We start from the raw sequence: 114,264 nt of genomic DNA on the forward strand, positions 1-114,264 counted from the left end.
CGAGCCCGTCCGGTGATTGAGGACTAGCGGTCATGAAGGTGTCCGGCGCCGGAATTCGAGCCCGTCCGGTGATTGAGGACTAGCGGTCATGAAGGTGTCCGGCGCCGGAATTCGAGCCCGTCCGGTGATTGAGGACTAGCGGTCACGAAGGAGTCCGGCGCCGAGATTCAAGCCCGTCCGGCGATTGAGGACAACGCGGCAACCGGGCGAGCCCCCGCACCCACCCCCGCCCAGGCCGCCGCCTACACGTACTGCCTGATCTCCCGCCGCGCCAACGACCGCTGATGCACTTCGTCCGGCCCGTCCGCCAGCCGCAACGTCCGTGCCGCCGCCCACAGTTCGGCCAGCGGGAAGTCCTGGCTGACGCCACCCGCGCCGTGCAACTGCACCGCCTGGTCCAGGATGTCGACCACGGCGCGCGGGGTGGCGATCTTGATTGCCTGGATCTCCGTGTGCGCGCCCCGGTTGCCCACCGTGTCCATCAGCCACGCCGTCTTCAGCACCAGCAGCCGCAGCTGCTCCACCGTGACCCGCGCGTCCGCGATCCAGTTCTGTACGACGCCCTGCTGGGCGAGCGGCTTGCCGAAGGCCGTACGGGACACCGCCCGCCTGCACATCAGCTCGATGGCCCGCTCGGCCATGCCGATCAGCCGCATGCAGTGGTGGATGCGGCCCGGTCCCAACCGGGCCTGGGCGATGGCGAATCCGCCGCCCTCCTCGCCGATCAGGTTCGCGGCCGGCACCCGTACGTCCGTGAAGACGACCTCGGCGTGACCGCCGTGGTAGTGGTCCTCGTAGCCGTACACCTGCATGGCGCGCCGCACTTCGAGACCGGGGGTGTCGCGCGGGACCAGGATCATCGACTGCTGGCGGCGGATGTCGGCGCCCTCGGGGTCGGTCTTGCCCATCACGATGAAGATCCGGCAGTCCGGGTTCATCGCCCCGGAGATGTACCACTTGCGGCCGTTGATGACGTAGTCCTCGCCGTCCCGCACGATGCGGGTCTCGATGTTCGTCGCGTCCGACGAGGCCACTTCCGGCTCCGTCATCGCGAACGCCGAGCGGATCTCCCCGGCGAGCAGCGGCTCCAGCCACTGCTTCTTCTGCTCGTCCGTGGCGAACTGGAAGAGCACCTCCATGTTTCCGGTGTCCGGGGCCGCGCAGTTGAGTGCGGTCGGCGCCAACTGCGGGGAACGGCCGGTGATTTCGGCGAGCGGCGCGTACTGGAGATTGGTCAGCCCGGCACCGTACCCGGCGTCGGGGAGGAAGAGGTTCCACAGCCCCTGCCGTCGCGCCTCGGCCTTGAGGTCCTCGACGATCTGCGGGGTGTCCCACGGGGAGGCGAGCAGTGCGCGCTGTTCGTCCGCGGTCTTCTCGGCCGGATGGACGTGCTCGTCCATGAAGGTGAGCAGCTTGGTGCGCAGCTCCTCGGTACGGGCGTCGAATGCGAAGTCCATGGGGGTGATCAGCCTTCCTGGAGGGTGGTGAGGCCGTGCTCGATGAAGACGGGGACGAGATCGCCGATGCGGTCGAAGCCGGCGCCGACGGTCCGGCCCAGCGTGTAGCGGTAGTGGATGCCCTCCAGGATCACGGCGAGCTTGAACCAGGCGAACGCCGTGTACCAGGAGATGGCGGAGGTGTCGCGGCCGGAGCGTGCGGCATAGCGCTCGATCAGTTCGGCGGGGGCCGGGTGGCCGGCCGCGCTGCTGGTGGTGGAGACCGGGGAGTCCGCCAGGCCGAGGTCCGAGCTGTACATCACGAGCAGGCCGAGGTCGGTCAGCGGGTCGCCGAGTGTCGACATCTCCCAGTCGAGGACGGCCCTGATCCGGTCGTCGGAGCCGATCAGGACGTTGTCCAGGCGGTAGTCGCCGTGTACGACGGTGGGCGAGGGGGAGGCGGGCAGCTCACGGCCGAGCGCGGCGTGCAGTTCGTCGATGCCGGGCAGCTCGCGGTTGCGGGAGGCGTCCAGCTGCTTGCCCCAGCGGCGCAGCTGCCGGTCGAGGAAGCCCTCGGGGCGCCCGAAGTCGCCCAGCCCGACGGACTCGGGGTCCACGGCGTGCAGTTCGACGAGCGCGTCGACGAGACCGAGGACGGCCGCCCGGGTGCGCTCGGTGCCCAGCGGGGCGAGCTGTTCGGCCGTGCGGTACGGGGTGCCCTCGACGTACTCCATGACGTAGAAGGGCGACCCGATCACCGAGTCGTCCTCGCAGAGCAGCACGGGTTCGGGTACCGGAACGGCCGTCGGGTGCAGGGCGCTGATCACCCGGTGCTCGCGCTTCATGTCGTGCGCGGTGGCCAGCACATGACCCAGCGGGGGCCTGCGGACGACCCAGCGCCCCGTGCCGTCCGTGACGATGTACGTCAGGTTGGACCGGCCGCCCTCGATGAGCCGGGCTTCGAGCGGTCCGTTCACCAGACCCGGTCGCTCGCGGTCGAGATGGCCGCGCAGCCGGTCGAGGTCGAGACCTGGCGGGTGGACTGGGCTCATCGTGCGCACCTCCGGGGTGAGAGACGGTCGGTGTTCATGATGCCGACCAGTCGGTATGTCGTCCAGTGGACTCCCGGAATCCGACGCGGGCACTCCGCGCCGACTTGGTCGGGGAGTCTGGCGCTCAGTCGTATCCCTGAATATGGTTCACGTATGAAACCAGAGTTGCTGATCGAGAAAGTCCGGCTGACGCCGATCCTGATAGCCGACCCGCCCCTGCTCAACACCCAGGGCGTCCACCAGCCGTACACCCCGCGGCTCATCGTGGAAGTCGTCACCGGCGGAGGAGTGACCGGTATCGGCGAGACGTACGGGGACGGCAAGTACCTGGAACTCGCCCGGCCGCTCGCCACCGCCCTCCTCGGACGCCCGGTCAGCGATCTGAACGGCCTGTTCGCCCTGGCCGACGAGGTGTGCGGTGATTCACGCGCGGCCGACGAGCGGGTCGACGCGGGCGGGCTGCGCGGCGTCCAGAGCGCCGACAAGCTCCGGCTCTCCGTCGTCTCCGGCTTCGAGGTCGCCTGCCTGGACGCGCTCGGCAAGTCCCTGGGCCTGCCCGTGCACACCCTGCTCGGCGGAAAGGTCCGCGACAGCGTCGAGTACAGCGCGTACCTCTTCTACCGCTGGGCCGCCCACCCCGAGGGCGGCGAACAGGACGACTGGGGTGCCGCCGTGGACCCGGCCGGGGTCGTCGCCCAGGCCCGGCGCTTCGCCCGCGAGCACGGCTTCTCCTCCTTCAAGCTCAAGGGCGGCGTCTTCGAACCCGACCAGGAGATCGCCGCGATCCGCGCCCTGGCCGAGGAGTTCCCCGGGCAGCCGCTGCGCCTCGACCCCAACGGCGCCTGGTCGGTGGAGACCTCGCTGTACGTCGCCGAGCAGCTCGAGGGCGTACTCGAATACCTGGAGGATCCGGCGAGCGGCACGGACCTGATGGCCGAGGTGGCCGCCGCCACCGGCGTACCGCTCGCCACCAACATGTGCGTGACGACCCTTGCCGAGGTCCCGGAGGCCTTCGCCCGCGGCGCCGTCCAGGTGGTCCTCTCCGACCACCATTACTGGGGCGGACTGCACCGCACCCGCGAACTGGCCGGGATCTGCCGCACCTTCGGCGTCGGGCTCTCCATGCACTCCAACACCCACCTCGGCATCAGCCTCGCCGCGATGACCCACGTCGCGGCCACCGTCCCCAACCTCGATTACGCCTGCGACAGCCACTACCCCTGGCAGACCGAGGACGTCATCACCACCCGCCATGTCTTCCGGGGCGGCCGGCTCACCGTCTCCGACGCACCCGGGCTCGGCGTCGAGCTCGACCGCGAACGCCTGGCCGCACTGCACCGGCGCTGGCTCGACGACGACGGCACCATGCGCGAGCGCGACGACGCGGCCGCGATGCGCAAGGCCGAACCGGGCTGGCGGACACCCTCGGTCCCGCGCTGGTGACGGCCCCCTTCCCCGAGGCCGCCACGGCCTGAGTTGCGCACGCCCCGGCCCGTACCGAAGGTCGGTACATGAAGGCGATCAGCTACAGCAGGTACGGCGGGGCGGACGTCCTGGAGTACGGGGAACGGCCCGACCCCAAGGTCGGCCCCGACACCGTCCTGGTGAAGGTGCGGGCCGCGGCAGTCAACCCGGTCGACTGGAAGGCCCGTGAGGGCTACCTCGACGCCGCTCTGGAGGCCGTGTTCCCGGTGATCCCCGGCTGGGACGTGTCGGGAGTCGTCGTGCAGCCCGGTGTCGCCGTCGACGAGTTCACGGTCGGCGACGAGGTCATCGGCTATGTGCGGGAGGACTTCCTCTGCCGCGGTACGTTCGCCGAATACGTCGCCGCACCCGTGCGCACCCTCGCCCGCAAGCCGCTGAGCCTGAGCTTCGAGGAGGCTGCCGGCCTGCCGCTGGCCGGCCTCACCGCGTACCAGGTGCTCCACCGCACCCTGCGGATCCAGGACGGCGAGACGGTCCTCGTCCACGCGGCGGCCGGCGGCGTGGGCTCGCTCGCCGTCCAGCTCGCCCGCCACGCGGGCGCCCGCGTCATCGGCACCGCGAGCGAACGCAACCACGACTACGTCCGGCAGCTCGGCGGGGAACCGGTGGCCTACGGCGACGGCCTCGCCGACCGGCTCCGGGCGCTGGCCCCGGACGGCATCGACGCCGCGTTCGACACCGTCGGCGGCCAGGCGCTCCGCGTCTCCGCCGACGTGCTGAAGCCCGGGGGCCGACTGGCCTCCATCGCGGACGGCGAGGTGTTCTCGTACGGCGGCCGCTACGCCTACGTACGCCCGGACGCCAAGGACCTCGCCCGCCTGGCCGAACTGGCCGAACAGGGCATCGTCACGGTCCATCTGGACCAGGTCTTCCCGCTGGAACGGGCGGCGGACGCCTACCGGCTGAACGAGCAGGGACGGACCCGCGGAAAGATCGTCGTCACCGTCCCCTGGGACACTCCGGAGGTCTGAGGGGCCTGGCGCCCCGACGTCAGAACAGCATGGCCGTGGCGAACACCGCGAGCGCGACCGTGCACGCCGCCGCCGTCAGCGCGCTGCGCGCCGAGAGCGGCTGCGGACGCGCGGTCGCCATCCCGAGCACCCGCCGGTGCGCCACGAGCAGGAAACCCAGCCAGGCCAGCGCGCTCAGCGCCACGGCGACGACCGCGGCCGGGCTCGCCCCGCCGTGCAGCGCCTGCTTGACCGCCAGCAGGGCCACCACCGTGCAGGACAGCGTCGTGCGCCGCCACGCCAGCCTGGTCCGCTCGGGCTGCAGCCCGGGGTCGCGCCCGTCCGCCGTCACCGGCCCTCCCAGCCGAAGAGGACCACCACCACCATCGCCACGGCGACGACGGCGACGGCAATGCCGAGCAGCGTCGGGAACCGGGAGACCGGCAGATCCTCCCCGCGCCGCATCGCCCGCTCGCACCGCACCCAGTGGTTGATCGCCCGCAGCGCACACAGCACACCGGCCGCGAGCAGCGCGAGCGCCAGTCCCGCGCGGATGCCCCACACCAGCTCGGGGAGGAACTGGTCGACCGCGAAACCACCGCCGATCAACGCGAGAGCCGTCCGGATCCAGGCGAGGAAGGTGCGCTCGTTGGCGAGCGAGAACCGGTAGTCGGGGGTGTCGCCCTCTTCGCGGATTCGCTGCGGCGCGAACCACAGCCGCAGGCTCTGTACGAATTCGATCACGCGTGAACCTTACGACCGGCAATCGAGCCCCGGCTCAGGAGACCGCCCCGCCCGCCCGGAAGGCGCGCAGCCGGTGGTACGCCTCCAGGCCGTCCGGCACCCACTCCCAGTCGCCGAGCCGCTGCTCCAGCTCCGCATCGGTGAGGAAGGTGTGCCAGGCGACCTCCTCCGCCTGCGGGTGCACCGGCAGTTCGCACCGCACCTGGTAGACGTGGGTCCACCAGGAGTGCTCCGCGCTCTCGTAGAGGAACGTGAAGAGCGGCTCGGGACGGGGAAGCCCCGTGACCCCCAGCTCCTCCTCGGCCTCCCGCAGCGCCGCCTCGTCGTACGACTCGCCGGCCCCGACCACCCCGCCGACGAACATGTCGTAATGAGACGGGAAGACCAGCTTCGTGGGGGTCCTGCGGTGCACGAAGAGCCGGCCCCCGGCATCCCGGGCCGCGACGAAGACGCAGCGATGGCGCAGGCCCCGCGCGGTCGCCTCACCGCGCGGGGCCTGCCCCACGACCACGTCGTTCTCGTCGACGATGTCCAGGATCTCGTCAGAAGGAGTCATGCCCTCATCCAACACCGGACCACTGACAGTGATCACTGCCCCATGACGTACTTGACGGTCGGGCCCGTGGTCCAGCCGCCGTCCACGGCCAGTTCGGCGCCGGTGACGTACGAGGCGGCGTCCGACAGCAGGAAGACGACCGCCTCGGCGATCTCCGGGGCCTCGCCGACCCGGCCCATGGGGGTGTTGGGGTAGTTCCCGTCGCCCTGCTGAATGCCGACGGACGCGGTCATCGGCGTGTAGACCATGCCGGGGTGTACGGAGTTCACCCGTATCTTCGCGGTGCCGAGCTCCACCGCACCGACCTTCGTCAGACCGCGCACGCCCCACTTGGACGCGCCGTAGCCGGAGGTCAGGGCGAGGCCCATCAGTCCGGCGGCCGAGGAGATGTTGACGATCGAACCGCCGCCGTTCTCCTTCATCGCCGGGATCACGGTCCGCATGCCGATGAAGACGCCCGTCAGGTTGATGTCGACGACCTTGCGGAAGTGCTCGACCGTCTCGGTCTCCAGCGGCCGGCCGGTCGATATCCCGGCATTGTTGACCAGGCCGTCGATCCGCCCGAACTCGGCGACGGCGAACTCGGCGACGCGCCGCCAGTCCTCCTCGGAGGTCACGTCGTGGTGCAGGAAGCGGGCCTGCGCCCCCAGTTCCGCGGCGGTGGCGGCGCCCTCCTCGTCGAGCACATCGGTGATCAGCACGTTGGCGCCGCCTTCCACGGCGAGGCGGGCGGCCTCGGCGCCCAGCCCCCGGGCGCCGCCGGTGATGATGACGGTCTTGTCGCCGAGCCTGCTCTTGTCGGTCAAGGCATGTCCTTACGTGTGGTGGTGGTGTGTGTGGTGGTGGTGCGGGTAATTCACGCGCCGTCCGGCACCGGTGCGTGCAGGAACGCGGTGGTGGTCCCGACGAGGTCGGCGAGGAAGAACGCCTCGCCGGTCAGCGGCCGGGTGCCGTCGAGTCCCTGGCGGGCGCGGTCGGCCAGCGCCGCGCCGATCAGGGTGAGCGCCAGGTCCAGGCGCTCCAGACGGACGGCCCCGGGCAGCTCGCCCAGGCAGTCCCCGATGCCGCCGATCAGCCGCCCGTAGGCGGTGCCGTCCAGGGCGGGGTGCGGCCGGCCGGTCCGCAGTCCGGTCTCATGGCTGAGCTGGGCCGAGATCCGCAGACAGCGGCGGCCGCGGTCGTCGGCGAGCAGGCTCGCCTCGGCCGTCACCAGTGCGGTGAGCAGTTCGCGTACGCCGCAGTCCGCACCCAGCCCGTCGAGCAGTGGCGCGATCACCCGTTCGGTACGGGCCTGGCGGCCGGCCATCACGGCGTCGAGCAGCCCGGCCCGCGAACCGAAGTGGTACTGGACCGCGGAGGGGTTGCTCTGCCCGGCCAGCCGGACGATGTCCCGCAGCTGGGCGCCGTCCGTACCCTGCGCGGCGAAGACCTCCTCGGCCGCGCGGATCAGCTTGTCCCTGGTCTCTTGTCCCGACGCTCTCGCCATGCGGCCACTCTAATGCTGGCCATTATTAATAACCAGCGCGGACGGCTCCCTGTGACCAGGAAGACGTACCGGGAAGACGCACCGGGGGTGTGCGGCGGGGAGCGCAGGGAAGACGTGCCCGCAGGGCTCGTGCCGCCGCTCAGCTCGGCATCAGGCTCTTCTCCCGGCGCCCGCCCACGGGCCCCTCCGGCATCGCCGGATGCAGTCCCAGCAGCACGATCCCGGTGACGATCGCCGCGAGACCGGCCGCCTGCCAGGCCAGCGCGCCGGTGTCGGTGCGCAGCTGGTCACCGAGGAAACCGACCCCGCAGGCGATCCCGGCCAGCGGCTGCGCCGCGGTCAGTGGGGGCAGCGAGACCCGCAGCGGGCCCGTCTCGAACGCGCTCTGCACCAGGAGCAGGCCCGTCACCCCCAGCGCCACCACCGCGTACGGCTGCCAGTTCGTCACGAGCGCCGTCCAGCCCTCGTCCGACAGCCGCTGGCCGGTGACCCGGGTGAGGGCGTCCTGGAGTCCGTACAGCAGCCCGGCCGCCACCGCGAGCAGCGCCGGGGCGACCCCGGACTGATGGCGCTTGGCGAAGGTGGTGAGCAGCAGCGCCACGCCCACGACCACGCCGATCACCAGCCAGTGCCGCAGTGGATCGGTCACCGCCTCACCGCCCCGCGGCTGGCCCCCCAGAAGAAACGCGGCGACTCCGCCGGCCAGCATCCAGAGCCCGGCCCAGCCCTGCCGGCCGAGCCGCTGCCCGGTGCGATGACGCGACAGGGTCATCGCGAAGAGCAGATTGGTCGCGAGCAGTGGTTCGACGATGGACAGCTCGCCCTTGCCCAGGGCCAGGGCGCCCAGCACCATGCCGCAGACCATCAGCCCGATCCCGGCCAGCCAGCTCCGTACCCGCATCAGGTCCAGCAGCAGGCGGAAGGAGAGATAGTCGCTCCTCGGCGCGTGGGAAGCGGCGTCCTGCTGAAGGACGAAGCCGAACCCCAGACAGCAGGCGGCACTCACGGCGAGTACGAGAACCAGCACCGACACGCTTCTACCTCAAGTCAGGCCAGAAGTGGGTGATTCGTATCGACGATAGCGCCTGCGTCCCATGGGTGCGGCCGGGGTGCCGCCGACCGGGCGGTTGACGCCGCAGCGGCCGGTGCAGAGGATCTGACGCACGAGTAACCTCCGGCGTCCGTGCCGGACCCTCGCCGTGGCCGTGACCGATCGCGCCGCCTCCGACCCCCGACAAGGATGGAACCCATGGCGTACGACGCTGATGTGATCGTTATCGGGGCAGGGCTCGCGGGGCTGGTGGCCACCGCCGAGCTGGTCGACGCGGGCCGCTCGGTGATCCTGCTCGACCAGGAACCCGAACAGTCCGTCGGTGGCCAGGCGCACTGGTCCTTCGGCGGTCTCTTCCTCGTCGACTCGCCCGAGCAGCGCCGGATGCGGATCAAGGACAGCCATGAGCTGGCCCTCCAGGACTGGCTCGGCACGGCGGGCTTCGACCGCGAGGAGGACCACTGGCCACGGAAGTGGGCCGAGGCGTACGTCGACTTCGCGGCCGGTGAGAAGCGCTCCTGGCTGCACGCCCAGGGGCTGCGGCTCTTCCCCGTCGTCGGCTGGGCGGAGCGCGGCGGCTACGACGCGAACGGCCACGGCAACTCCGTACCCCGCTTCCACATCACCTGGGGCACCGGCCCCGGTGTCGTCGCCCCCTTCGAGCGCCGGGTCCGCGCGGGCGTCGCCAAGGGCCTCGTCCGACTGAAGTTCCGCCACCGGGTCACCGGCCTCGGCCGCACCGCGGGAACCGTCGACACGGTGACTGGCGAGATACTGGAGCCGAGCGCGGCCGCCCGCGGCACCGCGAGCAGCCGGGTGACGGCCGGCACCTTCGAGCTGAGGGCCCAGGCGGTGATCGTCACCTCCGGTGGCATCGGCGGCAACCACGACCTCGTACGCAAGCAGTGGCCCCGGCGGCTCGGCACCCCGCCCGCGAAAATGCTCTCCGGTGTGCCCGCCCATGTCGACGGACTCATGCTCGGCATCACCGAGGAGGCGGGCGCCCACCACATCAACCGCGACCGGATGTGGCACTACACCGAGGGCATCGAGAACTGGAACCCGATCTGGGCCAGGCACGGCATCCGCATCCTGCCGGGACCGTCCTCGCTCTGGCTGGACGCCCGCGGCAAGCGGCTGCCGGTCCCGCTCTTCCCCGGCTTCGACACCCTCGGCACCCTCGAACACATCATGAGGTCCGGATACGACTACACCTGGTTCGTCCTCGACCGGAAGATCATCGGCAAGGAATTCGCGCTCTCCGGCTCCGAGCAGAACCCCGATCTGACCGGAAAGTCGATCCGTGACGTGATCGGCCGGGCCCGCGCGGACGTACCGGCCCCGGTCAAGGCATTCATGGACCACGGGGTGGACTTCGTGGTCGAGAAGGACCTCGGCGCACTGGTCCGCGGGATGAACGCACTCACCGACGAGCCGCTGATCGACGAGGCCGAACTGCGCCGCGAGATCACCGCCCGCGACCGCGAGATCGCCAACCCCTTCACCAAGGACCTCCAGATCACCGCGATCCGCGGCGCCCGCACGTATCTGGGGGACAAGCTGATCCGTACGGCGTCACCGCACCGCATCCTCGATCCCAAGGCCGGTCCGCTGATCGCCGTACGGCTCAACATCCTGACCCGCAAGTCGCTCGGCGGGCTGGAGACGGACCTGTCCTCCCGGGTGCTCACCGAGGACGGCACACCGCTGTCCGGTGTCTACGCGGCGGGGGAGGCGGCCGGTTTCGGCGGCGGCGGGGTGCACGGCTACCGCTCGCTGGAAGGAACCTTCCTCGGCGGCTGCATCTTCTCCGGCCGGGCAGCGGGCCGGGCGGCGGCGAAGGCCGTCGGCTAGCGGGTGTCCGGCGGGCTCCCGGGCCGGTACGTGCGGCGGCCTCCCGGACCGGGCCCGTCCGGGGTGGCCGGACCGGCGCGGATAGAGTCGGCGGGGTGAAGATCCCACGTCTCCTCGACGGCCGGCTGAAGCTGCGCCACCTGGTCCTCGTCGACGCGCTCTCCCGGCAGGGAAGCGTCGTGGGTGCCGCCGCGGAGCTGCATGTCACCCAGCCGGCCGCCACCCGCAGCCTGCACGAGCTGGAGGACATCCTCGGCGTCCCGCTGTACGAGCGCGGGCCCCGGGGCGTCACCGCCACCGTCTTCGGCGAGGCCTTCACCGAGCACGCGCGAGCCGTGCTGGCCCAGCTGGCGCAGGCGGGCCGCCATGTGGTGGAGCTGGCCGACGCCGACCGCGGGACGGTCATCGTCGGCACCCACCTGGCCGGGTCCAATGTGCTCCTCCCGCGGGCCATCGCCGAGATCAAGAAGGAGCGCCCCTACCTGACGGTGATCGTCCGGGAGGCGTCGCCGGAAGCGCTGCTCCTGGAACTGGAGGCCGGCCGCATCGACTTCGTCGTCGGCAGGCTCACCGTCCCCTCCGACGAGCGGACCGTGCGCCGCAAGCTCTACGACGAGTCGGTCGAGCTCGTGGTCCGGGCCTCGCATGCACTCGCCCGGCAGTCCCCGGTGGAGCTCGCAGACCTGGCGGACTACCCCTGGATCCTGCCGGGGGCGGAGACCGCGCTGCGGCGGGAGATCGAGGAGTTCTTCGCCCGGCACGGGATGCCGCTGCCGATGAACCGGGTCGAGACGACCTCGTTCCTGACCGTCCGTCAACTCCTGCTGGAGACCGATGTCGTCGCGGCACTGCCCAGCCTGATCACCCGGGACGACACCCGGATCGCAAGGCTGGCGGTGCCGCTGGACCCGATCGGCCACAGCGTCGGGCTGACCCTGTCGGCCGCCCGCGCGCTGGGCCCGTCGGCACAGGCGCTGATCCGGAGCCTGGAGGACATCGCCGCGGGAATGGCCCCGAACACCACGGACCCGCTCTAGGATCCGGTCAGCCCCAGGAAGCGTTCCGCGTTGCCGTGAGTGATCAACTTCCGGCTGCGGTCGTCGAGGAAGGCACTCTTGTGGACCACCTCACCCACCGGCCGTTCCCCCAGCGGATACGGGTAGTCGCTGCCCACCATCACCCGGTCCGCGCCGAGGGTGTCGACCAGGAGCCGCAGGGCACGGTCGTCGAAGACGACCGAGTCGACGTAGAAACGGCCCAGATAGTGCGAGGGCGGGTGCTCAGAGGTGCCGATGACATCGTTCCTGCCGTGCCAGGCGTTCTCCATCCGGCCGAGCCAGAAGGCGAACGACCCGCCGCCGTGCGCGAAACAGATCTTCAGCCGGTCGTCGATCCGGTCGAAGACGCCGCCCAGGATCAGGGCGAGGATCGACAGATGGGTCTCGGCGGGCATGGCCGTGAGCCACTGCGCCATCCACCGGTCCAGTCGCGGTGAACTCGCCATGTCCCAGGGGTGCACGAACACCGGCACATCGAGCGAGGCGCAGTGCTGGAGAAAGGTCACGACGCCTTCGCTGTCCAGGTCGCGGTCACCGACATGGTTGCCGATCTCCACCCCCCGGTGCCCGTTGGCGATGCTCCGCTCCAACTCGCGGCAGGCCGCGTCGGGATCCTGCAGCGGCACCTGGCAGAACGGGATCAGCCGGTCCGGTGCCGGGGCGACGATCTCCAGCGCGAGGTCGTTGAAGATCCGCGAGACCTTCGCCGCCTCGGCGCCGCTGCGACCGTAGGTGAAGAACGCCGGGGTGGGGGAGACCACTTGGCGGTGCACACCGTCCGCGTCCATGTCCCGCAGCCGGGTTTCGGCGTCCCAGGCATCGGCCTGGATCCGCCGGAACTCCTTGGAACCCATCATGATCACGGCGTCGGACTCGGACTCGATCCGCAGCCAGGGAGCATCCGGTCCGGCCTCGGCCGTCAGATCCGGCCAGCCGCGCGGGACGTAATGCGTATGGATGTCGATCGTACGGTTCACGCTCGGCCCTTCCCGGGATGCAGCGCACCGCAGTCCGGACACGTACGTGCCTTCTCGTCCCCGTAGAACTCGGTGAAGACGGGCGGCAGATCCGCCACGATGTCCCGCACCTGGAGCTCGACCTCGTGGATCTTCGTGGCGCAGTCGGGGCAGTACCACTGGAACTTCTCCAGGGTGCCCTCCTCCCGGACCCGCTCGATGACCAGCCCGATCGAACCGGCGTCGGGCCGCTGCGGGGAGTGCGGCACATTGCCGGGCAGCAGCCAGGCCTCGCCCTGGCGGATGTGTACGGTCCGCGGCCCCTCCTCGGTCATGAGGTCGACGTGCATATCGCCCTTGACCTGGTAGAACCACTCCTCGTACGGGTCGAGGTGGAAGTCGGTCCGCTGGTTGGGACCGCCGACGACCTGGACGATGAAGTCCTGGCCCAGGGACATGGTGCGGTTGTTCACCGGCGGCTTGAGCAGGTGCTCGTGCTCGGTGATCCAGCCCTGGAAATCGATGACCGGGGGGATGGCGGTCATGAGGACACCTCCGTGCTGTGCGCTGTGTGTGACGGGCGGGGCCGCGACAGATGGGCGACGGCCTGGATCTCGATCAGCAGATGCGGATGCGGCAGCTGATGCACCGCGACGGTCGTCCGGGTCGGTCCCTGCTCGTCGAAGAACTCGCCGTAGACCTCGTTGTATCCGCCGAAGTCGTTCATGGACACCAGATAGGTGGTGATCTGCGCGATGTCGGAGAGCTCGGCACCCACCTCGGCGAGGATGTCCCGGATGTTCTCGATCACCGCCCGGGTCTGTGCCCGGATGTCCAGCACCGTGGTGCCGGACTCATCGGCCTCGACGCCCACGAACGTGTTGTCGGGCCTGCGCGAACTGGTGCCGGAGACGAACACCAGGTCCCCGACGACCTTCACATGCGGGAACCGCCCGCGCGGAGTGGCCTTGCCCTCGATCACCCGTGAACCGCTCATCAGTACCCCTTCACCGTGACGGATCCCAGGCCCGCCACCTCGCACTCCGTGAACCCGGGCACCAGCGGCACGGCCGCCGTGGCCGCCCCCGCGAGCACCACCTGGCCGGCCTTCAGCGGAATCCGGCGGCGCCGGCACATGTCCAGCAGTGCGTGGAGCGCGTGCACCGGGTCGCCGAGGATCGCGGCGGTCGAACCCACCGCTTCCGTCGCCGCGGTACGCAGCCGCACCGCACGGTTGGCGACGCTCTCCACGGGCCGCCACGGGCCGATCGCGTAACCGGCCGCGGAGGTGTTGTCCGCGACGACATCGGTGTACGTGAACCGGAAGTCCCGGTAACGCGAGTCGATGATCTCGATGGCCGGGGCCACCGCGTCCACACAGGACTCGATGCCCGTCAGCGGATCGTCCAGGTCCACGTCCCGGCACAGTCGGTAGGCGACCTCGGGCTCCGCCTTCGGATGGATGAAGCGCGACAGGTCGACCCCGTCGCCGTCCGCGATCCGCATCGAGTCGGTGAGCCGGCCCACGATCACGTCACAGACGCCCATCTGGGCCATCTTGGCCTTGCTGGTGAACCCCAGCTTCACACCCACGATCCGCTCGCCGCGCGCCACCCGCAGCGCCAGCAGCGCCGCCTGCACGGCATACGCGTCGTCGATGTCCAGCTCATGGCTGTCGGCGAGGCTCGGGGTGTCCTCGCGGGACGTCTGTGCCGTGTCCAGCCGCTGCGCCAGTACGCCGGTCAGTTCTGCCGAAATCACTTGTCGCTCCCTTCCGTCAGGGCCTCGCGCCGTGCGGCCAGGTCCAGTGCGATGTCCACGATCAGGTCCTCCTGGCCGCCCACCATCTGCCGCCGACCGACCTCCAGCAGGATCTTCCGGGTGTCGACGCCATAGCGCTGCGCCGCGCGTTCGGCGTGCAGCAGGAAGCTGGAGTAGACACCGGCGTAACCGAGGGTCAGGGTTTCCCGGTCCACCTGCACGGGCCGGTTGCGCAGCGGCCGGACGATGTCGTCGGCGGCGTCCTGGAGCGCGAACAGGTCGCAGCCGTGCTCCCAGCCCAGCAGGTCGGCGACGGCGACGAACGGCTCGGCCGGGCAGTTCCCGGCTCCGGCGCCCTGCCCCGCCAGCGCCACATCGACGCGGTACGCGCCGTGCTCCACGGCGGTCACGCTGTTGGCGACCGACAGTGAGAGGTTCTCGTGGGCGTGGATGCCGATCTCGGTGGACTCGTCCAGCACCTCGCGGTACGCGTCGACCCGGGCCGCGACATCACGCATCGTCAGACGCCCGCCGGAGTCGGTGACATAGACGCAGTGCGCCCCGTACGACTCCATCAGCTCGGCCTGCCGGGCAAGTCCTTCCGGGGAGTTGAGATGGCTCATCATCAGGAACCCCGAGACGTCCATCCCGTTCTCCCGCGCCCAGGAGATGTGCTGCGCGCCGACGTCGGCCTCGGTGCAGTGCGTCGCCACGCGCACGCTGCGCACCCCGAGCGCGTGGGCACGGCGCAGATGGTCGATGGTTCCGATGCCGGGCAGCAGCAGCGTGGTCAGCTTCGCGTGTTCGAGGACATCGGCCGCGGCCTCGATCCACTCCTCGTCGCTGTGCGCGCCGAACCCGTAGTTCGCGCTCGAACCGCCGAGCCCGTCTCCGTGCGCGACCTCGATCGCCGCGACCCCGGAGCGGTCGAGCGCGGAGACGATCCGGCGCACCTGGTCGACGGTGTACATGTGCCCCATCGCGTGCATGCCGTCCCGCAGGGTCACGTCCTGGACGTACAGCTTCATGCGGTCACCCATCCTCGGAGTGCGGCGATCTTCTCCGCGGTGCGGACCGCGGCGGAGGTCATGATGTCGAGATTGCCCGCGTAGTCGGGCAGGTAGTGGCCCGCGCCGAGCACCTCCAGGAACACCGAGATCCTGACCCCGGTGACCCGCCGCCCGAGCGCCGGTACGACGGTGTCCTCGACCGGGTCGAACTGCACGTCCTGCTTGAGCCGGTAGCCGGGCACGTACTCCCGTACGGACTGTGCCATCTGCTGGACGGAGGCCACGATCCGGTCCCGGTCGGCGCCGGACAGTTCGCCCTCGACGAGGCAGAAGACCGTGTCACGCATCGCGAGCGGGGGCTCCGCGGGGTTGAGCACGATGATGGCCTTGCCGACCTCGGCGCCGCCGACCAGCCGGATCGCCCTGCTCGTGGTCTCGGTGAACTCGTCGATATTGGCCCGGGTTCCGGGACCGGCCGACTTCGACGCGATGGAGGCGATGATCTCCCCGTACGCGACCGGAGCGATCCGGGAGATCGCGGCCACGACCGGAATGGTCGCCTGGCCGCCGCAGGTCACCATGTTGACGTCGGCCGCGGCCAGATGCTCGTCCAGATTGACCGACGGCACCACGAACGGCCCGAGAGCCGCGGGGGTGAGATCGATCATCAGCTTGCCGTGCTCCGCGGCGAGCTGCGCGTTGCGCACATGGGCTCTGGCCGAGGTCGCGTCGAAGATCACCTTCACCTCGGCGAACCCGGGCAGTGCGACCAGCCCTTCGATGCCGCGGTGCGTGGTGGGGACCCCCAGCCGGGCGGCGCGGGCCAGCCCGTCGGAGTCCGGGTCGATGCCCGCCATCGCGCCCATGCGCAGCGACTTCGAGAGCCGCAGCACCTTGATCATGAGGTCGGTTCCGATGTTGCCGGACCCGATGACGGCCACCGGAACGGCGCCGCCCGCGGTGACGGATCCGGTTTCGGTTTCGGTTGCTGTTTCGCTTGCGCGGGAAATCACTTGGTCTCCTCCTCGATGACTGCCTCGACCTCGCCGAGGCCGTCGAGCGCCAGCCGGTACCGGCCGGGACCGCCGATCGGCACCATCGGGCCGAGCGCCCCGGACATGACCACGTCCCCGGCCCGCAACGGCTGCTCCCGTGCGGCCAGTTCACGCGCCAGCCAGGCCACGGCGACGACCGGTGAGCCGAGACAGGCATGGCCGGCGCCGAAGGAGACCGGCTCGCCGTCCCGCTGGAGCACCATGCCGACCCGGGCGAGATCGAGCCCGCTCAGCGGATACGGCGTGGTGCCGAGCACGACCGCGCCGCTGGAGGCGTTGTCGGCGACGGTGTCGGTGATGGCCAGGTCCCAGCCGGTGATCCGTGAATCGACGATCTCGATGGCGGGCAGCACGAATTCGGTGGCCCGCAGCACATCGGCGACGCCCGCGCCGGGCCGGTCGATGTCCCGGCCGAGGACGAAGGCGATCTCGCCCTCCGCGCGCGGCTGAAGGAACCGGCTCAGCGGCAGCGACTCGCCGTGCGCGGACATCATGTCGTCGAAGAGCACCCCGAAGTCCGGCCGGAACACGCCGAACTGCTGCTGCACGGCAGGGGCGGTGAGGCCGATCTTGGCACCCACCACCCGGGCTCCGGCCGCGCTCCGGGCGGCGGCGAGACGCCGTTGGACCTCATAGGCGGCATCGATGTCGTCGCGGCCCAGGAACTCCCGGACGGGAGCGCACGGAGTGCCGGTGACGGCAGCGGCCGTCAGGCGTGCCATGGCCGCGTCGATCCGCGCGGAGAGATCGGGGTTGTCGTGATCGGTCACAGCTGTACGCACACATTCGTCGGTTCGGTGTAGAAGTGCAGGGAGGACGCGCCGCCCTCACGGCCGATGCCGGAGAGCCCGACACCGCCGAACGGGGAGCGCAGATCGCGCAGGAACCAGGTGTTGACCCAGGCCATCCCGACGTTCATCGACTGGGCCACCCGGTGGCCGCGACGCAGGTCATTGGTCCACACCGAGGCCGCGAGGCCGTACTCGGTGTCGTTGGCCAGAGCGATCGCCTCCGCCTCCGTGTCGAAGGGGATCAGGGCGGCCACCGGGCCGAAGATCTCCTCGCGAACGGGCCGGTCCGCGTTGGTCAGCCCGGTCCACAGCGTCGGCTCGATCCATGAGCCGCCCGCGAGTCCGGGGCCGAGCTGCGGTACGCCACCGCCGGTGAGCACCTCGGCCCCGGCCTGCTCGGCCAGTTCGAAGTAGCTCAGCACCTTGTTCCGGTGGGTCCGGGAGATCAGCGGTCCGGTGGTGGTCCGTTCGTCCGTCGGGTCGCCCAGCCGCAGTCCCCGGGCTCGCTCGGTAAGCCCTTCGGCGATGTCGGCGAAGACCGAACGCTGTACGTAGACCCGCTCGGTGCACAGGCAGACCTGACCGGTGTTGGTGAAGACCGACTTCGTCAGCCCGGTCAGCGCCTCGTCCAGGTCGACGTCGTCGAAGACGACGGCGGCGTTCTTCCCGCCGAGCTCGAACGACACCGGGCGGACCCGGGGCGCGACGGTCTTCATGACGTGCGAGCCGGTCGCGGACGAACCGGTGAAGGTCACCCCGTCGATCCCCGGGTGGGAGGTCACGTACTCACCGGCGGAGTCGCTGCCGAAGCCGTGGACGACGTTGTACACCCCTGCGGGGAGTCCCACCTCGGCGAGCACCTCGGCCAGCAGTGTGGCGGTGGCGGGGGTCTCCTCGCTGGGCTTCACGACCAGGGCGTTGCCGCAGGCCAGAGCCGGGGCGACCTTCCAGGTCAGCAGCAGGAGCGGCAGATTCCACGGGACGACGACCGCGACGACGCCGAGCGGCTTGCGCACCGCGTAGTTGAGCGCCTGCCGGCCGCCCGCCAGGTCGGTGAGGAAGGACTCCTGCCCGGCGGCGGCCACCACGTCCGCGAAGGCGCGGAAGTTCGACAGCGCACGCGCGACATCGAGCTCCCGGGCCTGGGTCACCGGCTTCCCGGTGTCCGCGATCTCCGCGGCGACGAACTCCTCGAAGCGCTCCTCGATCCGGGCTGCGGCACGCCGCAGCAGTGCCGCGCGCTCCCGTACCGGTGTCGTCGCCCATCCGTCGTGCAGGGCCCGCCGGGCCGCTGCCACGGCGCGGTCCACCAGCTCCCTGTCCGCCTCGTGCACCCGGGCGAACACCTGGCCGGTGGCGGGGTCGGTCTTGTCGAAGCTGCGGTTCTCGTCGGGCTCCACGAACTGCCCGGCCACGAAGTTGCGGATCCACCGCCCAGTCTCTGCCGTCATGCGTCCCACTCTGATCGGCACAGCCATGCCGGACAAATGCGATTCCTGCGCGGAGACATAACTGAACTGGCATACCTGGATGCCCGGGCATAGGATCGGCGCCCCTTCGGTATACCCGAATAGGTATGGCAGGTTCCCGATTCGGTATTTGTGTGTCATGTCTCAGGGCATCAGGATCCACGGTTAACGACGGGTGAAGCCCGGCCGTCGTAGCGGCTGTCCGGAGCGAACCGCCCACAGCCCGCCATCCAAGTGATAGGTCACCCCGTGAACACTTCACCTCACGAAGAACGCTCGGGCGGCGCCCGAGCCACTGCCGGAAGAACCGCCCTCGCCACGCTCGCAGGCACCACGCTGGAGTGGTACGACTTCTTTCTCTACGGCACGGCCGCGGCGCTCATCTTCAACCAGCAGTTCTTCCCCTCGCTCAGCCCCGCCGCGGGCACCCTCGCCGCGTTCAGCACCTTCGCCGTCGGATTCATCGCACGCCCGCTCGGCGGCCTGGTCTTCGGCCACTACGGAGACCGCATCGGCCGCAAGGCGGCGCTGGTGGTCTCCCTCGTCCTGATGGGGATCGGCTCCACCCTCATCGGCGCCATCCCCAGTTACGACTCCATCGGATTCTGGGCCCCGGTCCTCCTGGTCACCCTGCGCGTCGTCCAGGGCATCGGACTCGGCGGCGAGGGCGCCGGAGCCACCCTGATGTCGATGGAGCACGCACCGCCGGGCAAGAAGAACCTCTACGCAGGCTTCCCGCAGATGGGCACACCCGGCGGCCTGGTCCTGGCCAACGTCATCTTCCTGACCACCAACTCCGTCCTGGGCGACCACGCGTTCACCTCGTGGGGCTGGCGCATCCCGTTCCTGCTCAGCTTCGTACTGGTCGCCGTGGGGCTGGTGATCCGGCTGAGGGTGACCGAGTCGCCGTCCTTCGACCGCGTACGCGCCCAGGACGAAGTGGTCAGGTTCCCGCTGGGCGAATCCCTCAAGGTCGGCTTTCCCAGGCTCGCGCTGACCCTGCTCGCCGTCGTGGCGAACTCGGCCGTCGCCTACGTGTTCATGGTCTTCACCCTGTCCTACGGCTCCCAGCACCTCGACTACGGCAAACAGTTCCTCATCGTGAGCGTCACCGTCGCGGCGGCCCTGTGGTTCGTGACCATCCCGGTGTGGACACGGTTCGCCGACCGGCACGGCAGGCGCACCATGTTCATCGCCGGATCCGCCGCCGTCCTCGTGTGGTGTGTCGCCTTCTTCCCGCTGCTCAACACCGGCAAATCCGCCCTCGCCGTGGTGGCGCTGCTCGGCATGGGCCTCATCATCCCGGTCACCCACTGTGTGCAGGGCAGCATCATCGTCGACACCTTCCCCGTCAACGTCCGCTACTCGGGCTCCTCGGTGATCCTGCAGGGCGGTGCCATCCTCGGCGGCGGTCTCGCTCCCATGATCTCCACGGCGCTGCTCAATTCGGGCGGGTCGTCGACCGGGGTGACGTGGTACCTCGTCGGGATCTGTGCCGTCAGCCTGGCCGGCGCCGTCGCCCTGTTCCGCCTGGTGCCCGAAGGGGCGCCCGAACCGGTACCGGCGGCCCCGGTGGTATCGCTCTCGGGAGGCGGCGCGTGACCGGCTTTGCCGTGGTCCGGTCCGGCCCGGTCCGCTACGCCGTGGCCGAACGCTTCGCGCGGCCCCGCCCGGTGCACGGTCACGACGCCCGCCCGTCGAGCGGTGAGATCTGTCCGCAACTGCCGTCCAGGCTCGAAGCGGTGATGGGACCGCCGCTCGACCGGCACCCGCAGGGCGAGGACTGTCTGAACCTGACGGTCACCACACCCGCCCGCGACACCGCGGCGCGGCCGGTGATGGTCTGGTTCCACGGCGGCGGATTCAGCAGCGGCGCGGGCCTCATGGACTGGTACGACGGCGGCGCACTCGCCTACGAGGGCGATGTCGTCGTCGTGTCCGTCAACTACCGTCTGGGCGCGCTCGGATACCTCTGCCTCGACGGGCTCGCCGAGGGCAACCTCGGCCTGTACGACCAGCTCGAAGCGCTTCGCTGGGTGAACACGCACATCGCCGGGTACGGCGGCGATCCCGCCGATGTGACCGTCTTCGGGCAGTCCGCCGGCGCGCTTTCCATCCGGCTGCTGATGGGGCTGCCCGAAGCCCGGGGGCTGTTCCACCGCGCGATCCTGCAGAGCGCACCGCTGGCGATCACGGCCCGGTCCCGGGCCGACGCGGCCGCAGTCGGCCGGATCTTCACCGAACGGCTGGCGGTCCATGCCCCCGGAGCCGACCCGCGTACCGTCGCCCCCGCGGCCCTGCTCGCGGCCCAACGGGACACCGCTCTCGCCCACCGGGAACGCTCCGGCTCCCCCCTGGAACCGCCGTTCGGACCGGTCGAGACGGCCGATGCCGCCCTCGACACGCAGGTACGCGGCATGGACATCATGTACGGCTGGAATGCGGACGACATGTCCGCCTTCCTCGGGGAGAAGGGCGGGGCGGGGGAGAGCAGCGAACCGATCGGCCCGACCCGGCAGATGTACACCGAACCGCTCGCCGCCCTGGGCCAACGGCTCGTGCGGGCCGGTGCCCGGGTCCACGCCTACCGACTGGCCTGGCGCCCGGCAGGATCGGAGTTCGGCGCCACGCACTGTGTGGAACTGCCGCTGCTCCTGGGCTTCCGGGCCGCCTGGCGGCACTCCTCGATGCTGGGGGACACCCCGTGGGACGAGGTGGACGCTCTGGGCAGAGCGATGCGCGCCACCTGGACCGGCTTCGCCCGCACCGGTCGTCCCGGCACCGTCGCCCCGCCCCTGACCTGCCGCGAGATCCTCGCGTCGCAGCCGTAGGACACCGGCTGCCCGGCGCCGCCTACCGTTCCGCCGCGCCCACGACGGGATCCAGCAGCTCGACGACCCGGAACCGTTCGGCGACGACCATGGTGTCGTCGTCGACCGTGAACTCCGGGTCGCCGAGCGCCTCCCGCATCTCCTTGCTGTGCCAGAACTTCTCGTGCCCCGCACGCCACTCGGCCACCGATCTGTCCCCCTCGCCCTCGTCGATCGCATGCTGGAGATCGACGTCGCCGAGGCGCAGCACCCGTACCTCCGTCACCTCCAGCACCGCGATCTCCCGGCCGCCCGAGTTGATCAGCGCGGACCGCTCGCCCACCGGAGCCAGCTCCTCCTTCTCCGCCTCGTACTCCGCGAGCAGCCCGGTCGTCGACACCTTCACACCGGCGAGCACCGCCGCCACCAGGCGATCGCGCAGCGGACCGGGGAAGGCGAGCAGAAAGGGCTTGAGAGGTTCACGGTTCGCCATGGCGCCAAGTCTGGCATGGGCCGCCGGACGCCGCGCCGGTTCGGGCACCCGACCGGAGGCGGGCAGAAGGCTGGTCGGAGGCCGTCAACCAGCCGGATCACGAACGGAGTTGGCAGTGGGGCCGGGCAGGGTGTCCGCCGCACATGGCAAGGGCGCCCGCCGACCCGGAGGCATGCCGTGGCATGCGCACCGGGTCGGTCGGGCGCCATCGGGCACGGCCCCGGCTCGCGCCGCGGGGGGAGGGCCGTGCGGAGGGGGCCGCTCGCTAGAGGACCAGCGAGAGCAGCAGGATGAAGGCCAGCGAGACCACGGAGATGATGGTCTCCATCACCGACCAGGTCTTGAGCGTCTGACCGACGTTCATGCCGAAGTACTCCTTCACCAGCCAGAACCCGGCGTCATTGACGTGGCTGAAGAAGAGCGAACCCGCGCCGACGGCGAGGACCAGCAGCGCGGCGTGGGACGCCGACATGTCGGCGGCCAGCGGGGCGACCAGACCGGCCGCCGAAATGGTGGCCACGGTCGCCGAGCCGGTCGCGAGCCGGATCGCGACGGCGATCAGCCAGCCCAGCAGCAGCGCCGGGATCGACCAGTCCTTGGAGAAGTCCAGGATCATCTGGCCCACACCGGCGTCGATGAGGGTCTGCTTGAAACCGCCACCCGCACCCACGATCAGCAGCACACCCGCGATCGGGGCGAGGGACTTCTCGACGGTGGTGGAGAGCCGGCCCTTGGTGAAACCGGCCGCCCGGCCCAGCGTGAACATGCCGACTATGACGGCCGCGAGGAGCGCGATCAGCGGCGAGCCGATCACATCGGTGATCCGTTGGACGTGGTTCTCCGGGTTGTCCACGACGATGTCGACCAGGGCCTTGACGAGCATCAGCACGACGGGCAGCAGGATCGTCGCCAGGGTGGCGCCGAAGCTGGGACGCCGATCCAGCTCCTCCGACGGGCGCTGCGGAACCATCTTCTCCGGAGCCTTGATGTCCACCCAGCGCGCGGCGTAGCGGGAGAAGACCGGTCCGGCGATGATCACGGTCGGGATCGCGACCAGAACACCCAGCGCGAGCGTGACGCCGAGATTGGCGCCGAGGGCGTCGATCGCCACCAGCGGGCCGGGGTGCGGGGGAATCAGCCCGTGCATCACGGAGAGACCGGCCAGCGCCGGGATGCCGATCCGCATCAGGGAGTAGTTGCCGCGCTTGGCGACGAGCAGCACCACCGGGATCAGCAGCACGATCCCGACCTCGAAGAACAGCGGCAGACCGATGATCGAGGCGATCAGGACCATCGCCCACGGCATGGCCCGCCCGCTCGCCTTCGCCAGGATCGTGTCGACGATCTGGTCCGCGCCGCCGGAGTCGGCGAGCAGCTTGCCCAGAATGGCGCCGAGCGCGATGAGGACACCGACACCCGCGACGGTCGAGCCGAGGCCGGCGGTGAAGCTGGCGATCGTCTTCGCCGGTGCGGCACCGGCGAACGAGCCGAGCGCCAGCGAGCCGATGGTCAGCGCGAGGAACGCATGCATCTTGAACTTGGTGATGAGCAGAACGATGACGGCGATGCCCGCCAGTACGGCGATGCCCAACTGCGCGTTGCCTGCCGAAGTGATCGGTTCGACGGCGTCCGCTGCCAGCGTCTCGACGCTGAGACTGGTCACGGTGGTGATCCTTAGTTTTCGAGCCGGCGCAACGCGGCGACGGCTCGCTGGGTGATTTCTTCGGGGGTGCCGGACACATCGACCGAGACGCCGGCCTCGTCCTCCTGCAACGGCTGCAGGGTGGCGAACTGCGAGTCGAGCAGTGCGGTGGGCATGAAGTGGCCCTTGCGTTCCGCCATGCGCTTCTCGATCAGGGTCCGGTCGCCGGTCAGATGGAGGAAGACCGCGCCGGGGGCCTCGGCGCGCAGCCGGTCCCGGTAGACCCGCTTGAGCGCCGAGCTGCTCACCACCCCGCCGAGCCCCGCCCGGCCGTGTGCCCACCGGCCGATCGCATCGAGCCAGGGCCACCGGTCGGAGTCGTCCAGCGGGATACCGGCCGACATCTTGGCGATGTTCGCCGCGGGATGGAAGTCATCGCCCTCGGCGTACGGAACGCCGAGTTCGGCGGCGAGCAGGGGGCCGACCGTGGTCTTGCCGGTCCCTGCGACGCCCATCACCACGACGACGTGGGGGGTGCTCATTGGTGGTGCCTCGCTGTCTACTTCGACGTCTTCCTCGACATCGGTCCGTCGCGCTACTGAAACCTATACGTACGACTTATTCAAGATGTTGTGACGTAAACGTCGTACTTTTTGTTCCTGAAGTGAGCCCCGTAGGCTGTGCCCATGACCACACAGGGCCCTGGGCTGCATACACATGTGCTGGACACCCTGGGTCTGGAGATCGCCGCGGGGGAGCACCGGCCCGGACAGGTACTGCGTACCGACGAGCTGGCTCAGCGCTTCGACGTCTCGCGCACGGTCGTACGCGAAGTGATCCGCGTCCTCGAATCCATGCACCTGGTCGAGTCCCGCCGCCGCGTCGGCGTGACCGTACAGCCGACCGAGGCGTGGAACGTCTACGATCCGCAGGTCATCCGATGGCGGCTGGCCGGCGCCGACCGCCCGCGCCAGCTGCGCTCCCTGACCGTGCTGCGCTCGGCGATCGAACCGGTCGCGGCAGGCCTCGCCGCCCGCAACGCCACCCCGGAGCAGTGCTCGGCCCTCACCGAGTGCGCGCTCGGCATGGTCGCCACCTCGCGCGGCCAGCAGCTGGAGGGCTATCTGGAGCACGACATCGCGTTCCACCGGATCGTGCTCAACGCCTCCGGCAACGAGATGTTCGCGCGGCTCGGCGATGTCGTCGCCGAGGTCCTGGCGGGCCGCACCCATCACCAGGTCATGTTCGAGGACCCGGACCCGGCCGCGGTCACCCTCCACGTCCGGCTCGCCGAAGCGGTGCGCGAAGGCGACGCGGCGGCGGCGGAACGGCTGACGAAGGAGATCGCGGTGGGCGCCCTGCACGAACTGGACGTGCTCGCGCCCTGAGGCCACGTTGCGACCCGTGCGTGTTGAAAGCCGGAAGGCCCGGGTCGGCACCCCCGTCCTGACGCTCGCCGGCATCAGACCCGGCCGACGGACGCATCGGACGCGACGACCGCGGCGAGCCCACCGGCCTCTGCCGGTGGGCCATGGAACCCCTGCCCCGCAGGTATCGGTTCCGTGGTCCCTCTGTATCAAAGGACACCCTGGGAGCCGGTGCAGTTCAGCAGTTCGCCCCATCCGACCGAATCCGGTGCATTCCACCGGGTGGACGGCAGCCGTTTCCCGCCAACGCGGCGGGCCGCCGTGACACCCTCGTGGGGCGTACGGTTGTTCGTGTTCGATCTTCACCACATGACGGAAACAGGGAGACCAGGGTATGTCGCAGCAGGTGCAAGGGGTCATCGCACCGGGGAAGAACGAGCCGGTACGGGTCGAGACGATCGTCATCCCGGACCCGGGCCCCGGCGAGGCCGTGGTGAAGATCCAGGCGTGCGGCGTCTGTCACACCGATCTGCACTACAAGCAGGGCGGCATCAACGACGAGTTCCCGTTCCTGCTCGGCCATGAGGCCTCGGGCGTGGTGGAGTCCGTCGGCGAGGGCGTCACAGACGTCGCGCCCGGCGACTTCGTCATCCTCAACTGGCGTGCCGTGTGCGGACAGTGCCGTGCGTGTCTGCGCGGACGCCCCTGGTACTGCTTCAACACCCACAACGCGAAGCAGAAGATGACACTGCTCGACGGCACGGAGCTGTCGCCGGCGCTCGGCATCGGCGCGTTCGCCGAGAAGACCCTGGTCGCCGCGGGCCAGTGCACCAAGGTCGACCCCGAGGTCTCACCGGCCGTCGCGGGGCTCCTCGGCTGCGGCGTGATGGCGGGCATCGGCGCCGCCATCAACACCGGACAGGTCGGCCGCGGCGACTCGGTCGCCGTGATCGGCTGCGGCGGCGTCGGCGACGCGGCGATCGCGGGCGCCCGGCTGGCCGGCGCGGCGAAGATCATCGCCGTGGACATCGACGACCGCAAGCTGGAGACGGCGAAGACGATGGGCGCCACGCACACCGTCAACTCCCGCTCCGCCGACCCGGTCGAGGCGATCCGCTCCCTGACCGACGGCAACGGCGCGGACGTCGTCATCGAGGCGGTCGGCCGCCCGGAGACGTACCAGCAGGCCTTCTACGCCCGCGACCTCGCGGGCACCGTCGTCCTGGTCGGCGTCCCCACCCCGGAGATGCGGCTGGAGCTGCCGCTCATCGACGTCTTCGGCCGCGGCGGCTCGCTCAAGTCCTCCTGGTACGGCGACTGCCTGCCCTCGCGCGACTTCCCGATGCTCATCGACCTGCACCAGCAGGGCCGGATCGACCTCGGCGCGTTCGTCACCGAGACCATCGGACTCGGTGACATCGAGCAGGCCTTCGCCCGGATGCATGAAGGCGACGTGCTGCGCTCGGTGGTGGTCCTCTGATGGCCGTCCGCATCGACCACCTCGTCACCTCCGGCACCTTCGCCCTCGACGGCGGGGAGTGGGACGTCGACAACAATGTCTGGATCGTCGGCGACGACACCGAGGCGATCGTCATCGACGCCGCCCATGACGCCGCCGCCATCGAGGCCGCGCTGAACGGCCGTACGCTGCGCGCCATCGTCTGCACGCACGCGCACAACGACCACATCGACGCGGCCCCGGCCCTCGCCGCCACCACCGGTGCGCCGATCCTGCTCCACCCCGACGACCTGCCGCTGTGGAAGCAGACCCACCCGGACCGCGCCCCGGACGGCGAACTGGCCGACGGCCAGGAGCTGGAGATCGCCGGGACGACGCTCCAGGTCCTGCACACCCCCGGGCATGCCCCCGGCGCCGTCTGTCTGTACGCCCCCGAGCTGTCCACCGTCTTCACGGGCGACACGCTCTTCCAGGGCGGACCCGGCGCCACCGGACGGTCCTTCTCCCACTTCCCGACGATCGTCGCGTCGATCAGGGACCGGCTGCTCGCCCTGGCGCCGGAGACCACCGTCCGCACCGGACACGGTGACTCCACGACCATCGGCGCGGAGGCCCCGCACCTGGACGAATGGATCGCCCGCGGTCACTGACGACCGCGGCCGCTCACCGGTCCGGCCACGCGGCGAGCCGCAGCCCGCTCTCGAAGCGGCGCGGCCCGCCCGTGACCGGATCGGTGAACTCCAGTACCCGGGCGAGGAGTTGGAGCGGGTACGACCAGTCGTCGGCCGCACCCTCCGGCCGGACCACCGGGTAGACCGGGTCGTGGACGAGCGGCAGCCCCAGGCTGTTCATGTGGACCCGCAGCTGATGGGTGCGCCCGGTGGCGGGCAGCAGCCGGTACCGGCCGAGCCCCGCCCGGTGTTCCAGGAGCTCGATCCGGCTCTCACTGTTCGGCTCGCCCGGCTCCTCGCGGGCGGCGATGACCCCGCGCTCCTTCACGATGCGACTGCGTACGGTCCGCGGAAAGGCCGGGCCGGGATCGTACGGTGCCACCGCCTCGTACTCCTTGCGCACCAGACGGTCCCGGAACAGCGTCTGGTACGCGCCCCGCTCCTCGGGCCGCACGACGAACAGGACGAGGCCCGCGGTCAGCCGGTCCAGCCGGTGCGCGGGCTGCAGTCCGGGCAGGTCCAGCTCGCGGCGCAGCCGGGCCACGGCCGTCTCGGTGACGTGCCGGCCGCGCGGTGTCGTCGCGAGAAAGTGCGGCTTGTCGGCGACGACGAGGTGCTCGTCGCGGTGGACGACACCGACCGGGAACGGCACCGGTTCCTCCGGCGCGAAATCCCGGTGGAACCAGATGTACCGGCCCGCCGCGTACGGCTCGTCGGCGGAGACCGGGCCCGCTACGGAGACGAACCGGCCCTCGGCGAACATGGCGTCCACCCGCGCCGCCCCGATCGCCCCGGCGAACCGCGCCAGCAGATGATCGCGGACCGTCGCCCACCGCCCGTCCGGATCCTCCGGGAGCCGCAGCCGCACCGGATCGATCCCGTCCCGCTGCGGCAGCGGCGCCGACGGGGGCTTCGCGCGCCCCCTCATCGGGGCGCGCCGGCCGGTACGACGGTGAACATGGTGCGGGCTCCTCGTATCGTCTCCCGGGGTGTCCGCACAGTATCGCCCGCACCGCCCGCCGGGGCCCCGGGTCCGTACGACCAACGCGTCCTCGCCCACCTCGACCGCGCCGATCCGGTGCCGCATCCGGTGCAGCCCCACGGATTTCCCGCGGAGCAGGTCAGGGGTGCCGCGTCCGGTAGGGGGTCGTCGGTGTCCAGCCATACGTCGTGAACCCCGCCCGGACCACCATTTCGGACCTGGCGCCGCAGGTCGGCTCCGCGCCGAATCCGGCAACAAGGTCCTACAGGCCGCGCGGACGGCGTCACGGCAAGTTGGCGACGACCGCAGCGTAGGAGAGACCCGCCCCGTAGCCGAGGAGCAGTGCCGATTGCCCCGGCTGGGACTGCCCCGAGGCGCGGAGGGCGTCCATGGCGAGCGGAATGGACGCGCCCGACGTGTTGCCCGCGGTGACGATGTCCTTGGCCACGGTGACGCTCTCGGGGAGGCCGATGCGTTTCGCCATCGCGTCGATGATGCGGACGTTCGCCTGATGGGGAAGGAACACGTCGAGGTCCGACGGCGTGATCCCCGCCGCGTCCAGTGCCTTCTGGGCGGCCTTGGACATTTCGTAGACGGCCCACCGGAAGACTCGCTGCCCTTCCTGACGCATCCAAGGAAACTCGTGGTCCGGGGTGTCCTTGAGTACGTTCCACGCGGCGGTCTGCTCGATCGCGTCCGCCTGGGAGCCGTCCGCTCCCCAGACCGCGGGGCCGATGCCCGGAACCGAGGACGGCCCGATCACCACCGCACCCGCACCGTCCCCGAAGATGAAGGCGGTTGACCGGTCCTTGAGGTTCAGCAGGTCGGTCATGCGCTCCACGCCGACGACCAGGACATGACCGCCGCGGGCGCGGACGGCGTCCGAGGCGAGAACGACACCGTGCACGAATCCCGCGCACCCGGCCGACAGATCGAAGGCTGCCGCACGTGTGGCGCCGATACGGTGCGCGATCTGCGTGGCGACCGCGGGCGTCTGCTTGAGATGGGTGAAGGTGGCGGCGATGACGCAGGAAACGTCCTTCGGGGTGATTCCCGCCGCCGCGACCGCCTTGGCCGAGGCATCCTCGGCCATCACCGCGAGAGTCTCACCGGGGCCGGCCCAGCGCCGCGTCACGATCCCCGTCCTCGCGCGAATCCATTCGTCCGACGAATCGATGAACCGGCACGCCTCGTCATTGTCGACGATCCGGTGGGGCCGATAGGCGCCTACGCCCATGATGCGCGCGAACCGTGCCCCCTGCGACGTGATGAGCTGTACTGGCTTCATGTCTGCTGCCCCCTGAGTCTTATCGGCCGGCTCGTCGTGCCGTGCTGAGTGGACCGAGCGATTTCCGAGCGATCTCCGAGTAACTGCCGGGCGAGCTCGGGATGATTGAGGAACGAGAGATCACGGTCGCCCTGAGGGCGTCCGTGTGGCCCAGCGGATCACAGGGCCACACCGGCACTACTCGCCTGGTTCTGTCAGTAGTTCTCTCCGAAGGCCGCCCGCTGTGTCTTCTCCAGCCAGCCGCGGAACAGTCTCGCTACCGGCGCCGCGGGCACCCCCGTCCGCTCGTCCGGTCCTGCCACGGACGACAACCAGGCCGGCATGAAGCGCAGCGTCCATCCGGGAGCGGTCTTGCGCATATGGACGGTGAAGCCTTTCCAGAGCTTGGCGTTGAGAGCCGGCGCGAGTCGTTCCAGCAGCTCCCGCTCCTCGTCCCCGGCGTGCGTGGCGAGGTGGTCGCGTACCTCCGCCGTGCGGGCGGCCAGCTCGGCGGCGGCTCCGGCGTCCGTGCCGAGGCGTTTGCTCACCTCGTGCCAGGTATGGAGCACCTTCGACAGTTCCTCGTGCTCGTTGGTCATCAGGGTCAACGCCTCGTTGTTCGCGCCGAGGTCACGCAGCCGGGGCCACAGGAATTCGTCCTCGCCCTCGTGGTGGTGCTCGATCAGCTGGAAGAGCTTGTCCACGTACTCCTTGAGCGCGCCGGCGCGCGCGTCGTCGGGCGCCGTGGACAACTGCTCGGCGGTGAGGGCGATACGGCCCAGGTCGCGCACCATGGCGCGATGGGCCAGGAGCATGGTCTGATGCCCGCCGGGCAGGGAGTCGAATGGCCTGTTCATGAGGGCTCCTTGAAGATCGGGATTCAGTGGTCGGCGGTGCGGGAATCACCAGGACTCGTCAGGCATGCTCATCAGGACGGTGTCCGTGCGTTCTGCGATGGAGCGTTGTGCGGTCAGCAACGGAAGCACCTCCTGAGCGAAAAACCTTGCTGTAGCGATCTTGCCCGCATAGAAGGCCTGCTGAGCGTCGATCGCGCCATTTCCGTTCCGCCGATGAGCCGCCGGCTTCTGCTCGGCAACCCTGGCCTGCTTCAGCAGGAGCCAGCCGAGCAGGACGTCGCCCGCCGCCATGAGTAGCCTCGTCGTGTTGCGCCCCACCTCGTACAGCGCCCGCGGATTCCCGGGAGACACCAGCACGTGGGCGATCATCGTCTTTGCCATCAGCCGTAGTTGCGTCACGGCATCGGCCAATAGTGCGTGTTCCTCGGTGAGTTGTCCGCCGGTATAGCCGAGTGCGGCCTTCTCGACCTCGGCGAGAAGCGCGGAGAAGGTGCTTCCCTCGCTCCGGACAATCTTCCGGAAGAAGAGGTCAAGGCCCTGGATGGCCGTGGTGCCCTCGTACAGCGTGTCGATTTTTGTGTCTCGAATGTATCGCTCCAACGGCAGGTCTTTCGTATAGCCCGCGCCACCGAAGACCTGCAGCGCATGGTTGAGCTGGTCGCAGGCGCGTTCGGAGCTGTACCCCTTGACGATCGGCAGCAGCAGGTCGTTGAGCGCCTTGGCCTCCTCGTCCCGGACGCCCGCGGCCTCGGCCTGAGCGATCCGGTCCTGCACGGTGGCGGCGAACAGGACCAGTGCGCGCAGCCCTTCCGCGTATCCCTTCTGCAGCAGCAGGGAACGCCGCACGTCGGGGTGGCGGTTGATGGCGACCTTGGGCGCGGACTTGTCTCCGAAGGCCGTGAGGTCCGCGCCCTGGATCCGCACCTGCGCGTAGGCGGCGGCGTTGAGGTGTCCGGTGGACAGGGCGGCCGCGGACTTGGTCCCGACGATCATCCGGGCCTCTTCGATGATGTGGAACATCTGCCGAATGCCGTCATGGTCCTCGCCGAGCAGCAGGCCGACGGCGGGCTGCTCGGCACCGAAGGTGAGCTCGCACGTGGCGGAGGCCTTCAGGCCCATCTTTTCCTCAAGAGCGGTGGCGAATACGCCGTTACGGGACCCGAGCCGACCGGTGGTGAAGTCGGCCACCTGGAACTTTGGCACCAGAAAGAGCGAGAGACCCTTGGTGCCGGGCCCGTGTCCCTCAGGACGCGCCAGAACGAAGTGGACGATGTTCTCGGCGAGATCGTGCTCCCCGGACGTGATGAACCGCTTGACACCCTCGATGTGCCAGGTGCCGTCCTCCTGCCGTACGGCCCTGGTCCGGCACGCTCCTACGTCGCTGCCCGCCTCCGCCTCGGTGAGCACCATGGTGGCGCCCCACTGCCGCTCCACCATGACGCGGGCCAGCTGCCGCTGCCGATCTGTGCCGAGGCGCTGCAGGACCTTCGCGAAGCCCGCGAGGCCTTGGTAGAGGTAGAGCGAGGGATTGGCGCCGAGGGCCAGTTCGGCGACAGCCCAGTGCAGCGAGGGCGGGGTACCGGCACCCCCGAGGGACGGGGGCAGACCGAGCAGATGCCAGCCCGACTCCATCCAGGTGCAGTACGCCTGCTTGAAGGAGTCGGGGAGCGTGACCGACCGGTTCACCGGGTCGTACACCGGCGGGGTGCGGTCCGAATCGTCGCAGGAGTCCGCCAGTACGTGCACGGCAAGGCGCTCCACCTCGGCCAGAATGCCGCGCGCGGTGTCCTCGTCCGTCTGCGCGAAGGCATTCCGGCCGTACGTCTGCTCGCAGCCCAGAACTTCGAAGAGGTTGAACTCCAGATCCCGCAGATTCGACCTGTAGTGGCCCATGACCGGTGCTCCTTCTCCCTTGTTCCCTCTTGCCGTGCCGCCAGGCAGTTCAGTGGTGCTGGAGCAGTGCCGTGAGCGCGGTGGCGAGGCGCTCCACCTCGGCCTCGGTCCCGACCGAGATGCGCAGGTGTCCGGGCAGCCCCAGGGCGTCGAGATTGCGTACGAAGATGTGATGCTCCGACGCGAGCCGGGCCGTGAAGCGGACGCTGTCTCCCGGCACCTTTGCCATGACGAAGTTCGTGACGGACGGCGCGTATTCGATGCCGAGGGCGTCGAGGGACTTGCACAGCAGCTCCCTGGCCCGGGCGTTCTCAGCGCGTACCCGCTCGATGTACGCGGGCTGTTCGAGGGCGCGCAGCACGGCCCGCTGCGCCTGCCGGTTGACGTTGAACGGAAGGGCGCCGGCGGTGGCGCCGACCTTGGCGATGAGATCCGCCGGGCCGATGGCGACCCCCATGCGCACCGAGGCGAGCCCCCATGCCTTGGAGAAGGTGCGCATCACCAGGACGCGGCGGCCCGCACGCACGGCGTCCAGTGCGATCTCGTGGGCGCGGCCCGCGAAGTCCATGTACGCCTCGTCGAAGACCAGGACGGTGCCAGCGCGTTCCGCGGCATCGATCAGCTTCGTGACCTCCGCGCCATCGAGCACCGCTCCGGTGGGGTTGAGCGGGTTGCAGACGAAGGCCAGCGTGGCGCCGCGCCCGATCGCGTCGGTGACCTCGTCGGCGGGGATCGCCGCCCCGCTCAGCGGGACGGTGGCCACGGTGGCTCCCACGGACGCGGCGGACATCACATAGCCGGGGAAGGTGGTGCTGGTGGTGACGACGGAGGTGCCGGGCTCACGCAGGAACGTCATCGAGGTGACCAGCACCAGTTCGTCGGTTCCGTTGCCGACCGCGATCATCTCGGGCGGCACACCGAAATGCGTGGCCAAGCCCTCGCGAAGGTCCCGGCACTCGCTGTCCGGGTAGCGGTTGAGATACCGCGCGCTCTCTTCGCGTACCGCTTCGACGGTGCCGGGCGGTGGGCCGTACGGGTTCTCGTTGAGATGCAGCCGGAGATATTCCTCCCGCCCGGAGATCTCCGTATCGGCGAAGAAGTCCGATGGCAGGACCTGGCCTTGGGACATGGTCGTACCTCTCTGTGGCGGGCGTCAGCCGAGCGGGACGCGGGCGATGGTATTCAGCTGGGTGGTGTCCTGGGCCAGCAGCGTCCGGCAGCGGAACCTCTGGATCTTTCCGCTGGGCGTACGGGGCAGATGGCCGCGCTCCACGAAGACGCACTCGGCGAGCGTGATGCCCGACTTCTCCCGGGCCACGGCGGCGGCCTGGTCGGCGATCAGCGGGAAGTCGGAGCTCCTGCGCTTGGGTTCCATGAACAGGACGAGCCGGGGAGCACCGGAGTCCGCCACATCGACCAGCGCCGAGCAGCCCTTGCGGACCGGCCCGAGCGCCTCGATCGCCGACTCGATCTCACCGGTGTGGACGTTGCGGCCCCCCACCGAGATCAGATCGTCCGCCCGGCCCACGAAGTAGACCTCCCCGTCGTGGACGAACCCCAGGTCGCCGGTGTGCAGTACGCCGTCGTGGAACTTCTCGGCGGTGCGCTCCGGGTCGCCGTGGTAGCCGGAGGCCAAGCTCGGCGAGGAGACCAGCAGTTGGGAGACGCGGCCCGGCTGGGCCGTCCGCACGGTCACCCCGGGCAGCGGGGGGCCGTTGGAGACCAGCCGCGTGGCATGCGGGGCGTGGTGGGGAACCTCGACGATCCGGTTGTCGAGCAGGGCCACGCGGTCGAAGCTGCGGGTCACCGGGACCGCGCCGAGCGGGGTGCTGGAGACCGCGAGGGTCGCCTCGGCCATGCCGTACGCGGGCATGAAGGCGGTCGCGGACAGCCCGGAGGAGGCGAAGGCCGCGACGGTGGCGTCGAGCGTCTCCGCGTCGACCCGTTCGGCACCGATCACGCAGACGTTCAGCTTGAGGGGCTTGGGCAGAGCGGTCCGGCCCTGGGCCCGGGTGACGAGGTGCAGAGCAGTGTTGGTGCCTGCGGTCATCGTCGCGCCGAACTCGGACATGTCCCGGAACCAAGTGCGCGGCGCCATGCCGAACCGCTCGGGCGACGACAGGACGAAGTCGTAGTCGAAGGCCCAGGCGTGCAGCATCGTGCCGAAGATGCCCATGTCGTGGGAGAGCGGCAGCCAGGAGGCGATGGTCTCGTCGCCCGGGTGCCCGCCCGTCGTCATCTCGCGCAGCATGTGCAGATGGGTGCCGATGGCCCGGGTGCTGAGCCGGCATCCCTTGGGCAGGCTGGTGCTGCCGGACGAGTACTGGATGAAAGCGGTGTCGTCGGGGCCGGGCGGCGAGGGCTCGATGCGCCGGTCGCTGTACAGCTTCGACCAGTTGAGGACCGGGAGCTGGGCTGCGAGCTTGACGGGGACCATCGGTTCGAGGCGCTCCTCCACCAGGAGCATCGCAGGGTCGAGCCGCTCGGTGAGGAGGCTCAGCTGCTTGCCGTACTCCTGCGGCGTCTGCCCGCGGGCGGGCAGCGGGAAGGAGGCGACGGCGCCGCCCGCGAGCCAGACCGCGAGTAGTCCGCGCAGGGTGTCGGCGGAGTTGGTCAGGACGGTCGCCACGCGCGTGCCGGGGCGCACCCCGGCCGAGCGGAGCGTCGCCGCCATGCCGTGCGCGTCCGCGACGACCTCGCGCCAGGGGACGTGCCCGAACGCGTCCTCGTCCCAGTGGTGCAGGACGCCCTGCGACTCCTTCCTCAGCAAGAGGTCCCAGAGTCCCGTTCCGGTGGCTGTCATCGCTACTCCACGTCCACGAGAGAGATGGCGTCGTCGCCGCGCGAGCGGTCCGCCATGGGTGCGATCTTCTGCTGGCTGACCAGGAGTTCGTGCTGACTGAGCAGGCCGCCGCTGACGCGGCTGACGCCTGCCTCGCGCATCGTCATCCGCTCGGGGTCGATGCGGATGACCTTCCAGGCGAGGCGGGTCTTCTCCAGGCTCCAGATGAAGATCGCGGACAGGTCGACCTCGTACCACTTCATGCCGTGCCGGGCGGACCGCGGGAAGGCGTGGTGGTTGTTGTGCCACGCCTCACCGAAGGACGGCAGCGCCAGCCAGGCGACGTTGCGCGAGTGGTCGGTGGTGGTGAAGCGGCGCCGGCCGAAGTAGTGGCCGATCGAATTCACCGCGTACGTCATGTGGTTGATCAGGAAGATCCGGACGAGACCGCCCCACAGGATGCCGGTCAGCAGGGCCTGGACCGAGCCGCCCGTGATGGCGAAGGCCATCAGGCCCGGCAGCACGACACCGGCGGCGACGACGAGCACGAAGTTCTCGCTGAGCCGGCGCAGCGACTTCTCGCGGACCAGGTCGGGGCAGTAGCGGATCGGGTCGGAGCTGAGGTCCTCGTCGAAGAGCCAGCCCAGGTGGGCGTGCCAGATGCCGGCGAGCGCGCCCTTGAAGCCCGGCTCGAAGCCGAGGTGCGGGCTGTGCGGGTCGCCTTCCTTGTCGGCGACGCGGTGGTGCTTGCGGTGGTGCGCCGCCCAGATGATCGGCGGGCCCTGGCCCGCGATGACGCCCGCCGTGGCCAGGGCCACGCGGATCGGTTTGTACGTCTCGAAGGAGCGATGGGTCAGCATCCGGTGGTAGCCGGTGGATATGCCTATCCCCGAGATCACGTACATGATCAGGGTGACCAGTACGTCGGTCCAGCCGAAGATGTGGTTCCACGCCAGGACCATGGCGCCCACGAGAGCGACCAGCGGCACCAGCGACGCCGCGAGCATGTACCAGCGGTGTTCCTTGCCATCCATGTACGTGTGCCTCTTTCTCTTGAGCTCTCTTGTCACACGCCTGAGGTTGTTTCGGGGTCGAACTCGGTACGCAGCGTGGGCAGCGCCAGCGAGAGCACCGCGGCACATCCGCTGAGCACGGTGCCGAGGAGGAAGGCGGAGTGGAAGCTCTCCAGGAGCGAGTCGGGCAGGGCGGTGCCCGCCGCCAGTTCGTCGTCGAGGCGGCTGCTCGCCAGCGTGGCCAGGACCGCGAGGCCGGCGGCGCCGCCGATCTGCTGACCGGTGTTCAAGACACCCGAGGCCGCGCCGGACTCGGACTTCGCCACGCCGCTGACGGCCGCCACCACCAGCGGCACCATCGCCAGGCCGTAACCTGCCGCGCACAGCAGCAGGGTGGGCAGGATGTCGGAGACGTACGACGCCTTGACCGGCGAGCCGAGCAGCAGGCCCATGCCGAGGGTGGCCGAGCCGAGCCCGACCAGACACAGCACGCGGCTGCCCAGCTTGGGCAGCAGCTGGATCGCGATCCCGGAGAAGGCGGCCATGGTGACGCCGAACGGCGCCCAGGACAGACCGGCCCGCAGCGGGGACCACCCCTGGAGGTTCTGCATGTACTGGGTCAGGAAGAAGAAGATCCCGTACAGGCCGGAGGCGGCGAGCAGCATCATCGCGTTGGCCGTGGTGAGCTGCCGGTTGGCGAAGATGCCCAGGCTGATCAGCGGTTCCTCGGCGCGCTGCTCCCTGATGACGAAGGCCACCAGGAGAACGACGGACCCCGCGAGACCGGCCAGCGTGGTGAAGGAACCCCAGGGCCGGTGGCTGGTGCTGATGACCGTGTAGACGAGCAGCAGCAGTGCCGCGGTGATCAGCACGGCCCCGGTGCTGTCCAACGAGGGCCGCTTACCCGCGCGCTCCTCGCGGTCGGCCAGCGAGGGGCGCAGCGCGAGCACGAACAGCAGGGCACCGACCGGGATGTTGATGAAGAACACCCAGCGCCAGCTGATGAAATCGGTGATCACACCGCCGAGCAGCACTCCGGAGACCCCGGAGATCCCGGTGAGTCCGCCCCAGATGCCCAGGGCTTTACGCCGTTCCTTCGGCTCCTTGAAGACGGTGATCAGGATGGACAGGGCGGCCGGACTGAGCAGGGCCGCCCCGAGCCCCTGGGCGCCGCGCGCCACGATCAGAAGCTGGGACGAGTCGGCCAGACCGCAGACGAGGGAGGCCGCCGTGAAGATCCCGAGTCCGGTGAGGAAGGTCCGTCGCCTGCCGAAGAGGTCCGCGCACCGCCCGCCGAGCACCAGGAAGCCGCCGAACAGCAGCATGTAGGCGTCGACGACCCAGGCCAGCGAGGCCCGGTCGAAGTGGAGCGCGGTCCGGATGGTCGGCAGCGCCATCGAGACCACCGTGTCGTCGACGATGACCATGAACTGCGCGCCGCACGTCACCGCGAGGGCCAGTGCCGCCACCTTGGACGCCGTGCCGCTCGCTTCTGGCGCGGTGGATTGGCTTGTTCCCCTGTCCATGCCTGCCTTCTCCTGTTCGCTGTGCTGTGCCGTGGAAGTGGTGTGTGTGGGGCTCAGGTGGCCGTCGCCTGCGCTACGACCCGGTTCAGCCGGTCCATGCGGGTGGCGAGACTCATCCGTCCCTCGAGCCGGAAGGCCGGCAGCCGCCTGCCGTCGATGTCGCTGAAGCCGTATTCGTCGGCCAGATCACCGGTGGACAGGACCTGCCCGGAGCGCTCAAGTACTCCGGGGTCACTGGCGAGGTGGGCGATCGCCCGCCCCACGTACTCGGGGGTGTGCACGACCGCGGCCGGGCCCTCGCCCAGGGCTTCCCAGGCCGCCTCGACCCGCTCGGTGCGTACGAAGCCCGGGTGGAGGGAGACCGCGGCGACCTTGCGCTTGCGCAGGTCGGCGGCGAACGCCTTGCTGAGCCGGTCGTTGGCGGACTTGAAGACGTCGTACGCGGCCTGGCCGAGGTAGGTGTCGCCGTCGGTGAAACCGATCCCGACGATGAGGCCCTTCTTCTGCGGGATCATCAAAGGCGTGAGCAGCCGCGTGATGTCGTACTGGGCGCGCAGCGAGCCCTCGCACAGTTCGTAGCGCCACATGGGCTGTTCCCAGAACGGGGCGTCGAACCGCACGTCGGCGGAACGCTCGTAGCCCGCCCAGGCGTTGTTGACCAACAGGTCGAGCCTGCCGTGGCCGGTCCGGATCCGGTCGGCCAGGGCCTGGTTGTCGCTCTGGGACCGGTGGTCGCAGCGCACCGCGATACCGGTGCCGCCGCGGGCCGTGACCTCTTCGGCCGTCTCGTCGACCGTGCCGGGCAGGCCCTCGGTACGGTCACCGGCGCGGGTGCTGCGCCCGGTGACGTAGACCGTGGCGCCCGCGCTGCCCAGGGCGAGCGCGATGCCGCGGCCCACGCCCCGGCTGGCTCCGGTGACCACCGCGACGGTTCCGTCCAGCCGCGGGGGCTTCCACTCCTCGTTCACGCTGCGTCCTTTCCGGCTCTTTGGCCGAGGTTGTCGGAGGCGTACTCAAGCGTCCGCAGGTAGGCGTCGGAGTCCTGGACGTACGGGATGCCGTAGCGCTCGCGCAGCTCGGGCATGGACGTGGGCAGGACACCGCCACTGCACCGGGTCACTTCGCTGACGTCGCGCAGGACGGACAGGTAGGAGCGCGCCAGCGGCGGCAGCCTGCGCAGTTCCTCGGGGTCGAGGCCGTCCGGGTCGATGACCGGGAGCGGCGGCAGTGGCCGGCCCAGGTTCGCGGCGTGCTTGGCGCACACCGCGATGGTGCTCTCCATGTCCATGGCTTCGTCGCCGTACGTCACCCAGAACGCGCCGCTGTCGTCGCCGAGTTCGACAGCCTTGAGCACCGCCTTGGCCAGCAGGTCCTGCGGCACGATGTCGATCCGGTTGCCTTCGTGAACGGGGACGAAGGGCGCCCGGCCACGGCAGATCCAGTCGGACATGAGCTGCACGATCTGCCCGCGTGAGGTCCACCCGGTGAGGGAGTCGCCGATCAGGTTGGTCGGCCGGAACACCGTGTGCGGCACCCCACTGTCGCGCAGGAGCTGCTCGGAACGCAGCTTGGAGCGTACATAGTTGGTGGTGACGTTGGTGTCGCTGAGCCGGTACGGGGCGTTGGCGAACAGCGCCGCCACGAAGGCGGTGCTCATGAAGTGAACCGTGGCGCCGGAGAGTTCGGCGAACTCGATCACGCGGCGTGTGCCATCGACGTTGACCGGCTCGTAGCGCTCGTCGGGCAGCCCCCACTCGGTCAGCCCGGCGGAGTGGATGACGGTGTCGACGTCGCTCGCCAGTGCGCGGTAGCTCTCGTCGTCGAGGCCGAAGCGCGGCTCGGCGAGGTCGGCGCCGACGACCTGCCCGGCGGTGTCGGGGACGGCGGTGCCGCCCGGCCTGGCCATGGAGATGACACGCACCGGATGGCCCGGTGCCTCGGCGAGCACGGCCTGGCCGACCACTCCGGAGGCGCCGGTCAGCAGGACGGTGCGGCGTCGGCCGCCTGTGCGCGTCATACGCGGGACTCCTTCCACTCCATCAGGCGTGTGGTGGCCTGCGCGCCGATGTACAGCAGGGGTTCGGGCGGGAAGGCGCGCTGCTTGCGGTGCTCGTCGTCGACGTACAGCAGCCGCGCGTACTCGGAGTCCTTGCCGAGGACGAGGTCACGTAGCACCTTGCCGCCGGTGTGCGTGGCGGCGATGCCGTTGCCGTTGAAGCCGTAGCCGTAGAAGACGTTGCCGCCCGGCAGCGACCCGAAGTGCGGGGCGTAGTCCCGGGTGACGTCGACCGTGCCGCCGTAGGTGTAGGTGAACCGCACGTCGTGCCACATCGGGAAGAACCTTTCGAACTCCTTGTGCAGCTCCCGGTAGGTCCGCTGGTCGTTCATGCGACGCCGGCGCATGTCCCTCCCGAAGAAGTACTGGGCGGGGCCGCCGGCCCACATCAGCCGGTTGTCCGCGGTGAACCGGGCGCACGTCAGGAAGGTCTTGGCCTCGACCAGGCCTTCCCTTCCCGCCCAGGCGATGCGGCCGAGCTGTTCGTCGGTGAGCGGTTCGCTCACCATCGCGTAACTCCAGATCGGCACCGTCTTGTTGCGGAACGGCTCGAAGGTGAACTGGTGCGCGTTGGCGGCGATGATCACCTTGTCCGCGGTGATCCGGCCGCCGGGAGTGACGACGGCGGGCCGCACCCCGGGCTCGACGCGCAGCACCGGGGTGTTCTCGTAGACGGTCACCCCGCGTTCCTTGACGACGCGGGCCACTCCTCGGGCCAGTTTGAAGGGATTGACCAGCGCGCCGCCGGTGCGCATGGCGCCCAGGATGGCGGGTGAGCCGATCAGCTCCTGGCCCTGTGCTGCCGAGAGGATCTCGGGCTGCTCCCGGCCGGCGATCCTGGTGGCCAGTTCCCGGTCCTCGCGCAGCCGCTTCAGCTGGGCCTGGCTGGTGGCGACCATCAGGTAGTCGTTCGCCTCGTACTCCGCGTCGATCTTGTTGCGGCGCGCGAAGCGGCCGATCTCCAGGATGGAACGGCCCACCGCCTGGGACGCCTCCAGGGTGCGGCGGGTGCCGAACTGCTGGACCAGGGCCTGGATGTCCTTGCCGATGGTCGGCGTGACGAAGCCGTCCGCGCGGCCCGAGGCCCCGTAACCGGAGTGCTTGGCCTCGACGACGCGGATATCGAGCGCGGGCTCGGCCTCCTGAAGGAAGTGGGCGGCCCAGAGTCCCGTGTATCCGCCGCCGACGATGGCCACGTCGCAGTCCACGTGGCCGCGCAGCGGTGGTTCGGGGGTGACGCATTCGGTCTCGTGCCAGTAGACGATGTGCTTTCGTGTACTCACTCAGCGCACCTTCTCAAGAACTATTCTCACCAGGCCCAGGTGCCGGTCGGTGAAATGTCGGACGCAGGCACCCAGATAGTTCTCGTAATTGGCGACGTGCTCCTCACCGGAAATGCGTACGGCCGATTCACGGTTCTCCTGAAGCCTGCGCAGCCATTCCGCGCACGTACGGGCGTAGTGATCGGGGTCATTGCGCAGAGAGACGACATCGAAGAGCTTCTCGCTGGATTCGACGACCTCGGAGAGTGCCGGAATCTCGGACTCGGGGAAGATCGTCTCCATGATGAACATGAGCTCACGAACGGTGGCCTTGTCCATCACATTGTTGTTGCCCTTGATGTTGGTCTGCAGGGCGATACGGCCGCGCAGGGGCAGCCAGGAGCGGCAGCGCTCGAAGAACTCCCGGTAGGAGGCGATCCGTTCGGCCCGGGACAGGCCGGTCCTGGCGAAGTGCTCGAACGCGCCGATCGAGATGATCGCGTCGTAGCCCTCGGCCGGCTCGTGGTGCAGCCAGTTCTCCACGCGGATCTCGGTACGCGGCAGTTCGGCGGCCCGCACCAGTTCGGCCTGGCTGTCGCTGAGGGTGAGGCCCACGGCGTGCTCCACGCCGTGGACCCCGGTCAGCCGCTTGAGGACGCTGCCCCAGCCGCAGCCCACGTCCAGGACCCGCCGGGCCCCGGCCGCCCCGGCCCCCTCGATGAGGTGGTCCAGCTTGCGTATCTGCGCGGCTTCGAGCTCCTCCGCCACGGAGGGCTCGTCCCACAGGGCACAGGTGTAGGTGAGGGACTTGTCGAGCCACAGGCCGTAGAAGTCGTTCGAGACGTCGTAGTGGTGCTTGATCGCCTCGGCCGTGGCGCCCTGGTAGGTGGCGGTGCTCACGCCGCGGCTTCGGCTGACTGGGCCGCCTCGACCAGCTTGACCAGGTCGCCGACGGTCTTCACGTCGGCTGCCTGACTGGGGTCGAGCTCGATCTCCGCGTCGTCCTCGATGGTGTAGACGATGTCGGCGATCTGCAGGCTGGAAAGGCCCACCGAGTCGAAGACGGTGTCGGCGTCGAGACTCAGTCCCGCGGCCTTGTTGCCGAGCTTCTTCTCTATGAGGGTGCACACGGTGTCAACGGTGATCACGAGGGGTATCCCTTTCGGCTGGGCGATGTGCGAGGAAGTTAACCGCCCCACGTCGGGCGCCACATGACATGCCGGTATGGCAGATCCCTGCCATACCGGCCCGGCCGTCCCCTGGCAGGTATGTGCTGCTTGCCGATGGGCGGTGGTTCCGCCTGAAATGGCGGAACCACCGCCGGAAGGGACGGGCCATGAGAAATTCACTTCGAGTGGTCGACTTCATCGTGGATTTCCTCCGCGATAAGGAACTCAGCCACGTGTTCGGAGTCGGCGGCGCGAATATCGAGGACCTGTATGACGCGATCCATCACGCGGAATCCGGCCCACTCGGTGTACTCGCCAAGCACGAGTTCTCCGCCGTCACCATGGCGGACGGATACCACCGCGCCTCGCAGCGCGTACCGGTGATCGCCGCCACCTCGGGGGCCGGGGCCATGAACCTGGTCCCGGGGATTGCCGAACTCAGAGCCTCGTACGTGCCGGCTCTGGTGCTCATAGGGCAGCCGCCCGCCTCCCTGGACGGGCACGGCTCCTTCCAGGAGACCAGCGGACTGGCGGGGTCGATCGACGCGGTCCGCCTGTTCGGCGAACTCGCCGTGTACTGCGCCCGGGTCGACGAGCCGGAATCCATTGCGCGGCTGCTCCCGGCGGCCCTCGCGGCAGCCATGGATGCGGCGACCCCCGGGCCCGCCGTACTGCTGCTGCCCAAGGACGTCCAGCAGGCCGTGCTCGCGCCTTGGGAGCCGCCCAGAGCGTCGCGGACCTACGCTCCGCCGCTGTCCCCCGACGGTGAACGGGCCCGCGCGGTCGACCTGTTGCGCTCGGCATGCGAGCGGCAGGGCGTCGTGGTGGTCGCCGGTGAAGCGGTGGCCAGGGCTGACGCGCGCCGTCAACTGGCATGGCTCGTGGATGCGTTGGGCGCGCGTGTTGCCGTCGCCCCTGACGCCAAGGACGTCTTCGATCGCAGAAGCCCGCTGCACCTGGGAGTGGTGGGCGCCATCGGCAGCGGCCATGTACAGGAGGTCCTGGAGCAGGCGTCGGCCGTCGTGCTGGCCGGCACCCGGCTGCCGCAGATGGCGGGGGCCGGGCTGCACGACCACCTCAAAGGCGTGCCGGTGATCTGCGTCGATCCTCGCCACCCGTTCCTGGAGCCGCGCGAGGAACTGGTCCGGCTCACGGGCCCAGTCGGCGTCGAACTTGCCCTGCTGGCCAAGGAGGTCGGCCACGCGGCCCCGGAACCCGACCGGGCAGCGGCCGCCGAGCCGGCGCCGCCCGCCGAGCCGGCGCCGTCCACCCCCCTGGACATGCGCACCGCCGCACTCACCGTCGCCGCACACCTGCCCGGCGGGGCGAACGTGGTCGCCGACGCGGGCAACGCCGGCGCCACCGCCATCCACCACGTCCCCGTGCCCGAGGGCGGGCGGTTCATCGCCGCCCTGGGCATGGGGGGCATGGGGCACAGTTTCGGCGCCGGGATCGGCGCGGCGTTCGCGACCGGCAGACGCACCGTCGTGCTCGCCGGGGACGGGGCGTTCTTCATGCACGGCATGGAGGTGCACACCGCGGTCGAACATCAGCTGCCCGTGACGTTCGTGATCCTCAACAACAACGCGCACGGCATGTGCGCTACCCGCGAGCAGCTGTTCTACTCGGGCGACTACTCCTACAACCTCTTCCGCCCGGCCCGGATCGGCGACGGCGTCGCCGCCCTGTTCCCCGGCCTGGACGCGGTGACCGTCACCACCGCGGGGGAGCTGGGAGCAGCCCTCGACCGCACCTCGTCCACCGGGGCGCCTTTGCTGGTCTGCGTCGATGTCGACGCCGCCGAGATGCCACCGTTCAGACCTTTCCTGCAACACGCCATGGCCGTGGGCCTGGGCCGCTCTGTCAACCAAGGAGTCACATCACCATGACCACCGCACTGACCAACCCGACCGTCCTCGACGGCTACGTCGCGCCGGACCCCGTACCCGCCGGCATCAAGGACGTCCCGGGGCTGCTGCGCTGGGAGACCACGCCGCGCGAGGAAGCTCTCGCGCTCGCGGGCACGCTGACCAAGGAGTCGTTCACCTACGACGAGGTGTACGGGCAGTTCGTGACGGTGCACCAGTACATAGACGCGCCGCCGCAGGCGGTCTACGAGTACCTCACCGACGTACGCAACCTGAACGAGTACACCTACAGCACCCGCGACTTCGCCCCCACCGACGTTCCGGGCGTCTACCAGGGGCGCGACACGCTCCTGGACAACGAGACCAAGATCTTCATGAAGATCGACGGCGACCCCGAGGCGCTCACCGTCGACATGCGGTGCGCCTGGGACCAGGGCGTCGAACTGTGGATGAACTACCTGCACCGGATCGTCCCGGCGCAGACCGTCCTCAACAAGCCCGGCTCCGTGGTCATCTGGACCAACTGCCGGCACCCGTACTACGACAAGAATCCCCACACCGATCTCGCCTCAAGCCCCGAGCGCCCGTGGGTCGGCGACATGTGGCCGCTCTTCTACGCCGGTCACCAGGTGGAGATCGACAACCTGAAGAAGATCCTGGAGCACCGTTACGGGAACGGGACCGCATGAGAGCCGTAAGTCTGCTGGAGCTGGCCTCCTATCTGCCCGGAGAACCGGTCCCAACGGACTACTTCCTCCAATACCAGGGAGAGAACGCCGAGTTGGCGGGGCACAGGATGTTCAGGGCCCCGCACTACCGGCACCAGGTTTCCAGAGACGAGACGCCCGCGGACATGATGGAGAAGGCCGGGCTCGCCCTGCGGGACCGAATCGGCGAGCAGGCCCTGCGCTCCGTGGACGTAGTGATCACCAACTCCCTGCTGCCCGAAGTGCCGTTCACAGGACCCGGCGCCGAAGTGGCCCACCGGCTCGGCGTCAAGGCCGACTGGGTCCTGGACGCCCACAACGGGGGCTGCGCCTCGTTCATCCACATGCTCCGGATCGCCAAGGCCCTCATCGGCTCCGGACAGGCGACGTCCGCGCTGCTGTTCAACGTGCAGAACAGCGCCGGTCCCGTGATGACACAACCCGATGTGCGCGGGCTTCCCGAGGCCGTCATCCCGGGCGACGGCTGCGGTGCCGCGTACGTGGCGGCGTCCGGCGAGTCGCCGGTCCTCGGCATCGAGGTCGCCAACCACGGCGAGTACACCCGGGACTGCGGGCTCACGCTGAACGACGGCCGCAAGTACTGGGAGCCGGGGGCCAGCCAGATGCACGTCGGTTTCACCCCCGACAAGGTCTCCGACATTGTCGAGCGCGGAAACCGCTTGGTGCCCGAGGTGGTCGGCAGGGTCTGCGAGCAGTTGGACCTCAAGACCGACGACCTGGATCTGCTGATCACCAACCAGCCCAACCGGATGTTCCTCAAACAGTGGCAGGAGCGGCTCTCCATCGGAGCGGACCGTCACCTGGACACCTTCGACCGGTTCGGCAACCTCTTCGGCGCCGCCGTCCCGATCACGCTTGACCACGGCATCCGCGAGGGCCGGGTCAGGGACGACAGCCTGCTCATGCTGGCCGGCTTCGCGCACGCCGGGGACTTCGCGGGAGCGGCGGCCGTGCACTGGCGGGCGGGAGGTGGCCGCCGGTGACGTGCGGGCCCGGCGGGTGGGCGCGCCCCGCCCGCAGGGCCGCTCCCACGGTCGCGCACCGGCATCTGCGACGAGCCTTCAACCGGCCCCTGTGACAAGGAGAGTTCATGTCTCGTCCTAGCGCCGTCATCATCGGCGCCGGCATCGGTGGTCTGACCGCCGCGCTGGGGCTGCACAGACGTGGCTGGCGCACCACTGTCCTGGAGCGTGCCCCCACACTGTCCCCGGTCGGCGCCGCGCTGACCCTGGCCCCCAACGCGCAGCGCGCGCTCGCCGCTCTCGGCCTCGGAGAGGTCAGCGACCTGGCGGCATGGGACGGTGACGGACTGCTGCGCGACCCCCGTGGCCGCCCCCTGACCCGTACGGACAGCTCGTCCGTCGTCGCCCGGTTCGGCGGCCCCCTGGTGGTCCTGCGGCGCAGCGACCTCATAGACCTGATTGTCAAGCGGCTGTCCCACGGCACGCTCCACACCGGTGAGGCCGCGCTGCTCGCCGACCCCGGGGCGCGGGACCGCAGGGCGCGGGTCACCACCGCGCAGGGGGTGTACGAAGCCGACCTCGTCATCGGCGCCGACGGCATCAACTCCTCCGTCCGCACCGTCCTGTTCCCCGCGCACCCGGCACCGGCCTACGGAGGCTGGACGGTCTGGCGCATCCTCGCCCCCATGCCACGGCCGCACTTCGTCCCGCACGAGACATGGGGCGGCGGGCACGTGTGGGGCAGCCTGATCCGCGACGCGGACAGCGTGTTCATCTACGCCTGTGCGGTGACGGAGCGAGGCGGCCGTTCCCCGGACGGGGAGAAGGCGGAACTGCGGCGGCGGTTCGGCCACTGGCACGACCCCATCCCCGCCCTCCTCGACTCGGTGGGGGAGGAGGACATCCTGCGCCACGACGTCTTCCACATGGCAGACCCCCTGGGCGCCTTCCAGCAGGGCCGCAGCGCCCTCCTCGGGGACGCCGCGCACGCCATGGTGCCCACCCTCGGCCAGGGCGCCAACATGGCGATCGAGGACGGCGTGGTCCTCGCCCACCACGCAGTGCCGGGCGGGGATCTGCCGTCCGCCCTCGCCGCGTACGACCGCGAGCGCAGGCCGCGTACCACTGATCTGATCCGCCGTGCCGAACGCGCTTCGCGGCTGATGTCGCTGCGTTCGCGCGCCGCCGTCGCGGCCCGTGACGCGGCGATCAGAACGCTGTCGAAAGTGGTCCCCGGCCTGCTGCTGCGCAGCTTCGACGGGATCGCCGACTGGCATCCGCCGACCACGAGAATTCCGGTGGCCTGAGCGCCAGGTCCACGGCCGTACGCCCACGGCATCAGGTCCACCGGGTGAACCGGGCGGCCGCGAGCGCTCCCGGTTCGTAACCACCATCACCCGTACTACCAAGGGGATTTGACTATGCATCCGCTCACGAAGCCCGTCACGGTCCTTTCCGCCGCCCTGTTCCTCGGCTCCCTCGCCACCGTTGTTCCGGCCTCCGCGTCCCAGACGGCGGACGTCCAGACCGTCACGGCGACGTACGACTGCGGCTCCTACGGAACCACCGATCTGACGATCCATGCCTCCGCCGCGAGCGGCGTGGGCTCCGTCAAGATCTCCACCAGCGCCGGCCTGGCCCCGGTGGACATCCCGGCGAACTCGATCACCGCGACGCTCCGCCTGGCGCGCGCCGCGGGCGGCACCGTCTCCTTCAGCGGCACCGCCAACGACGCCGCAGCCGCGGGCCGGCCGGTCGTCATCGGCGCGCTGACCGGTTCGGTGGCCGCGGGCGACAGCCTCGACTCCTACATCCCGGCCGCCGGCTCCGGCGACGCCTCGCTGAGCCTCAACATCCTCGGCACCGCGAACACCTGCGTCGCCGTGTCGAAGCAGAGCCCCGGCCCGATCGTCTTCTGACCCGGGCGCGTCCCTCCCGGACACTGAACCGCCGTGCCCGGCACCCTGGTTGTGCGCACAACCAGGCTGCCGGGTACCGGCGCGGCGGGCGCGGTTCATGAGGACGCGGCCGTCGGTATCCGCACGGCGACCGGACCCGCGTGCGCCGCGGGCCGGGCGACCGCGGCCAGGCACGCTCCGGTGACCGCCACGTCACGTACGTCCCACAGGCTGTGGCCGCCGGGGGCCGTCCGCCGTATCAGCGCGTGGTCGTCCTCGGGACGCACCTCTATGCGCGCCAGATCAGTGCCAAGACCGACCCCCCAGGCCTTGCTCACCGCCTCTTTCCGCACCCAGCAGCGCATCAGGGCGTCGTCGCGTCCGCCGCCGGACCGGGCGGCCGCCACATGAGCCTGCTCTGCGCGGCTGAGACAGCGGCGGACCACTGCCGACACCTCATGGGTCCGCCGGAGCTCGATGTCCACCCCGACCGGCGCCTGGTACGAGAGGGCGAGCATCCACCACCGCTCCGAGCGCGACACACTGATCTGCCAGTCGGTGACCGGCCGTTGGATGCGAGGCGGACCGTGCTGGTCGCTTCCGCAGCCCGGGCAGGGCGCGGTCGCCCAGGTTACCGAGGACGGCTCCACGTCGTGCCACCGCGCGACGGTGCGGCGGATCGCGGCACGGGCCCCCGCGTATCTGGCGCGGGTCACGTCGTCCGCGTACCCCTCAAGGCGGTGCTTCTCCCGGTCGTCCAGGACGGCCAGGTCATCGGCCAGCAAGGAGTCCTGTGCCCGGCCCACCCAGATGTGGGTCGTCGCGGCCGCCTTCACAGGCCGGCCCGCTGCACAATGCGCGCGACATGCACCCGGGAGGTGCACTCCAGCTTCTGCATCACCACACGCAGATGGTTGGTCACGGTCCATTCCGAGATGCCCAGTCGGCGGCCGACCTGCCGGTTGGTGAGGCCTTCCGCGACCAGTAGGGCGACCTCGTGCTGACGAGGAGTCAGTCCGAGCGGTGCCCCCGAACCGGCCCGCGCGGCCGGTTCCTTGTCGGGTGGCGGCGCGAACAGGCCGGCGATCAGAGCGTCACGGACCGAGACGTGCCGGGCGTCGGCCCGCAGCTGCCGCAGGGTGGGGGCCTCGACGCTTCCGTGGAGCCGGTCGGTCAGCGCCCGCAGCGTGCCGTCGTCGTCGGACACCAGGCCGTAACGGCCGCGAAGCGCCGCCGCGTACGCCAGCACCCTGGCCACGGCGTACCGCTGCTCCTCGGCCCCGCCCCGGAAGGCGAGAACGGCCACCGTCTCCAGAGCCTCGGCCGCCTGAGCCGGAGAGCCGGTCCTCAGTAGCAGCCGCATCGACGCCCGCACCGTCTCGTACGCCTCGACGGCCCGGCCCTGCAGCCGCCGGATCCGTGCCAGTGCGCTCAGCAGGGACGCGCGCAACGCGATCGGCGACTCGGAGGACCGCCAGGCCGGGTCGGCCCCGTCGGGTGTACGGGACAGCGCGTCCAGGGCCTCAAGGACGGGCTGTTCGGCGTCCGGGTCGCCGTGCGCGGCCCTCACGAGGGCCAGGGACCTGCGGGCCAGGGCGCCGGCTCGCACATCGTCCACGGCGTCGAGCTGCGGGATCGCGGAGTCGAGCAGGACGGCCGCGGCGGCCGTCTCGCCCCGGCGGCGCAGCAGTTCGCCGGTCAGACCAGTCACCCGGGCGTGTCCGCCGGGAGAGTCCGCGCAGGCCGCCGCCGCGCGGTCGAGGGCGGCCTGCGCGCGCTGCTGGTCGTCGCGGTCGAGCGCCCAGCGGGCGACGGACATCAATGCCTCTGCGGCCAGGGTTCCGGCAGGGTCCGCGGGCGGCAGGGCGGCGGTGGACTCCTCGATGACGTCGGCGACCTCCGGAGCCAGACCGTGATCGAGCAAGGGGCCTTCCAGCGAGGTCAGCAGGCGCAGGACTCCGGCGTGGTCGCCGCGTGCGCTCAGATGGCCGGCCGCCTTGCGCAGGTCTGGCAGCCGGGAGCCGACAGCAGACAGCAACTGGCTCGGGTGCCGTCCGCGGCGCAGCTCTTTCGCGATGTCCGCGGCGAATACGGCGCAGTGCCCGGCGTGGAGGTCGAGCGCCTGCTGGAACGCCGCGTCGTCGCGCGCCAGCTCCTCGCGGTAGTGGTGGCGTGCCATGTGCGTCAGCCGGAACTCCGGCTCGCCGTCCTGGTCGGTTCCGCTCAGCAACAGGCTCTTGTGCACCAGGGATTCGACACCCGACACCGCCGCCTCGTGTCCGGCTCGCGCCATGTGCCGCACGGCGGACAGGCTGACAGCGGACTCGAACACGGCGATCCGGCCCAGGAGCTGACGGTCGGTGTCACTCAGTACGCAGGCCGCCCAGGCCAAGGCGCTGTCGCCGCCGCGGTGCCGGTCGGGTGCGTCACGCAGCCTGCGGCGACGACGCGTGTACTCGCCCCTGCGCAGACGGTCGAGTACGGCGTGCGGGCTCTCGGCGCCCACGGCTTCCGCTGCCATCTCGACGGCCAGAGGAACTCCGTCGACCTCCCGGCAGATGTCCGCCACCACCAGTCGGCCCGGTTCCTGCGCGAGCCGGGCGCGGTAGGAGGGGTGCACGCGGGTGATGAAGATGTCCTCGGCCGGTGAACCGGGGCCCGTGGGCAGCGGATCGACCGGCAGGACGTGTTCGGCGCGGAGGTCCAGGGGCATCCGGCTGGTGACCAGAATCCGCAGCCGGGGGCAGGCCCTGAGCAGGGCGGAGACGTCCATGGCGATGTCCGCGCCCACCAGGTCGCAGTTGTCCAGGACGAGCAGCACCTCCGCCCCGCCGATCCGTTCCGCGGCCTCCTTGGCCGTACGGGCGTCGAGACGGGACCAGAGAGCGAGGGCGCCATCCGCCGAGGCGAGGTCCATCCACAGGGTGTCCGCAGCGCGGCGGCGCGGCCAGGTGTGGAAAGCCGTGTGCGCCAGGTGGCTCTTGCCCACGCCGGCCGGCCCGGTCAGGGTGATCAGCTGTCCTCTGGGGTTGCTCAACAGACCGTGCACAAGCGCCTGTTCGGAGAGTCGGCCGAACAGCTCGCCGAACTCGGGGTCGTGGCCGAAGCCGGCAGGGGCTGAGGAGGCGACAGTGCGGGTCCTGACCGGCTGGGGCGGAGTGTCGCGTTCGCGTGGCGGGGTGAACATGTCAGCCTCCCTGTTCGTCGGCGGTGGGCCCGGCGCCGCACGGCCGATGGATGCGGCGGCGCCGGGTCCTGGCGAGGGTGGGGGGATCGGGGCAGATCCCGTGTGCTGTCAAAGCCTGTGTGCTGTCTCGGACCTGGTGGGAGACAGGGCTCGAACGGTGTGGGCCGCTGGTCGTGGAAGGCGCGCCGGCGCGCCCGCTCCTCCGGCTCCGGAAGGCTGCCGTCGGCGAGGTACAGCCGGTAGGTGATGAGGTCGATGCGCCGGCGAACACGGTGCTGACCAGATCAACGGCGTCGGGCCACACGGGGGTGTCTCGCTGAGCGAGCACTGTTCTCACCTTCTCGGTCCCTTCGTCAGCTCGTCACGAGGCGGTACGTCGTCACGCGGTGGTGCGCCGCCATACCTGGCCAGTAGCGTGCTCAGACGGCTGAGCAGGTCGCTCTCGTGAGTGCGGGTGATGAAGTGGCCGCCGGGCAGGGTGCGCAGTTCGGAACCCTGGGTTCCGTGCGCCGACCACGCGGCCATCTTGTGGACGGGCACCAGATGGTCCTGGTCGCCCACGAGGAGGTGGAGGGGCACCTGGAGCGGTTCGATCTCGTGCGGCTCCACCCACCCGGAGCAGAGCCTGAGGTCGTCGCGCACCAGCGGCATGAAGGCCGCCCTGAACCGCGGTCGTCGGGCCAGCTCCCAAGGGATTCCGTCCAGTTCGGCCAGGCTCGTCGCCAGTGTCTCGTCGTCCGCCCCCGGGTCCAGGATGCGGTTGGGCCGGATGTGCGGAGCGCGGTGAGAACTCAGGACGAGGGCCAGCGGCAGTACCGCGCCGCGGCGCTGGCGGCGCAGGGTGAGCGCATGGGAGATGAACGCCCCCATGCTGTGCCCGTAGATGATGTGGGGTCGCGACAGCGCGTCGTCGAGCTCTTCGTCCATCTCCTCGACCAGGGCGTCGAGGTCGGTGAACCGTGCCTCGCCGGCCCGTTCCTCCCGTCCGGGCAGCTGTACGGGCCGGACACGGACCCTGGCTCCACGCGGATCGAGGGCCTGCTGCCACGACGCGTACGAGGATGCCCCGCCCCCGGCACAGGGCAGGCAGAAGAGGCTCAGTTCCGTTCCGACGGAAAATGGTTGCGGCAGATAGGGCGTTGTCATGGCGCGATCCCGCGTCTCACTCAGGTCTCAGGAGAGCTGCCGGACAGCGACCTGAAGAGCCATCCGCTTGCCCTTGCCGGGGATGTCCTGCCAGTCGGCGGCCCGGCTGCCGTTGATCTGGCCTTCGAGGATCACCACGTCATCCACGCGGTGGACCGGGAACACCTCGTGCTCCAGGTAGGCCACGCGATGAGCATCCCCTCCAGATGGTCGCGGACTACCTGGTCACCGACGAGCGGTCGCTCCTCGAAAGGGAACACACGGGAGACCTCGCTTCGCCGCGGGACGCGGGACATGGTGTCCGCGTCCCGGGCCACCACCGCGATGGTGTGTTCGAGGACCAGCGCCTCCCGGCGCCTGCAAAGGTCGCTGACCGGCAACGAGCTTTCCGTGGCGGACCATTCGGTTCCGTGCTGATCGTTCATCACCTGAGGACCTCTCCTTCCGGCTGTGGAAGGAGGTGCTTCGTTCTTCCACGCCGACGAAGATTCCATTCAGGAGGTGACGGCGGACAGTGTTTCCGTCCCAGCGCTCCCGATGAGTTCCTCCTCACCGCATGCAGGAAAAAGTCATACTTCAATGATGAGGTCGTCACTGTCCGGGAGCGGGACCCCGGGATGAGGATGCCTGGCGAACAGGAGCCCTGCCCGAGTTCGTAAAGCCGAGTTCGCATAAGGAAGGCACCTCATGTTGGATGACGCCGTCGAGATCAACGCACTGTCTCCCGTCAAGGAGCCCGCTTCCGCCGCGCGTCCGCGGCTCATCGTCGATCACCTCGACGCGAAGTCCGACGACTCGCTCGTCATGTTCACCTTCTGTGCCCTCTCGGCGTCGTTCGAGGTAGAGGGTGCTTGCAGATGACCACCGCGGCACAGGAGACCGCATTCGTCGAATTCAAGAGCCACCTCCGCGCCACGGTCGTGCCAGGAGAAGCGGCCTATCTCGTGTCGCACTCCGGTATCACCGCACTGCGCGGCACCCAGGCCGAGGTGCTGGCCCCCTTGCTCGACGGGACGCGCACCCTGTCCGCCATCGTCCGCACCGCGGCGTCAACTCTCAGCCGGGAAGAGGTCGTTGACGCCCTGGAGGTTCTCAGCGAGGCAGGGCTGCTCCGGTTCCGGCAGCAGCCCTGCACCCTCCCGCCCGACCGGGCCGCGGAGGCGTTCTGGGATCTCGCGGGACTGGACGGCGCCCGCGCCGCCGAGGAGATGAGGCGGGCGGCGGTACGGATCACGCCGCTGCCCGGGGCGGAAGTCGTCGCGCTCCAGGAGGCCTGCCTGTCGTCCGGGATGCTGCTCACGGACACGGCGCACGACGCCGATCTCGACATCGTCGTGTGCGACGACTATCTCGACCCCGGGCTCCTGGGCCTGGACGCCGAGCACCGGGCCGCCGGCCGGCCCTGGCTGCTCGTCAGCCTGTCCGGTCCCGAGCCCTGGATCGGTCCCGTCTTCCGCCCGGACGGCGGCCCCTGCTGGTCCTGCCTCGCGGCCAGGCTGCGCGGACACCGCAGGTCCGAACTGCCGTTACAGCGAGCGCTCGAGCTCGATCAGCCGGTGGCGCGGCCTGCGGCGGCGCTGCCCGCGGGCCGGGCACTGGCCGTGCAGGCCGCGGCACTTGAAGCGGTCAAATGGGTCGGAGGGCTGCGCGGTGACGAGCAGGGCACCATTCGCGCCATCAGCACCTTCTCGCTGCGGACCACCTCGTACCCCGTGCCGCGCCTGCTCCAGTGCGCCGCGTGCGGCAATCCACGGCTTGTTGAGGAGCGCGGCTGGCGCCCCTTCGTCCCGCAGAGCCGCCTGAAGGCGAAGGACGGCGTCGGAGGCGGCCACCGCGCATGCGGCACCGCGCAGATGCTGGAGCGCTACGGCCGGCTGGTCGGCCCGGTCACCGGCGTAGTACGGGAGATCCAGCGGGCCGGCGGCACCCCCGGCTTCGTAGAGGCATACGTATCCGGAGAGAACCTCGCGATGAGGGCGAGCACGCTGGGCGGACCGCACACGGGGCTGCGCTCGCTCAGCGGCGGTAAAGGCCTGACGGCGCAGGAGGCCCAGGTCAGCGCCCTGTGTGAAGCCGTCGAGCGGTACAGCGGGGCCCGGTGGGGCGACGAAGCAGTGGTGCGGGACACCTTCCGCGGTCTGGGTGAGGCGGCCTTGCATCCCCATACCTGTCAGCTGTTCCACGACCGGCAGTTCCGTGACCGTGACCACTGGAACGCGAAGGGTTTCCCCTGCACCGCCGTCCCGGAACGCTTCGACGAGAACCGCCCCGTCGACTGGACACCCCTGTGGTCCCTCACCACGGGCGGCTACCGGCTGCTGCCGAGCAGCATGCTGTACTTCTCCACCGACGCGCGGCAGGCGCACGAACCGGCCGCGGACTCCAACGGCAACGCGGCCGGCAGCAGTCGGGAAGACGCCGTGCTCCAGGGCTTCTTGGAGCTGGTCGAACGCGACGCGGTCGCCCTGTGGTGGTACAACCGCACGCGCCAGCCGGGCGTCGATCTCGATTCCTTCGGCGAGCCGTACATCGAGCGTCTGCGTTCCGGATACCGCGGACTCCACCGCGAGATCTGGGCGCTCGACCTCACCGCCGATCTCGGCGTCCCGGTCGTCGCGGCCCTCTCCCGGCGCACCGACGGGCCCACGGAGGACATCATCTTCGGCTTCGGCGCCCACTTCGACCCGAAGCTGGCGCTGCGCAGGGCACTGACCGAGATGGGGCAGCTGCTGCCGGCCGTATCGGGAGCACAGGCGGGCGGACCGGGCTACCGCGTCAACCACCCCGAGGCCACGAGCTGGTGGCGCACGGCGAGCGCCGCGAATCAGCCGTATCTACGTCCCCGGCCCGACCTGGCACCGTCCGCCCCCGCGTCGTGGCAGTACGTGCCCAGAGCCGATCTGCGAGACGACCTCCTCGCCACCACCAGCCTGCTCGCCGAGCACGGCATGGACCTGCTGGTGCTCGACCAGACCAGGCCGGACACGGAACTTCCCGTCGTGAAGGTGGTGGTCCCCGGGCTCAGGCACTTCTGGGCGCGCTACGCGCCCGGGCGGCTCTACGACGTTCCCGTCGCGCTGGGACGGGTCGCGCGACCGACCCCGTACGAGAAACTCAACCCCGTCCCCCTCTTTGTCTGACGCCCAGCCACACGTGTGGCCATGAGTGTGGGCGGTCCCCGTTTCGCCATCTCGTTCGATGGGGCGTGTGTGCGAATATCGCGCGGGAGGGATACGAGAAGTCCCCGGGGGAACGTAGAGTCGCCCGAGGGGGGCTTCCGGGCCCGCGGTCGCAGAGCGCCTGCGGCCGCGTCCGTCTGAAGCGGCAGGGGCCCCCGATGTTCCATTCGGGGATGGGGGAGCACGTTTCGTATGCGTAGCAGTGGACGCCGTGACTCCCTCGCGGACAGACGTGACTCTCTCGGGGACAGGATCGAGTGGAGCGCCAGCCCGGCTCCCAGACTGGCTCGCGCCATCCTGCTCGCGGTGTTGGTCTGCTACCTCGGCATCACCGCGCTCAACCTCATGAGTCTCAAGCCGTCGGTGCCCGTGTTGTTCATGACGATTGTGGCGCTGACTTCCGTATTCGCACTGCAGCTCGTGCACTCCGCGCAGGGAGCCGACCGCGCTTCACCACTGCGCAAGACGCTGACCCTCGGCGCCCAGGCCGCGCTCACCTATCTGCCGCTGCTCAGCTTCGGCATCATGTGGGGGGCGATGGCCGGGTTCCTCGGGGGGTCCCTGTTGCTGTTGCTGTCGCCCCGCCTGGCGTGGCCCCTGTACGGACTGACCGGGCTGAGCCTGCTGGTTCCCGGTGTCATTCTGGGGATGGGCGTCATAGACCTCGCCTACATGTGCCAGACCACCCTGCTCACCGGCCTGGTGATTTTCGGGGTGTCGCGGATGTCCACCCTGGTGGACCAGGTGTTCGCGGCCCGCGCGAAGATAGCGCGGATGGCCGTGGCGGATGAACGGCTGCGCATGGCCCGGGACTTGCATGACCTGCTGGGCTACAGCCTGTCCGCGATCGTCCTCAAGGGCGAGCTGCTTCAGCGTCTGATCGCGGTCAGGCACGACCAGGCCGAGCGGGAGGCGGAGGAAGTCCTCGCCATCTCCCGGCAGGCGCTCTCCGATGTCCGCAGGGTGGCCCGCGGCTACCGGCAGATGTCGCTCGCTTCCGAGGCTTTGTCCGCCCGGTCGGTCCTGGAGGCCGCGGAGCTTGAGGTCGACCTTGTGCTTGCCCCGTCCATCGAGGACCTCAGCCCGCAGACCAGCACCGTGCTGGCGACCGTGCTCCGGGAAGGCGTCACCAATCTGCTGCGCCACAGCAAGGCGTCCCGGTGTTCCATCACGGCCGAGGTCGACGAGGGGACGGCACGCCTCACGATCGTCAACAACGGACTGATCACCGGGCATCACGACTCATCTCCGCACAGCGGCAACGGACTTGGCAATCTCAGAGAGCGACTGGACAGGGCCGGCGGACGCCTCGTCGTCGAACGGGAGCCGGACGGAGTGTCGGGCTCTGACCGCTGCTTCCGCTTGGTGGCCGAAGCTCCCGACCGGGTCGTCGGGGAGGAGCGCCCCCAGGCATGGAGGGACGGCGACCGTAGTTCACTCAGTCCTCGTGATACATCCGGCTGATAACATGATCACGCCAGTGCTTTGAGTGGCTCACATGTGGGTGGACGGCTGGGGGGCCCAATGATCCGTGTACTGCTCGCTGAAGACATGCATATGGTGCGTGGCGCCTTGGTCGCCCTTCTTTCGCTGGAACGCGACTTGGAGGTGGTGGCGAGCGTGGAGCGCGGAGACGAGATCCTGCCGGCGGTCCGAGAGCACCAGCCTCAAGTGGCCGTCATCGACATCGACCTTCCGGGGCTCGACGGGCTGACCGCGGCCGCGCAACTGCACGAACGGGTGCCCAGCTGCCGCGCGCTGATCCTCACCAGCCTCGGCCGGCCGGGGATGCTGCGCCGGGCGATGTCCGCCAAGGTTTCCGGATTCCTCCTGAAGGACGCTCCGCCGCAGGAACTCGCCGAAGCCGTACGGAAGGTCGCGGCGGGACAGCGCGTGATCAACTCCGAACTGGCGCTCGCAGCCTGGGGCGGCGCGGAGAACCCGCTCACCGCCAGGGAGACGGAGGTGCTTCAACTGGCCTCGGAGGGCATGGACGCCGCTGAGGTCGCGAAGAAGCTGCGGCTGTCCACGGGGACCGTGCGCAATTACCTGACCACGGCTGCCACCAAACTCAACGCGCGTAACCGAGTCGACGCGATCCGTATCGCGCAGGAGGCGGGCTGGCTGTGGTGAGGCTCTCCGCCGGTGAGATCGAGCCGGGGGAGAGCGTGGAGGCAGCGGCCGTCCGCGAGACGAGCAAGGCGATCCGACCGGAGGTTGCCGCGGTCGAGCTGCTGAGGAAGCGCATCCACGCGTGTGTGCATGCTCCGCCGCCCAGGCGATCCTGCTCGCCTTTCAGCTCGCCCACGCCAACCGCCGAAAGCGCACCGCCTGGGCCGACGCGATCGCCCTTGACGGAGACCGCCCCCGACGCCGCCCACCCGTCGCCGCAAGACCAAAACCCCTGGGCACCTGGAACCCCCGAGGGCCACCTCACCGAAACCGAAGAGTGAGCAAGCGGATACCCCGGGCAGCCAACTGAAGATCTCCACGCAGTGGCGCAGAACCCACTGCCCGGCGGCCCGCCAAGCCGCCGGGCAGTCGTGTGTGCCGGCACCACACAATCCGTCCGACCTATCCGGACATACCAGAACGGGCTCATCGTGATCACGATGAGCCCGTTCTGTCGGTGCTGTCGAACACCGTTCATCGGTGTCCCTCTGTGTCCGAGGGGGGACTTGAACCCCCACGCCCGATAAAGGGCACTAGCACCTCAAGCTAGCGCGTCTGCCATTCCGCCACCCGGACAAGGTGTCTGTCTCGCGGGCCCGGCCCGTTCCGACGTGGAAAACAATAGCAAACATCCGGGGGTGCTCGATCACGCCGGGGGAGGTGTGAAGGGCGCATGACGAGGGGTGGGGGGCCTTGGGCGCGCGGGCCCGGCGCGGGAGGATGAGAGGGAGCACCACGGCGACAGTGGAAGGAAGCAGTGTGAGCGAGACCAACACGGCCCGGACCGTCTCGGGCGAGGACGAGGTCGTGGACCTCTGTCGTGAGCTGATCCGGATCGACACCAGCAACTACGGGGACCACTCGGGGCCAGGGGAGCGGCGCGCCGCCGAGTACGTCGCGGAGAAGCTCGCCGAGGTCGGGCTGGAGCCGCAGATCTTCGAGTCCCACAAGGGCCGGGCCTCGACCGTGGCGCGGATCGAGGGCGAGGACCCGTCCAGGCCCGCCCTGCTGATCCACGGCCACACCGATGTGGTTCCGGCCAATGCCCACGACTGGACGCACCACCCGTTCTCGGGCGAGGTCGCGGACGGCTGTGTGTGGGGCCGTGGCGCGGTCGACATGAAGGACATGGACGCGATGACCCTCGCGGTCGTCCGCGACCGGATGCGCAGCGGCCGCAAGCCCCCGCGCGACATCGTGCTGGCCTTCCTCGCCGACGAGGAGGCGGGCGGTACGTACGGCGCGCGGTATCTCGTGGACAAGCACCCCGGTCTCTTCGAGGGCGTCACCGAGGCGATCGGCGAGGTCGGCGGCTTCTCCTTCACGGTGAACGAGAAGCTGCGGCTCTACCTCGTCGAGACGGCCGAGAAGGGCATGCACTGGATGCGGCTCACCGTCGACGGCACGGCGGGCCACGGCTCGATGACCAACGGCGACAACGCGATCACCGAGCTCTGCGAGGCGGTCGGACGGCTGGGACGGCACAAGTGGCCGGTCCGGGTGACCAAGACCGTACGGTCCTTCCTCGACGAGCTGTCCGACGCGCTCGGCACCCCGCTCGACCCGGAGGACATGGACGCCACGCTCGCCAAGCTGGGCGGCATCGCCAAGATGATCGGCGCCACGCTCCGCAACTCCGCCGCTCCCACCATGCTCGGCGCCGGCTACAAGGTGAACGTGATCCCCGGCCAGGCCACCGCCCATGTCGACGGCCGTTTCCTGCCCGGCTTCGAGGACGAGTTCCTGGCCGACCTGGACCGGATCCTCGGCCCGCGGGTGAAGCGCGAGGACGTGCACGGGGACAAGGCGCTGGAGACCAGTTTCGACGGCTCGCTCGTCGACGCGATGCAGATCGCCCTGAAGGCGGAGGACCCGATCGCGCGCGCGGTCCCCTACATGCTCTCCGGCGGTACCGACGCCAAGTCCTTCGACGATCTCGGCATCCGCTGCTTCGGGTTCGCCCCGCTGAAGCTGCCGCCGGAGCTCGACTTCGCAGGCATGTTCCACGGTGTGGACGAGCGTGTGCCGGTGGACGGGCTGCAGTTCGGCGTGCGCGTGCTCGACCATTTCATCGACAACTGCTGAGTCTGCGCCGCGCTCCTGCCCGGGCTCCGCTGATTTTTCGCCGATTCTCCGCGTCAACAATCGCCAGCGTGTGCGTAGGTGACCGGAACGAGTGAAAGGAACCATACGCTCGTAGCCCGATTACCTCTTCCTCGTTACAAGTGATGCGGTCCGCGGCTGGGACCGCATTGCCAACTAGGAGGAATAGTGATCAAGAAGATCGTCGCTGCTGCGGCTGTCACTGGTGGTCTGGTGCTCGCCGGTGCGGGCATGGCCGTCGCGGACTCCGGCGCCCAGGGCGCCGCTGTCGGCAGCCCCGGCGTGCTCTCGGGCAACGTCGTCCAGGCCCCGATTCACGTGCCGGTGAACGTGTGTGGCAACACGATCTCCGTGATCGGGCTGCTGAACCCCGCCTTCGGCAACACCTGCGTCAACGGCTGACGTTGTGCGTCAACCCGTAAGGGTTTGAATCCGGTCGGCCCCGGGGTGCACGCCATGCACTCCGGGGCCGCTGGGTAGTCCGCCCCCGCACGGTCAAGTCCGGGGGTATTCCGGAAGGTAGAAGGCAGGAAACAACCTATGCGACAGGTCACGCGTAAAGGCCTGATCACCATGGCAGCCGCGGGCGGAGTCCTTGCGTTGAGCGGCGGTTATGCGCACGCCGACGCCGGAGCGACCGGCGGCGCATCGAATTCCCCGGGGGTGCTTTCAGGGAATTCGGTCCAGGTCCCGGTCCATGTACCGGTCAACGTCTGCGGCAACTCCGTGAGTGTCGTGGGACTGCTCGACCCCGCGGCGGGAAACGCTTGTGGAAACGGTTCGCACAGCGCCGCTTCGGGCAGGCACGCCTCGGGCAGCCAGGTGTCCGGCGACCTGACTCGGGCGACCCGGGCGGGGACCGGCAAGCACCGGGCCCTCACGAGCGACACCGGGAGCGGGGCGACAGCTGAGGGGGTCGCGCAGGGCTCGCCCGGTGTGCTTTCGGGCAACAACATCGCGGTGCCCATCGACATCCCCGTGAACGTCTGCGGGAACAGTGTCACCATCGGCGGACTGCTCAACCCCGCCTCCGGCAACGAGTGCGGAAACGGTACGGACGTCGTCACGCCTCCGGTCGGCACGCCGGTCACCCCGGTCACCGAGGTCAAGCCCCCGGTACCCGGATCCCCAACCGTGCCCAACACACCCGAGACACAGAGCGTCGCCGAGCTCGCACACACCGGAGCGGGCGGGCTCGGCCTCCTGGTCCCGGCGAGCGCGGGCCTGCTGCTGGCGGGTGCGGGCACGGTGCTCTACCGCCGCGCCCGGATGTCCGCATAGCGGATCGAGGGGACGACGCAGGCACGACGAAGGGAGCGGGTCCCGCGACGGCGGGGCCCGTTCCGTTTCACCTGACGACCCGCGGTCTCACCAGGTGGCCCGTAGCTGGCGGATGATCCGTCGGCGCAGCCGCACTCTTCGGCTGCCGTCACGGCGCAGCGTCAGCCGGTCCAACTCCCATTGCCCGTACTCGGCATGGTCGGTCAGCAGGCGGGCCGTCTCCTTCCGGGACACCCCGCGCGGCACGTACACATCGACAAATTCGTATTCCGGCATCGCATCTATTGTGCGGGCAGAGCCCGTCTACGGATAGCGTCTGCACCATGTCTGATGCTGCGCAGCCCACCGCTGCCGAGGTACGCGCCGCCGCCGAAGCGATCAAAGCCGCGCTCGACCATCACCTCGAGGCGGTCGAACGCCGGACGGGGGACGACGATCCCGCCGTCTATGAAGCGTTCAACGCACTGGCCACCGCTGCCGAGTTCTACGACGAACTGCTCTACGACCGTTACGACGAGGTCACCCCCTTCGAGATCCCCGGTGCGGAGGACTCCCTGCCGCCGTACGCCGGTCCCGAGGAGCCGAACGCTCTCAGCGTCCTCATCCGGCGTGACTACGCGGTGGTGGAGCCGCCGAGGCTGCTCGCACAGGCCCAGCGGGTCGCCGACCTCGATCCGGACGACCGCGGCCGCGGGAGCGCCGCGGTCGTCGGCTCCAGCGTCCACGCGGCGCTCGGAGTGCTCTTCGGCGAGTACGAACCGGACGAGATCGCTTCCCGGCACATGGAGTTCGGACTGGAGGAGGGCGACTCCACGCTCTGGGTCACGGCGGCCGAGGAGCTTCCCGAGGCGGGGGAGTGGCTCGGCGCACCGTTCGACGACGCGGATCCGCAATTGGTGGTCTGCCGCTTCGACGTCAGCGCGGTCTTCGACGAGGACGGAACGGACGAGCAGCCGGCCGGCCTGGTGGCGGACAGCTCCTGATCCGTCCGTCGGACGGGCTCTGATCCGAGCCCGTCCGACGGCGCGGCCCGGTCATCGGGCCGATGCCTCCAGCAGGGTGCGCAGTCGCGTCGTGCGCTCCTGCGCCGGGGACTGGGCGACCGCGCGCTGGAGCGCCTGATCCACCCCGTGCACGACGGACAGATGCCGCTCGCCGCGGCTGAAGGCGGTGTACACCCAGGGGCGGCTCAGTGCCTGCGCGGCGTCACCGGGCAGCACGACGACCACGGCGGGCCATCGCATACCGGCCGCCTGATGGGCGCTGAGGGCCCAGCCGTGCCGTACGGACGACTCCACCCGCTCCTGAGGTACGACGAGCTTCGTGCCCCCGCAGTCCAGGTGCAGGCCCTCGGCGTCGGCCGAGACGACCACCCCGGGCAGCGTCCTGCCGGGGGTCGGGACATGGACGACGCGGTCGCCCGGGTCGAAGCCGCCGAACCGCCCGGGACCGGGGTTGATCCGCTCCTTGAGCGCCGCGTTCAGGGCCCGGGTGCCCGCCGAGCCGCCGTGGCCGACGGTGATCACCTGGGTGTCGGCCGACGGTACGCCGATGGCGCGCGGCACCGAGTCGGCGACCAGCTGCACGGTGCGGTGCACCGCTTCGCCCGCGTCGCGCACGGGGACGATCACCACTTCCTTGCCGGGCGCGGCGACCTGGTTCAGCTCTCCGATGCCGATGCCGGAGACCAGTTCGCCGATCGGTCCCGGATCGGGTGTACGGGACACGATCTGCGGGCAGGCGCGGGCCGCCAGCACATCCGCGAACACCCGTCCCGCGCCGGCCGAGCCCAGCACGGCCGGATCGCCGCCGAGCACCAGCCGGGTGCCGTCACTCAGGGACTCCACGAGGATCGCGGCGGTCTCGACGTCCAGCTGCGGGGCGTCCAGCACGACGAGCAGGTCGACGGCGATCGCCCCCTCCTCGTCCCGTCCCGGGCCCTCCGCGTCACAGAGCAGTCCGGCGAGGGTGACGGCCGCCGACGGGTCGCCGGTCGCCTCGGCCAGCCGGTGCCTGCCGTCCACGCTGTGCACCGCGCCCAGGGCGCGCAGTCCGAGGCCGCGGGCAGCGCTGATCAGCGCCGCGGATTCGGCCCTGGCCGCCTCGCCGCCGGTGTGCGCCACCAGTCCGTGGGCCGCGACCGCACGGATCAGCTCGGCCGCCGACGGGGAGCCCGCGGCCGTGGCCGCCGCCGTCCAGTCGGCGTCCTTCTCGCAGGCGTTGACCAGCCGGGCCAGCCCGTCGGCGAGGCTCTCCTCGGCGAGTGCGTACCGGTCGAGACCCAGCAGCACCGGTACGGGTTCCTGCCCGGCCCGGTCCTCCGTGCTCTCCCCGGCCTCCGCGGGTGCTCCGGGCTCCTGGTCGCCCTGGTCCTCCCGGCCGTCCTGGAAGGCCAGGACGACGCCCTCGGCGACGGCGTGCTCGACGGCCGCGGCGGGGTCGCTCACCGCGCGCTCGGCGAGCGCCGCACGGACCGCCGTCGCGTCCAGCGCCGTATGGCCCTGGAGCGCGGCCCGCTCCAGCAGCCAGCCGACCAGGGCCGAGGTCCGCCGCTCGTCGTCCGGACCGCACTCGGCGCCCAGCAGGGCCCGTGCGAAACCGTCGGCCTGCTCCGGTCTGACTCCCGGCACGGCCAGCAACTGCCAGGGGTCCTCGCGCAGGGCGCCGGCCGCCTGCGCACCGAGGGCCTCCGCCGCCGGGGCCGCCAGCGTTCCGGGAGCCCCGCCCTCGGCCAGTACGGCGGCCACCGCTGCCACGGCCTCCGGCGAGGGGCCCTGCGCAACCGGGGCCGGCCCGGGCACCCGGGGTCGTACCGGCGCGGGCGCGGGCGCGGCCCGGCGGGGGGCGGGTTCGGGCGAGTCGAGGAACGCGGCGGAGGGCTTCTCACCGCTCTCCACGGCACGCACGGCCGCCAGCAGATCGGCCGCCCTGCCACTCAGCTTCGCGCCGGCGGCGATGGGGCCCGCCTTCTCCGCCTTGCGCTTCTCGATCCGTTCCCGGAGCTCACGCTGGGCGGCCAGCTCGGCCTCCGCCTCGGAGGGCGGGGCGGGGTCGGCGACCACCCCGTCCGCGGTGCCGTCGGCCGCGGCTGTCGCGTCGGTGGTGCCGTCGGGCTCGGCGTCGGCAGCGGCTGTTCCGTCGGTCCCGGTGGCCCGGTGGTCGTCGCCGTCCGCCTCCGCGGCATCGACGGCGTCATCGGCCGTCGGCGATCCCTCGTCCGCCTCGTGCCCCTCGTCCGGTGCTGACGGGGCGGGCACGGCCGCGGAGGGGTCCGCGACGACGCCGGTGTCGTCGGCGGCCGGGGAGCCGGGGGTTTCCCCCCGGGGAAGCGCAGTCACAGCGTGCTCCAGTCCTGGTCGGGATAGCGGTGCACGGGCGCCGACACATCGTCGAGCGCCTGGCAGATCTCGTCAGGAAGACTAAGCGCCTCCACTGACAATGCCTCCGTGAGCTGCTGCGCGTTGCGCGCACCGACGATCGGGGCCACCACCCCGGGCCGGTCCCGCACCCAGGCGAGAGCCACCTGGAGCGCCGTCGTGGCCAGGCCGTCGGCCGCGGTGGACACCGCGTCCACGATCCGGCTCGCCGGGTCGTCGAGATACGGCTCGACGAACGGGGCCAACAGCTCCGAGGCGCCGCGCGAGTCCGCCGGAGTGCCCGTCCGGTACTTGCCGGTCAGGACCCCCCTGCCCAGCGGGGAGGAGGGCAGCAGCCCCACGCCCAGATCGCGTGCGGCCGGCAGCACCTCGCGTTCCACGCCCCGCTGCAACAGGGAGTACTCCATCTGGGTGCTCGCCAGCCGGGTGCGCACCCCGGGCGAGGCGAGCTGCCAGGTCGCCGCCTTGGCCAGCTGCCAGCCGCAGAAGTTCGACACCCCCGCGTACCGGACACGGCCGGTGGAGACCGCCAGGTCCACCGCCTGAAGGGTCTCCTCCAGCGGGGTCACCGGGTCGAAGGCGTGGACCTGCCACAGGTCCACGTAGTCCGTGCCGAGCCGTTCCAGGGAGGCGTCCAGTGCGGCCAGCAGATGGCCGCGCGAGCCGTTGAACCGGCGGTACGGGTCGGCCACGCCGCCGGCCTTCGTGGCGATGACCAGATCCTGCCGCGGCACCAGGCCCTCGGTGAGCCGCCCGAGCAGATATTCGGCCTCCCCACCGCCGTACACATCAGCCGTGTCGACCAGCGTGCCGCCCGCCTCCCAGAAGGCCTTCAGCTGTTCGGCAGCGTCGTGCTCGTCGGTGTCCCGGCCCCAGGTGAGGGTGCCGAGCCCGATCCGGGACACTCGAAGGCCGGTGCGGCCGAGATGCCTCTGCTCCATGGGCGCTGAGATTACTGGCCGGGACCCCACCCGGCGGAAGCCTGTGGACAACCCGGCACCAGGTCGCCCCTGCCGGAACCCGTCGCCGCGCGCTAGAGTCCGGAGCTCAGGGACGTTACTGATCAGTAAAGGGAGCGGCTATGCGGCTCGGCATCAATCTCGGTTACTGGGGCGCGGGAATGGACGGCGACAACCTCGCCGTCGCCCAGGAGGCCGACCGGCTCGGTTACGACGTCTGCTGGGCGGCCGAGGCGTACGGCTCCGACGCGCCGACCGTGCTCTCCTGGGTCGCCGCCCGGACCGAATCGATCGACGTCGGCTCCGCGATCATGCAGATCCCGGCCCGCCAGCCCGCGATGACGGCGATGACCGCCGCCACCCTCGACTCGCTCTCCGGCGGCCGGTTCCGGCTCGGCCTCGGCGTGTCGGGACCGCAGGTGTCCGAGGGCTGGTACGGCGTCAAGTTCGACAAGCCGCTGGCCCGCACCCGGGAGTACGTCGAGATCGTCCGCAAGGCGATGTCCCGTGAGCGGCTGTCGTACGAGGGACAGCACTGGACGCTCCCGCTGCCGGACGGCCCGGGCAAGCCCATCAAGCTCACCGTCCACCCGCAGCGCGAGCACATTCCGCTCTACATCGCCGCGATCGGCCCGAAGAACCTGGAACAGACCGGCGAGATCGCCGACGGCGCGCTGCTCATCTTCCCCTCGGCGGAGCATCTCGAGGACACCGCCGTGAAGTACCTGCGGGCGGGCCGCGAGAAGGCCGGGAAGACCATGGAGGGCTTCGACGTCTGCCCGACCCTTCCGCTCGCCGTCGGTGACGACGTCAACGGCCTCGCGGACATGTTCCGTCCGTACACCGCGCTGTACGTGGGCGGCATGGGCAGCCGCAAACAGAACTTCTACAACCAGCTCGCGCAGCGCATGGGCTACGAGAAGGAAGCCGCCGAGATCCAGGACAAGTACCTGTCCGGCGACAGGAGCGGCGCCGCCGCCGCCGTCCCGCACCAGCTGATCGACCAGACCACGCTGCTCGGTCCGGTCGAGCGGATCGCCGAGCGGATGCAGGCGTACGCCGCGGCGGGGGTCACGACGCTGACCCTGGCTCCGGCCGGGTTCACGCTCGACGAGCGGATCACGGCTCTGCGGGCCGGCACGGAGGCGCTGGAGCGGTCCGGCCTCGCGTAGCGCGGACTCCGGGGGCTCCGGGAGAGCGCTACGGCCGTGGTGGGGGCTCGGGGGCTCCCCGCCACGGCCGTTACGCGTAACAACGCTTTCGGGGGCGCGGGGTTACGCCGATCGGCGCGCGTCCGGCGCGGCGTCACCGGGGTCACGGTCCGTCCTCGACCGCTGGACGGGCCGGGCACGTCGCGGCCCGTCCGGCGTAGCCGGGGGGCGTTCCTGTTGCCCGGGTGGGAGTGCCGCATTTGACTGGCGATGGGCGGATGCCGGTACGGAGGTGGCAGTGATGCTCTCGGCAAGGAACCTGTTCCAGGAGATTCTCGACGAGGACGAGTCGTTCCGGCTGTTCTGTTCCATCGCGGCGAGCGGGGAGTCCCAGGGGGGCTGGGAGAACGGCCGTATCGCGGCCCTCGTGCCCGAGAGCCAGCGTGCCCTGGCGCCCAAGATCACGCGGCACGGCGCGGACGAGGACAAGCACGGCCGGATCTTCCACGCGCTGCTGAAGAAGCGCGGGCTGCAGCCGGTCGAGGTTCCGCACGAGACCGACTACACGATGTTGCTGGAGAAGCACGGCACAGGCCTCGCCCATGAGCGGCTGGGGCGCCAGGAGCCGCTCTCCGAACACGACATCATCACCTACCTCGCTCACAGCAGGGTCACCGAACAGCGTGCCTCCGAGCAGATGACGCTGCTGCGCAAGCACTTCGCCGACCACCCCGACCTCGGCCGCGCGGTGAGGATGATCTCGAACGACGAGGACAACCACCTGGCGTACTGCCACGAGGAGTTGCTCCGGCTCGCCCGCGTCGGACACGGCCGTACGATCCAGCGCATCCTGCGCGAGTGCGCGCTCGCCGAGATCCGGGTGTACCGCGACGTCAGCCTCGCCGTGATGGACCACATGGGCCGCATCCTGGGCTGGCCCCGGGCCAAGGCGGCGGCGCTGGCCGCGGGGATCCACGGGATCTACGTGTACGAACGGCTCGTGGGATGGCGGCGCATGGTGAGCCTGCAGCCGCCCGAGCGGCGCGACGCACTGGGCGGTCCCGCCGCGCAGGCCGCCGAGTTCGCCTGATCCGGGCGCCGCGGCGGACCGGCCGTCAGAGCCAGCCGCGCCGCTTGAACTGCCGGTACAGGCCGAACACCACGGAGCCCATCAGCACGATCACCACCGGATAGGCCCACGCCCAGCCGAGCTCCGGCATGTGCTTGAAGTTCATGCCGTAGATCCCCGCCACCATCGTCGGTACGGCGGCCATCGCCGCCCAGGCCGAGATCTTGCGCATGTCGTCGTTCTGCCGCACGCCCACCTGGGCCAGATGCGCCGAGAGGATGTCGGAGAGCAGCCGGTCGAGCCCGTCCACATGCTCGTTGGCACGCGTCAGATGGTCGCTCACGTCGCGGAAGAACGGCTGCGAGTGCTCGGGGACGAACGGTACTTCCGCGCTCGCCAGGCGGGCCATGGGGGCGCTCAGCGGCCCCGCGGCCCGGCGGAACTCCAGGAGCTGCCGCTTGAACGTGTAGATGCGGGACGCGATGTTCTTGGTGTCCACGGTGCCGGTCGGCGCGAACACCTCGGTCTCCAGCTCCTCCAGGTCGGCCTGGAGCTCGCCCGCCACCTCGATGTAGTGGTCGACGACGGCGTCACTGATCGCGTACAGCACCGCGGTCGGCCCGTGCTTGAGAACCTGTGGCTCCGCCTCCAGACGGCGGCGTACCGCGGCGAGCGGCGCGCCCTCCCCGTGCCGGACCGTCACGACGAAGGAATCGCCGATGAAGGCCATCAGCTCGTCGGTGGTGACCGTGTCGCTCAGATGCTCGTACACCACCGGCTTGATGACCGCGAAGAGCGAGTCGTCGTACACCTCCAGCTTGGGCCGCTGGTGTGCGCTCAGGGCGTCCTCCACGGCCAGCGGATGGAGTCCGAACTCGCTGCTGACGCGGTCGATCTCCTGCTCCGTCGGCTCGTACAGGCCGATCCAGAGAAACGCGTCCCCGGTCGCCCGTGCCTCCGCGAGGGCATCGGAAAGATCGGCGGGGCCCTCGGTACGACGCCCGGCCCGGTAGATCGCACAGTCCACAATCACGGCGCGCATTCTTCCCTGCCCCGCTCCCCGGCGCACCTCACCGCCGGGAGCGGCCTACGCTGGCCCGTATGCCCACCCTGATCCTCGTACGCCATGGACGCTCCACCGCCAACACGGCCGGGGTGCTCGCGGGCCGGACCCCCGGTGTCGCGCTCGACGAGCGCGGTGCCGCACAGGCCGCGGCGCTGCCCGGACGGCTGGCCGCGCTGCCGCTGGCCGCCGCCGTCAGCAGCCCCCTGCAGCGCTGCCGGGAGACCCTGCGGCCCCTGCTCGACGCGCGGCCGGAGCTGGTGCTGCACACCGAGGAGCGGATCAACGAGTGCGACTACGGCGACTGGTCGGGACGCAAGCTCGCCGAACTCACCGACGAGCCGCTGATGAGCGTCGTTCAACAGCATCCGTCGGCCGCGGCGTTCCCCGGCGGTGAGTCCATGCGCGCCATGCAGGCGCGCGCCGTCGACGCCGTGCGGGACTGGAACGCGCGGATCGAGGCCGAGCGCGGTGACGACGCCGCCTATGTGATGTGCTCCCACGGCGACGTCATCAAGGCCCTCGTCGCCGACGCGCTCGGCCTCCATCTCGACCTCTTCCAGCGGATCCAGGCCGACCCCTGTTCGGTCACCGCGATCCGCTACACCAGGCTGCGGCCCTTTCTGCTGCGGCTCGGCGACACCGGGGACCTGGCCTCGCTGGCGCCGCGGGAGCACACTGCCGGAACGGACCCGGACCGGCGCCCGACGGCGGACACCGATGCGGACGCGGCGGTCGGTGGCGGCGCTGGGGCACCGTGATCGCTCCGCGCAGTAGGGTGGACGCGCCGTAGGCGCCCTTCTCGGGGTAACCCCCAGGACCGCCGCCGCCCCTCATCTGCCGTCAATTTTCAAGGGAGACAGGACGTGTCCCGTCAGGTGTTCCTCTACGACCCCCCGGACCGTTTCGTGGCCGGTACGGTCGGGTTGCCTGGACGTCGTACGTTCTTCCTGCAGGCATCCTCAGGCGGACGCGTCACCAGCGTGGCCCTGGAGAAGACTCAGGTCGCCGCGCTCGCCGAGCGCGTCGACGAACTGCTCGACGAGGTGGTGCGGCGGACCGGCGGAAACTCTCCGGTGCCCGCCGTGGCGCCCATGGACGTCACCGACACCGCGCCCCTCGACGTGCCCGTCGAGGAGGAGTTCCGGGTCGGCACGATGGCGCTCGCCTGGGACGGCGAGGAACAGCGCATGATCGTCGAGGCGCAGGCGCTGGTCGAGCTGGACGTGGAATCCGACGAGGATCTCGCGGAGGCCGAGGAGCGGCTGCTCCAGGACGAGGAGAACGGCCCGCCGATGCTCCGCGTCCGCCTCAGCGGGGCGCAGGCCCGGGCCTTCGCCAAGCGCGCCCTGGACGTCGTGAACGCCGGGCGCCCGCCGTGCCCGCTGTGCAGCCTGCCGCTCGATCCGGAAGGACACGTATGCCCGCGCCAGAACGGATACCGTCGCGGAGCCTGACCGGCACCGAACTGGTCACCGTGCTCGCCGAGGGCCGGCTCACCGTCCGTGGTCAGGTCCGCGGGGCGTCCAACGCGGTGCTGTACTGCACGGTCGCCCACGAGGACGACGAGGTGACGTGCGTCTACAAGCCCGTGGCGGGGGAACGGCCCCTGTGGGACTTCCCCGACGGCACGCTCGCCCGGCGCGAGGTGGCCGCGTACGAGATCTCCGAGGCGACCGGTTGGGGGCTCGTACCGCCCACCGTGCTGCGGGACGGTCCGTACGGCGAGGGCATGTGCCAGCTGTGGATCGAGGCGGCGCCCCAGGGCGACGAGTCCTCCCCGGACGGCCTGCCGCCGCTCCTCGCGCTCGTCGAGGACGAGGAGCCGGGGGAGGGCTGGAAGGCCGTTGCCTTCGCCGAGGTGGCGGAGGGGAGGACGGCCCTGCTGGTGCACGCGGACGATCCGCGGCTGCGGCGGCTGGCGGTCCTCGACGCCGTGATCAACAACGGTGACCGCAAGGGCGGCCATCTGCTGCCCGCCCCCGGCGGCCGGCTCTACGGCATCGACCACGGCGTGACCTTCAACGCCGAGGACAAGCTGCGCACGCTGCTGTGGGGATGGGCGGGGGAGCCGCTGACGGCCGAGGCCGTCGAGGTCGTGGACCGGCTGGATGCGGAGCTGGCGCCGGGGACCTCGCTCGTCGCCCGGCTGGCCGAGCTGATCACCGCGGCCGAGATCGAGGCGTTGCGGGGGCGCGTGGCGGGGCTGAGGGCCTCGGGCCGGCACCCGGAGCCGAGCGGCGAGTGGCCGTCGATTCCCTGGCCACCGGTGTGACGAAGTCGAGCCACTCCGGCGACCGAGGGGCGGGGCACGGGAGGGCTTGCCCGTACCGGAGCTGATGGACCCACGCCGCGCAAGACCGCCTCTTCGGCCAAGAACCGGTATCCGGTTCGTATCCGGAAGATGCATCCGGTTACGCTCGTGACATGCATGCCTGGCCCGCTTCTGAGGTCCCCGCCCTGCCTGGCAAGGGCCGCGACCTTCGGATCCACGACACCGCGACCGGCGGACGGATCACCCTTGACCCCGGTCCCGTCGCCCGCATCTACGTCTGCGGCATCACGCCGTACGACGCGACCCACATGGGTCATGCGGCGACCTACAACGCGTTCGACCTCGTTCAGCGCGTGTGGCTCGACACCAAGCGGCAGGTCCACTATGTCCAGAACGTGACCGACGTGGACGATCCGCTGCTGGAGCGGGCCGTGCGCGACGGTCAGGACTGGACCGAGCTCGCCGAGCGCGAGACGGCCCTGTTCCGCGAGGACATGACTGCCCTGCGCATGCTCCCGCCGAAGCACTACATCGGCGCCGTGGAGGCGATACCGGGCATCGTCCCGCTCGTCGAACGGCTCCGGGACGCGGGCGCCGCCTACGAGCTCGACGGGGACGTCTACTTCTCCGTCGAGACCGACCCGCACTTCGGCGGGGTCTCCAACCTCGACGCCGAGGCGATGCGGCTGCTCTCCGCCGAGCGCGGCGGCGACCCGGAGCGCCCCGGCAAGAAGAACCCGCTCGACCCGATGCTCTGGATGGCCGCCCGTGAGGGCGAGCCGAGCTGGGACGGGGCCTCCCTCGGCCCCGGCCGCCCGGGCTGGCACATCGAGTGCGTCGCCATCGCCCTGGACCACCTCGGCATGGGCTTCGACGTCCAGGGAGGCGGGTCCGACCTCGCCTTCCCGCACCACGAGATGGGCGCCTCGCACGCCCAGGTGCTGACCGGTGAGTACCCGTTCGCGCAGGCGTACGTGCACGCCGGGATGGTCGCCCTGGACGGCGAGAAGATGTCCAAGTCCAAGGGCAACCTGGTCTTCGTGTCGAAGCTCCGCCACGACGGCGTGGACCCGGCGGCGATCCGCCTCGCCCTGCTGTCGCACCACTACCGGTCCGACTGGGAGTGGACCGACCAGGTGCTCGCCGATGCCGTCGAGCGGCTCGGACGCTGGCGTTCCGCCGTCTCCCGGCCCGACGGACTGCCCGCCGGGGCCCTGGTCGAGGAGGTCCGCGAGGCCCTCGCCGACGACCTGGACGCACCGGCCGCGCTGGCCGCCGTGGACCGCTGGGCCGAGCGTCAGAACGCCGAGGGCGGTACGGACGACGGCGCGCCCGGCCTTGTCTCGCGCACCGTCGACGCGCTGCTGGGTGTCGCTCTGTAGCGCCGCCCCCAACTGCCGCGCGCGGTGACAGCGCGCTGATCGCCCTCCCATGAGCCGGCCTTGGACTTCTCGACGAAGTTCAGGGCCGGTTCCGTTTTGTCCATGGTCAAGTGCTCGATGTTGCGCTAAAAGCGCTCTATGCAATCATCAACGCGCATCAGAGCGGCGGCAGTTGCAGCCTTGTTCGGGCTGATCGCCGTCTTCGCGGGGCCCGGTGCCGGTCAGGCAGGCGCCGCCGAACCGGACACCACCACGGTCGGCGACCTCACCGGATTCTCCGCCGACGGACCCGTCTACCAGTTGCGGGCAGGCAGTGCCGAGGCCCGCGTCAGCTTCGTCTCCGCCGAGACCTTCCGCATCGAACTCGCCCCGGAGGGTACGTTCTTTGACCCGGCCGGCGACGACATGGTGCTGCCACAGGGCACACCGCCACGCACCCGGTGGAAGGAGCGGGCCGACCGCTACGAACTCTCCACCGGCAGCATCACCCTGCGCGCCTACAAGTCGCCCCTGCGCTTCGCGCTGTACCGGGCCGACGGCACCCGGGTCTGGTCCGAGGCCAAGGGGCTGAGCTGGGACGGGAAGCAGACCACCCAGACCCTGGCCCGCGGCGCGGACGAGCAGTTCTACGGCGCCGGCATGCAGAACGGCCGCGGCAACACCTCGCACCGGGACAAGACCGTCGAGGTCGGCGTCGACTACAACTGGGACGACGGCGGGCACCCCAACTCGGTGCCGTTCTACCTCTCCTCGGCGGGCTACGGCGTCTTCCGCAACACCTACGCGCCGAACACCTACGCCTTCACCGACCCGGTGACCACCAGCGCGAAGGAAAAGCGCTTCGACGCCTACTACTTCGCGGGCGACGGCGCCAAGGACGTCATCGGGCAGTACACGAAGCTCACCGGCAAGCCCTTCCTGCCGCCCGTGTACGGAATGGAGATCGGCGACGCCGACTGCTATCTCCACAACGCCAACCGTGGTGAGCGGCGCACCCTGGACGCCCTGAAGGTCGCCGACGGGTACGTCGAACACGACATGCCGAACGGCTGGATGCTCGTCAACGACGGTTACGGCTGCGGCTACGAGGACCTCGCCGAGACCGCCAAGGGCCTCCAGGACCGCGACATGCAGCTCGGCCTGTGGACCCAGGACGGCATCGACAAGATCGCCGAACAGGTCAAGGCGGGTCAGCGGGTCGCCAAGCTCGATGTCGCCTGGATCGGTTCCGGGTACAAGTTCGCGCTCGACGGCTGCAAGGACGCGTACCAGGGCATCGAGGACAACAGCGACGCCCGCGGCTTCACCTACGCCCCGGAGAGCTGGTCGGGCGCGCAGCGCTGCGGCGTCCAGTGGTCCGGTGACCAGTACGGCACCTGGGACTACATCCGCTGGCAGATTCCGACCTACGCGGGCGCCACGATGTCCGGTCTCGCGTACACCACCGGCGACGTCGACGGCATCTTCGGCGGCAGCGCCAAGACGTACACCCGTGACCTCCAGTGGAAGATGTTCCTGGGGACCACGATGACCATGGACGGCTGGGCGGCCAGTGACAAGCAGCCCTACCGGTACGGGGAGCCGTACACCTCCATCAACCGTGACTACCTCAAGCTCAAGGAGTCGCTGCTGCCCTATCAGTACTCCTACGCGCACGAGGCGACGAAGACCGGCGTCGGCATGGTCCGGCCCCTGACTCTCGAATTCCCGGACGACCCGAAGGCGGCGACGGACGCGGCGAAGTACGAGTTCATGTCCGGCGAGGACTTCCTCGTCGCACCCGTCTACCAGGACACCACCGAGCGCAGCGGCATCTATCTGCCGAAGGGCACCTGGACCGACTACTGGAGCGGCCGCACATACGAGGGCCCGACCACCGTCGACCACTACAGTGCCCCGCTCGACACCCTGCCGCTGTTCGTCAAGGGGGGTGCCAGTGTGCCGATGTGGCCGGGCATCCGCTCGTACAAGGACCGCACCGCCGGCTCCCCGCTCGCCTGGGACATCTATCCGCAGGGCTCCTCGTCGTTCACGCTGTACGAGGACGACGGCGTCACCCGGCAGCACCGCGACGGCAAGTACGCCACCCAGACCGCCGACGTGGACGCACCGGTCCGGGGCGCGGGCGACGTCACCGTGCGGATCGGTGCGAGCAAGGGGGAGTTCACCGGTAGGCAGAGCACCCGCCCGTACGAGTTCAGCGTGCACACCGGCTCCGCACCGAGCGCGGTCGAGCTCGACGGCAAGCTGCCCCGGCTGGCTTCCGCGGCCGCGTACAGGACCGCGAAGCAAGGCTGGTGGTACGACCGGGACGACCGCGGTGGTGTCGTGAAGGTCAAGACCGCGCCGCTCTCCACCGACAAGAAGTTCTCCGTGAAGCTGAAGGGGACGAGCGCGGTCGGCGGCAGGAACGCCGCCGCGACGGCCGTCGTCTCCGCGCCCGCCGGGCAGGAGCTCGGTGCCGGTGCCGAAGGCACGGTCGCCGTCGATGTCACGGCGGGCAGCGCCGATGTGACGGACGCCGCGGTCACCCTGGCCGTTCCCCACGGCTGGCAGGTCGCGCCGGCCGCGACCGTGGACCGGATCCCGGCGGGCACCACCCGGCGGGTCGAGGTGCCGGTCACCCCGGCGAAGGACGCCGCGGCGGGGGAGGCGAGGATCACCGCGCTCGCCCGCTACCGGTCGGCCGGCGAATCCCGGACCACCGTCCAGCGGTTCGCCGCCGCGGTGATGCCACCGCCGCCCACCGGCGAGGCCTGGGCGAGCGATCTGGTGTGGCTGAAGTCGGTGAACGGCTACGGGCCCGCCGAACGGGACCGCAGCAACGGCGAGTCGGGCGCCGCCGACGGACACCCCCTCACGCTGGCGGGGAAGGTCTACGAGAAGGGGATCGGCACCCATGCCGACTCCGACATCGAGGTATATCTCGGCGGACGCTGCTCGAGGTTCACCGCCGACGCCGGGATCGACGACGAGATCAACGGCTACGGCGAAGTGGCGTTCTCCGTCGAGGCGGACGGCAAGGTGCTGTGGACCTCGCCGAAGGTGACGGGGGCGTCGGCGACCGTACCGGTCGATGTACGGCTCGACGGGGCGCGCCATGTGCACCTGAAGGTCACGGACACCAATGGGTCCAAGACCGGTGACCACGGGGACTGGGCAGCGGCGCGATTCACCTGCTCCTGACAGACCCGGACAGCACAGGAGCGCCGGGCGGGTACGTACGTCCCGCCCGGCGCTCCACCGGCCGTATCAGTCCTCCGGGGAGTCCTCCGATGAATCCTGTGGGCCGTCGTCCCCGTCGTCCCCGCCGTCGCCGCCGTCGCCGTCCTCGTTGTCCTTGCCGGCCGGAGACTGCCGGCCGGGGCCCGTCTCGCCGCCGGTCTCCGGCCGGAGCGGCTTCGGCGGACGGGTGCGGTCGCTGGAGGTGTCGCGCAGATACGAGGCGTCGCTCTCCGTCGCATGCCCGCCGGGCCCCTGGCCCGGACCGACGTCCCTGCGGCGCAGATAGCGCTCGAACTCCCGGGCGATGGCCTCGCCGCTCGCCTCGGGGAGCTCCGCGGTGTCCCGGGCCTCCTCCAGCGTCTGCACGTACTCCGCCACTTCGCTGTCCTCGGCGGCCAGTTGGTCCACGCCGAGCTGCCAGGCGCGGGCGTCCTCGGGCAGTTCGCCCAGCGGGATGCGCAGACCGATGAGGTCCTCCAGGCGGTTGAGCAGCGCGAGAGTGGCCTTCGGATTGGGCGGCTGCGACACGTAGTGCGGCACCGCCGCCCACAGACTCACCGCGGGCACGCCCGCGTGCGTGCAGGCCTCCTGGAGGATGCCGACGATGCCCGTCGGACCCTCGTACCTGGTCTCCTCCAGGTCCATGGTCCGCGCCAGATCCGGGTCGGAGGTGACTCCGCTGACCGGCACCGGGCGGGTGTGCGGGGTGTCGCCGAGCAGCGCACCCAGGATCACCACCATCTCCACGCCCAGCTCATGGGCGAACGCCAGGATCTCGTTGCAGAACGAGCGCCAGCGCATGGATGGTTCGATACCGCGGACCAGGACGAGGTCACGGGGCTTCTCCCCGCCGACGCGGACCACGGAGAGCCGGGTGGTCGGCCAGGTGATCTTGCGTACCCCGCCGTCCAGCCAGACCGTGGGCCGGTTGACCTGGAAGTCGTAGTAGTCCTCGGCGTCCAGCGCCGCGAACACCTCGCCCTTCCACTCCCGGTCCAGATGCGCGACCGCCGTGGAGGCGGCGTCACCTGCGTCGTTCCATCCCTCGAACGCGGCCACCATGACCGGGTCGATCAGCTCGGGAACCCCCTCGAGCTCGATCACCCAGGCCTCCTTCCGAAGTTCCCTTGCGTACGCACCAACCTTACGGCTTCCGGCCACTCCCACCGCAGCCCCTGTGCACAGCCGGGTGAACCTGTGCCACGGGGGTGCATCATCGGTCGAATCAGGGCATCAGTCTGTGAATACATCCGAGCTGTGTCCGTCGATTTTGCTCTGACCCTGGACGTTGGGGCCTTCATGGGGCTATACATCGGATGACCAGAGCAGAGGTCCGATGTTATTCCCCTGGGGGCGCACATGAGTCAGACCGTCACGGATTTCGAGGTCCACGACATCCGTTTTCCGACCTCGGAACAACTGGACGGCTCGGACGCCATGAACCCCGATCCCGACTACTCGGCCGCCTACGTCGTCCTGCGTACCGAACCCCTCGACGAGGGAGCCGTCATCGAGGGACATGGCTTCTGTTTCACCATCGGGCGCGGCAACGAGGTGATGGCCGCCGCCATCGAGGCGCTGCGCCCGTACGTGGTGGGGCGCCCGGCGCCCCGTACCGCGGCCGACCTCGCCGCACTGCACCGCGAGCTCACCCATGACTCCCAACTGCGCTGGCTCGGCCCCGAGAAGGGCGTGATGCACATGGCGGCCGGCGCGGTCGTCAACGCGGCCTGGGACCTGGCGGCGAAGCAGGCCGGCAGGCCCGTCTGGCAGTTCCTCGCCGAGATGACGCCCGAGGAGCTCGTCTCCCTCGTCGACTTCCGCTATCTCACCGACGCGCTCACTCCCGACGAGGCCCTCGCGATCCTGCGGGCCGCCGAACCGGGACGGGCCGAGCGCGCCGAGCGGCTGCGCGCCGAGGGCTACCCCGCGTACACCACCTCGCCGGGCTGGCTGGGATACACCGACGACAAGCTGGTCCGGCTGGCGAAGGAGGCCGTCGCCGACGGCTTCACCCAGATCAAGCTGAAGGTCGGCGGCAACCTCCGCGACGACGTCCGCAGACTCGCCCTGGCCCGCGAGGCCGTCGGGCCGGACGTCCGGATCGCCGTCGACGCCAACCAGCGCTGGGACGTCGCCGACGCAGTGGAGTGGATGACCGCGCTCGCGCCGTACGACCCGCACTGGATCGAGGAGCCGACCAGCCCCGACGACATCCTCGGCCACGCGGCCGTCCGCGCCGGGCAGCCCGTCAAGGTCGCCACCGGTGAACACATCGCCAACCGGGTCGTGTTCAAGCAACTGCTGCAGGCCGGAGCCGTCGACTTCGTCCAGATCGACGCGGCCCGGGTCGCGGGCGTCAACGAGAACCTGGCGATCCTGCTGCTCGCCGCCAAGTACGGCGTACCCGTCTGCCCGCACGCGGGCGGAGTCGGGCTGTGCGAGCTGGTGCAACACCTCTCGATGTTCGACTATGTGGCGGTCTCCGGCAGCTGGGAGAACCGCGTGATCGAGTACGTCGACCATCTCCACGAACACTTCGCCGACCCCACCGTGATCGAGAACGGCCGTTACACCGCGCCGGGTTCACCGGGCTTCTCCGCCCGGATGCTCCCCGAGTCGATCGCCGCACACCGCTACCCGGAGGGCCCCGTATGGCAGGCCCGCCGCATCACCGAGGAGGCCAACTGATGACCGGCACACGCGACTTCGAGGGGATGAAGGCCCTGGTGACGGGCGGCGCCTCCGGTATCGGCGCCGCTGTCGCGACCCTGCTGCTCGCGCGCGGCGCACAGGTGGCCGTGCTCGACCGGGAGACCGCGGGCGCCCCCGCGGGCGTCCTGGCCGTCAAGGCGGACGTCACCGACGACGACGCCGTGCGCGAGGCGGTCGACCGGGCCGCCGGCGAACTGGGCGGCCTGCACACCGTCGTGTCCAACGCGGGCATCGGTTCCATCGGCACCGTCGAGGACAACGCCGACGAGGAGTGGACCCGGGTCCTGGACATCAACGTCCTCGGCATGGTCCGCACCGCCCGGCACGCCCTGCCCCATCTGCGGCGCGCGGCGGCCGAACGCCCCGGTGCCGTCTCGATCACCCAGACCTGCTCGATCGCCGCGACCGCCGGACTGCCGCAGCGCGCCCTGTACAGCGCGAGCAAGGGTGCGGTCCTCTCCCTGACGCTCGCGATGGCCGCCGACCACGTCCGCGAGGGCATCCGGGTCAACTGCGTCAACCCGGGCACCGCGGACACCCCGTGGATCGGCCGGCTCCTCGGGCAGGCCGACGACCCGGCCGCCGAACGGGCCGCGCTCAACGCCCGCCAGCCGCTGGGGCGGCTGGTCTCGGCCGATGAGGTGGCCGCCGCGATCGTCTACCTCGCGAGCCCCGCCGCCGCCGCCGTCACCGGCACGGCACTCGCCGTCGACGGCGGAATGCAGGGCCTGCGCCTGCGCCCCGCCGAAAGCTGATCAGGGACGCGCGGCCCCGGGCCTGTCCGGTTCTGATCCGCCGGACAGACCCGAGCCGCATCACCGGGCCGCGCCCCCGCGCACCACGCACCCCGCTCTGCCCACAGAGCTCCGACCGGTACTCCACCAAGGATTGGGACACCAATGAGAGTACGTACGACGAGTGCGGCCGCCTGCGCCGTACTGCTGGCCGTCACTGCCCTCGCGGGCTGCAACCGCGAGTCCACCGCTGACGGCGCGGGCGGCGGGAAGGTCGGAATCGACCTGCCGCGCAGCGACAGCGACTTCTGGAACTCGTACCAGAACTATGTGCAGAAGGGGGTCAATGCGGGCGAGGTCAAGGCCCTGCCGCTGACCAACTCGCAGAACGACATCGGCAAGCTGGTCGCCAACGTCCAGACCTTCACCGACCAGGGCGCCAAGGCCGTCGTGATGGCACCTCAGGACACGGGTGCGATAGCCGAGTCGCTCAACACGCTGAACGAGAAGAAGATCCCCGTCATCAGCGTCGACACCCGCCCCGACAAGGGCAACATCTACATGGTGGTGCGGGCCGACAACAAGGCGTACGGGACCAACGCCTGCAAGTACCTCGGCGAACAGCTGAAGGGCAAGGGCAAGGTGGTCGAGTTCCAGGGCGACCTCGCCTCGATCAACGGCCGTGACCGGTCCGAGGCGTTCAAGACCTGCATGGACAAGGACTTCCCCGGCATCAAGGTCTTCGAGCTGGCCACCGACTGGAAGGGCGATGTCGCCTCCGCCAAGCTCCAGGCCACCCTGGCCGCCAACCCCGACATCAACGGCATCTACATGCAGGCGGGCGGTGTCTTCCTGCAGCCCACCCTCGCGCTCCTGGAGCAGAAGAAGCTGCTGAAGCCGGCCGGTACGCCGGGCCACATCACGATCATCTCCAACGACGGCATCCCGGAGGAGTTCGACGCCATCAAGGCCGGGAAGATCGACGCGACGATCTCCCAGCCCGCCGACCTGTACGCGAAGTACGCGCTGTACTACGCCAAGGCGGCCCTGGACGGCAAGACCTTCAAGGAAGGCCCGACCGACCACGACTCCACCATCATCAAGATCCCGAACGGCTTCGAGGACCAGCTCCCCGCGCCGCTGGTGACCAAGGACAACGTCGACGACCCGAAGCTGTGGGCCAATCAGCTGGAGAAGAAGAGCCAGCCGTGACTCCGCCCTCTCGTTGCCGAGAGGGCTTTCCTCCCGGCTCCGAGGAACCGAGACGCGGCCAAGCCCTGACCGCTGCCGGGGGACAGGGCACCGACATTTCTACGGCGCTTCGCTGAGAAGGGGTCTGATGGAAGAGGCACCACCCGCCGTACAGGCGGAAGGCGTTGTCAAACGCTTCGGGCCCACCGTGGCGCTCGACGGGGTCCGGCTCACCGTGCGGCCCGGTGAGTCCCACGCCCTCGTCGGCCGCAACGGCGCAGGCAAGTCGACACTGGTCAGCGTCCTGACCGGGCTCCACAAGGCGGACGCGGGCACGGTCACCTTCGGCGGGGAGCCCGCGCCCGCCTTCGGGGACACCACCGCCTGGCAGTCGAAGGTCGCCTGCGTCTACCAGAAGTCGATGGTCGTCCCCGATCTGACCGTCGCCGAGAACCTCTTCCTCAACCGCTTCGACGACAACGCCCGCTGGATCAGCTGGGGGAAGCTCCGCAAGCGGGCCGAGGGGCTCCTCGCCGAGTACGGCGTCCAGGTCGACCCCGGCACCCGGGCGCGCGATCTCGCCGTCGAGCAGCGGCAGTTCGTCGAGATCGCCCGGGCGCTGTCCTTCGGTGCCCGGCTGATCATCCTGGACGAGCCGACCGCCCAGCTCGACGCCCGCGGCATCGGGCGGCTCTTCGACAAGCTCAGGGAACTGCAGAGCCAGGGAGTGGCGTTCCTCTTCATCTCCCACCATCTGCAGGAGGTGTACGAGCTGTGCACGGCGGTCACCGTCTACCGCGACGCCCGCCATGTGCTCACCGCCCCGGTCGCCGACCTCGCCAAGGCGGAACTGGTGGCGGCGATGACCGGCGAACAGTCCGCCGGCGCCACCGCCTGGCACGCGAACGGTGACGCCGCGACGGTACGGGACGAGTCGGCCGCCCCCGTCCTGCGCACCGAACGCCTCACCCTTCAGGGCCAGTTCGAACCGCTGGACCTGGAGGTACGCCCGGGCGAGGTGCTCGGCCTCGCCGGCTCCGCGGCCAGCGGCAACACGGCCCTGGGCGAGACCCTGGCCGGAATGCGCAAGGCGGGCGGCGGCACGGTCTCCGTCCACGGCAGGGCCGTGCGCTCCGGCAGCGTGCCGCACGCACTGGACGCCGGGATCGGCTACATCCCCGAGGACCGGCACGACCAGGGTCTCGTCCTGGAACGCAGCGTCGCCGAGAACGCCACCCTCACCGTCACCGACCAGCTCGGCCCGTGGGGGACCGTACTGCCCTCCCGTACCAGGGAGTTCGCACGGACCATGATCGCCTCGCTGGACATCAAGACACAGGGGCCCGAGCAGCCCGTCTCCGGACTCTCCGGCGGAAACCAGCAGAAGGTGGTGGTCGCCCGCGCGCTGGCCCGCAACCCGAGCGTGCTGGTGGCGGTCCGGCCCACCGCGGGTGTGGACGTCAAGTCCAAGGACTCGCTGCTCTCGGTCGTACGGCGGGTCGCCGACGAGGGGAACGCCGCAGTGATCATCTCGGACGAACTGGACGATCTGCGGGTCTGCGACCGGGTGCTCGCCCTGTTCCACGGGCGCGTGGTCGCGACATTCGCCAGCGGGTGGACCGACGGGGAACTCGTCGCCGCCATGGAAGGTGTGGGGGAAAGGGAATGACCGGCACGGTACGGCCCGCGGCGGCCGACGACATCAACGGCGGGCCGAAGGGCTCCCCGACGGGCGAGCGCCCGCTGGACCGGCTGAAGCTGATCCGGTGGAGCGACTTCTCCCTGGTACCGGTGATCCTGGTGCTGATGGTGATCGGGTTCATCGTCTCGCCGGTGTTCCTGACCTCCGAGAACCTGATCAGCGTCGTCCAGCAGTCCTCCGAGCTGAGCCTGCTGGTCCTGGGCCAGGCGCTGATCCTGATCTGCGGACGGATGGACCTGTCACTGGAGTCGACGATCGGCATCGCGCCCGTCGTCGCGATGTGGCTCGTCCTGCCCACCGAGGGCGGCCGCTTCGCGGGCCTGGGCCTGCTGCCCACCTGGTCGGCGATCCCGCTCTGTCTGCTCGTGGGCCTCGCCGTCGGTGCCGTCAACGGCTTCCTGATGCTGAAGCTGCGGGTCAACGGCTTCATCGCCACGCTCGGCATGCTCACCATGCTGCGCGGCCTCCACATCGGCATCACCGAGGGCAAGTCCATCACCGACGTGCCGGAGTCCTTCCGCTACCTCGGCAAGAGCGAGTGGTTCGGCGCGCCGGCCGCCGTCTGGATCTGCCTCGCGCTGTTCGCCGTCGGCGGCGCCGCGCTGGCCTGGCTGCGCCACGGGCGTTCGCTGTACGCGATCGGCGGCAACCCGGAGGCCGCGCGCGCCGCGGGCATCCGGGTGGACCGGGTCACCTGGATCGTGCTCGCCATCGGCGGTCTGCTGGCGGCCTTCGCGGGCATCCTCTACACCGGCCACTACGGGTCGGTCGCGGCGACCCAGGGCAACGGCTGGATCTTCCAGGTGTTCGCCGCCGCGGTCATCGGCGGCATCAGCCTCAAGGGCGGACGCGGCACCCTGTTCGGTGCGCTGACCGGCGTACTGACGCTCCAGCTGGTGGTCAACGTGATGACCCTCGGCGGCGTCCCCGCGCTGTGGAACCAGTTCCTCAACGGCGCGATCATCATCGTCGCCCTGGTCATCTCCCGCTTCGCGAGCGGCGAGAAGCAGGACTGATCTTTTTTCGCGCGACGCCGGCGGTGCTGACCGTTCTCAGCCCCGCCGGCGTTCGGGCGCGGGTTGCGGGGCGGAGCCCCGGAACCCGCCCGCCGCGCTACAGCGTCGACCGCAACCACTGCTCCACGCTCGCCACATGCACCGTCGCCCACGCCCGCGCCGCCTCCGCGTCCCGGTCCCGCAGCGCCGACACGATCGCCCGGTGCTCATGGAGCGTGCGGCTCACCGCGTCCTCCTGCGTCAGACCGCGCCAGACCCGCGCCCGGGTCGTCGGCCCCGACAGCCCGTCGAGCAGCGAGCAGAGCACCGAGTTCCCGGAGGACTGCACGATCCCGCGGTGGAACTCCAGATCGCAGGCGACCAGCTCCTCCACCGAGGGCTGCGCGCCCAGGGCGTCCAACTGTGAGCTCAGCACGTCCAGTTGGTTCTCGCTGATCCGGGTAGCCGCCATCGCCGTCGCCGCCGGTTCCAGGATCCGTCGGACCGCCAGGAATTCGAGCACCGTGTCGTCGCGGTGGAAGTCCACGACGAAGCTCAGCGCCTCCAGCAGCAACTGCGGATCGAGGCTGGTCACATACGTGCCGTCGCCCTGCCGCACATCGAGAATGCGGATCAGCGACAGGGCGCGCACCGCCTCCCGGAGGGAGTTGCGGGAGAGCCCCAGCTCGGCCGCGAGTTCGCTCTCCTTGGGGAGCCGGTCGCCGGGTCGTAGCGCACCCGAGACGATCATTCCCTTGATCTTCTCGATCGCCTCGTCGGTGACAGCCATGACGGTCCTCCTGGATCCGGACTGGAATCAGACATCCGATGTCTCCCCTCATTATGCGGGTCGGAAGAGGCTGATGAACCAGGTCTGCCGCAGGTCGTCCCGGGTAGTACGCGCCCCGGCGGACGGCCGCCGGGGATCGCACGCGCACAGCGGCCGTACGGCGCGCCCACCGGACCGGGGCATCCCCGGGCAGGCGGACGTACGGACGGGGCGGCCCCACCTGGGAACCGCCCCGTCCGATGCGTACGACCCCGTCAGCTCCGGCCGCCGAGCATGGCCTCGACGCCGGCCCGGATCTCGTCCGTCGCCAGGCCCCGGATCGTCAGCGTCGTCCGGCGGCGCAGCACGTCGTCCGCCGTCTCGGCCCACTCGTGATCACGTGCGTAGGCGACCTGCGCCCAGATCTCCGGCGCGTCCGGGTGGACGCGCTCGGCCAGCGCCGGGTTCTCGTTCGCCAGCCGTGCGATGTCGAAGGCGAGCGAGCCGTAGTGGGTGGCGAGGTGGCGGGCCGTGTCGGCCGCCATCCGGGGGCCGGGCGTACCGCCGTCGATCAGCAGCCGGTGCGCCACCGCGTTCGGGTTGGCGATGCCGGGCAGCGGGAGCTTCTTCGGCAGCCGCGAGATCGGCTCCATGTCGTCCGCCAGGGGGTGGCCGGGGAGTGCGGCCAGCTTGTTCATCACCGTACGGCCGATGTGGCGGAACGTCGTCCACTTGCCGCCCGCGACCGACAGCATCCCGCCGCGGCCCTCCGTCACGACCGTCTCGCGCTTGGCCTTGGACGTGTCGCCCGGGCCGCCGGGCAGCACCCGGAGACCCGCGAAGGAGTACGTGATCAGATCGCGCGACAACTGCTGGTCCTTGACGGAGAACGCGGCCTCGTCCAGGATCTGCGCGGTGTCCTTCTCGTTGACCGCGACGTCCGCCGGATCGCCCTCGTACTCCTCGTCCGTCGTACCGAGCAGCAGCATGTCCTCCCACGGCAGGGCGAACGTGATCCGGTACTTGTCGATCGGGGTCGCCAGCGCGGCCTTCCACGGCCGCGTCCGCTTCAGCACCAGGTGCGCGCCCTTGGAAAGACGTATCGAAGGAGCCGCGCCGGCGTCCTCCATCTTCCGCAGGTGATCGACCCACGGGCCGGTGGCGTTCAGCACGAGACGGGCGTTGACGCCGAACTCCGTACCGTCCGTACGGTCCTCCAGGTCGGCGCCCGTCACCCGGCCCCGGGTGAACCGCAGCCCGGTCACCGCCGCGTGGTTGAGGACGACCGCACCCGCGTCGACGGCCGCACGGACCGTCATCAGTGCCATCCGGGCATCGTTCATCTGGTCGTCGCCGTAGACCGCGACGGCCTTCAGACCGTCCGTACGCAGCTCCGGCACATCGCGCTGCGCCTTCGCCGGGCTGATCACATGGCCGACCCCGTCACCGAACGCGGAGAGCGCCGAGTACGCGAACACACCCGCGCCGAGCTTGGCCGCGCCGTGCGGGCCGCCTTTGTAGACCGGCAGGTAGAAGGTGAGCGGATTGGCCAGGTGCGGGGCCACCTGACGGGACACCGCACGGCGCTCGAAGTGGTTCTCCGCGACGAGCTTCACCGCACCGGTCTGCAGGTAGCGCAGACCGCCGTGGAGCAGCTTGGAGGAGGCGGAGGAGGTGGCGCCGGCGAAGTCGCCGGCGTCCACCAGGGCCACCCGCAGCCCGGACTGCGCGGCGTGCCAGGCGGTGGAGATGCCCAGGATGCCGCCACCGATCACCAGGAGGTCGTACGCAGCCTTGGACAGCTGCTCCCGAGTCTCGGCGCGGCTCGGGAGGGAGCCGGAGGCCGGGTGTGTCCCGAGTGCCGGGACGCTCTGCAGGGTGGTCATGGTGATTACTCCTCGTCTTCGAGCCAGCCCATGGTCCGTTCCACGGCCTTGAGCCAGCTCTTGTACTCGCGGTCGCGGGTGTCCGCGTCCATGCGGGGTGTCCACTCGGCGGCCCGGCGCCAGTTGGCGCGCAGCGCGTCGGTGTCCGGCCAGAAGCCGACGGCGAGACCGGCGGCGTAGGCGGCGCCGAGGCAGGTCGTCTCGGCGACCATGGGCCGCACTACGGGTGCGTCCAGGAAGTCGGCGAGCGTCTGCATCAGCAAGTTGTTGGAGGTCATGCCGCCGTCGACCTTCAGGGCGGCGAGCTCGACACCGGAGTCCTTCGTCATGGCGTCGGTGATCTCCCGGGTCTGCCAGGCGGTGGCCTCCAGGACAGCACGGGCGATGTGGGCCTTGGTGACGTACCGGGTCAGACCGGCGATGATGCCGCGGGCGTCGGAGCGCCAGTACGGGGCGAACAGACCGGAGAAAGCGGGCACGAAGTACGCGCCGCCGTTGTCCTCGACCGACGAGGCCAGCGTCTCGATCTCGGCCGCGGAGTTGATCAGGCCCATCTGGTCGCGCATCCACTGCACCAGCGAGCCGGTGACGGCGATGGAGCCTTCCAGGGCGTAGACCGGCTTCTGTTCGCCGATCCGGTACCCGACGGTCGTCAGCAGTCCGTTGTACGAGTTGACGGGCGTCTCACCGGTGTTCATCAGCATGAAGGTGCCGGTGCCGTACGTGGACTTGGCCTCGCCCTCGGAGAAACAGGTCTGGCCGAAGAGGGCCGCCTGCTGGTCGCCGAGCGCGGAGGCGACCGGGACGCCGGCCAGGACGCCGTCCTTGGCGGTGCCGTACACCTCGGCGGAGGAGCGGATCTCGGGCAGCACGGCCGCCGGGATCTCCATGGACGCGAGGATCTTGGTGTCCCACGTCATGGTGTGCAGGTTCATCAGGAGGGTGCGCGAGGCGTTGGTGACGTCGGTGACGTGCACGCCGCCGTTCGTGCCGCCGGTCAGGTTCCAGATGACCCAGGAGTCCATGGTGCCGAAGAGGATGTCGCCGCGCTCGGCGCGCTCGCGCAGTCCCTCGACGTTGTCGAGCAGCCAGCGGACCTTGGGGCCGGCGAAGTACGAGGCGAGCGGCAGACCGGTCTCGCGGCGGAAGCGGTCCTGGCCCACGTTGCGGCCGAGCTCCTTGCAGAGCGCGTCGGTGCGGGTGTCCTGCCAGACGAGGGCGTTGTGGACGGGCTCACCGGTGTTCTTGTCCCAGAGCAGCGTGGTCTCGCGCTGGTTGGTGATGCCGATGGCCTTCACGTCGGCGGCGGTGATGCCCGCCTTGACGACGGCGCCCGCCACGACCTCCTGGACGTTCTCCCAGATCTCCCTCGCGTCGTGCTCGACCCAGCCCGGCTTCGGGAAGATCTGCTCGTGCTCCTTCTGGTCGACGGAGACGATCCGGCCATCCGTGTCGAAGACGATGCAGCGGCTGGAGGTGGTGCCCTGGTCGATGGCCGCGATGAACGGGCCGGTGGTGTGTGCGTCGGTCACGGTGTGCTCCCGGAAGTCTGTGTGGTCGTGAGGATTACGGCTCTGTACGTCACAGCTCTGTACGTCACAGCTCTGTGCGTCATGGCTCTGTACGTCACGGCTCAGGCGAAGGCGACGTTGTAGAGCCCGCCCGCGATCGCGCCGCCGACGAGAGGTCCGACGACCGGGACCCATGCGTAGCCCCAGTCGGAACCGCCCTTGTTCGGCAGCGGAAGCAGCGCGTGCACGATACGCGGACCGAGGTCGCGAACCGGGTTGATCGCGTAACCCGTCGGCCCGCCGAGCGAGAGACCGATACCGACGACGACCAGCGCGGTGACCATCGCGCCGAGCGTGCCGAGGCCGTTGCCGTCGTTGTTGAGGCCCTGGGTGAGGATCGCCAGGACGAGCACGACGGTGGCGATGATCTCGGTGGCGAGGTTCTGCACCGCGTGCCGGATCTCGGGGCCGGTGGAGAAGACGCCCAGCACCGGGCCCGCCTTCGGGGCGGAGGCCTGGTCGACCATGGCCTCTTCACCCGGCTGGGCGCCCACGATCTCCGGATCTGTGAGATGCGCCCGGAACTGCCCGTAGTACGTCAGCCAGACCAGCACCGCGCCGATCATCGCGCCGAACAGCTGGGAGCCGAGGTACAGCGGTACGTCGCTCCACTTGGTGCCGCCCTCGATCGCGAGACCGATCGTGACCGCCGGATTGAGATGCGCGCCGGACACGCCGCCGGCCAGATAAGCGCCGGTCAGCACGGCGAAACCCCACCCGAAGGTGATGGCGAGCCAGCCGGCGTTCTGCGCCTTGGAGCGCTTGAGAGTGACGGCCGCACAGACACCGCCGCCGAGCAGGATGAGTACGGCGGTACCTATGGTCTCGCCGATGAAGATGTCGGAGCTGGACACCCGCGACTCCTTTGTCCTTCGTCCAGGGAAGCCGAACCCCGGGTCCCTCCGGTGGTCCGCGCCCTCACGTGAGGGCGTTTTCCGGCTCTTGGCGCTGTCACACCTTAACGTGAAATTCCGTTAGCTGTTCGACAATGCCGACCGGTGAACGGCAATGCTTCCCCCAGGTGAAACACGCGTCAAGGGTTGTGTGGCCTATAACTCGATCGTTACCGACGGCCCGCGGTGGCGGGGTCGCCGTCGGCGATCACCCGCCGCCGCGGTCAGAAGGGCCGGGCGCCCAGATCCCTGGAGACCGCGCGGGCGCAGTCCCGCACCGCGGCGATCAGCTCGGGGCGCAGCTCCCCGTCCGCGCAGACCCGCTCCACCGCGCCGGTCACGGCCACCGCGCCGACCGGCATCCGCCGCCGGTCGTGGATCGGGGCGGCCACCGCGGCCACGCCCTCCCAGGTCTCCTCCACGTCGGCCGCCCAGCCGCGGGCCCGGATCAGGTCGAGCATCGCCTCGAACTCCGCCGTCTCGGTGACGGTGTGCGGGGTGAAGGACCTCCGCTCGGCCTCCATCGCCTCGGTGTGCGCCACCGGGTCGTACGCCGAGAGCACCTTGCCCAGGGCCGTGGAGTGCAGCGGCTGCATGGCCCCGACCTCCAGGACCTGCCGGCTGTCGTCGGGCCGGAACACGTGGTGGACGATGAGGACGCCCTGCTGGTGCAGGACCCCCAGATGGGCGCTCTCGCCGCTGGAACGGGCCAGGTCGTCCGTCCAGACGAGCGCGCGCGCCCGCAGCTCGTGGACGTCCAGATAGCTGTTGCCCAGACGCAGCAGCTCGGCGCCCAGCTGATAGCGGCCGGACGCCGTGTCCTGCTCGACGAAGCCCTCGTGCTGGAGCGTGCGCAGAATGCCGTGTGCGGTGCCCTTGGCCAGGCCCAGTGAAGAGGCGATGTCGGACAGCCCCAGCCGACGCTCGCCACCTGCCAGCAGGCGCAGCATCGCCGCCGCCCGCTCCAGCGACTGGATGTTCTTGGCCATCGCGCCGTACTCCTCCACCTCGGTTCGACAATGCTGAACACTATCGGTCGATGCCGACCCGTGCGCGGGCGCGCAGGAAAACCGCTGCACCACACCGATCCGGACATCGCCCCGCACAGCATGCCGTCCGTTCCGTGGGACGGAGTGACGGCCCCGGGCGCCGCCCGGCTACGCTGGCCTGGTGCGCCTTCCGCCGAAGCCGCAAAGCCGACAGCCGTCGCATCCCAGGGAGTACATCCATGGCCTCGTCGCCGACCCCTTCCGCCGACAGCCGGAACCGAGCCGAAGCCCTCCGCGAGGCACTCGCCACCCGGGTGGTGGTGGCCGACGGTGCCATGGGCACCATGCTCCAGGCACAGGACCCGACCCTCGAGGACTTCCAGAACCTCGAAGGCTGCAACGAGATCCTGAACGTCACGCGCCCCGACATCGTGCGCTCCGTGCACCAGGAGTACTTCGCCGTCGGCGTGGACTGCGTCGAGACGAACACCTTCGGCGCCAACCTGGCGGCCCTGGGCGAGTACGACATCGCCGAGCGGGTCTTCGAGCTCTCCGAGTCCGGCGCGCGCATCGCCCGCGAGGTCGCCGACGAATTCACCGCCTCCACCGGACAGCAGCGCTGGGTGCTCGGCTCCATGGGCCCGGGCACGAAGCTGCCGACGCTGGGCCACGCCCCGTACACCAAGCTCCGCGACGCCTACCAGCAGAACGCCGAGGGCATGATCGCCGGCGGCGCCGACGCCCTCCTGGTCGAGACCACCCAGGACCTGCTGCAGACCAAGGCCTCCGTCATCGGCGCCCGCCGCGCCCTGGCGGCCACCGGGGCCGACCTCCCGGTGATCTGTTCCGTCACCGTCGAGACGACCGGCACCATGCTGCTCGGCTCCGAGATCGGCGCGGCGCTCACCGCCCTGGAACCGCTCGGCATCGACCTCATCGGCCTGAACTGCGCCACCGGCCCCGCCGAGATGAGCGAGCACCTGCGCTACCTCGCCCGCCACTCGCGCATCCCGCTCTCCTGCATGCCCAACGCCGGCCTCCCCGTGCTCGGCAAGGACGGCGCGCACTACCCGCTATCCCCGGCCGAACTGGCCGACGCCCAGGAGACCTTCGTCCGCGAGTACGGCCTCGCGCTGGTCGGCGGCTGCTGCGGTACGACCCCGGAGCACCTGCGCCAGGTCGTCGAGCGGGTCCGCGGCGTCGCCGTCACCCCTCGTACCCCGCACCCCGAGCCGGGCGCCGCATCCCTCTACCAGACCGTCCCGTTCCGCCAGGACACCTCGTACCTCGCGATCGGTGAGCGTACGAACGCCAACGGCTCGAAGAAGTTCCGCGAGGCCATGCTGGAGGGCCGCTGGGACGACTGCGTGGAGATCGCCCGCGACCAGATCCGCGAGGGCGCCCACATGCTCGACCTCTGCGTCGACTACGTGGGCCGCGACGGTGTGGCGGACATGGAGGAGCTGGCCGGCCGCTTCGCCACCGCCTCCACCCTGCCGATCGTGCTCGACTCCACCGAACTGCCTGTCCTGCGCGCCGGTCTGGAGAAGCTCGGCGGCCGTGCCGTCCTCAACTCCATCAACTACGAGGACGGCGACGGACCCGAGTCCCGCTTCGCCAAGGTCACCGCGCTGGCCGCCGAGCACGGCGCCGCGCTGATCGCCCTGACCATCGACGAGGAGGGCCAGGCCCGCACCGTCGAGCACAAGGTCGCCATCGCCGAGCGGCTCATCGCGGACCTGACCGGCAACTGGGGCATCCAGGAGTCGGACATCCTCATCGACACCCTGACCTTCACGATCTGCACCGGTCAGGAGGAGTCCCGCGGCGACGGCATCGCCACCATCGGGGCCATCCGCGAACTGAAGAAGCGCCACCCCGACGTACAGACGACGCTCGGCCTGTCCAACATCTCCTTCGGCCTCAACCCGGCCGCCCGCGTCGTCCTCAACTCCGTCTTCCTCGACGAGTGCGTCAAGGCCGGTCTCGACTCGGCGATCGTGCACGCCTCCAAGATCCTGCCGATCGCGCGCCTCGACGAAGAGCAGGTGAAGGTCGCGCTCGACCTCATCCACGACCGCCGCGCCGAGGGCTACGACCCGCTCCAGAGGCTGATGGAGCTGTTCGAGGGCGTCAGCACGAAGTCGATGAAGGCCGGCAAGGCCGAGGAACTCCTCGCGCTGCCGCTCGACGAGCGCCTCCAGCGCCGCATCATCGACGGCGAGAAGAACGGCCTGGAGACCGACCTCGGCGAGGCCCTGCAGACCCGCCCGGCCCTGAACATCGTCAACGACACGCTGCTCGAAGGCATGAAGGTCGTCGGTGAGCTCTTCGGCTCCGGCCAGATGCAGCTGCCGTTCGTGCTCCAGTCAGCCGAGGTCATGAAGACCGCGGTGGCCTACCTGGAGCCGCACATGGAGAAGTCCGACGCCGAGGGCAAGGGCACCATCGTCCTGGCCACGGTCCGCGGCGACGTCCATGACATCGGCAAGAACCTCGTCGACATCATCCTGTCCAACAACGGCTACAACGTCGTGAACCTCGGCATCAAGCAGCCCGTCTCCGCGATCCTGGAGGCCGCCGAGGAGCACCGCGCCGACGTCATCGGCATGTCCGGCCTGCTGGTCAAGTCCACCGTGATCATGAAGGAGAACCTGGAGGAGCTGAACCAGCGCAAGCTGGCCGCCGACTTCCCGGTGATCCTCGGCGGCGCCGCCCTCACCCGGGCCTACGTCGAGCAGGACCTCCACGAGATCTACGAGGGCGAGGTCCGCTACGCCCGTGACGCGTTCGAGGGGCTGCGCCTGATGGACGCCCTGATCGCGGTCAAGCGCGGCGTGCCCGGCGCCGTCCTCCCCGAACTCAAGCAGCGCCGCGTCCCCAAGCGGGACACGGCGGTCCTGGAGGTCGACGAGCCGGAGGAGGGCGTCCGCTCCGACGTCGCCATCGACAATCCGGTCCCCGAGCCCCCCTTCTGGGGCACCCGGGTCGTCAAGGGCATCCAGCTCAAGGAGTACGCGTCCTGGCTGGACGAGGGCGCGCTCTTCAAGGGCCAGTGGGGCCTCAAGCAGGCCCGCGCCGGGGACGGACCGACGTACGAGGAACTGGTCGAGGCCGAGGGCCGCCCGCACCTGCGCGGCTGGCTCGACAAGCTGCACACCGAGAACCTGCTGGAAGCCGCCGTCGTCTACGGCTACTTCCCCTGTGTCTCCAAGGGCGACGACCTGATCCTGCTCCACGAGGACGGCTCCGAGCGCACCCGCTTCACCTTCCCGCGCCAGCGCCGCGGCCGCCGCCTCTGCCTCGCGGACTTCTTCCGCCCCGAGGAGTCCGGCGAGACGGATGTGATCGGCCTCCAGGTCGTCACCGTCGGTTCGAAGATCGGCGGGGAGACCGCCAAGCTCTTCGAGGCCAACTCCTACCGCGACTACCTGGAGCTGCACGGCCTGTCCGTACAGCTGGCCGAGGCCCTCGCCGAGTACTGGCACGCCCGCGTCCGCTCCGAGCTCGGCTTCGGCGGCGAGGACCCGGCCGATGTCGAGGACATGTTCGCGCTGAAGTACCGCGGCGCGCGCTTCTCCCTCGGCTACGGCGCCTGCCCCGACCTGGAGGACCGGGCGAAGATCGCCGAGCTGCTCCAGCCGGAGCGGATCGGTGTGCAGCTCTCGGAGGAATTCCAGCTGCACCCGGAACAGTCCACCGACGCGATCGTCATCCATCACCCGGAGGCGAAGTACTTCAACGCGCGGTAAGACGGTGTTCAACGCGACGTAGCAGAACAAGTCGTACACTGGTCGGTCCAGTGCAGGCCGGTCGTCCTTCCCACGGGAAATGGCGGCCGGCCTTCTCGTCCCTTACGGAAGGTGTGCCGGATGACCAGCACGGTTCCCGCGTCCATGACCCGCACGGCCGAAGGCGCCGCCCTGCAGGCCGTCCTTCTCGACATGGACGGCACCCTCGTCGACACCGAGGGCTTCTGGTGGGACGCCGAGGTGGAGGTCTTCGCCGCGCTCGGGCACCAGCTCGACGAGGCATGGCGGGACGTGGTGGTCGGCGGGCCGATGACCCGCAGCGCCGGCTACCTCATGGATGTGACCGGCGCGGACATCACCCTCACCGAACTCACCGTGCTGCTCAACGACCGCTTCGAGGAGCGCATCGGCCGCGGTGTGCCGCTGATGCCGGGTGCGGCACGGCTGCTGGCCGAACTGGCCAGGCACGAGATTCCCACCGCCCTGGTCTCCGCCTCGCATCGTCGGATCATCGACCGGGTGCTGGACTCGGTGGGTCACCACCACTTCTCCCTGACCGTCGCGGGCGACGAGGTCGCTCGTACGAAGCCGCACCCGGAGCCCTATCTCACCGCCGCGTCCGGCTTCGGGGCCGAGCCCGAGCGGTGTGCGGTCATCGAGGACACCGCGACCGGAGTCGCGGCCGCGGAGGCCGCGGGCTGCCGGGTGGTCGCCGTACCGTCCGTCGCACCGATCGCCCCGGCGTCCGGCCGTGTGGTCGTACGTTCGCTCGAAGAAGTCGACCTCGCATTTCTCCGGGGGCTGGTCACGGGAATGCGGTGATCCACGTACCGAGAGTGTTTCTGTGAATAAACCGAAAAACTCTCGGCATCGGATGGTGCATTTTCTGTCGTGCGCACGTGTGTGCAAGCCGGGCGCACGGCAAAGGAAAGAAAGAGGCTCGGGCGTGACCTTTGTCACCCGAATTACGGGGAGGGCCTTTCGGGATCGCCCGAGGTGCCCGATTCGGGGTGTCGAAGTGTCCTGGTTGATGGCTTCTCGTACGAAACCCTCCCGGCCGGGAAAAACGGCTCGCCGGTAATTCCCATCACCGTCTGATTACACACCGGGCATATCTGGTCCGGCATTGTCGACGCCGCCCGCTAATGTCGTTTTCTCCATGCCGGGATGAGGGAGAGCGTCCACGATGAACCGCAAGACTCTGGTGCTGCCGGCCGTCGTCGGCCTGCTCGCACCGGCACTCGCCGCCTGCGGCGCGTCGGGTGACGGGAGCGATGGCAGGGCCGCCATCGTTGTCGGCATCACGGACCAGTTCGTGACCTCCAAGGACAACCCCGCACCGCTCGACCCCGCCATCGGCTACGAAGCGGGCGTGTGGAACGTGCTCCGGCAGACCGTGCAGACCCTGACGCATGTGCCGCGCGGCGGCGGCGAGCCGGTCCCCGAAGCGGCCGAGAGCTGCACCTTCACGGACACCCAGAACGAGAGCTACCGCTGCAAACTGCGCGCCGGCCTGAAGTTCGCCGACGGCAAGCCGATCACCGCCGATGACGTGAAGTACTCCATCGACCGCGTCATCCGCATCAACACGGCCAACGGGCCCGTCGCCCTGCTCGCCAACATCGACACCGTCGAGACGCGGGGCGAGCGGGAGGTCATCTTCCACCTCCGCACGCCGGACGCCACATTCCCGTACAAGCTCGCCACCCCGGTCGCCGGGATCGTGCCGCGGAGCAAGTACGCCGCGAAGTCCGCACGCACCGGATTCCAGGTGGACGGCTCCGGTCCATACACCATGAAGCCGGAAGTCGAGCACCATCGGGTCGTCAAGGTCCTCTTCACCAGGAACCCGTACTACAAGGGCGATCTGAAGGTGCGGAACGACGAGGTCGAACTGGACCTCTTCCCCGACGCCAAGGCGATGGGAAAAGCCCTCGACGGCAAGAAGATCGACATGATGACCCGCACCATGTCGCCCGAGCAGTCCCGGCGGCTGCTCGAAAACCCCGAGAGCGGCATCAAGCTCACCGAGATGCCCGGTCTCGCCGTCCGCTTCCTCGGCTTCGACACCAAGGACCCGGCCGTGAAGAACAAGGCCGTACGCCAGGCCATGGCCCAGGTCATCGACCGGGGTGAGATCGCGAGCAAGGTGTACGGCACCACGGCCGAGCCGCTGTACTCGCTGATCCCGTCCGGCATCACCGCGCACTCCAACTCGTTCTACAACAGGTACGGCGAGCCCAGCACCGCGAAGGCCGCGGCGATCCTGCGCGCCGCGGGCATCGACACTCCGGTGAAGCTCACCCTGCACTACACGACGGACCACTTCGGCACCGGCACGGCCACCGAATTCGAAGCCCTGAAGAAGCAGTTCAACGACACCGGGCTGTTCGACGTCACCGTCCAGGGCACCGCCTGGGAGACGTACCGCCCCGCGCAGGTGCGCGGCGACTACGCCGTCTACGGCATGGGCTGGTTCCCCGACTTCCCGGACCCCGACAACTTCACGGCGCCGTTCCTCGACAGGAACAACTTCCTCAACTCGCCCTACAAGTCGGACCTGGTCCGGAAGACGCTCATCCCGCAGTCCCGCCGGGAGTCCGACCGCAGCGCCTCGGCCAAGACCTTCCAGCGACTCCAGGACATCGTTGCCCAGGACGTCCCCGTACTGCCGATCTGGCAGGGCAAGCAGTACGTCGCCTCCCGCGAAGGCCTCACCGGCGTCGAATGGGCGGTCAACTCATCCGCCGACCTCCAGCTCTGGGAGCTCGCCGACGGCACCGCCTGAGCACGGACGACGCCCCGGCCGCACCCGGCCGGGGCACACACCGGCTGCTTCCCGGTCCGCCGGCCGGTCGTCCGCTCACTGGGCGCCGGGGCGCACCAGGCCGCTCTCGTACGCGTACACAGCCGCCTGCACCCGGTCCCGCAGGCCGAGCTTGGTCAGCACATGGCCGACATGCGTCTTGACCGTCGTCTCACTGACGAACAGATCCGCGGCGATCTCCGCATTCGACAGGCCGCGCGCCACCAGTTTCAGCACCTCGACCTCACGGTCCGTCAGCGTGTGCAGGGTGTCGGGCACCGGCTCCTCGCCGGACGGCAGATGGTCCGCGTACTTGTCGAGCAGCCTGCGGGTGATGCTCGGAGCGAGCATCGCCTCGCCCGCCGCGACCACACGGATCGCCTGCACCAGCTCGTTGGCCGGAGCGTCCTTCAACAGGAAGCCGCTGGCACCGGCGCGCAACGCCTCCACCACGTACTCGTCGAGATCGAACGTGGTCAGCACCAGCACCTTCGCCGGACCGTCCCGGCCCGGACCGGTGATCTGACGCGTCGCCTCGACGCCGTCCATCCGCGGCATGCGGATGTCCATCAGCACCACATCGGGCTGCAGCGCCCGCACCTGGTCGAGAGCCTGGAGACCGTCACCGGCCTCGCCCACCACCGCGAGATCCCCCTCCGCCTCCAGAATCATCCGGAAGCCGGTGCGCAGCAGCGGTTGGTCGTCGACCAGTAGGACGCGGATAGCCACAGGGTCTCCTCAAGGTCCTTCCAGGGCCACAGGCCGGGCGGCCTCGGCATGGACCGGATCCATTCTGCCCTGGACATCCTGCTCCGATTCCGCCGGGCGTACGGACAACGGATAAACCGGGGGAGTGCCGCCGAATTCAGGACAGGCCGACTGGTGGTCGCACCAGCCGCAGAGCTTCGTCGGCCGGGGCCGCCACTCGCCCGTCTCGGTCGCCAGCCGGATCGCGTCCCAGAGCGCCAGCAGCTTCCGCTCGACCCGCTCCAGATCCGCCACCACCGGGTCGTACGTCACGATGTCGCCGCTGCCGAGATAGACGAGCTGGAGTCGCCGCGGCACCACACCCTTCAGCCGCCAGATCACCAGGGCGTAGAACTTCATCTGGAAGAGCGCACCCTCCGCGTACTCCGGACGCGGCGCCTTCCCCGTCTTGTAGTCGACGATCCGGACCTCACCCGTGGGCGCCACATCGATCCGGTCGATCACCCCGCGCAACCGCAGCCCCGACTCCAGCTCCGTCTCGACGAACAGTTCCCGCTCGGCGGGCTCCAGCCGTGTCGGATCCTCCAGCGAGAACCACCGCTCCACCAGGCTCTCCGCCTCCGAGAGCCAGCGCGACAGCCGCTCGCCCCCGGCGTCCTCCGCGAACAGCTCCGACAGCTCCGGCTTCGACTCCAGCAGCCGGTCCCACTGGGCGGGGATCAGCGAATTGGCCCGGCCGGCCGTGCGCTCCGCGGCCGGGTTGTCGAAGAGCCGCTCCAGCACCGCGTGCACCAGCGTGCCCCGGGTGGCCGCTTCGCTGGGCTTCTCCGGCAGTTTGTCGATGACCCGGAAGCGGTACAGCAGAGGACACTGCATGAAATCGCTCGCCCGCGACGGCGACAGGGACGAAGGCGGCCGAGGGGGCCGCGGCAGGGACGTCATGTCGAAGACCCTACGGCCCGCCACTGACAGCCGGCGGCATACCATCGACCACACACCCTCGAACACTGCATGATCGTGCCGACCGGCACCGACCGAAGGGACCTCGTGGACGAGAGCGGCGACAGCGGGCGGCCGCAGCCCGGTACGGGGGGAACAGCCCCCGGCACCGGCCCCGACAAGGGCGAGCCGCGGCGCCCCGAAGAGCCCGGAGGCGGCCTTCTCATGGGCCGTCCGTTCGGTGTGCCCGTGTACGTAGCACCCAGTTGGTTCGTCGTGGCCGCACTGATCACCTGGGTCTTCGGCGGCCAGCTCGAACGGGTGCTGCCCGAGCTCGGCGCCGCGCGCTATCTGGTCTCCCTGTTCTTCGCGATCGCCTTCTACGCCTCCGTACTCGTCCACGAACTCGCCCACACGGTCGTCGCACTGCACTACAAGCTGCCGGTGCGCCGCATCCAGCTCCAGTTCTTCGGCGGCGTCTCCGAGATCGAGAAGGAGTCCGAGACCCCCGGCCGCGAATTCCTGCTCGCCTTCGTCGGCCCCCTGCTCTCCCTGGTGCTCGCCGGCCTCTTCTACGCCGGGATGAAGTTCGTCGAACCCGGCACCGTGCCCGGTGTCCTCCTCGCCGGACTGATGATCTCCAACCTTCTGGTGGCCGCCTTCAACCTCCTGCCCGGCCTCCCGCTCGACGGCGGACGGATGCTCCGCGCCGTCGTCTGGAAGATCACCGGCCGGCCGATGAGCGGCACCGTCGCCGCCGCCTGGGTCGGCCGCGCCCTCGCCGTCGTCACCCTCATCGGCCTCCCGCTGCTCACCCACACCGGCTTCTTCGGGAACAACCCCCGGGACCTCAGCGGCATGGACACGGTCACCGACGCGTTGCTCGCCGCCATCCTCGCCGCCATCATCTGGACCGGAGCGGGCAACAGCCTGCGCATGGCCCGGCTGCGCGAACACCTCCCCGAACTGCGCGCCCGCACCCTCACCCGGCGCGCCGTCCCCGTGGGGGCGGACACCCCGCTCTCCGAGGCCCTGCGCCGCGCCAACGACGCGGGCGCCCGCGCCCTCGTCGTCGTCGACGGACACGGCGAACCCACGGGCGTCGTCCGCGAAACGGCCATCGTCTCCATTCCCGAACACCGCCGCCCCTGGGTCGCCGTCAGCGGGCTCGCCCAGGACCTCACGGAGGGCATGAAGATCTCCGCCGAGCTGGCCGGTGAAGCACTCCTGGACCGTCTCAAGGCCAATCCCGCCACCGAGTACCTCGTCCTGGAGGAGACCGGGGAGATCTACGGCGTGCTGTCCACCGCCGATGTCGAACGGGCCTTCGTCGCCGCCCTGGCCAGGCCCGCCGCCTGACCGCCCGGCGTCCGCGCCGCCTCGCGGTCGGAGCCCCGGAAATCACCGGTACGCTGGTCACATGTCTGAACCGACCGGTGCCGCCCGCCGACGCGGGCCCTTCAAGGTCGGGGACCAGGTCCAGCTCACCGATCCCAAGGGACGCCACTACACCTTCACGCTCGAAGCCGGAAAGAACTTCCACACCCACAAGGGTTCTTTCCCGCACGACGAGCTGATCGGTGCCCCCGAGGGCAGTGTTGTCCGAACCACGGGAAACGTCGCCTATCTCGCGCTGCGCCCCCTGCTCCCCGACTACGTCCTGTCCATGCCCCGCGGCGCCGCCGTGGTCTACCCCAAGGACGCGGGGCAGATCCTGGCCTTCGCCGACATCTTCCCCGGCGCCCGCGTCGTGGAAGCCGGCGTCGGCTCCGGCTCGCTCTCCACCTTCCTGCTGCGCGCCATCGGCGACCAGGGCATGCTGCACTCCTACGAGCGCCGCGAGGACTTCGCCGAGATCGCCCAGCAGAACGTGGAACGCTACTTCGGCGAACCGCACCCCGCCTGGCAGCTCACCGTCGGCGACCTCCAGGACAACCTCTCGGACACCGACGTCGACCGTGTCATCCTCGACATGCTCGCCCCCTGGGAGTGCCTGGAGGCCGTCTCCAAGGCGCTCGTGCCCGGTGGCATCCTCTGCGCGTACGTCGCGACCACCACGCAGCTCGCGCGGACCGTCGAGTCGATCCGCGAGATCGGCTGCTTCGCCGAACCGCAGCCCTGGGAATCGATGATCCGCAACTGGCACGTCGAGGGCCTGGCCGTCCGCCCGGACCACCGCATGATCGGCCACACCGGCTTCCTCGTCACCGCCCGCCGCCTGGCCGACGGTGTGGAGGCCCCGCTGCGCCGCCGCCGCCCCGCCAAGGGCGCCTACGGCGAGGACTACGACGGTCCCGGCAGCCAGAGCGGCTCCTCCCGCGGCTGAGCCGCACAACGTACCGGCGCCGCCGCGGAGTTCTCGGACCGACCCGGGAACTCGGCGGCGGCGCCTCCTCGTTGCCTGTACGGACACGCATCCGTGGCCGACCCCACCGTTCCCCTGTTCTGTGAGGTGTGGCACGATGCTGGCCACCCCACGCGCCGCGGACGTCCCGCCGGCGGCACCGCCCACCCAGGCATCCTCGATCCACAGGAACCACAGGAGACATCCCGCGTGCAGACCTCCGAGCTTCCGGACCTCGCGCACACCGACACCACGCCGCTCCACTGGCTCGCCACCGCGACAGCGATGGCCGCTGTCATCGCGGCAGCCGGCATGCTCCAGCCGGACCCCACCGCCTCCGCCTCGACCCCCCACCGGACCACCGCGCAGCACGGCACCGCGCCCGTTGCCGCACCCGATCCGGAGCGGGCGTCCTACCCGCTGGAATGCGGCGGGATGGGGAACACCGTGGCCCAACAGGCGCCCGGCGACCTCGACGGTGACGGCCGTCCCGAGACCGTCGCCGTGGTCCGCTGCGCGGCCGGATCCGGCACCCCGCCCAGCGGCGTCTACGTCCTCACGCAGGGAAGCGGGGCCACACCCCGGATCGTGGCGACCCTGGTGGACCCCGCTCAGCAGATGAGCATCGGAGATTTCGCGGTGCGTGACGGAGCCGTCTCCGCCACGCTGCTCGGCTATTCCTCGGCCGACGTACCCCGCTGCTGTCCCGACGAGCAGGAAAAGGTCACCTGGCGGTGGCAGGGCGGCGCCTTCGTCCGCACCACCCAGGCCGGCCCCGGCAGTGCCTGAGCGGTCACCGCGCGTGCCCGCCCGCCCGGAACCGCCGGATCAGGCGGCCTCGGGACCGTACACCTCGACCCTGTCCGAAACGCGACGTACATGGATACAGTCGCCCGGGCACTCCTTGGCCGAATCCACAACATCTTGAAGCAGCGGAAGCGGTACTGGCGTGGCCGCGCCCTTGTCCTGCAGCAGCTCGTCGTCGCCGCTCTTCACATACGCCAGGCCGTCGATGTCCAGCTCGAACACCTCGGGTGCGTATTGCACGCAGATCCCGTCCCCCGTGCACAGATCCTGGTCGATCCACACCTCCAGGTCCTGAGTGTCGCTGCCGGTGGGAGCGTCCTGCTGCACGGTCATTTCTCCTGCCGTTCCCTGCGTATCCGAACCAAAAGAAGCCAGCCCTGACGGGTGTTGAACGGTTCGACGATACAACCGGCCGCTTTCCGATGTTGAAGGGTGGGTATTCCCCTCTCACGAGGGGGAACGCAAGGGTGAAGATCGGACACGCCCCGCAGTCTTTGTGATCTAGGGGTTTCAATCATCACCCACCCAGGTAGGGTCAGGAAGCGTCCAGCTCCCCTTGGAGGAGGTGAGGACCGTGGCAGCCCACGACGACGACATCAACCGCGGCATCCGGCCCGGGCGGGGGTCCGAAGACCCAGCCGGCCAGGTCGCCTATCTCGAGCAGGAAATCGCCGTCCTGCGACGTAAGCTCGCCGACTCTCCGCGCCATACGAGGATTCTCGAAGAGCGGATCGTCGAGTTGCAGACCAACCTGGCAGGCGTCTCCGCGCAGAACGAGCGGCTCGCCAACACGCTCCGCGAGGCCCGCGACCAGATCGTGGCCCTCAAGGAAGAAGTAGACCGGCTCGCACAGCCGCCGGCCGGTTTCGGCGTGTTCTTGCAGGGCAACGAGGACGGCACCTGCGACATCTTCACCGGAGGCCGGAAACTCCGGGTGAATGTCAGCCCCAGCGTCGAGCTCGACGACCTCCGGCGCGGCCAGGAAGTCATGCTCAATGAAGCGCTCAACGTGGTCGACGCCATGGAATTCGAGCGGGCCGGGGACATCGTCACCCTCAAGGAAATCCTCGAGGACGGCGAGCGCGCCCTGGTCATCGGGCACACCGACGAGGAACGGGTGGTACGGCTCGCGGAGCCGCTGCTGGACGCCACCATCCGCCCCGGCGACGCCCTGTTGCTCGAACCCAGGTCCGGCTACGTCTACGAAGTGGTCCCCAAGAGCGAGGTCGAAGAGCTCGTCCTCGAAGAGGTACCGGACATCGACTACGACAAGATCGGCGGCCTGGGCGACCAGATCGAGCTGATCCGGGACGCGGTCGAGCTCCCCTACCTCCACCCCGACCTCTTCAAGGAGCACGAACTGCGGCCGCCGAAGGGCATCCTGCTCTACGGGCCGCCCGGCTGCGGCAAGACACTCATCGCCAAGGCAGTGGCCAACTCCCTTGCCAAGAAGGTCGCCGAAGTCACCGGCCAGCCCGCGGGCAAGAGCTACTTCCTCAACATCAAGGGCCCTGAACTCCTCAACAAGTACGTCGGCGAGACGGAGCGGCACATCCGCCTCGTCTTCCAGCGCGCCCGCGAGAAGGCGAGCGAGGGCACCCCCGTCATCGTCTTCTTCGACGAGATGGAGTCCCTCTTCCGCACCCGGGGATCCGGCGTCAGCTCGGACGTGGAGAACACCATCGTTCCCCAGCTGCTCGCCGAGATCGACGGCGTCGAGGGCCTGGAGAACGTCATCGTCATCGGCGCCTCCAACCGCGAGGACATGATCGACCCCGCGATCCTGCGCCCCGGCCGCCTCGATGTGAAGATCAAGATCGAGCGCCCCGACGCGGAGGCCGCGAAGGACATCTTCGCGAAGTACCTCACGCCTTCGCTGCCCCTGCACGCGGACGACCTCGCGGAGCACACCGGCTCCAAGGAAGCTGCCACGCACGCGATGATCCAGTCCGTCGTCGAGCGGATGTACACCGAGTCCGAGGAGAACCGCTTCCTCGAGGTCACGTACGCCAACGGCGACAAGGAAGTCCTCTACTTCAAGGACTTCAATTCCGGCGCGATGATCCAGAACATCGTCGACCGGGCCAAGAAGATGGCCATCAAGGACTTCCTCAACCAGGGCCATAAGGGCCTTCGCGTCTCCCATCTCCTCCAGGCATGCGTGGACGAGTTCAAGGAGAACGAGGACCTGCCGAACACCACGAACCCGGACGACTGGGCCCGCATCTCCGGCAAGAAGGGCGAGCGGATCGTCTACATCCGCACGCTCGTCACCGGAAAGCAGGGCGCGGACACCGGTCGCTCCATCGACACGGTGGCGAATACCGGACAGTACCTGTAGAACGCGGACCGGCTGCGGATGCCCGGCCGGGCATCCGCAGCCGGTCGCTTTCCGGACAGCTCGCACGACACCGCAGCAATGACGTAATTGATCTCCCCACCAGCACAGAGGCGCTCTAGGCTCTTGCGTACCGCCCGGTCGCGCAGTGCGTGGACGGGCAGCGCACGCGCACCGACAAGCAGCGGTACTTGAGCGCCGCCCCTCAAGGGAGCGCCGCCGGGCAAGGAGGGCCGCATGACCGTACGGCGAGTAATGGGCATCGAGACGGAGTACGGGATCTCCGTCCCCGGCCACCCCAACGCCAATGCCATGCTCACCTCGTCCCAGATCGTCAACGCCTACGCGGCGGCGATGCACCGGGCGCGCCGCGCCCGCTGGGACTTCGAGGAGGAGAACCCGCTGCGGGACGCGCGAGGGTTTGACCTCGCCCGCGAGACCGCGGACTCCAGCCAGCTCACCGACGAGGACATCGGCCTCGCCAACGTCATCCTTACCAACGGGGCCCGCCTCTACGTCGACCACGCGCACCCCGAATACAGCTCCCCGGAGGTCACCAATCCGCGGGACGCGGTCCTCTGGGACAAGGCCGGCGAGCGCATCATGGCCGAAGCGGCCGAGCGCGCGGCCCAGCTGCCCGGCGCCCAGCCGATCCACCTCTACAAGAACAACACCGACAACAAGGGCGCTTCGTACGGCACGCACGAGAACTACCTGATGAAGCGGGAAACCCCCTTCTCCGACATCGTGCGCCATCTGACCCCGTTCTTCGTCTCCCGCCAGGTGGTCACCGGCGCGGGACGCGTGGGAATCGGCCAGGACGGCCACGAGCACGGCTTCCAGATCAGTCAGCGCGCCGACTACTTCGAGGTCGAGGTCGGCCTGGAGACCACCCTCAAGCGCCCCATCATCAACACCCGCGACGAACCGCACTCCGACGCGGAGAAGTACCGCCGGCTCCATGTGATCATCGGCGACGCGAACCTCTCGGAGATCTCCACCTACCTCAAGCTCGGCACCACCGCCCTGGTCCTCTCCATGATCGAGGACGGCTTCATCAATGTCGATCTCGCGGTCGACCAGCCGGTGCGCACGCTGCACCACGTCTCCCACGACCCGACGCTGAAGCACCTGATCACGCTGCGCAGCGGCCGTACGCTCACCGCGGTACAGCTTCAGATGGAGTACTTCGAGCTGGGCCGCAAGTACGTCGAGGAGCGGTACGGGGCGGACGCCGACGAGCAGACCAAGGACGTCCTGGTCCGTTGGGAGGACACCCTCAACCGGCTGGAGAACGATCCGATGAGCCTGTCCGGCGAGCTCGACTGGATCGCCAAGCGGGAACTCATGGAGGGCTACCGCCGTCGTGACAGTCTCGACTGGGACGCGGCGCGGCTGCACCTGGTGGATCTCCAGTACGCCGACGTGAGGGCCGAGAAGGGCCTGTACAACCGCCTGGCGGCCCGCGGCAAGATGAAGCGCCTGCTGGACGACGGTGACGTCGAGAAGGCCCGTACGGGGCCTCCGGAGGACACCAGGGCCTACTTCCGCGGCCGCTGCCTGGAGCAGTACGCCGACGACGTGGCCGCGGCCTCCTGGGACTCGGTCATCTTCGATCTGCCGGGCCATGACTCGCTGCAGCGGGTGCCCACCCTGGAACCGCTCCGGGGCACCCGTAATCACGTCAAGGAGCTCCTGGACCGCTGCCGCACGGCGGAAGAACTGGTCCAGGTGCTGTCGGGCGGCTGAAAGGGCCGCGATCGGGGAATCATCGGGATGACCCCCGGAAGTCTGGACAAGTACCGGGCCAATGTCGGACCCCGTGGGTAGGGTTTGATCAAGTGCTTCGAACCGAGCGGGGTGAGCTATATGGCGACCAAGGACACCGGCGGCGGACAGCAGAAGGCGACGCGCTCCACGGAGGAGGTCGAGGAGCAGGCGCAGGACGCGCAGGCGTCCGAGGACCTCAAGGAGCGCCAGGAGAAGCTGAGCGACGATGTCGACTCGGTTCTGGACGAGATCGATGACGTACTCGAAGAGAACGCGGAAGACTTCGTGAGGTCATTTGTCCAAAAGGGTGGACAGTAGTTCACAGATGTGGACGCGGGGGAGCGGAGAGGCGTGCGCGGTGCGGGCGAAGTCGGCCCGTGCCGCGCGGGCACAAGCGGCACCGCGTGCGGTGCGGCCGCCCCCGCAGTTCATGTGGATCACTGCCACGGGCCGGGTAGGGTCCGTGGCGTAACCGCATCAACTGCAAGTCGGCCATCGGCACGTTGGGAGACGATCCCGACACCTCGCGCAGGCCGTCGCATACCTGGAGGGAAACGCGTGGAAGCCAACACTCGTAGCACCGGGCGTCTACCAGCTGCCTTCCTGACGCCGGGATCCTCTTCGTTCATGGATTTCCTGTCCGACCATTCTCCCCAGCTGCTCCCGGGCAACCGGAACCTGCCGCCCCTGCAGGGGGCCATCGAGGCGCCGCACGGGACGACCATCGTCGCGGCGACGTTCCCCGGCGGTGTGGTCCTGGCCGGCGACCGGCGGGCGACCATGGGCAACATGATCGCGCAGCGCGACATCGAGAAGGTCTTCCCGGCCGACGAGTATTCGGCGGTGGGCATTGCCGGTACGGCCGGACTGGCCGTGGAGATGGTCAAGCTCTTCCAGCTGGAGCTGGAGCACTTCGAGAAGGTCGAGGGCGCCCAGCTCTCCCTGGAGGGCAAGGCGAACCGGCTCTCCACGATGATCCGCAGCAATCTGGCGATGGCCATGCAGGGCCTCGCCGTCGTGCCGCTCTTCGCCGGCTTCGACATCGACCGCGGGAAGGGCCGGATCTTCTCGTACGACGTCACCGGCGGCCGTTCCGAGGAGGTCGGCTACGCGGCCACCGGCTCCGGGTCGATCTTCGCCCGTGGGTCGATGAAGAAGCTCTACCGCGAAGATCTGACGGAGCCGCAGGCCCTCACCCTGGTCGTCCAGGCGCTGTACGACGCCGCGGACGACGATTCGGCGACCGGCGGTCCCGATGTGGCCCGGCGGATCTATCCGATCGTCACCGTCATCACCGACGAGGGCTTCCGGAAGCTGAACGAGACGGAATCCTCCGAGATCGCCCGCTCGATTCTGGAACGCCGGTTGGAACAGCCCGACGGCCCGCGCGCCGCGCTGCTCTGACCGTCGCTCCGCTGCTTCTTCGATGCTCTTGTCACTGACAGAAAGGGACGGATAACCGGTGTCGACGCCGTTCTATGTCTCACCTCAGCAGGCCATGGCCGACCGGGCGGAATACGCCCGGAAGGGCATCGCCCGTGGTCGCAGCCTGGTTGTGCTGCAGTACGCCGACGGCATTGTGTTCGTCGGCGAGAACCCGTCCCGCGCGCTGCACAAGTTCAGCGAGATCTATGACCGGATCGGTTTCGCCGCCGCCGGCAAGTACAACGAGTACGAGAATCTCCGCATCGGCGGGGTGCGCTACGCCGATCTGCGCGGATACACCTACGACCGTGACGATGTGACGGCCCGTGGGCTGGCCAACGTCTATGCGCAGACGCTGGGCACCATCTTCTCCAGTGCGGCCGAGAAGCCGTACGAGGTGGAGCTGGTGGTCGCCGAGGTGGGCGCCGAGCCGGAGGGTGACCAGATCTACCGGCTGCCGCACGACGGCTCGATCGTCGACGAGCACGGCTCGGTCGCCGTCGGCGGGAACGCCGAGCAGATCAGCACGTTCCTGGACCAGCGGCACCGTGACGGGATGACGCTCGCCGAGGCGCTCAAGCTGGCCGTGCAGGCGCTGTCCCGCGATCCCAACGGCAGCGAGCGGGAGATCCCCGCGGAGCGGCTGGAGGTCGCGGTCCTGGACCGTACGAGGCCGCAGCAGCGGAAGTTCAAGCGGATCGTCGGCCGGCAGCTGGCGCGGCTGCTGGAGGCGGACGGCGGCGCCGCTCCGACGGACGCCCCCTCCGACATCGAGGACGGCGAGGAATCCGGGTCTCCCGCGAGCACGACGGATGTCACCAAGCCCACCAAGCCCACCAAGTCCACCAAGCCCACCAAGTCCACCGATTCCGGTGGGGACGTGGAGTAGTCCTCCGGTGCCCCGGTCCGCCCCTCCCGGCGGGCCGGGGCACCGTCATGTCCGCGGGCCGTCCGCGGGCGGGGGCGCCGAGGAGCCGCGTGCCACCAGTCGCACGGGCAGGCTGCCGGGCTCGGCCGGGCGGCCGTCCAGGACCGCCAGCAGGGCGGCCATGCCGCGTTCGCCGACCTGCTCGGCGGGCAGCTGGACGGTGGTGAGCTCCGGCTCGACGGCCGTGGCCAGGGCCAGATCGTCGAAACCGGTGATGGAGAGGTCGTCGGGGACACGGAGCCCGAGTCTGCGGGCGGCCTTGCAGGCGCCCGCGGCGAGGATGTCGTCGTCGCAGACGAGGGCGGTGGGCCGGGGGCCGGGGGCGGCGAGCGCCCGCTCCGTGGCCTCGCGGCCCGCGGGGACGTCGAGCATCGCCGCGACGGTCCGTACGGAGGTGCCGGGCACCGCCTTCAGCGCGTCGTGCAGGGCCCGGGCGCGGGCGGCGAAGGTCCAGGAGTCGACCGCCGACGCGAGGTGGACGAAGCGGCGGTGGCCGAGCGCGAGCAGATGGTCCGCGATCTGCCGCATGCCGTCGGCGATGTCGAGGTTGACGTGGGCCGCGACACCGGTGTCCGCCGGGTCGCTGTCGAGCATGATCAACGGCAGACCGGCGCCGCGCAGCGCGTCGAGGGCTCCGGCGGCCATGGACGAGGCGATCACCCCGTCGAGCGAGGCGCGCGCCGAGGCGAACGGGTCCCTGGCCGGGCCGATGCCCTCGGGCGACGGGTAGAGGACGACCCCGAAGCCGTGCTCGGCGGCGACCGCGGCGGCGCCGGTGTAGACGCGCGCGAAGAACTCGCTGGTGAGCGCGGGGACGACGAGAAGCGCGGTCCTGGTGCGGCCGAGGCGGAGGCTGCGGGCGGCGAGGTTGGGCTGGTAGCCGAGGCCGCGGGCGGCGTGCCGTACGCGTTCGGCGGTGGCCTCGGAGACCCGGCCGCGCCATTTGTCGCCGAGCACGAGGGAGACGGTGGCCTGCGAGACCCCGGCGGCCCGCGCGACATCGCGGCTGGTGGGCCGGGGCGGGGCGGGACGCGACTGCGGTGCGCTGGTCACTCGGGGCCTCCGGGCCGGACGGGGGCAGGCGCCGTGAGGTGGACCTGCGGACTGGGCACATGGTACGTATGAACCTCGACGTTATACGTAAAACTTCAGGTGCCGGAGAGTGCCCGAAGGAGAGGGGCGGGACATGGCCGCGGGATATCTGGACATCCTCCGGGCGCGGCACGCCGCCCGCTTGCTGACGGGGACCCTGGTGGGGCGGCTGCCGAGCGGCACCGCCCACATCGCGATCGTGCTGTTCACCCGGGCCGAGGGCGGCAGCTACACCCTCGCCGGCGCGCTCACGGCCGTGTACGGGCTGTCCACCGCGGTCGGGCAGCCGCTGCTGGGCCGCGCCGTGGACCTGTACGGCCAGCCACGCGTCCAGCTCCCGGCCGCCGTGGTGTCGGCGCTGGGCATGGCCCTGCTGGCCCTGGTGGGCCTGGGGTCGCTGCCGCTGGCCTACGGCGCGGTGATGGTGGCCGGAGTCTTCACCCCGCCGCTGGAAGGCGGTCTGCGGGCCCTGTGGCCGAGCGTCCTGGGCGGTGAGGACCGGGTGCACCGGGCGTACGCGATGGACGCTGTCGCGCAGGAGGTCATGTTCACCGTGGGCCCGCTGCTGGTGACGCTGCTCGTCTCCCTCTGGTCGCCCGCCGCCGCCCTGCTGGTCATCAACACGATAGGGGTTCTGGGGGCGCTCTCCGTCGTCCTCTCGGAGCCGTCCCGCGCCTGGCGTTCGGCGCCCCGGGAGGCGCACTGGCTGGGCGCGCTGCGTTCGCCGGGGCTGCTGGCGCTGCTCGGTTCGTTCTTCTTCGTCGGGCTCGCGCTCGGTTCCATCACGGTGGCCGGGGTGGCGTACGCCGACGACCACGGCCGGGAGTCGGTGTACGGCTGGCTGATGGCCGCGCTCGGGCTGGGTGCGCTGGTCGGCGGTGCGGTGTACGGGGCGCGGCAGTGGGCCGGGGCTCCGGAGCGCCGGCTGCGGGTCATCGTCGCACTGCTGGCGCTCGGCTACCTGCCGTTGATGCTGACCCCGGGAGTGGTCGCCATGACCGCTCTGGCGGCAGTGGCCGGAGTTTTTCTGGCGCCCGCGATCGCCTGCTCGTTCATCGTGGTCGACCGGCATGCCCCGCGGGGCACGGTGACGGAGGCGTTCTCCTGGCTCGTGACGACGTTCGGGGTGGGCGCGGCGGCGGGAACGGCCGCGGCGGGCCCGGCCGTCGAACTGGGCGGCACGACGTGGAGCTTCGCCGTCGCGGGGGCCGGTGGGGTGGCGGCGCTGCTGGTTCTGCTGGCCACGGGAAGGGTCCTCGCAGTTCCCGGGCGTGGGGCAGTTGCTGTACAGGGATCGGAAAATGATCGAAACGGTGCTGTCGAACCCGGTTTCAGCTCAGGCCATCAGGCGTAATGTTCAGTCATGGACCGCCGCATTTTCGGGCTGGAGAACGAGTACGGCGTCACGTGCACGTTCAGGGGACAGCGCCGACTGTCTCCTGATGAAGTGGCGCGCTACCTCTTCCGCCGTGTTGTGTCATGGGGCCGCAGCAGCAATGTCTTTCTGCGGAACGGCGCCCGCCTCTACCTCGACGTGGGATCGCATCCGGAATATGCAACCCCCGAATGCGACAACCTGACCGAGCTGGTCACCCACGACAAGGCCGGCGAGCGCATTCTCGAAGGTCTGCTCGTCGACGCCGAACGCCGCCTGCACGAGGAGGGAATCGCGGGCGACGTCTATCTCTTCAAGAACAACACCGACTCGGCGGGAAACTCCTACGGGTGTCATGAGAACTATCTCGTGGCGCGGCACGGAGAATTCTCCCGGCTCGCGGACATCCTCATTCCCTTCCTCGTCACGAGGCAGCTGATCTGCGGTGCGGGCAAGGTGCTGCAGACCCCGCGGGGCGCCGTCTACTGCGTCAGCCAGCGTGCCGAGCACATCTGGGAGGGCGTCAGCTCCGCGACGACCCGCTCCCGCCCGATCATCAACACGCGTGACGAACCGCACGCGGACGCGGAGCGGTACCGCCGCCTCCACGTCATCGTCGGTGACTCCAACATGTCCGAGACGACGATGCTGCTCAAGGTCGGCGCCACCGATCTGGTGCTCCGCATGATCGAGGCGGGCACCGTGATGCGGGATCTGACGCTGGAGAACCCGATCCGGGCGATCCGCGAGGTCAGCCACGACACCACGGGGCAGCGCAAGGTGCGCCTGGCCAGCGGCCGTGAGGCATCCGCCATCGAGGTGCAGCGCGAGTACTACGAGAAGGCCGTCGACTTCGTCGACCGCCGCGGCATCCGCACCGGAACGGTCGCCCAGGTCCTGGAGCTGTGGGGCCGTACGCTCGACGCGGTCGAGGCCGAGGACCTCGACCGGATCGAGACCGAGATCGACTGGGTGATGAAGTACAAGCTCATCGAGCGGTACCGCGCCAAGCACAACATGACGATGTCGCATCCGCGGGTCGCCCAGATAGACCTCGCGTACCACGACATCCACCGCCGTCGCGGCCTGTACTACCTGCTGGAGCGCAAGGGGCAGGCCGCCCGTGTCTGCAACGACCTGAAGATCTTCGAGGGCAAGTCCGTGCCCCCGCAGACGACCAGGGCGCGGCTGCGCGGGGACTTCATCCGCAGGGCCCAGGAGCAGCGGCGGGACTTCACCGTCGACTGGGTCCATCTCAAGCTCAACGACCAGGCGCAGCGCACAGTGTTGTGCAAGGACCCGTTCCGTTCGGTGGACGACCGGGTGGAGAAGCTGATCGCGGGTATGTGAGCCGGCGACAGGAATTCCCGGACTCCGACGCGACGCGGGCCCCGTACGTTCCTCGTACGGGGCCCTGCGTACGCCCTAGAGTGTCGGGGACTCAAGCAAACTGCCGTCTGAGATCTGAGGAACCAGTGCGCCGACTTGCCGGCCTTCTTGTCGTCCCCCTGTTGCTGCTGACAGCAGCCTGCGGTAACGAAAAGGGCTCCGCTTCCGCTTCCGTTTCCCCTTCCGCCGCGTCCAAGGACGGGTTCCCCGCAATCACCGCGGGCGCGAAGTTCGGCGAGAAGCCCACCCTGGCCAAGGGGACCGGGAACCCGCCCAAGGAGCTGAAGACCAGGGTCATCAGCGAGGGTGACGGCGCCACGCTCAAGAACGGCGACGCGATCCAGGTCAACTACCTCGGCCAGGCCTGGGACTCCGACAAGCCGTTCGACAACAGCTTCGACCGCAAGCAGCCGTTCGATCTGACCCTCGGCGCCGGCATGGTGATCCAGGGCTGGGACAAGGGCCTCGCCGGTCAGAAGGTCGGCAGCCGGGTCCAGCTGGTCATTCCGCCGGAGCTCGGTTACGGAGCGCAGGGCCAGGGTGACATCAAGCCGAACGCCACGCTCGTCTTCGTCGTCGATGTTCTGAAGGCGACGCAGATCCCGGCGTCCGCCAAGGGCACCGAGGTCGCCCAGGACAACGTCGACCTGCCGAAGGTCGGCACCAACACGGACGGCAAGGCTCCCAAGGTCACGATCCCGACCAAGATCGACCCGCCGAAGAAGCTCGTCTCCAATTACATCCTGGAGTCCAAGGGCGACGTCGTGAAGGACACCGACAGCGTCGTCGTGAACTACGTGGGTCTGCTGTGGAAGGACGGCAAGACGTTCGACAGCACCTACAGCGCGGGCAAGACGCAGACCTTCCCCCTCGCCCAGGTCACCCTGAAGGGGCTCAAGAACGGTCTGGTCGGCAAGAAGATCGGCAGCCGCGTGCTTCTCGTCATCCCGCCGGACCAGGGGTTCGGCGACAAGGCGCAGCAGACGATTCCGGCGAAGTCCACGCTGGTCTTCGCCGTGGACATCCTGGCGAAGATGTAAGACTGTCCCGGTTGCCCAGTTCATCAGTAAGAGGAGCAAGTCAGTGAGCATCGAGAAGCCCGAGATCGACTTCCCGGGTGGCGAGCCGCCGGCCGACCTGGAGATCAAGGACATCTGGGAAGGCGACGGCGCGGTGGCCGAGGCGGGCGCCACCGTCTCCGTCCACTACGTGGGCGTGGCCTTCTCCACCGGCGAGGAGTTCGACGCCTCCTGGAACCGCGGCACCCCGCTGCAGTTCCAGCTCGGTGCCGGGCAGGTCATCTCCGGCTGGGACCAGGGCGTGCAGGGCATGAAGGTCGGCGGCCGTCGCCAGCTGACCATCCCCGCGCACCTCGCGTACGGCGACCGCGGCGCCGGCGGCGGCCGTATCGCCCCCGGCGAGACCCTGATCTTCGTCTGCGACCTGGTCGCCGTCTGATCCGCACCCGTGCGCTACGAGGGCCCGTGCCTGGCAGGCACGGGCCCTCGCTTTTGTCCGGACACCGCGGAGCGGTACGGTCGACGGTCGTAGAGCAAAACAGAAAGGGCGTCGATGGCGATTGCCAAGGCCGAGCGGCTGATGAACCTGGCTCTGTGTCTGCTGGGGACCCGGCGCCCGCTGAGCAAGCGCGAGCTGCGCGGCTCCATCGAGGCCTATCTGGAGGCCGGTTCCGACGACGCCTTCAACCGGATGTTCGAGCGCGACAAGGACGATCTGCGCGAGCTCGGTCTGGTCATCGAGACCGTGGAGAACCTGGACGGCGACACGGGATATCTCGCCCGCCGCGACAGCAACCGGCTGCCCCCGATCACACTGGACGCCGAGGAGGCCGCCGCCCTGGGGCTGGCCGCCAAGGTCTGGCAGCAGGCGCGGCTGGCCGGTGCCGCCAGCGGCGCGCTGCAGAAGCTGCGGGCCGCCGGCATGCCGGAGGCCGAGGACGCGTACGAGGTGCACAGCGCCCTCGAACCCCGCATCCCCGTTCATGAGGCCGCGTTCGAGCCGTTGATGCTGGCGTGCCGGGACCGCCGTCCGGTGACCTTCGACTACCGCAAGGCCAACGCCGCCCGGCCCGAGCAGCGCCAGGTCGAGCCGTGGACGCTGGAATGCTGGCGCGGCCACTGGTATCTGGCCGGCTGGGACCGGGACCGCGGCGCCGAGCGGGTGTTCCGGCTCTCCCGGATCACCGGCCGGGTCCGCTCCCGGGCCGGGGCGTTCACCGCCGAGGTGCCCGACGTCGTGACCGTCCGCGAGACCGTCGAGAGCTGGGCGGGGGAGACGGCGACCCGGACCGCACTCATCAGGCTGCGGACCGGGTCCGGATACCCGCTGCGCTCGCGCGCCACATCGGTCCGGGAACTCGGGAACGGGTGGGACGAGTTGGAGATTCCGTACGGACACGGTCTGGATGCCTGGCTCGTCGAGTTCGGTCCGGACGTCGTCGTACAGGAACCCGCCGACCTGCGGGCCGATGTGGTGGACCGGCTGCGCGCCGTGGCCAAGGACTGAGGGGACCCATTCATGGCCACGAACGCGATCGACCAGACCCGCCGGATGCTCTCTCTGGTGACGTATCTGCGTGAGCGCCCCGGTGCCCACGTCCAGGACGTCGCCCGCGCCTTCGGGATCACCGAGGACGAGCTGATCTCCGACCTCGACGTGCTGCCCATGTGCGGTACGAGCTTCCGCGGCGGCGATCTGCTGGACATCGACACCGACGGCGACCGCATCTGGTGGCACAACCCGGACGATGTCGCGGAACCGCTGCGGCTCGCGGCCGACGAGGCGACCGCGCTCCTGGTCGCCGCCCGCGCCGTGGCCACGCTGCCGGGGCTGCGCGAGAGCGACCGGCAGGCGCTGCTGCGGGCCACCGCGAAGCTGGAGACGGCGGCCGGTGAGGTGGGAGCGGCGAGCTCGCGGCTCTCGGTCACCTTCGAGTCCGAGGGCGGTGTCTTCGCCGATGTCGACCGGGCGATCTCCGAGCGGCGCCGGCTCTGGCTGCGCTACTACTCGCCCGCGCGCGACGAACTGACCGAGCGCGAGGTGGACCCGATCCGGCTGTTCGCCGTCGGGCACACGTACATGGAGGCCTGGTGCCGGTCCTCCGAGGACCGGCGTACGTTCCGGCTCGACCGGGTCGCCGAGATCCGGCTGCTGGACGAGCCGGCCGCGCCGCCCGAGCTGGAACTGCGAGATCTGTCCGAAGGGCTCGTCCAACCGGCGGCCGAGGACCCGGAGGTCGTGGTCGAGGTGGGGCCCGGCGGCCGGTGGGTCGCCGAGTACTACCCGCACGACAGCGCCGAGGAGCTGCCCGACGGCGGACTGCGGATCACCCTGCGCACCCCCGATCCGGCCTCGCTGCGCAGGCTTGCGCTGCGGCTCGGAGGGGAAGGCCGTATCGTCTCCCCACCGGAACTGGCGCGGAGCGCACAGCAGGCGGCCCGTGCGGCGCTCGCTGCCTACGACGGCCCGGCCTGAGCGGAGACCTGAGAGATATGAGCAACATGTCCGTGGTGTCGGGTGTTTCGACCGTGGTGGTGCCCGAGTCCGTACGGTTCAGGGCCGCCTGTCCGGACTGCCGCGAGCGGTTCGAGCTGGCGGCCGGCGCCATCCGGCTCGCCGTGGGCGCCAGCCGCCGGACGACGTTCTACTCCTTCACCTGCCCCGAGTGCGGCGCGGCCGTCCGTAAACCCGCCGGGGAGCGGATAGTTGAGCTCCTCACCGGTGGCGGGGTGCGGACGCTGCGCCTCCACACCAGCCTTTAGAACTCCGGACACTTAGACACATCGAGGCTCTGCGCATGTTCTGGCCCATGCTCGCCATCGCCCTGGGGTTCCTCGGGATCGCCGTCCTGGGCGCGCTGGCCGTCAAGGTCTTCATCGAGGCCCAGCGCCTGGGGCGTCAGGTGACGCGGACGACCCAGCGCATCAACCGGGCGGCGGAGGACCTGGAGCGGGCCGCGACGGATCTTGCTGCCACCGGTGAAGCGTTGCGTTAGATGTACCGCCCCACGATCGTGTGAGTCTGTGAGCAGGGCCGATCGATCGGGGGGAGGCGCGGCCTCCAGTTTCCCGGGTTCGGGGGGTACGCTGCTCAAGCGGCCCTGAGAGCGAGGCATGGGCCGTAATCGCAAGGACGCAT

At 69.9% G+C, this 114,264-nt stretch carries 103 protein-coding genes, 1 tRNA gene and 1 pseudogene; 54 read left to right on the plus strand and 51 right to left on the minus strand.

Translation table 11 applies throughout. From position 1 onward, the window contains the following. Window positions 1–242: 242 nt before the first annotated feature. Window positions 243–1,457 (minus strand): acyl-CoA dehydrogenase family protein, encoded by a 1,215-nt coding sequence (locus ACFVV1_RS14135; RefSeq protein ID WP_389989289.1) that lies wholly within the window; start codon window positions 1,455–1,457, stop codon window positions 243–245. Window positions 1,458–1,465: 8 nt separating this feature from the next. Beyond that, complete coding sequence (locus ACFVV1_RS14140; RefSeq protein ID WP_389989291.1) at window positions 1,466–2,488, minus strand: phosphotransferase family protein; 1,023 nt, start codon at window positions 2,486–2,488, stop codon at window positions 1,466–1,468. 153 nt (window positions 2,489–2,641) lie between these two features. Between ACFVV1_RS14140 and ACFVV1_RS14145 the strand changes: the two genes are divergently transcribed. Both ACFVV1_RS14145 and ACFVV1_RS14150 read left to right on the plus strand, forming a co-directional pair. After that, window positions 2,642–3,931, plus strand: coding sequence for an enolase C-terminal domain-like protein (locus tag ACFVV1_RS14145; RefSeq protein ID WP_389989293.1), 1,290 nt, complete (start codon window positions 2,642–2,644; stop codon window positions 3,929–3,931). Between the two features lie 68 nt (window positions 3,932–3,999). Further along, entirely contained in the window at window positions 4,000–4,944 is a 945-nt protein-coding gene (locus tag ACFVV1_RS14150) for an NADP-dependent oxidoreductase (RefSeq protein ID WP_389989295.1), read from the plus strand. Window positions 4,945–4,963: 19 nt separating this feature from the next. Here ACFVV1_RS14150 and ACFVV1_RS14155 read toward each other — a convergent pair whose 3' ends face one another. The 6 genes from ACFVV1_RS14155 to ACFVV1_RS14180 form a co-directional block, all read right to left on the minus strand. Continuing rightward, window positions 4,964–5,275, minus strand: a complete 312-nt coding sequence (locus tag ACFVV1_RS14155; RefSeq protein WP_389989297.1) for a DUF202 domain-containing protein — start codon at window positions 5,273–5,275, stop codon at window positions 4,964–4,966. Next, window positions 5,272–5,667 (minus strand): YidH family protein, encoded by a 396-nt coding sequence (locus ACFVV1_RS14160; protein ID WP_389989299.1) that lies wholly within the window; start codon window positions 5,665–5,667, stop codon window positions 5,272–5,274. The genes ACFVV1_RS14155 and ACFVV1_RS14160 overlap by 4 nt, the downstream gene beginning before the upstream one ends. Window positions 5,668–5,701: 34 nt before the next feature. Continuing rightward, complete coding sequence (locus tag ACFVV1_RS14165; protein WP_389989301.1) at window positions 5,702–6,223, minus strand: NUDIX hydrolase; 522 nt, start codon at window positions 6,221–6,223, stop codon at window positions 5,702–5,704. A gap of 32 nt (window positions 6,224–6,255) precedes the next feature. Continuing rightward, the gene (locus ACFVV1_RS14170) at window positions 6,256–7,029 is read right to left on the minus strand and encodes an SDR family oxidoreductase (RefSeq protein WP_389989303.1); all 774 of its coding nucleotides are present in this window, start codon (window positions 7,027–7,029) and stop codon (window positions 6,256–6,258) included. Between the two features lie 50 nt (window positions 7,030–7,079). Then, a complete protein-coding gene (locus tag ACFVV1_RS14175; protein WP_389989305.1) occupies window positions 7,080–7,709 on the minus strand; it encodes a TetR/AcrR family transcriptional regulator in 630 nt (209 codons plus the stop codon). A 139-nt stretch (window positions 7,710–7,848) separates the two neighbouring features. Next, window positions 7,849–8,742, minus strand: coding sequence for a DMT family transporter (locus tag ACFVV1_RS14180; RefSeq protein ID WP_389989307.1), 894 nt, complete (start codon window positions 8,740–8,742; stop codon window positions 7,849–7,851). Window positions 8,743–8,958: 216 nt separating this feature from the next. On the opposite strand from ACFVV1_RS14180, the gene ACFVV1_RS14185 reads away from it, so the two are divergent. Continuing rightward, on the plus strand, window positions 8,959–10,614 hold the full coding sequence (locus ACFVV1_RS14185) for an FAD-binding dehydrogenase (protein ID WP_389989309.1): 1,656 nt from the start codon (window positions 8,959–8,961) through the stop codon (window positions 10,612–10,614). A 95-nt stretch (window positions 10,615–10,709) separates the two neighbouring features. After that, window positions 10,710–11,651: a LysR substrate-binding domain-containing protein gene (locus ACFVV1_RS14190; protein WP_389989311.1), complete on the plus strand. Its 942-nt coding sequence runs from the start codon at window positions 10,710–10,712 to the stop codon at window positions 11,649–11,651. On the opposite strand, the gene ACFVV1_RS14195 is transcribed toward ACFVV1_RS14190, so the two are convergent. From ACFVV1_RS14195 to ACFVV1_RS14230, 8 genes are all read right to left on the minus strand, one after another. Further along, window positions 11,648–12,649, minus strand: coding sequence for an amidohydrolase family protein (locus ACFVV1_RS14195; protein ID WP_389989312.1), 1,002 nt, complete (start codon window positions 12,647–12,649; stop codon window positions 11,648–11,650). The two genes, ACFVV1_RS14190 and ACFVV1_RS14195, sit on opposite strands and share 4 nt — an antisense overlap. After that, a complete protein-coding gene (locus ACFVV1_RS14200; RefSeq protein WP_389989314.1) occupies window positions 12,646–13,173 on the minus strand; it encodes a 3-hydroxyanthranilate 3,4-dioxygenase in 528 nt (175 codons plus the stop codon). Before ACFVV1_RS14200 ends, ACFVV1_RS14195 begins: the two co-directional genes overlap by 4 nt. Further along, on the minus strand, window positions 13,170–13,625 hold the full coding sequence (locus ACFVV1_RS14205; RefSeq protein ID WP_389989316.1) for a RidA family protein: 456 nt from the start codon (window positions 13,623–13,625) through the stop codon (window positions 13,170–13,172). Before ACFVV1_RS14205 ends, ACFVV1_RS14200 begins: the two co-directional genes overlap by 4 nt. After that, window positions 13,625–14,386, minus strand: coding sequence for a 2-keto-4-pentenoate hydratase (locus ACFVV1_RS14210; protein ID WP_389989606.1), 762 nt, complete (start codon window positions 14,384–14,386; stop codon window positions 13,625–13,627). Before ACFVV1_RS14210 ends, ACFVV1_RS14205 begins: the two co-directional genes overlap by 1 nt. Beyond that, window positions 14,386–15,417: a 4-hydroxy-2-oxovalerate aldolase gene (dmpG, locus tag ACFVV1_RS14215; protein ID WP_389989318.1), complete on the minus strand. Its 1,032-nt coding sequence runs from the start codon at window positions 15,415–15,417 to the stop codon at window positions 14,386–14,388. The genes ACFVV1_RS14210 and dmpG overlap by 1 nt, the downstream gene beginning before the upstream one ends. Then, a complete protein-coding gene (locus ACFVV1_RS14220) occupies window positions 15,414–16,340 on the minus strand; it encodes an acetaldehyde dehydrogenase (acetylating) (RefSeq protein WP_389989608.1) in 927 nt (308 codons plus the stop codon). Before ACFVV1_RS14220 ends, dmpG begins: the two co-directional genes overlap by 4 nt. 68 nt (window positions 16,341–16,408) lie before the next feature. After that, complete coding sequence (locus ACFVV1_RS14225; RefSeq protein ID WP_389989610.1) at window positions 16,409–17,176, minus strand: 2-keto-4-pentenoate hydratase; 768 nt, start codon at window positions 17,174–17,176, stop codon at window positions 16,409–16,411. A gap of 44 nt (window positions 17,177–17,220) precedes the next feature. Then, window positions 17,221–18,696: a 2-hydroxymuconic semialdehyde dehydrogenase gene (locus ACFVV1_RS14230; protein WP_389989320.1), complete on the minus strand. Its 1,476-nt coding sequence runs from the start codon at window positions 18,694–18,696 to the stop codon at window positions 17,221–17,223. A gap of 267 nt (window positions 18,697–18,963) precedes the next feature. Here ACFVV1_RS14230 and ACFVV1_RS14235 point away from each other — a divergent pair, with 267 nt between their 5' ends. Beyond that, window positions 18,964–20,316, plus strand: coding sequence for an MFS transporter (locus ACFVV1_RS14235; protein ID WP_389989322.1), 1,353 nt, complete (start codon window positions 18,964–18,966; stop codon window positions 20,314–20,316). Further along, on the plus strand, window positions 20,313–21,545 hold the full coding sequence (locus ACFVV1_RS14240) for a carboxylesterase family protein (protein ID WP_389989324.1): 1,233 nt from the start codon (window positions 20,313–20,315) through the stop codon (window positions 21,543–21,545). Before ACFVV1_RS14235 ends, ACFVV1_RS14240 begins: the two co-directional genes overlap by 4 nt. 22 nt (window positions 21,546–21,567) lie before the next feature. On the opposite strand, the gene ACFVV1_RS14245 is transcribed toward ACFVV1_RS14240, so the two are convergent. From ACFVV1_RS14245 to ACFVV1_RS14255, 3 genes are all read right to left on the minus strand, one after another. Continuing rightward, window positions 21,568–22,017: an ASCH domain-containing protein gene (locus ACFVV1_RS14245; RefSeq protein WP_389989326.1), complete on the minus strand. Its 450-nt coding sequence runs from the start codon at window positions 22,015–22,017 to the stop codon at window positions 21,568–21,570. A 265-nt stretch (window positions 22,018–22,282) separates the two neighbouring features. Continuing rightward, window positions 22,283–23,680, minus strand: a complete 1,398-nt coding sequence (locus ACFVV1_RS14250; RefSeq protein ID WP_389989328.1) for a gluconate:H+ symporter — start codon at window positions 23,678–23,680, stop codon at window positions 22,283–22,285. Window positions 23,681–23,691: 11 nt separating this feature from the next. Then, on the minus strand, window positions 23,692–24,201 hold the full coding sequence (locus ACFVV1_RS14255) for a gluconokinase (protein WP_389989330.1): 510 nt from the start codon (window positions 24,199–24,201) through the stop codon (window positions 23,692–23,694). Window positions 24,202–24,345: 144 nt separating this feature from the next. On the opposite strand from ACFVV1_RS14255, the gene ACFVV1_RS14260 reads away from it, so the two are divergent. From ACFVV1_RS14260 to ACFVV1_RS14270, 3 genes are all read left to right on the plus strand, one after another. Next, on the plus strand, window positions 24,346–25,047 hold the full coding sequence (locus tag ACFVV1_RS14260; protein ID WP_389989332.1) for a FadR/GntR family transcriptional regulator: 702 nt from the start codon (window positions 24,346–24,348) through the stop codon (window positions 25,045–25,047). Between the two features lie 373 nt (window positions 25,048–25,420). Next, a complete protein-coding gene (locus ACFVV1_RS14265) occupies window positions 25,421–26,506 on the plus strand; it encodes an S-(hydroxymethyl)mycothiol dehydrogenase (protein ID WP_389989334.1) in 1,086 nt (361 codons plus the stop codon). Beyond that, window positions 26,506–27,135 carry an MBL fold metallo-hydrolase gene (locus ACFVV1_RS14270; RefSeq protein WP_389989336.1) on the plus strand — a complete coding sequence of 210 codons (630 nt, stop codon included), beginning with the start codon at window positions 26,506–26,508 and terminating at the stop codon, window positions 27,133–27,135. Before ACFVV1_RS14265 ends, ACFVV1_RS14270 begins: the two co-directional genes overlap by 1 nt. A 13-nt stretch (window positions 27,136–27,148) precedes the next feature. On the opposite strand, the gene ACFVV1_RS14275 is transcribed toward ACFVV1_RS14270, so the two are convergent. The 13 genes from ACFVV1_RS14275 to ACFVV1_RS14335 form a co-directional block, all read right to left on the minus strand. Beyond that, a complete protein-coding gene (locus ACFVV1_RS14275; protein ID WP_389989338.1) occupies window positions 27,149–28,084 on the minus strand; it encodes a pseudouridine synthase in 936 nt (311 codons plus the stop codon). A 337-nt stretch (window positions 28,085–28,421) separates the two neighbouring features. Continuing rightward, a complete protein-coding gene (locus tag ACFVV1_RS14280) occupies window positions 28,422–29,426 on the minus strand; it encodes a beta-ketoacyl-ACP synthase III (protein ID WP_389989340.1) in 1,005 nt (334 codons plus the stop codon). Between the two features lie 194 nt (window positions 29,427–29,620). Beyond that, entirely contained in the window at window positions 29,621–30,262 is a 642-nt protein-coding gene (locus ACFVV1_RS14285; protein ID WP_389989342.1) for a hemerythrin domain-containing protein, read from the minus strand. A 45-nt stretch (window positions 30,263–30,307) separates the two neighbouring features. After that, window positions 30,308–32,155, minus strand: a complete 1,848-nt coding sequence (locus ACFVV1_RS14290) for an acyl-CoA dehydrogenase (RefSeq protein ID WP_389989344.1) — start codon at window positions 32,153–32,155, stop codon at window positions 30,308–30,310. Between the two features lie 49 nt (window positions 32,156–32,204). Beyond that, a complete protein-coding gene (locus ACFVV1_RS14295) occupies window positions 32,205–33,284 on the minus strand; it encodes a pyridoxal phosphate-dependent aminotransferase (protein WP_389989346.1) in 1,080 nt (359 codons plus the stop codon). A gap of 24 nt (window positions 33,285–33,308) precedes the next feature. Beyond that, window positions 33,309–34,958: an AMP-binding protein gene (locus tag ACFVV1_RS14300; protein WP_389989348.1), complete on the minus strand. Its 1,650-nt coding sequence runs from the start codon at window positions 34,956–34,958 to the stop codon at window positions 33,309–33,311. 2 nt (window positions 34,959–34,960) lie between these two features. After that, window positions 34,961–35,971 carry an acyl-CoA desaturase gene (locus ACFVV1_RS14305; protein ID WP_389989350.1) on the minus strand — a complete coding sequence of 337 codons (1,011 nt, stop codon included), beginning with the start codon at window positions 35,969–35,971 and terminating at the stop codon, window positions 34,961–34,963. Between the two features lie 32 nt (window positions 35,972–36,003). Further along, window positions 36,004–37,476 (minus strand): MFS transporter, encoded by a 1,473-nt coding sequence (locus tag ACFVV1_RS14310; RefSeq protein ID WP_389989352.1) that lies wholly within the window; start codon window positions 37,474–37,476, stop codon window positions 36,004–36,006. A 53-nt stretch (window positions 37,477–37,529) separates the two neighbouring features. Further along, the gene (locus ACFVV1_RS14315) at window positions 37,530–38,444 is read right to left on the minus strand and encodes an SDR family NAD(P)-dependent oxidoreductase (RefSeq protein WP_389989354.1); all 915 of its coding nucleotides are present in this window, start codon (window positions 38,442–38,444) and stop codon (window positions 37,530–37,532) included. Then, window positions 38,441–39,493 carry an SDR family oxidoreductase gene (locus tag ACFVV1_RS14320; protein WP_389989356.1) on the minus strand — a complete coding sequence of 351 codons (1,053 nt, stop codon included), beginning with the start codon at window positions 39,491–39,493 and terminating at the stop codon, window positions 38,441–38,443. Before ACFVV1_RS14320 ends, ACFVV1_RS14315 begins: the two co-directional genes overlap by 4 nt. Further along, on the minus strand, window positions 39,490–40,815 hold the full coding sequence (locus tag ACFVV1_RS14325; protein ID WP_389989358.1) for an NAD(P)/FAD-dependent oxidoreductase: 1,326 nt from the start codon (window positions 40,813–40,815) through the stop codon (window positions 39,490–39,492). Before ACFVV1_RS14325 ends, ACFVV1_RS14320 begins: the two co-directional genes overlap by 4 nt. Beyond that, the gene (locus ACFVV1_RS14330) at window positions 40,816–41,694 is read right to left on the minus strand and encodes a class I SAM-dependent methyltransferase (RefSeq protein WP_389989360.1); all 879 of its coding nucleotides are present in this window, start codon (window positions 41,692–41,694) and stop codon (window positions 40,816–40,818) included. Next, a complete protein-coding gene (locus ACFVV1_RS14335; protein ID WP_389989362.1) occupies window positions 41,691–41,942 on the minus strand; it encodes an acyl carrier protein in 252 nt (83 codons plus the stop codon). Before ACFVV1_RS14335 ends, ACFVV1_RS14330 begins: the two co-directional genes overlap by 4 nt. A 188-nt stretch (window positions 41,943–42,130) precedes the next feature. On the opposite strand from ACFVV1_RS14335, the gene ACFVV1_RS14340 reads away from it, so the two are divergent. From ACFVV1_RS14340 to ACFVV1_RS14360, 5 genes are all read left to right on the plus strand, one after another. After that, window positions 42,131–43,852: a thiamine pyrophosphate-binding protein gene (locus tag ACFVV1_RS14340; RefSeq protein ID WP_389989364.1), complete on the plus strand. Its 1,722-nt coding sequence runs from the start codon at window positions 42,131–42,133 to the stop codon at window positions 43,850–43,852. Then, window positions 43,849–44,520, plus strand: coding sequence for an SRPBCC family protein (locus tag ACFVV1_RS14345; RefSeq protein WP_389989366.1), 672 nt, complete (start codon window positions 43,849–43,851; stop codon window positions 44,518–44,520). The genes ACFVV1_RS14340 and ACFVV1_RS14345 overlap by 4 nt, the downstream gene beginning before the upstream one ends. After that, window positions 44,517–45,542 (plus strand): 3-oxoacyl-ACP synthase III family protein, encoded by a 1,026-nt coding sequence (locus ACFVV1_RS14350; RefSeq protein WP_389989368.1) that lies wholly within the window; start codon window positions 44,517–44,519, stop codon window positions 45,540–45,542. Before ACFVV1_RS14345 ends, ACFVV1_RS14350 begins: the two co-directional genes overlap by 4 nt. 107 nt (window positions 45,543–45,649) lie before the next feature. Continuing rightward, window positions 45,650–46,828, plus strand: coding sequence for an FAD-dependent monooxygenase (locus ACFVV1_RS14355; RefSeq protein ID WP_389989370.1), 1,179 nt, complete (start codon window positions 45,650–45,652; stop codon window positions 46,826–46,828). Window positions 46,829–46,942: 114 nt separating this feature from the next. Further along, window positions 46,943–47,440 (plus strand): hypothetical protein, encoded by a 498-nt coding sequence (locus ACFVV1_RS14360; RefSeq protein ID WP_389989372.1) that lies wholly within the window; start codon window positions 46,943–46,945, stop codon window positions 47,438–47,440. A 95-nt stretch (window positions 47,441–47,535) separates the two neighbouring features. Here the strand turns inward: ACFVV1_RS14360 and ACFVV1_RS14365 are convergent, their stop codons facing one another. The 4 genes from ACFVV1_RS14365 to ACFVV1_RS14380 form a co-directional block, all read right to left on the minus strand. Further along, on the minus strand, window positions 47,536–48,225 hold the full coding sequence (locus tag ACFVV1_RS14365) for a 4'-phosphopantetheinyl transferase family protein (protein ID WP_389989374.1): 690 nt from the start codon (window positions 48,223–48,225) through the stop codon (window positions 47,536–47,538). A 26-nt stretch (window positions 48,226–48,251) separates the two neighbouring features. After that, window positions 48,252–50,606 carry a LuxR C-terminal-related transcriptional regulator gene (locus tag ACFVV1_RS14370; protein ID WP_389989376.1) on the minus strand — a complete coding sequence of 785 codons (2,355 nt, stop codon included), beginning with the start codon at window positions 50,604–50,606 and terminating at the stop codon, window positions 48,252–48,254. Window positions 50,607–50,939: 333 nt separating this feature from the next. After that, the gene (locus ACFVV1_RS14375) at window positions 50,940–51,752 is read right to left on the minus strand and encodes a thioesterase II family protein (protein WP_389989378.1); all 813 of its coding nucleotides are present in this window, start codon (window positions 51,750–51,752) and stop codon (window positions 50,940–50,942) included. Window positions 51,753–51,779: 27 nt separating this feature from the next. Next, the gene (locus ACFVV1_RS14380) at window positions 51,780–51,938 is read right to left on the minus strand and encodes a hypothetical protein (protein ID WP_389989380.1); all 159 of its coding nucleotides are present in this window, start codon (window positions 51,936–51,938) and stop codon (window positions 51,780–51,782) included. Window positions 51,939–52,439: 501 nt separating this feature from the next. Here ACFVV1_RS14380 and ACFVV1_RS14385 point away from each other — a divergent pair. The 4 genes from ACFVV1_RS14385 (at window position 52,440) to ACFVV1_RS14400 (ending at window position 57,064) form a co-directional block, all read left to right on the plus strand. Further along, complete coding sequence (locus tag ACFVV1_RS14385; RefSeq protein ID WP_389989382.1) at window positions 52,440–52,613, plus strand: hypothetical protein; 174 nt, start codon at window positions 52,440–52,442, stop codon at window positions 52,611–52,613. Beyond that, window positions 52,610–54,892 (plus strand): TOMM precursor leader peptide-binding protein, encoded by a 2,283-nt coding sequence (locus tag ACFVV1_RS14390; protein ID WP_389989384.1) that lies wholly within the window; start codon window positions 52,610–52,612, stop codon window positions 54,890–54,892. The genes ACFVV1_RS14385 and ACFVV1_RS14390 overlap by 4 nt, the downstream gene beginning before the upstream one ends. Before the next feature lie 231 nt (window positions 54,893–55,123). After that, complete coding sequence (locus ACFVV1_RS14395; protein ID WP_389989386.1) at window positions 55,124–56,395, plus strand: sensor histidine kinase; 1,272 nt, start codon at window positions 55,124–55,126, stop codon at window positions 56,393–56,395. A gap of 60 nt (window positions 56,396–56,455) precedes the next feature. Further along, window positions 56,456–57,064 carry a DNA-binding response regulator gene (locus ACFVV1_RS14400; protein ID WP_389989388.1) on the plus strand — a complete coding sequence of 203 codons (609 nt, stop codon included), beginning with the start codon at window positions 56,456–56,458 and terminating at the stop codon, window positions 57,062–57,064. A 530-nt stretch (window positions 57,065–57,594) separates the two neighbouring features. Here ACFVV1_RS14400 and ACFVV1_RS14405 read toward each other — a convergent pair. Further along, a tRNA-Leu gene (locus tag ACFVV1_RS14405) sits at window positions 57,595–57,679 on the minus strand. Between the two features lie 183 nt (window positions 57,680–57,862). On the opposite strand from ACFVV1_RS14405, the gene ACFVV1_RS14410 reads away from it, so the two are divergent. The 3 genes from ACFVV1_RS14410 to ACFVV1_RS14420 all read left to right on the plus strand — a co-directional run bounded on the left by ACFVV1_RS14410 (window position 57,863) and on the right by ACFVV1_RS14420 (window position 60,487). After that, the gene (locus ACFVV1_RS14410; protein ID WP_389989390.1) at window positions 57,863–59,188 is read left to right on the plus strand and encodes a M20/M25/M40 family metallo-hydrolase; all 1,326 of its coding nucleotides are present in this window, start codon (window positions 57,863–57,865) and stop codon (window positions 59,186–59,188) included. 186 nt (window positions 59,189–59,374) lie between these two features. Then, window positions 59,375–59,608, plus strand: coding sequence for a chaplin ChpH (chpH, locus tag ACFVV1_RS14415; RefSeq protein ID WP_266907125.1), 234 nt, complete (start codon window positions 59,375–59,377; stop codon window positions 59,606–59,608). A 138-nt stretch (window positions 59,609–59,746) separates the two neighbouring features. Continuing rightward, window positions 59,747–60,487 (plus strand): chaplin, encoded by a 741-nt coding sequence (locus ACFVV1_RS14420; protein WP_389989393.1) that lies wholly within the window; start codon window positions 59,747–59,749, stop codon window positions 60,485–60,487. Between the two features lie 87 nt (window positions 60,488–60,574). On the opposite strand, the gene ACFVV1_RS14425 is transcribed toward ACFVV1_RS14420, so the two are convergent. Beyond that, window positions 60,575–60,763 (minus strand): DUF5703 family protein, encoded by a 189-nt coding sequence (locus ACFVV1_RS14425; RefSeq protein WP_389989395.1) that lies wholly within the window; start codon window positions 60,761–60,763, stop codon window positions 60,575–60,577. A gap of 47 nt (window positions 60,764–60,810) precedes the next feature. On the opposite strand from ACFVV1_RS14425, the gene ACFVV1_RS14430 reads away from it, so the two are divergent. Further along, window positions 60,811–61,470, plus strand: a complete 660-nt coding sequence (locus ACFVV1_RS14430; protein ID WP_389989397.1) for a hypothetical protein — start codon at window positions 60,811–60,813, stop codon at window positions 61,468–61,470. 51 nt (window positions 61,471–61,521) lie between these two features. On the opposite strand, the gene ACFVV1_RS14435 is transcribed toward ACFVV1_RS14430, so the two are convergent. Then, entirely contained in the window at window positions 61,522–63,825 is a 2,304-nt protein-coding gene (locus tag ACFVV1_RS14435) for a helix-hairpin-helix domain-containing protein (protein ID WP_389989399.1), read from the minus strand. After that, window positions 63,822–64,805 carry an aldo/keto reductase gene (locus tag ACFVV1_RS14440; protein ID WP_389989401.1) on the minus strand — a complete coding sequence of 328 codons (984 nt, stop codon included), beginning with the start codon at window positions 64,803–64,805 and terminating at the stop codon, window positions 63,822–63,824. Before ACFVV1_RS14440 ends, ACFVV1_RS14435 begins: the two co-directional genes overlap by 4 nt. A gap of 140 nt (window positions 64,806–64,945) precedes the next feature. Here ACFVV1_RS14440 and ACFVV1_RS14445 point away from each other — a divergent pair, with 140 nt between their 5' ends. Together ACFVV1_RS14445 and ACFVV1_RS14450 are read left to right on the plus strand one after the other, a co-directional pair. After that, entirely contained in the window at window positions 64,946–65,995 is a 1,050-nt protein-coding gene (locus ACFVV1_RS14445) for an LLM class F420-dependent oxidoreductase (RefSeq protein WP_389989403.1), read from the plus strand. Window positions 65,996–66,275: 280 nt separating this feature from the next. Continuing rightward, window positions 66,276–67,064, plus strand: a complete 789-nt coding sequence (locus ACFVV1_RS14450) for a ferritin-like domain-containing protein (RefSeq protein ID WP_389989405.1) — start codon at window positions 66,276–66,278, stop codon at window positions 67,062–67,064. A gap of 25 nt (window positions 67,065–67,089) precedes the next feature. On the opposite strand, the gene corA is transcribed toward ACFVV1_RS14450, so the two are convergent. Next, window positions 67,090–68,085, minus strand: a complete 996-nt coding sequence (corA, locus tag ACFVV1_RS14455) for a magnesium/cobalt transporter CorA (RefSeq protein ID WP_389989407.1) — start codon at window positions 68,083–68,085, stop codon at window positions 67,090–67,092. Between the two features lie 59 nt (window positions 68,086–68,144). Here corA and ACFVV1_RS14460 point away from each other — a divergent pair, with 59 nt between their 5' ends. From ACFVV1_RS14460 to ACFVV1_RS14480, 5 genes are all read left to right on the plus strand, one after another. After that, entirely contained in the window at window positions 68,145–68,867 is a 723-nt protein-coding gene (locus tag ACFVV1_RS14460; RefSeq protein WP_389989409.1) for a histidine phosphatase family protein, read from the plus strand. 105 nt (window positions 68,868–68,972) lie between these two features. Continuing rightward, entirely contained in the window at window positions 68,973–69,563 is a 591-nt protein-coding gene (locus ACFVV1_RS14465; RefSeq protein WP_389989411.1) for a DUF3090 domain-containing protein, read from the plus strand. After that, window positions 69,527–70,381 (plus strand): SCO1664 family protein, encoded by an 855-nt coding sequence (locus ACFVV1_RS14470; RefSeq protein WP_389989413.1) that lies wholly within the window; start codon window positions 69,527–69,529, stop codon window positions 70,379–70,381. The genes ACFVV1_RS14465 and ACFVV1_RS14470 overlap by 37 nt, the downstream gene beginning before the upstream one ends. Before the next feature lie 152 nt (window positions 70,382–70,533). Then, window positions 70,534–71,763, plus strand: coding sequence for a cysteine--1-D-myo-inosityl 2-amino-2-deoxy-alpha-D-glucopyranoside ligase (gene mshC, locus ACFVV1_RS14475; RefSeq protein WP_389989415.1), 1,230 nt, complete (start codon window positions 70,534–70,536; stop codon window positions 71,761–71,763). Window positions 71,764–71,901: 138 nt separating this feature from the next. Further along, window positions 71,902–74,949: an NPCBM/NEW2 domain-containing protein gene (locus ACFVV1_RS14480; RefSeq protein ID WP_389989417.1), complete on the plus strand. Its 3,048-nt coding sequence runs from the start codon at window positions 71,902–71,904 to the stop codon at window positions 74,947–74,949. Between the two features lie 66 nt (window positions 74,950–75,015). Here ACFVV1_RS14480 and ACFVV1_RS14485 read toward each other — a convergent pair whose 3' ends face one another. Beyond that, window positions 75,016–76,092 (minus strand): PAC2 family protein, encoded by a 1,077-nt coding sequence (locus tag ACFVV1_RS14485; RefSeq protein WP_389989419.1) that lies wholly within the window; start codon window positions 76,090–76,092, stop codon window positions 75,016–75,018. 255 nt (window positions 76,093–76,347) lie between these two features. Between ACFVV1_RS14485 and ACFVV1_RS14490 the strand changes: the two genes are divergently transcribed. From ACFVV1_RS14490 to ACFVV1_RS14510, 5 genes are all read left to right on the plus strand, one after another. Then, window positions 76,348–77,679: an L-fuconate dehydratase gene (locus tag ACFVV1_RS14490; RefSeq protein WP_389989421.1), complete on the plus strand. Its 1,332-nt coding sequence runs from the start codon at window positions 76,348–76,350 to the stop codon at window positions 77,677–77,679. Continuing rightward, window positions 77,679–78,458, plus strand: coding sequence for an SDR family NAD(P)-dependent oxidoreductase (locus tag ACFVV1_RS14495; protein ID WP_389989423.1), 780 nt, complete (start codon window positions 77,679–77,681; stop codon window positions 78,456–78,458). Before ACFVV1_RS14490 ends, ACFVV1_RS14495 begins: the two co-directional genes overlap by 1 nt. Before the next feature lie 144 nt (window positions 78,459–78,602). Further along, a complete protein-coding gene (locus tag ACFVV1_RS14500) occupies window positions 78,603–79,649 on the plus strand; it encodes a sugar ABC transporter substrate-binding protein (RefSeq protein WP_389989425.1) in 1,047 nt (348 codons plus the stop codon). A 127-nt stretch (window positions 79,650–79,776) separates the two neighbouring features. Beyond that, complete coding sequence (locus ACFVV1_RS14505; RefSeq protein WP_389989427.1) at window positions 79,777–81,297, plus strand: sugar ABC transporter ATP-binding protein; 1,521 nt, start codon at window positions 79,777–79,779, stop codon at window positions 81,295–81,297. Continuing rightward, entirely contained in the window at window positions 81,294–82,346 is a 1,053-nt protein-coding gene (locus tag ACFVV1_RS14510; RefSeq protein WP_389989429.1) for an ABC transporter permease, read from the plus strand. Before ACFVV1_RS14505 ends, ACFVV1_RS14510 begins: the two co-directional genes overlap by 4 nt. A 97-nt stretch (window positions 82,347–82,443) precedes the next feature. Here ACFVV1_RS14510 and ACFVV1_RS14515 read toward each other — a convergent pair whose 3' ends face one another. The 5 genes from ACFVV1_RS14515 to ACFVV1_RS14535 all read right to left on the minus strand — a co-directional run bounded on the left by ACFVV1_RS14515 (window position 82,444) and on the right by ACFVV1_RS14535 (window position 88,433). Continuing rightward, a complete protein-coding gene (locus ACFVV1_RS14515) occupies window positions 82,444–83,115 on the minus strand; it encodes a FadR/GntR family transcriptional regulator (protein ID WP_389989431.1) in 672 nt (223 codons plus the stop codon). 254 nt (window positions 83,116–83,369) lie between these two features. Continuing rightward, window positions 83,370–84,980, minus strand: coding sequence for an FAD-dependent oxidoreductase (locus tag ACFVV1_RS14520; protein ID WP_389989433.1), 1,611 nt, complete (start codon window positions 84,978–84,980; stop codon window positions 83,370–83,372). Window positions 84,981–84,985: 5 nt separating this feature from the next. Continuing rightward, the gene (gene glpK / locus ACFVV1_RS14525; protein WP_389989435.1) at window positions 84,986–86,512 is read right to left on the minus strand and encodes a glycerol kinase GlpK; all 1,527 of its coding nucleotides are present in this window, start codon (window positions 86,510–86,512) and stop codon (window positions 84,986–84,988) included. A 101-nt stretch (window positions 86,513–86,613) separates the two neighbouring features. After that, the gene (locus ACFVV1_RS14530) at window positions 86,614–87,405 is read right to left on the minus strand and encodes an MIP/aquaporin family protein (protein WP_389989437.1); all 792 of its coding nucleotides are present in this window, start codon (window positions 87,403–87,405) and stop codon (window positions 86,614–86,616) included. A 263-nt stretch (window positions 87,406–87,668) separates the two neighbouring features. After that, window positions 87,669–88,433: an IclR family transcriptional regulator gene (locus ACFVV1_RS14535; protein WP_389989439.1), complete on the minus strand. Its 765-nt coding sequence runs from the start codon at window positions 88,431–88,433 to the stop codon at window positions 87,669–87,671. A 239-nt stretch (window positions 88,434–88,672) separates the two neighbouring features. Here ACFVV1_RS14535 and metH point away from each other — a divergent pair, with 239 nt between their 5' ends. The 3 genes from metH (at window position 88,673) to ACFVV1_RS14550 (ending at window position 94,973) form a co-directional block, all read left to right on the plus strand. Further along, window positions 88,673–92,185 carry a methionine synthase gene (metH, locus tag ACFVV1_RS14540; protein ID WP_389989441.1) on the plus strand — a complete coding sequence of 1,171 codons (3,513 nt, stop codon included), beginning with the start codon at window positions 88,673–88,675 and terminating at the stop codon, window positions 92,183–92,185. A gap of 120 nt (window positions 92,186–92,305) precedes the next feature. Next, on the plus strand, window positions 92,306–93,007 hold the full coding sequence (locus tag ACFVV1_RS14545) for an HAD family hydrolase (protein ID WP_389989443.1): 702 nt from the start codon (window positions 92,306–92,308) through the stop codon (window positions 93,005–93,007). Between the two features lie 364 nt (window positions 93,008–93,371). Beyond that, window positions 93,372–94,973 (plus strand): ABC transporter substrate-binding protein, encoded by a 1,602-nt coding sequence (locus ACFVV1_RS14550; RefSeq protein ID WP_389989445.1) that lies wholly within the window; start codon window positions 93,372–93,374, stop codon window positions 94,971–94,973. A 75-nt stretch (window positions 94,974–95,048) separates the two neighbouring features. Here the strand turns inward: ACFVV1_RS14550 and ACFVV1_RS14555 are convergent, their stop codons facing one another. Together ACFVV1_RS14555 and ACFVV1_RS14560 are read right to left on the minus strand one after the other, a co-directional pair. Next, entirely contained in the window at window positions 95,049–95,720 is a 672-nt protein-coding gene (locus ACFVV1_RS14555) for a response regulator transcription factor (protein WP_093541287.1), read from the minus strand. A 9-nt stretch (window positions 95,721–95,729) separates the two neighbouring features. Next, window positions 95,730–96,575, minus strand: a complete 846-nt coding sequence (locus tag ACFVV1_RS14560) for a RecB family exonuclease (RefSeq protein WP_389989612.1) — start codon at window positions 96,573–96,575, stop codon at window positions 95,730–95,732. 171 nt (window positions 96,576–96,746) lie between these two features. On the opposite strand from ACFVV1_RS14560, the gene ACFVV1_RS14565 reads away from it, so the two are divergent. The 3 genes from ACFVV1_RS14565 to ACFVV1_RS14575 all read left to right on the plus strand — a co-directional run bounded on the left by ACFVV1_RS14565 (window position 96,747) and on the right by ACFVV1_RS14575 (window position 99,771). After that, the gene (locus ACFVV1_RS14565) at window positions 96,747–97,997 is read left to right on the plus strand and encodes a site-2 protease family protein (protein WP_389989614.1); all 1,251 of its coding nucleotides are present in this window, start codon (window positions 96,747–96,749) and stop codon (window positions 97,995–97,997) included. A 61-nt stretch (window positions 97,998–98,058) separates the two neighbouring features. Then, entirely contained in the window at window positions 98,059–98,964 is a 906-nt protein-coding gene (locus tag ACFVV1_RS14570) for a tRNA (adenine-N1)-methyltransferase (protein ID WP_093541283.1), read from the plus strand. A gap of 228 nt (window positions 98,965–99,192) precedes the next feature. Beyond that, the gene (locus ACFVV1_RS14575; RefSeq protein WP_389989447.1) at window positions 99,193–99,771 is read left to right on the plus strand and encodes a hypothetical protein; all 579 of its coding nucleotides are present in this window, start codon (window positions 99,193–99,195) and stop codon (window positions 99,769–99,771) included. Between the two features lie 39 nt (window positions 99,772–99,810). Here the strand turns inward: ACFVV1_RS14575 and ACFVV1_RS14580 are convergent, their stop codons facing one another. After that, window positions 99,811–100,122 carry a ferredoxin gene (locus ACFVV1_RS14580; RefSeq protein WP_389989449.1) on the minus strand — a complete coding sequence of 104 codons (312 nt, stop codon included), beginning with the start codon at window positions 100,120–100,122 and terminating at the stop codon, window positions 99,811–99,813. A 241-nt stretch (window positions 100,123–100,363) separates the two neighbouring features. Here ACFVV1_RS14580 and arc point away from each other — a divergent pair, with 241 nt between their 5' ends. The 6 genes and pseudogenes from arc (at window position 100,364) to prcA (ending at window position 106,211) form a co-directional block, all read left to right on the plus strand. Then, window positions 100,364–102,130 (plus strand): proteasome ATPase, encoded by a 1,767-nt coding sequence (gene arc / locus ACFVV1_RS14585; protein WP_389989451.1) that lies wholly within the window; start codon window positions 100,364–100,366, stop codon window positions 102,128–102,130. Between the two features lie 234 nt (window positions 102,131–102,364). Continuing rightward, window positions 102,365–103,876 (plus strand): depupylase/deamidase Dop, encoded by a 1,512-nt coding sequence (gene dop, locus ACFVV1_RS14590; RefSeq protein WP_389989453.1) that lies wholly within the window; start codon window positions 102,365–102,367, stop codon window positions 103,874–103,876. Between the two features lie 120 nt (window positions 103,877–103,996). Further along, entirely contained in the window at window positions 103,997–104,215 is a 219-nt protein-coding gene (locus tag ACFVV1_RS14595; protein WP_016325855.1) for a ubiquitin-like protein Pup, read from the plus strand. Between the two features lie 99 nt (window positions 104,216–104,314). Then, a pseudogene (locus ACFVV1_RS14600) lies at window positions 104,315–104,504 on the plus strand (endonuclease domain-containing protein); the annotation flags it as partial. Then, window positions 104,456–105,301, plus strand: a complete 846-nt coding sequence (gene prcB, locus ACFVV1_RS14605; protein ID WP_389989455.1) for a proteasome subunit beta — start codon at window positions 104,456–104,458, stop codon at window positions 105,299–105,301. The pseudogene ACFVV1_RS14600 and the gene prcB, both read left to right, overlap by 49 nt. Before the next feature lie 58 nt (window positions 105,302–105,359). Beyond that, the gene (gene prcA, locus ACFVV1_RS14610; protein WP_389989457.1) at window positions 105,360–106,211 is read left to right on the plus strand and encodes a proteasome subunit alpha; all 852 of its coding nucleotides are present in this window, start codon (window positions 105,360–105,362) and stop codon (window positions 106,209–106,211) included. Window positions 106,212–106,256: 45 nt separating this feature from the next. Here prcA and ACFVV1_RS14615 read toward each other — a convergent pair whose 3' ends face one another. Then, window positions 106,257–107,303 carry a LacI family DNA-binding transcriptional regulator gene (locus tag ACFVV1_RS14615; protein ID WP_389989459.1) on the minus strand — a complete coding sequence of 349 codons (1,047 nt, stop codon included), beginning with the start codon at window positions 107,301–107,303 and terminating at the stop codon, window positions 106,257–106,259. A 133-nt stretch (window positions 107,304–107,436) separates the two neighbouring features. Here ACFVV1_RS14615 and ACFVV1_RS14620 point away from each other — a divergent pair, with 133 nt between their 5' ends. From ACFVV1_RS14620 to ACFVV1_RS14655, 8 genes are all read left to right on the plus strand, one after another. Next, window positions 107,437–108,696: an MFS transporter gene (locus tag ACFVV1_RS14620; RefSeq protein ID WP_389989461.1), complete on the plus strand. Its 1,260-nt coding sequence runs from the start codon at window positions 107,437–107,439 to the stop codon at window positions 108,694–108,696. Window positions 108,697–108,705: 9 nt separating this feature from the next. Next, window positions 108,706–110,067: a Pup--protein ligase gene (gene pafA / locus ACFVV1_RS14625; protein ID WP_093894153.1), complete on the plus strand. Its 1,362-nt coding sequence runs from the start codon at window positions 108,706–108,708 to the stop codon at window positions 110,065–110,067. 125 nt (window positions 110,068–110,192) lie between these two features. After that, a complete protein-coding gene (locus tag ACFVV1_RS14630; RefSeq protein ID WP_389989463.1) occupies window positions 110,193–111,146 on the plus strand; it encodes an FKBP-type peptidyl-prolyl cis-trans isomerase in 954 nt (317 codons plus the stop codon). 43 nt (window positions 111,147–111,189) lie between these two features. After that, complete coding sequence (locus ACFVV1_RS14635; RefSeq protein ID WP_327276141.1) at window positions 111,190–111,564, plus strand: FKBP-type peptidyl-prolyl cis-trans isomerase; 375 nt, start codon at window positions 111,190–111,192, stop codon at window positions 111,562–111,564. A gap of 114 nt (window positions 111,565–111,678) precedes the next feature. After that, entirely contained in the window at window positions 111,679–112,632 is a 954-nt protein-coding gene (locus ACFVV1_RS14640) for a helix-turn-helix transcriptional regulator (RefSeq protein WP_389989465.1), read from the plus strand. Window positions 112,633–112,644: 12 nt separating this feature from the next. After that, entirely contained in the window at window positions 112,645–113,601 is a 957-nt protein-coding gene (locus tag ACFVV1_RS14645) for a YafY family protein (protein ID WP_266745228.1), read from the plus strand. Between the two features lie 17 nt (window positions 113,602–113,618). Next, window positions 113,619–113,888 carry a hypothetical protein gene (locus ACFVV1_RS14650; protein ID WP_389989467.1) on the plus strand — a complete coding sequence of 90 codons (270 nt, stop codon included), beginning with the start codon at window positions 113,619–113,621 and terminating at the stop codon, window positions 113,886–113,888. A gap of 35 nt (window positions 113,889–113,923) precedes the next feature. Beyond that, window positions 113,924–114,121: a hypothetical protein gene (locus ACFVV1_RS14655; RefSeq protein ID WP_266362877.1), complete on the plus strand. Its 198-nt coding sequence runs from the start codon at window positions 113,924–113,926 to the stop codon at window positions 114,119–114,121. Window positions 114,122–114,264: the final 143 nt, after the last annotated feature.

The sequence above is a fragment of the Streptomyces sp. NPDC058092 genome, from assembly GCF_042884935.1.
GTDB lineage: Bacteria > Actinomycetota > Actinomycetes > Streptomycetales > Streptomycetaceae > Streptomyces.

Bases quoted from the DNA above. Each gene is read 5' to 3' on its own strand.
- ACFVV1_RS14440 (WP_389989401.1), bottom strand. From the start codon at position 64,805: ATGGAGCAGAGGCATCTCGGCCGCACCGGCCTTCGAGTGTCCCGGATC.
- ACFVV1_RS14185 (WP_389989309.1), top strand. From the start codon at position 8,959: ATGGCGTACGACGCTGATGTGATCGTTATCGGGGCAGGGCTCGCGGGG.
- ACFVV1_RS14385 (WP_389989382.1), top strand. From the start codon at position 52,440: ATGTTGGATGACGCCGTCGAGATCAACGCACTGTCTCCCGTCAAGGAG.
- ACFVV1_RS14375 (WP_389989378.1), bottom strand. From the start codon at position 51,752: ATGACAACGCCCTATCTGCCGCAACCATTTTCCGTCGGAACGGAACTG.
- ACFVV1_RS14460 (WP_389989409.1), top strand. From the start codon at position 68,145: ATGCCCACCCTGATCCTCGTACGCCATGGACGCTCCACCGCCAACACG.
- ACFVV1_RS14340 (WP_389989364.1), top strand. From the start codon at position 42,131: ATGAGAAATTCACTTCGAGTGGTCGACTTCATCGTGGATTTCCTCCGC.
- ACFVV1_RS14515 (WP_389989431.1), bottom strand. From the start codon at position 83,115: ATGGCTGTCACCGACGAGGCGATCGAGAAGATCAAGGGAATGATCGTC.
- ACFVV1_RS14285 (WP_389989342.1), bottom strand. From the start codon at position 30,262: ATGAACAGGCCATTCGACTCCCTGCCCGGCGGGCATCAGACCATGCTC.
- ACFVV1_RS14355 (WP_389989370.1), top strand. From the start codon at position 45,650: ATGTCTCGTCCTAGCGCCGTCATCATCGGCGCCGGCATCGGTGGTCTG.
- ACFVV1_RS14200 (WP_389989314.1), bottom strand. From the start codon at position 13,173: ATGACCGCCATCCCCCCGGTCATCGATTTCCAGGGCTGGATCACCGAG.
- ACFVV1_RS14300 (WP_389989348.1), bottom strand. From the start codon at position 34,958: ATGACAGCCACCGGAACGGGACTCTGGGACCTCTTGCTGAGGAAGGAG.
- ACFVV1_RS14205 (WP_389989316.1), bottom strand. From the start codon at position 13,625: ATGAGCGGTTCACGGGTGATCGAGGGCAAGGCCACTCCGCGCGGGCGG.
- ACFVV1_RS14350 (WP_389989368.1), top strand. From the start codon at position 44,517: ATGAGAGCCGTAAGTCTGCTGGAGCTGGCCTCCTATCTGCCCGGAGAA.
- ACFVV1_RS14595 (WP_016325855.1), top strand. From the start codon at position 103,997: ATGGCGACCAAGGACACCGGCGGCGGACAGCAGAAGGCGACGCGCTCC.
- ACFVV1_RS14390 (WP_389989384.1), top strand. From the start codon at position 52,610: ATGACCACCGCGGCACAGGAGACCGCATTCGTCGAATTCAAGAGCCAC.
- ACFVV1_RS14545 (WP_389989443.1), top strand. From the start codon at position 92,306: ATGACCAGCACGGTTCCCGCGTCCATGACCCGCACGGCCGAAGGCGCC.
- ACFVV1_RS14425 (WP_389989395.1), bottom strand. From the start codon at position 60,763: ATGCCGGAATACGAATTTGTCGATGTGTACGTGCCGCGCGGGGTGTCC.
- ACFVV1_RS14450 (WP_389989405.1), top strand. From the start codon at position 66,276: ATGCTCTCGGCAAGGAACCTGTTCCAGGAGATTCTCGACGAGGACGAG.
- ACFVV1_RS14295 (WP_389989346.1), bottom strand. From the start codon at position 33,284: ATGTCCCAAGGCCAGGTCCTGCCATCGGACTTCTTCGCCGATACGGAG.
- ACFVV1_RS14225 (WP_389989610.1), bottom strand. From the start codon at position 17,176: ATGGCACGCCTGACGGCCGCTGCCGTCACCGGCACTCCGTGCGCTCCC.
- dop (WP_389989453.1), top strand. From the start codon at position 102,365: ATGACCGTACGGCGAGTAATGGGCATCGAGACGGAGTACGGGATCTCC.
- ACFVV1_RS14655 (WP_266362877.1), top strand. From the start codon at position 113,924: ATGTTCTGGCCCATGCTCGCCATCGCCCTGGGGTTCCTCGGGATCGCC.
- ACFVV1_RS14245 (WP_389989326.1), bottom strand. From the start codon at position 22,017: ATGGCGAACCGTGAACCTCTCAAGCCCTTTCTGCTCGCCTTCCCCGGT.
- ACFVV1_RS14445 (WP_389989403.1), top strand. From the start codon at position 64,946: ATGCGGCTCGGCATCAATCTCGGTTACTGGGGCGCGGGAATGGACGGC.
- ACFVV1_RS14505 (WP_389989427.1), top strand. From the start codon at position 79,777: ATGGAAGAGGCACCACCCGCCGTACAGGCGGAAGGCGTTGTCAAACGC.
- ACFVV1_RS14510 (WP_389989429.1), top strand. From the start codon at position 81,294: ATGACCGGCACGGTACGGCCCGCGGCGGCCGACGACATCAACGGCGGG.
- ACFVV1_RS14640 (WP_389989465.1), top strand. From the start codon at position 111,679: ATGGCGATTGCCAAGGCCGAGCGGCTGATGAACCTGGCTCTGTGTCTG.
- ACFVV1_RS14500 (WP_389989425.1), top strand. From the start codon at position 78,603: ATGAGAGTACGTACGACGAGTGCGGCCGCCTGCGCCGTACTGCTGGCC.
- corA (WP_389989407.1), bottom strand. From the start codon at position 68,085: ATGCGCGCCGTGATTGTGGACTGTGCGATCTACCGGGCCGGGCGTCGT.
- ACFVV1_RS14275 (WP_389989338.1), bottom strand. From the start codon at position 28,084: ATGAGGGGGCGCGCGAAGCCCCCGTCGGCGCCGCTGCCGCAGCGGGAC.
- mshC (WP_389989415.1), top strand. From the start codon at position 70,534: ATGCATGCCTGGCCCGCTTCTGAGGTCCCCGCCCTGCCTGGCAAGGGC.
- ACFVV1_RS14370 (WP_389989376.1), bottom strand. From the start codon at position 50,606: ATGTTCACCCCGCCACGCGAACGCGACACTCCGCCCCAGCCGGTCAGG.
- ACFVV1_RS14580 (WP_389989449.1), bottom strand. From the start codon at position 100,122: ATGACCGTGCAGCAGGACGCTCCCACCGGCAGCGACACTCAGGACCTG.
- ACFVV1_RS14480 (WP_389989417.1), top strand. From the start codon at position 71,902: ATGCAATCATCAACGCGCATCAGAGCGGCGGCAGTTGCAGCCTTGTTC.
- dmpG (WP_389989318.1), bottom strand. From the start codon at position 15,417: ATGAAGCTGTACGTCCAGGACGTGACCCTGCGGGACGGCATGCACGCG.
- ACFVV1_RS14310 (WP_389989352.1), bottom strand. From the start codon at position 37,476: ATGGACAGGGGAACAAGCCAATCCACCGCGCCAGAAGCGAGCGGCACG.
- ACFVV1_RS14570 (WP_093541283.1), top strand. From the start codon at position 98,059: ATGTCTGAACCGACCGGTGCCGCCCGCCGACGCGGGCCCTTCAAGGTC.
- ACFVV1_RS14645 (WP_266745228.1), top strand. From the start codon at position 112,645: ATGGCCACGAACGCGATCGACCAGACCCGCCGGATGCTCTCTCTGGTG.
- ACFVV1_RS14495 (WP_389989423.1), top strand. From the start codon at position 77,679: ATGACCGGCACACGCGACTTCGAGGGGATGAAGGCCCTGGTGACGGGC.
- ACFVV1_RS14140 (WP_389989291.1), bottom strand. From the start codon at position 2,488: ATGAGCCCAGTCCACCCGCCAGGTCTCGACCTCGACCGGCTGCGCGGC.
- ACFVV1_RS14420 (WP_389989393.1), top strand. From the start codon at position 59,747: ATGCGACAGGTCACGCGTAAAGGCCTGATCACCATGGCAGCCGCGGGC.
- ACFVV1_RS14395 (WP_389989386.1), top strand. From the start codon at position 55,124: ATGCGTAGCAGTGGACGCCGTGACTCCCTCGCGGACAGACGTGACTCT.
- ACFVV1_RS14650 (WP_389989467.1), top strand. From the start codon at position 113,619: ATGAGCAACATGTCCGTGGTGTCGGGTGTTTCGACCGTGGTGGTGCCC.
- ACFVV1_RS14400 (WP_389989388.1), top strand. From the start codon at position 56,456: ATGATCCGTGTACTGCTCGCTGAAGACATGCATATGGTGCGTGGCGCC.
- ACFVV1_RS14345 (WP_389989366.1), top strand. From the start codon at position 43,849: ATGACCACCGCACTGACCAACCCGACCGTCCTCGACGGCTACGTCGCG.
- ACFVV1_RS14175 (WP_389989305.1), bottom strand. From the start codon at position 7,709: ATGGCGAGAGCGTCGGGACAAGAGACCAGGGACAAGCTGATCCGCGCG.
- ACFVV1_RS14135 (WP_389989289.1), bottom strand. From the start codon at position 1,457: ATGGACTTCGCATTCGACGCCCGTACCGAGGAGCTGCGCACCAAGCTG.
- ACFVV1_RS14280 (WP_389989340.1), bottom strand. From the start codon at position 29,426: ATGAAGCCAGTACAGCTCATCACGTCGCAGGGGGCACGGTTCGCGCGC.
- ACFVV1_RS14305 (WP_389989350.1), bottom strand. From the start codon at position 35,971: ATGGATGGCAAGGAACACCGCTGGTACATGCTCGCGGCGTCGCTGGTG.
- ACFVV1_RS14360 (WP_389989372.1), top strand. From the start codon at position 46,943: ATGCATCCGCTCACGAAGCCCGTCACGGTCCTTTCCGCCGCCCTGTTC.
- ACFVV1_RS14430 (WP_389989397.1), top strand. From the start codon at position 60,811: ATGTCTGATGCTGCGCAGCCCACCGCTGCCGAGGTACGCGCCGCCGCC.
- ACFVV1_RS14150 (WP_389989295.1), top strand. From the start codon at position 4,000: ATGAAGGCGATCAGCTACAGCAGGTACGGCGGGGCGGACGTCCTGGAG.
- ACFVV1_RS14270 (WP_389989336.1), top strand. From the start codon at position 26,506: ATGGCCGTCCGCATCGACCACCTCGTCACCTCCGGCACCTTCGCCCTC.
- ACFVV1_RS14230 (WP_389989320.1), bottom strand. From the start codon at position 18,696: ATGACGGCAGAGACTGGGCGGTGGATCCGCAACTTCGTGGCCGGGCAG.
- metH (WP_389989441.1), top strand. From the start codon at position 88,673: ATGGCCTCGTCGCCGACCCCTTCCGCCGACAGCCGGAACCGAGCCGAA.
- ACFVV1_RS14290 (WP_389989344.1), bottom strand. From the start codon at position 32,155: ATGGGCCACTACAGGTCGAATCTGCGGGATCTGGAGTTCAACCTCTTC.
- ACFVV1_RS14560 (WP_389989612.1), bottom strand. From the start codon at position 96,575: ATGCAGTGTCCTCTGCTGTACCGCTTCCGGGTCATCGACAAACTGCCG.
- ACFVV1_RS14320 (WP_389989356.1), bottom strand. From the start codon at position 39,493: ATGACGCGCACAGGCGGCCGACGCCGCACCGTCCTGCTGACCGGCGCC.
- pafA (WP_093894153.1), top strand. From the start codon at position 108,706: ATGGACCGCCGCATTTTCGGGCTGGAGAACGAGTACGGCGTCACGTGC.
- ACFVV1_RS14535 (WP_389989439.1), bottom strand. From the start codon at position 88,433: ATGGCCAAGAACATCCAGTCGCTGGAGCGGGCGGCGGCGATGCTGCGC.
- ACFVV1_RS14265 (WP_389989334.1), top strand. From the start codon at position 25,421: ATGTCGCAGCAGGTGCAAGGGGTCATCGCACCGGGGAAGAACGAGCCG.
- ACFVV1_RS14165 (WP_389989301.1), bottom strand. From the start codon at position 6,223: ATGACTCCTTCTGACGAGATCCTGGACATCGTCGACGAGAACGACGTG.
- ACFVV1_RS14470 (WP_389989413.1), top strand. From the start codon at position 69,527: ATGCCCGCGCCAGAACGGATACCGTCGCGGAGCCTGACCGGCACCGAA.
- ACFVV1_RS14620 (WP_389989461.1), top strand. From the start codon at position 107,437: ATGGCCGCGGGATATCTGGACATCCTCCGGGCGCGGCACGCCGCCCGC.
- ACFVV1_RS14490 (WP_389989421.1), top strand. From the start codon at position 76,348: ATGAGTCAGACCGTCACGGATTTCGAGGTCCACGACATCCGTTTTCCG.
- ACFVV1_RS14520 (WP_389989433.1), bottom strand. From the start codon at position 84,980: ATGACCACCCTGCAGAGCGTCCCGGCACTCGGGACACACCCGGCCTCC.
- ACFVV1_RS14145 (WP_389989293.1), top strand. From the start codon at position 2,642: ATGAAACCAGAGTTGCTGATCGAGAAAGTCCGGCTGACGCCGATCCTG.
- ACFVV1_RS14550 (WP_389989445.1), top strand. From the start codon at position 93,372: ATGAACCGCAAGACTCTGGTGCTGCCGGCCGTCGTCGGCCTGCTCGCA.
- ACFVV1_RS14260 (WP_389989332.1), top strand. From the start codon at position 24,346: ATGACCACACAGGGCCCTGGGCTGCATACACATGTGCTGGACACCCTG.
- ACFVV1_RS14255 (WP_389989330.1), bottom strand. From the start codon at position 24,201: ATGAGCACCCCCCACGTCGTCGTGGTGATGGGCGTCGCAGGGACCGGC.